At 42.5% G+C, this 115,343-nt stretch carries 83 protein-coding genes and 2 tRNA genes (2 of these 85 only partly in view); 7 read left to right on the forward strand and 78 right to left on the reverse strand.

All coding sequences use genetic code 11. The features are described from left to right. From ACSYSN_RS05980 to ACSYSN_RS06015, 8 genes are all read right to left on the reverse strand, one after another. Positions 1–5,486, reverse strand: partial view of a DUF1542 domain-containing protein gene (locus tag ACSYSN_RS05980; protein WP_491711974.1) — the 5' portion only. The gene continues 3,109 nt to the left of window position 1, outside the view; 5,486 of the gene's 8,595 nt are visible here — the first part of the coding sequence; the start codon lies at positions 5,484–5,486; its stop codon lies beyond the left edge, outside the window. A gap of 390 nt (positions 5,487–5,876) precedes the next feature. Continuing rightward, positions 5,877–6,314, reverse strand: coding sequence for an SdpI family protein (locus ACSYSN_RS05985; protein WP_491711975.1), 438 nt, complete (start codon positions 6,312–6,314; stop codon positions 5,877–5,879). An 87-nt stretch (positions 6,315–6,401) separates the two neighbouring features. Then, positions 6,402–6,680, reverse strand: a complete 279-nt coding sequence (locus ACSYSN_RS05990; RefSeq protein ID WP_491711976.1) for an autorepressor SdpR family transcription factor — start codon at positions 6,678–6,680, stop codon at positions 6,402–6,404. Between the two features lie 131 nt (positions 6,681–6,811). Then, positions 6,812–12,859 carry a DUF1542 domain-containing protein gene (locus ACSYSN_RS05995; RefSeq protein WP_491711977.1) on the reverse strand — a complete coding sequence of 2,016 codons (6,048 nt, stop codon included), beginning with the start codon at positions 12,857–12,859 and terminating at the stop codon, positions 6,812–6,814. A gap of 44 nt (positions 12,860–12,903) precedes the next feature. After that, positions 12,904–19,740, reverse strand: a complete 6,837-nt coding sequence (locus ACSYSN_RS06000) for a DUF1542 domain-containing protein (RefSeq protein WP_491711978.1) — start codon at positions 19,738–19,740, stop codon at positions 12,904–12,906. Between the two features lie 412 nt (positions 19,741–20,152). Beyond that, positions 20,153–35,293, reverse strand: a complete 15,141-nt coding sequence (locus ACSYSN_RS06005) for a DUF1542 domain-containing protein (protein ID WP_491711979.1) — start codon at positions 35,291–35,293, stop codon at positions 20,153–20,155. 487 nt (positions 35,294–35,780) lie between these two features. Further along, a complete protein-coding gene (locus ACSYSN_RS06010) occupies positions 35,781–36,041 on the reverse strand; it encodes a hypothetical protein (RefSeq protein WP_491711980.1) in 261 nt (86 codons plus the stop codon). Between the two features lie 223 nt (positions 36,042–36,264). Beyond that, complete coding sequence (locus ACSYSN_RS06015; protein WP_491711981.1) at positions 36,265–36,507, reverse strand: hypothetical protein; 243 nt, start codon at positions 36,505–36,507, stop codon at positions 36,265–36,267. A 337-nt stretch (positions 36,508–36,844) separates the two neighbouring features. On the opposite strand from ACSYSN_RS06015, the gene ACSYSN_RS06020 reads away from it, so the two are divergent. From ACSYSN_RS06020 to ACSYSN_RS06030, 3 genes are all read left to right on the forward strand, one after another. After that, positions 36,845–37,921 (forward strand): S66 family peptidase, encoded by a 1,077-nt coding sequence (locus ACSYSN_RS06020; protein ID WP_491711982.1) that lies wholly within the window; start codon positions 36,845–36,847, stop codon positions 37,919–37,921. A gap of 216 nt (positions 37,922–38,137) precedes the next feature. Then, on the forward strand, positions 38,138–38,818 hold the full coding sequence (locus ACSYSN_RS06025) for an ABC transporter ATP-binding protein (RefSeq protein ID WP_491711983.1): 681 nt from the start codon (positions 38,138–38,140) through the stop codon (positions 38,816–38,818). Continuing rightward, positions 38,818–40,086, forward strand: a complete 1,269-nt coding sequence (locus ACSYSN_RS06030) for an ABC transporter permease (protein WP_491711984.1) — start codon at positions 38,818–38,820, stop codon at positions 40,084–40,086. The genes ACSYSN_RS06025 and ACSYSN_RS06030 overlap by 1 nt, the downstream gene beginning before the upstream one ends. Before the next feature lie 87 nt (positions 40,087–40,173). Here the strand turns inward: ACSYSN_RS06030 and ACSYSN_RS06035 are convergent, their stop codons facing one another. From ACSYSN_RS06035 to rpsL, 40 genes are all read right to left on the reverse strand, one after another. Beyond that, a complete protein-coding gene (locus ACSYSN_RS06035; RefSeq protein WP_491711985.1) occupies positions 40,174–40,524 on the reverse strand; it encodes a DUF6176 family protein in 351 nt (116 codons plus the stop codon). A 351-nt stretch (positions 40,525–40,875) separates the two neighbouring features. Further along, a complete protein-coding gene (locus ACSYSN_RS06040) occupies positions 40,876–53,541 on the reverse strand; it encodes a DUF1542 domain-containing protein (RefSeq protein WP_491711986.1) in 12,666 nt (4,221 codons plus the stop codon). Between the two features lie 576 nt (positions 53,542–54,117). Then, positions 54,118–54,513, reverse strand: coding sequence for a 30S ribosomal protein S9 (gene rpsI, locus ACSYSN_RS06045; RefSeq protein WP_491711987.1), 396 nt, complete (start codon positions 54,511–54,513; stop codon positions 54,118–54,120). An 11-nt stretch (positions 54,514–54,524) separates the two neighbouring features. Next, complete coding sequence (rplM, locus tag ACSYSN_RS06050; RefSeq protein ID WP_317637119.1) at positions 54,525–54,968, reverse strand: 50S ribosomal protein L13; 444 nt, start codon at positions 54,966–54,968, stop codon at positions 54,525–54,527. Between the two features lie 105 nt (positions 54,969–55,073). Beyond that, complete coding sequence (truA, locus tag ACSYSN_RS06055; protein ID WP_491711988.1) at positions 55,074–55,859, reverse strand: tRNA pseudouridine(38-40) synthase TruA; 786 nt, start codon at positions 55,857–55,859, stop codon at positions 55,074–55,076. Next, positions 55,859–56,656, reverse strand: a complete 798-nt coding sequence (locus ACSYSN_RS06060; protein WP_491711989.1) for an energy-coupling factor transporter transmembrane component T family protein — start codon at positions 56,654–56,656, stop codon at positions 55,859–55,861. Before ACSYSN_RS06060 ends, truA begins: the two co-directional genes overlap by 1 nt. A 6-nt stretch (positions 56,657–56,662) precedes the next feature. Next, complete coding sequence (locus tag ACSYSN_RS06065; RefSeq protein ID WP_491711990.1) at positions 56,663–57,508, reverse strand: energy-coupling factor transporter ATPase; 846 nt, start codon at positions 57,506–57,508, stop codon at positions 56,663–56,665. After that, a complete protein-coding gene (locus ACSYSN_RS06070; RefSeq protein ID WP_491711991.1) occupies positions 57,484–58,332 on the reverse strand; it encodes an energy-coupling factor transporter ATPase in 849 nt (282 codons plus the stop codon). The genes ACSYSN_RS06065 and ACSYSN_RS06070 overlap by 25 nt, the downstream gene beginning before the upstream one ends. 177 nt (positions 58,333–58,509) lie before the next feature. Beyond that, positions 58,510–58,893 (reverse strand): 50S ribosomal protein L17, encoded by a 384-nt coding sequence (rplQ, locus tag ACSYSN_RS06075; protein WP_491711992.1) that lies wholly within the window; start codon positions 58,891–58,893, stop codon positions 58,510–58,512. 23 nt (positions 58,894–58,916) lie between these two features. After that, entirely contained in the window at positions 58,917–59,855 is a 939-nt protein-coding gene (locus ACSYSN_RS06080) for a DNA-directed RNA polymerase subunit alpha (protein WP_491711993.1), read from the reverse strand. 45 nt (positions 59,856–59,900) lie between these two features. Beyond that, on the reverse strand, positions 59,901–60,284 hold the full coding sequence (gene rpsK, locus ACSYSN_RS06085; RefSeq protein ID WP_317637126.1) for a 30S ribosomal protein S11: 384 nt from the start codon (positions 60,282–60,284) through the stop codon (positions 59,901–59,903). A 25-nt stretch (positions 60,285–60,309) separates the two neighbouring features. Beyond that, positions 60,310–60,657: a 30S ribosomal protein S13 gene (gene rpsM / locus ACSYSN_RS06090; protein WP_317637127.1), complete on the reverse strand. Its 348-nt coding sequence runs from the start codon at positions 60,655–60,657 to the stop codon at positions 60,310–60,312. Positions 60,658–60,678: 21 nt separating this feature from the next. Next, positions 60,679–60,795, reverse strand: coding sequence for a 50S ribosomal protein L36 (gene rpmJ / locus ACSYSN_RS06095; protein WP_046307548.1), 117 nt, complete (start codon positions 60,793–60,795; stop codon positions 60,679–60,681). 14 nt (positions 60,796–60,809) lie between these two features. Beyond that, a complete protein-coding gene (gene infA / locus ACSYSN_RS06100; RefSeq protein WP_046307550.1) occupies positions 60,810–61,031 on the reverse strand; it encodes a translation initiation factor IF-1 in 222 nt (73 codons plus the stop codon). A gap of 67 nt (positions 61,032–61,098) precedes the next feature. Next, complete coding sequence (locus ACSYSN_RS06105; protein WP_491711994.1) at positions 61,099–61,752, reverse strand: adenylate kinase; 654 nt, start codon at positions 61,750–61,752, stop codon at positions 61,099–61,101. Positions 61,753–61,762: 10 nt separating this feature from the next. Next, entirely contained in the window at positions 61,763–63,058 is a 1,296-nt protein-coding gene (secY, locus tag ACSYSN_RS06110; RefSeq protein WP_491711995.1) for a preprotein translocase subunit SecY, read from the reverse strand. After that, positions 63,058–63,498: a 50S ribosomal protein L15 gene (rplO, locus tag ACSYSN_RS06115; protein WP_491711996.1), complete on the reverse strand. Its 441-nt coding sequence runs from the start codon at positions 63,496–63,498 to the stop codon at positions 63,058–63,060. Before rplO ends, secY begins: the two co-directional genes overlap by 1 nt. Before the next feature lie 19 nt (positions 63,499–63,517). Beyond that, positions 63,518–63,703, reverse strand: coding sequence for a 50S ribosomal protein L30 (rpmD, locus tag ACSYSN_RS06120; protein WP_317637131.1), 186 nt, complete (start codon positions 63,701–63,703; stop codon positions 63,518–63,520). 13 nt (positions 63,704–63,716) lie between these two features. Continuing rightward, a complete protein-coding gene (gene rpsE, locus ACSYSN_RS06125; RefSeq protein ID WP_317637132.1) occupies positions 63,717–64,223 on the reverse strand; it encodes a 30S ribosomal protein S5 in 507 nt (168 codons plus the stop codon). Positions 64,224–64,238: 15 nt separating this feature from the next. Next, positions 64,239–64,595 (reverse strand): 50S ribosomal protein L18, encoded by a 357-nt coding sequence (gene rplR / locus ACSYSN_RS06130; RefSeq protein WP_491711997.1) that lies wholly within the window; start codon positions 64,593–64,595, stop codon positions 64,239–64,241. Positions 64,596–64,618: 23 nt separating this feature from the next. Next, positions 64,619–65,149, reverse strand: a complete 531-nt coding sequence (rplF, locus tag ACSYSN_RS06135) for a 50S ribosomal protein L6 (protein WP_317637134.1) — start codon at positions 65,147–65,149, stop codon at positions 64,619–64,621. Between the two features lie 24 nt (positions 65,150–65,173). Continuing rightward, complete coding sequence (gene rpsH, locus ACSYSN_RS06140) at positions 65,174–65,572, reverse strand: 30S ribosomal protein S8 (protein WP_317637135.1); 399 nt, start codon at positions 65,570–65,572, stop codon at positions 65,174–65,176. Positions 65,573–65,594: 22 nt separating this feature from the next. Then, on the reverse strand, positions 65,595–65,780 hold the full coding sequence (locus tag ACSYSN_RS06145; protein WP_046307561.1) for a type Z 30S ribosomal protein S14: 186 nt from the start codon (positions 65,778–65,780) through the stop codon (positions 65,595–65,597). A gap of 12 nt (positions 65,781–65,792) precedes the next feature. After that, positions 65,793–66,335: a 50S ribosomal protein L5 gene (gene rplE / locus ACSYSN_RS06150; protein WP_317637136.1), complete on the reverse strand. Its 543-nt coding sequence runs from the start codon at positions 66,333–66,335 to the stop codon at positions 65,793–65,795. Positions 66,336–66,349: 14 nt separating this feature from the next. After that, complete coding sequence (gene rplX / locus ACSYSN_RS06155) at positions 66,350–66,607, reverse strand: 50S ribosomal protein L24 (RefSeq protein ID WP_317637137.1); 258 nt, start codon at positions 66,605–66,607, stop codon at positions 66,350–66,352. Positions 66,608–66,620: 13 nt separating this feature from the next. Next, a complete protein-coding gene (gene rplN, locus ACSYSN_RS06160) occupies positions 66,621–66,989 on the reverse strand; it encodes a 50S ribosomal protein L14 (RefSeq protein ID WP_317637138.1) in 369 nt (122 codons plus the stop codon). Between the two features lie 31 nt (positions 66,990–67,020). Further along, positions 67,021–67,287, reverse strand: coding sequence for a 30S ribosomal protein S17 (rpsQ, locus tag ACSYSN_RS06165; protein ID WP_317637139.1), 267 nt, complete (start codon positions 67,285–67,287; stop codon positions 67,021–67,023). Positions 67,288–67,305: 18 nt separating this feature from the next. After that, entirely contained in the window at positions 67,306–67,503 is a 198-nt protein-coding gene (rpmC, locus tag ACSYSN_RS06170) for a 50S ribosomal protein L29 (protein ID WP_317637140.1), read from the reverse strand. Next, on the reverse strand, positions 67,493–67,933 hold the full coding sequence (rplP, locus tag ACSYSN_RS06175; protein ID WP_491711998.1) for a 50S ribosomal protein L16: 441 nt from the start codon (positions 67,931–67,933) through the stop codon (positions 67,493–67,495). The genes rpmC and rplP overlap by 11 nt, the downstream gene beginning before the upstream one ends. Then, on the reverse strand, positions 67,933–68,601 hold the full coding sequence (gene rpsC / locus ACSYSN_RS06180; RefSeq protein ID WP_491711999.1) for a 30S ribosomal protein S3: 669 nt from the start codon (positions 68,599–68,601) through the stop codon (positions 67,933–67,935). The genes rplP and rpsC overlap by 1 nt, the downstream gene beginning before the upstream one ends. A gap of 13 nt (positions 68,602–68,614) precedes the next feature. Beyond that, the gene (rplV, locus tag ACSYSN_RS06185; RefSeq protein ID WP_491712000.1) at positions 68,615–68,968 is read right to left on the reverse strand and encodes a 50S ribosomal protein L22; all 354 of its coding nucleotides are present in this window, start codon (positions 68,966–68,968) and stop codon (positions 68,615–68,617) included. A 19-nt stretch (positions 68,969–68,987) separates the two neighbouring features. After that, positions 68,988–69,269 carry a 30S ribosomal protein S19 gene (gene rpsS, locus ACSYSN_RS06190; RefSeq protein WP_317637143.1) on the reverse strand — a complete coding sequence of 94 codons (282 nt, stop codon included), beginning with the start codon at positions 69,267–69,269 and terminating at the stop codon, positions 68,988–68,990. Positions 69,270–69,287: 18 nt separating this feature from the next. Beyond that, the gene (rplB, locus tag ACSYSN_RS06195) at positions 69,288–70,124 is read right to left on the reverse strand and encodes a 50S ribosomal protein L2 (RefSeq protein WP_317637144.1); all 837 of its coding nucleotides are present in this window, start codon (positions 70,122–70,124) and stop codon (positions 69,288–69,290) included. A 15-nt stretch (positions 70,125–70,139) separates the two neighbouring features. Continuing rightward, entirely contained in the window at positions 70,140–70,445 is a 306-nt protein-coding gene (gene rplW, locus ACSYSN_RS06200; protein WP_491712001.1) for a 50S ribosomal protein L23, read from the reverse strand. Next, positions 70,442–71,074, reverse strand: a complete 633-nt coding sequence (rplD, locus tag ACSYSN_RS06205) for a 50S ribosomal protein L4 (RefSeq protein WP_317637146.1) — start codon at positions 71,072–71,074, stop codon at positions 70,442–70,444. Before rplD ends, rplW begins: the two co-directional genes overlap by 4 nt. A 14-nt stretch (positions 71,075–71,088) precedes the next feature. Continuing rightward, the gene (rplC, locus tag ACSYSN_RS06210) at positions 71,089–71,718 is read right to left on the reverse strand and encodes a 50S ribosomal protein L3 (protein ID WP_317637147.1); all 630 of its coding nucleotides are present in this window, start codon (positions 71,716–71,718) and stop codon (positions 71,089–71,091) included. 26 nt (positions 71,719–71,744) lie between these two features. Next, entirely contained in the window at positions 71,745–72,053 is a 309-nt protein-coding gene (gene rpsJ / locus ACSYSN_RS06215) for a 30S ribosomal protein S10 (protein ID WP_317637148.1), read from the reverse strand. A 545-nt stretch (positions 72,054–72,598) separates the two neighbouring features. Further along, on the reverse strand, positions 72,599–74,692 hold the full coding sequence (gene fusA, locus ACSYSN_RS06220) for an elongation factor G (protein WP_317637150.1): 2,094 nt from the start codon (positions 74,690–74,692) through the stop codon (positions 72,599–72,601). A 21-nt stretch (positions 74,693–74,713) separates the two neighbouring features. After that, positions 74,714–75,184: a 30S ribosomal protein S7 gene (rpsG, locus tag ACSYSN_RS06225; protein WP_317637151.1), complete on the reverse strand. Its 471-nt coding sequence runs from the start codon at positions 75,182–75,184 to the stop codon at positions 74,714–74,716. Positions 75,185–75,198: 14 nt separating this feature from the next. Then, a complete protein-coding gene (gene rpsL, locus ACSYSN_RS06230) occupies positions 75,199–75,606 on the reverse strand; it encodes a 30S ribosomal protein S12 (RefSeq protein ID WP_317637152.1) in 408 nt (135 codons plus the stop codon). Between the two features lie 179 nt (positions 75,607–75,785). Between rpsL and ACSYSN_RS06235 the strand changes: the two genes are divergently transcribed. Next, complete coding sequence (locus ACSYSN_RS06235) at positions 75,786–76,481, forward strand: prepilin peptidase (protein WP_491712002.1); 696 nt, start codon at positions 75,786–75,788, stop codon at positions 76,479–76,481. A 44-nt stretch (positions 76,482–76,525) separates the two neighbouring features. Here ACSYSN_RS06235 and rpoC read toward each other — a convergent pair whose 3' ends face one another. The 5 genes from rpoC to ACSYSN_RS06260 all read right to left on the reverse strand — a co-directional run bounded on the left by rpoC (position 76,526) and on the right by ACSYSN_RS06260 (position 88,451). After that, positions 76,526–80,191 (reverse strand): DNA-directed RNA polymerase subunit beta', encoded by a 3,666-nt coding sequence (gene rpoC, locus ACSYSN_RS06240; RefSeq protein ID WP_491712003.1) that lies wholly within the window; start codon positions 80,189–80,191, stop codon positions 76,526–76,528. 16 nt (positions 80,192–80,207) lie between these two features. Next, positions 80,208–83,858: a DNA-directed RNA polymerase subunit beta gene (rpoB, locus tag ACSYSN_RS06245; RefSeq protein WP_491712004.1), complete on the reverse strand. Its 3,651-nt coding sequence runs from the start codon at positions 83,856–83,858 to the stop codon at positions 80,208–80,210. 212 nt (positions 83,859–84,070) lie between these two features. Beyond that, positions 84,071–86,566, reverse strand: coding sequence for an ATP-dependent Clp protease ATP-binding subunit (locus ACSYSN_RS06250; RefSeq protein ID WP_491712912.1), 2,496 nt, complete (start codon positions 86,564–86,566; stop codon positions 84,071–84,073). A 379-nt stretch (positions 86,567–86,945) separates the two neighbouring features. Further along, entirely contained in the window at positions 86,946–87,530 is a 585-nt protein-coding gene (locus ACSYSN_RS06255) for a hypothetical protein (protein ID WP_491712005.1), read from the reverse strand. Positions 87,531–88,238: 708 nt separating this feature from the next. Then, positions 88,239–88,451, reverse strand: coding sequence for a hypothetical protein (locus ACSYSN_RS06260; protein ID WP_491712006.1), 213 nt, complete (start codon positions 88,449–88,451; stop codon positions 88,239–88,241). 326 nt (positions 88,452–88,777) lie between these two features. On the opposite strand from ACSYSN_RS06260, the gene ACSYSN_RS06265 reads away from it, so the two are divergent. Beyond that, positions 88,778–88,993 carry a hypothetical protein gene (locus ACSYSN_RS06265; protein ID WP_317637160.1) on the forward strand — a complete coding sequence of 72 codons (216 nt, stop codon included), beginning with the start codon at positions 88,778–88,780 and terminating at the stop codon, positions 88,991–88,993. Between the two features lie 404 nt (positions 88,994–89,397). Here the strand turns inward: ACSYSN_RS06265 and ACSYSN_RS06270 are convergent. Together ACSYSN_RS06270 and ACSYSN_RS06275 are read right to left on the reverse strand one after the other, a co-directional pair. Beyond that, positions 89,398–89,471: transfer RNA gene (locus ACSYSN_RS06270), tRNA-Pro, on the reverse strand. Between the two features lie 42 nt (positions 89,472–89,513). Further along, a tRNA-Gly gene (locus ACSYSN_RS06275) sits at positions 89,514–89,585 on the reverse strand. A 201-nt stretch (positions 89,586–89,786) separates the two neighbouring features. Between ACSYSN_RS06275 and ACSYSN_RS06280 the strand changes: the two genes are divergently transcribed. Then, complete coding sequence (locus ACSYSN_RS06280) at positions 89,787–90,611, forward strand: DUF2785 domain-containing protein (RefSeq protein ID WP_491712007.1); 825 nt, start codon at positions 89,787–89,789, stop codon at positions 90,609–90,611. A gap of 270 nt (positions 90,612–90,881) precedes the next feature. On the opposite strand, the gene ACSYSN_RS06285 is transcribed toward ACSYSN_RS06280, so the two are convergent. From ACSYSN_RS06285 to pth, 18 genes are all read right to left on the reverse strand, one after another. Then, a complete protein-coding gene (locus ACSYSN_RS06285; protein WP_491712008.1) occupies positions 90,882–91,541 on the reverse strand; it encodes a putative bacteriocin export ABC transporter in 660 nt (219 codons plus the stop codon). A gap of 11 nt (positions 91,542–91,552) precedes the next feature. After that, positions 91,553–93,586: a hypothetical protein gene (locus ACSYSN_RS06290; RefSeq protein ID WP_491712009.1), complete on the reverse strand. Its 2,034-nt coding sequence runs from the start codon at positions 93,584–93,586 to the stop codon at positions 91,553–91,555. Between the two features lie 67 nt (positions 93,587–93,653). After that, positions 93,654–94,019 carry a lactococcin 972 family bacteriocin gene (locus ACSYSN_RS06295; protein WP_491712010.1) on the reverse strand — a complete coding sequence of 122 codons (366 nt, stop codon included), beginning with the start codon at positions 94,017–94,019 and terminating at the stop codon, positions 93,654–93,656. Between the two features lie 55 nt (positions 94,020–94,074). Further along, positions 94,075–94,443, reverse strand: coding sequence for a lactococcin 972 family bacteriocin (locus ACSYSN_RS06300; RefSeq protein ID WP_491712011.1), 369 nt, complete (start codon positions 94,441–94,443; stop codon positions 94,075–94,077). Positions 94,444–94,596: 153 nt separating this feature from the next. After that, on the reverse strand, positions 94,597–95,424 hold the full coding sequence (locus ACSYSN_RS06305; RefSeq protein ID WP_491712012.1) for a helix-turn-helix domain-containing protein: 828 nt from the start codon (positions 95,422–95,424) through the stop codon (positions 94,597–94,599). A gap of 292 nt (positions 95,425–95,716) precedes the next feature. Continuing rightward, a complete protein-coding gene (locus ACSYSN_RS06310; RefSeq protein WP_491712013.1) occupies positions 95,717–95,962 on the reverse strand; it encodes a helix-turn-helix domain-containing protein in 246 nt (81 codons plus the stop codon). Between the two features lie 178 nt (positions 95,963–96,140). After that, complete coding sequence (gene lysS, locus ACSYSN_RS06315) at positions 96,141–97,682, reverse strand: lysine--tRNA ligase (protein WP_491712014.1); 1,542 nt, start codon at positions 97,680–97,682, stop codon at positions 96,141–96,143. 14 nt (positions 97,683–97,696) lie between these two features. After that, positions 97,697–98,719, reverse strand: coding sequence for a tRNA dihydrouridine synthase DusB (gene dusB / locus ACSYSN_RS06320; RefSeq protein WP_491712015.1), 1,023 nt, complete (start codon positions 98,717–98,719; stop codon positions 97,697–97,699). 79 nt (positions 98,720–98,798) lie between these two features. After that, on the reverse strand, positions 98,799–99,425 hold the full coding sequence (locus tag ACSYSN_RS06325) for a histidine phosphatase family protein (RefSeq protein ID WP_491712016.1): 627 nt from the start codon (positions 99,423–99,425) through the stop codon (positions 98,799–98,801). Positions 99,426–99,548: 123 nt separating this feature from the next. After that, positions 99,549–99,698, reverse strand: coding sequence for a hypothetical protein (locus ACSYSN_RS06330; protein WP_491712017.1), 150 nt, complete (start codon positions 99,696–99,698; stop codon positions 99,549–99,551). Between the two features lie 153 nt (positions 99,699–99,851). After that, positions 99,852–100,733, reverse strand: a complete 882-nt coding sequence (gene hslO, locus ACSYSN_RS06335) for an Hsp33 family molecular chaperone HslO (protein ID WP_491712018.1) — start codon at positions 100,731–100,733, stop codon at positions 99,852–99,854. 51 nt (positions 100,734–100,784) lie between these two features. After that, positions 100,785–103,013, reverse strand: a complete 2,229-nt coding sequence (gene ftsH, locus ACSYSN_RS06340; RefSeq protein ID WP_491712019.1) for an ATP-dependent zinc metalloprotease FtsH — start codon at positions 103,011–103,013, stop codon at positions 100,785–100,787. Positions 103,014–103,100: 87 nt separating this feature from the next. After that, positions 103,101–104,360, reverse strand: a complete 1,260-nt coding sequence (tilS, locus tag ACSYSN_RS06345; RefSeq protein ID WP_491712020.1) for a tRNA lysidine(34) synthetase TilS — start codon at positions 104,358–104,360, stop codon at positions 103,101–103,103. After that, on the reverse strand, positions 104,350–104,715 hold the full coding sequence (locus tag ACSYSN_RS06350) for a S1 RNA-binding domain-containing protein (protein WP_491712021.1): 366 nt from the start codon (positions 104,713–104,715) through the stop codon (positions 104,350–104,352). The genes tilS and ACSYSN_RS06350 overlap by 11 nt, the downstream gene beginning before the upstream one ends. Next, on the reverse strand, positions 104,715–105,092 hold the full coding sequence (locus ACSYSN_RS06355; RefSeq protein ID WP_491712913.1) for an FtsB family cell division protein: 378 nt from the start codon (positions 105,090–105,092) through the stop codon (positions 104,715–104,717). Before ACSYSN_RS06355 ends, ACSYSN_RS06350 begins: the two co-directional genes overlap by 1 nt. Positions 105,093–105,170: 78 nt before the next feature. Next, complete coding sequence (locus ACSYSN_RS06360) at positions 105,171–105,413, reverse strand: RNA-binding S4 domain-containing protein (protein WP_317637174.1); 243 nt, start codon at positions 105,411–105,413, stop codon at positions 105,171–105,173. A gap of 15 nt (positions 105,414–105,428) precedes the next feature. Continuing rightward, entirely contained in the window at positions 105,429–108,920 is a 3,492-nt protein-coding gene (gene mfd / locus ACSYSN_RS06365) for a transcription-repair coupling factor (protein ID WP_491712022.1), read from the reverse strand. A 1-nt stretch (position 108,921) separates the two neighbouring features. After that, positions 108,922–109,488: an aminoacyl-tRNA hydrolase gene (pth, locus tag ACSYSN_RS06370; RefSeq protein WP_491712023.1), complete on the reverse strand. Its 567-nt coding sequence runs from the start codon at positions 109,486–109,488 to the stop codon at positions 108,922–108,924. 221 nt (positions 109,489–109,709) lie between these two features. Here pth and cbpA point away from each other — a divergent pair, with 221 nt between their 5' ends. Beyond that, positions 109,710–110,417 (forward strand): cyclic di-AMP binding protein CbpA, encoded by a 708-nt coding sequence (gene cbpA / locus ACSYSN_RS06375; RefSeq protein ID WP_491712024.1) that lies wholly within the window; start codon positions 109,710–109,712, stop codon positions 110,415–110,417. Positions 110,418–110,541: 124 nt separating this feature from the next. Here the strand turns inward: cbpA and ACSYSN_RS06380 are convergent, their stop codons facing one another. The 5 genes from ACSYSN_RS06380 to ACSYSN_RS06400 all read right to left on the reverse strand — a co-directional run. After that, positions 110,542–111,132: a sugar O-acetyltransferase gene (locus ACSYSN_RS06380; RefSeq protein ID WP_491712025.1), complete on the reverse strand. Its 591-nt coding sequence runs from the start codon at positions 111,130–111,132 to the stop codon at positions 110,542–110,544. Positions 111,133–111,250: 118 nt separating this feature from the next. Beyond that, positions 111,251–112,384 carry an alanine racemase gene (gene alr, locus ACSYSN_RS06385; RefSeq protein WP_491712026.1) on the reverse strand — a complete coding sequence of 378 codons (1,134 nt, stop codon included), beginning with the start codon at positions 112,382–112,384 and terminating at the stop codon, positions 111,251–111,253. Positions 112,385–112,386: 2 nt separating this feature from the next. Continuing rightward, positions 112,387–112,740 (reverse strand): holo-ACP synthase, encoded by a 354-nt coding sequence (gene acpS, locus ACSYSN_RS06390; RefSeq protein ID WP_491712027.1) that lies wholly within the window; start codon positions 112,738–112,740, stop codon positions 112,387–112,389. 75 nt (positions 112,741–112,815) lie between these two features. Further along, positions 112,816–114,336, reverse strand: a complete 1,521-nt coding sequence (gene cshA, locus ACSYSN_RS06395; RefSeq protein ID WP_491712028.1) for a degradosome RNA helicase CshA — start codon at positions 114,334–114,336, stop codon at positions 112,816–112,818. A gap of 10 nt (positions 114,337–114,346) precedes the next feature. Further along, positions 114,347–115,343, reverse strand: partial view of a UDP-N-acetylmuramoyl-tripeptide--D-alanyl-D-alanine ligase gene (locus tag ACSYSN_RS06400; RefSeq protein WP_491712029.1) — the 3' portion only. Its footprint extends 371 nt past the window's final position; 997 of the gene's 1,368 nt are visible here — the last part of the coding sequence; its start codon lies off the right edge, out of view; its stop codon occupies positions 114,347–114,349.

Here is a 115,343-nt window from a genome sequence, read left to right on the forward strand (position 1 = left end):
TTTTGTTCATCCTTAGTAGCATCGTCCAAGGACGAATCAGTAGCGATTTCATCTTTAATCTTAACTGCTTGCGCAGCAATTTCCTTAATAGCTTCAGCCTTTTGAGTGGGCAAGGAGGCATTATTAGAAATATGATTACCAGCTATTTTGGCAATACCAGCCTGCTTAGCATCTTTGACCGCTTGGGCATCACTAGCACCATTAATAGCAGCCATAGCTGCTGCAACATCAATATCAACGTTAGTATTTTGAGTTTCCTTTTCTGCATCGGTCAACGTCACATCTGCAGCAATCTCATCCTTAACCTTACTTGCTTGTGCAGCAATTTCTTTAATAGCTTCAGCTTTTTGATCTGGCAGTGGGGTACCAGGAACATGGTCGGCTGTAATCTTAGCAATACCAGCAGAAGTGGTATCCTCTATGGTTTGGAGATCAGTTGCCTGGTTAATGCCTGCCAGAATTGTTGTAACATCGTTATCGACATTGGCCTTCTGCACCGCCTTAGCAGTATCATCCAAAGTAACATCAGCAGCAATTTCGGCCTTAACGCTATTGGCCGCTTCATTTATCTTATTTACAAAAGATGACTTTTGGTTATCAAGTGACGGGCCTGATTGATGAGCAGCATTAATTGCAGTAATCCCATCAACTTTGGCTGTGACCACTTCGTTGGCATTAGTTGCCTGGTTAATATTAGTTTTAGCAGTAGCTGCCGCTTGAGCAACCGCATTTTGCTGTGCAGCCTTAGTAGCATCATTAAGAGTTACATCAGCTATAATCTCGGCCTTAACCTTAGCAACTTCAGCATCGATTGCAGCTTGAGCCTTATTTTTTTGTTCATCTAAAGACTCAGAATTTGAAACATGGTCACCATCAATCTTGACAATTCCGGCTTCCTTGGCATCTTTGACCGCTTGGGCATCATTAGCACTATTAACAGCAGCCTTAGCAGCCGCAGCATCAGTGTCAACGTTGGCCTTCTGCGTAGTCTTTTCAACCGCAGTCAAGGTGCTATCGACATCAATCTCACCCTTAACCTTAGTTGCTTCAGTGTCAATGGCCTGGTTAGCATTAGCTTTCTGAGTTGAAAGAGCTACACCGGGAAGATAGTCAGCGGTGATTTTAGCAATGCCGGCTTCTTGAGCAATAATTACCCCGTCAGCATTAACGGCTTGGTTAATGGCAATTTTAGCAGCGGTCGCATCCGCATCAACGTTGGCTTTTTGAGTATTTTTCTCGGCTACGGTTAAATTATTATCAGCATTGATGATGTCCTTAACCTTGTTAGCCTCTTTATCAATGATTGTACTTGCATTAAGCTTCTGGTCTGGCAAGCTGACACCGGCCGCAATGTGGCAGGCATTAATCTTAGCAATACCATTATTCTGAGCATTTTGCACACTTTGGGAATCACTTGCCTGATTGATGTCAGCTTTTGCTGCTGCTGCTGCTTGATCAACGTTGACTTTTTGAGTTGCCTTCACAATATCTGTCAAAGCACTATCTGCGTCAATCTCGCCCTTAACCTTAGCTGCTGCTTGATCAATTGCTTGAACTGCATTGATTTTCTGGTCTGGCAAGGAAACAGTGTTAGGCACATAAGCTGCATTAATCTTGATAATGCCACTATCCTTGGCATCTTTTACCCCTTGGGCATCGCTTGCTTGATTAATAGCAGCTTTAGCTGCATCAGCTGCTGAATCGACGATAGTCTTTTGATTAGTTTTCTCAATGGTAGTCAAAGTACTATCTGTATCAATCTCACCCTTGACCTTAGTTGCTTCCGCATCAATAGCCTGATTTGCCGCAGACTTTTGATCTACTATTAACTTGCCGGAAACATGACATTTATTGATATGTTCGATACCAGAATTCATTGGATAATTTATCCAATTAATGCCAGGTGCTTGGTTAATAGCATTAATGGCGTAATTTGCAGCGTCACCAACATTGGACTTTTGCGTAATCTTCTCTGCATCAGTTAAGGTAATATCGACAGCGATTTCACTCTTGACCCTGATAGCAGCATCATTAATTCGCTTGAGGGCCTCAGCCTTCCAAGCATCAAGCGAGCCAGGAAGATAGTCCGCCTTCAATTTGGCAAGACCCTCGTCATAGGCATCCTTAACGCCTTGCGCATCAACAGCATTAGTGATAGCAATCTTAGCCGCCGCAGCATCAGCATCAATATTGGACTTTTGCGTGGCCTTATCAGTATCACTTAAACCTAAGTCATTATCAATTAATTGCTTATAATTATAAGCTGCATTAGTAATACCATTAATACTGTTGCTCTTTCGCTCCTCTAGGGTAGAGACATAATAGTGAGCAGCTTTAATTTGCGCAATGGCTTTATCCTTTATTTCTTGAACACTTTGCGCATCAGTGGCCTTCTGAATTTCACTGGTAGAAGAAGTGTAAAACAAAACTATTTGGTTAACTTGGTCTTTTTGAGACTTCTTGCCAGAATTATCTAGGTTTACATCGATATCAATCTCATCCTTAACCTTAGTTGCTTCAGCCTCAATAGCTGCAATGGCAGCAGCCTTAATGGCAGCTAAAGTGCTTTGCAGGTGGTCACCATCAATCTTGACAATACCGGCTGCCTTAGCATCTTTGACCGCTTGGGCATCACTAGCACTATTAACAGCAGCCTTAGCAGCCGTAGCATCAGTGTCAACGTTAGCTTTCTGCGTAGTCTTTTCAACCGCAGTCAAGGTGCTATCTGTATCAATCTCACCCTTAACCTTAGTTGCTTCAGTCTCAATAGCCTGATTAGCATTAGCTTTTTGATCTGCTAACGGTGCTCCCGGTATGTGGTCTGCTTTAATCATGGCAAGACCTTCTTCCTGGGCTTTTTCAATACTGGTGGCAGGATAGGCATTATCAATCGCTTTTTTAGCTGTGACTACATCAGCATCAACGTTGCCCTTTTGCGCCGTCTTTGTGGCTAAATCAAGGGTAATATCAGCGTCAATCACTGTCTTAACTTGATTGGCCTCGTTATCAATTGCTAGCTTAGCTTTATTTTTGCGCTCTAAAAGACTCATACTGCCTGCAGTATGGGCGGCCTTAATCTTAGCGATTCCCGCATCCCGGGCATCTTCGACCCCCTTCAGGTCTGTAGCCTGGTTAATAGCTTCTTTAGCAGCAGCAGCAGCAACAGCAACATTATTGATTTGGACGGTAACATCTTCTGGCACCAAAGCTGGATCTGCACTAATTGCACTATTAACCTCGATCACTTGATTATCGATAGCCTGGTTAGCATTGGTCTTGGCAGCTTGAAGGGAAGTAGTAGTCGGTACATGAACCTCAGCAAACTTGGGAAGCCAAGCGGCTTTTAGTTCAGCTACTTCCTTAAAAGTGGTGGCCTTACCGACAGCGTCATTGGCTGCTTGATAAACTTCACGAAGCGTATCTTGTTGCGCTGTCTTTTCTGTAGCAGTCAGAGCTCGATCAGCATTGATTTCGGCATAAATACTACTGAACTTAGCAGAAAACTCGGACTGAGCATCAATTTTTCTGCTCCGCAGCAGATCTGCAACATTAGGATAAGCATTCTGCATACTAATCAGACCATCTCTTTTGTATTGGGCAATACGATCGGCTGTATTGGTTTCATAACTGTCAATTCTTTCCTTGTACTGTTGAAGGTCATACTGAAGGTTTTGGGTATACCATTCCTTGGCTTCATCATCCATCACCAGATCTTGGACAATCTTCTGTCTAGTTACTTCCGCAGCTTCAGCTAGTGCCTCTTTAGCGGCCGCCTTCTGGTTAGCCAATGAAGCACCAGCAATGTGGGTCTGCATAATAAGGGCTAAACCTTGATCCCGGCTAGCAATAACCGACTGCGCATCAACTGCATTATCGATTGTAGTTTGATGAGTAGTAACAAGTTGGTCAATTTGGTCTTTTTGAGACTGCTTGGTCGCTGCCAAAAGGGTACTATCGGCATCAATTTCAGCCTTAACCTTAGTAGCTTCAGCCTCAAGAGCGGCTTTAGCTGCTTTTTTAGTGTCATCTAAAGACACGGTATTTGAAACGTGGTCAGCATTGATTTTAACAATGCCAGCGTCTCGCGCATCCTTGATAGGCTGCATATAAGGTGCCTGATTAATGGCATCTTTTGCAGCTGCAGCGTCAGTGTCAACGGCGGCCTTTTGAGCAGCTTTTTCGGTGGCCGTTAAAGTGCTATCGCCATCAATTTCGCCTTTGACTTTAGTGGCCGCATCATCAACCGACTTACTTGCTTTAGCTCTTTGTTCTGTTACCGGAACACTACCTGATCCAGGATGCAAATGAACATATTTTAAACTCTCGATACCTTCATCTAAAGTCTGCTTCAAATACGAGGCCGACAATAACAAATTGATTTTTTCTCTTACCTGATCAGATGAAATAACAAGATTAGATAATTCTTGCTGCTTTTCTTCAGCGGTTAAAGACAAATCATCATCAATATCTGCTTTAACCTTATCTACTGCCTCATTATATTTCATTAAAGCTTGTTTCTTTTGCTCTTCTAAAGATACGGGATTAGGAATATGAGATGCGTTAATCTTGGTAATACCCTCATCCCTTGCCGCTATGATAGCTTGCTCATCGGTTGCTTGGGTAACCTTTGCATAAGCATCAGAAAAAACTTGCCCCATTTGTTGCAATTGCTCATTTTTAACATTCATGTCCAATGTCGGATCTTGTGATATATCTTGAGAGATCTTGGAATTTTCTGTGGAAAGTGCCGCTAAAGCTTCTTGCCGTAATTGCTCAAGCGAATCATCCCGGCTAGCAATTACTGGCTTATTGTCCACCAGACTAGTATCTGAAACATCAGTAGTAATCTTATCATCGGGAATATTACCTGATGTACTACCTTTAGAATCAGTGCTTAATGAGTCAGAGGATTGTGACTTGTATAGAGCCCCCTTCGAAGCAGCTTTTGATCTGGTCTTCAAGTATGAATTAAGGCCCGAATATGTTGATAACTTGAACTTAGCCTTATTCTTTACCAATTTAGCCTTAGGTGTAGGAAGATGATAGCAAGCATTAATACTCTCCGTTGTTTTTTCAACTAGTGTTTGTATACTTGCTGGATCTGTAGCACCGTTGATCTTGACTTGAGCATTATTAAGTAGGCTATTGACCGCCTTAAGTTGCTTAGTTTTTTCAGCAGCAGACAGACTCTGACTAGCCGAAATCTTTTGCTTTGTGGTATTAGCTGCTGCTAATAATACCTGATTACCACTTGCTTGGACCTGCTTAAGCGAAGCTGTTTCTGCTTTTGGCAATGCTAGTTTAGCTGTTTCTTCAGTCTTACGCTCAATCTCAGCAGCCTTTACAACTGAAGTCTTGTCAGCCAAAATCACGGAACCCCCGCCCAGCATAAATGTCAAAACCGAGTAGCTAACTAGCCACCCTTTTTTACTTTTATGCATTTTGTAGTTGGTATTCTTAATTTCTTCAATCATCTTCTTATTCAATACAATTCACCATTTCTTTTTCATAAATCTACAATAGTCATATTAATTATCTTTAGACATTTTAATATTTTATCATGGTTTTTAGGGACTTTCTATGACTATTACCATTAAGCTTTTATCCCTTTTTACTTTTACTGGCAAAATATGTTATCGCATTTTAACTTTAGCTAGAGTCTGACTCAATCTTGACAGGTCTAATTACTTCCTCAAGCGCACTTAAAATAAAATGTGGCTAAATCTGTTTTTTGCCACCAAAAAAGCTGATAAACTATGAAGTTATCAGCTCTTGGTGATTTTACCTTTAAATACCTATCTACCAGCTCTACTTAGGCTATATGATAAACAATGGGTACGATAATCACGACCAGCAGAATGATGACAAACAGCCAGTTATTTGGAAGAAATGACGTGCATAGTAAAACCAATCCACCAACCAATTAGGCGATGAGTTTTTTGCCAATTAGTCGAACTGGCTAATGTCCATGGTAATCTAATACCTACGACGCGGTTAGGCCTTGTTTTAGGTAAATAATTACCAAAAATCAGTAGCAAAAGACCAAATAATAAGTTAGCGATAACCGACATTCTTAACCGCTGGCCGAGTGCCACCAGATAAAGCGTAAAGCCAAGTACGTTACTCATCACAGGTACCAACCAAAGTGTAATTTCAACTAGCTTAAAGTTAAAATCCTGGCCTTTAGCTTCACGAGACCAGACAAAGAATACTATCAGCTGTAGCAACAAAAGCAGCAAGGGCATGCCCACTACCACCAAAAACTTATTGCTAAAACCGTTAGGCACATTATTCAATCCGAAATGCGTTGCCATTTTTGCTGGTAGCTTTTGATACAAGAGCAATCCCACTAATAGCGGCAAGACGGTCAATAAACTAATAACAAAAATGTTTTACGATAATTATTTTTTTTCATCCTGATTACCTTTCAAGTCAACTAACCATGCCATTATTTCTTCCAGAATAGAAGTATTCAAGGAATAATAAATGAAATTTTTTTGGCGTTCTTCACAGATTAAATCAGCTTTTTTCAATACATTAAGGTGGTATGAAACAGTGGCTTGCGTCATCTCAAAGTGACTGGCAATTTCACCAGCAGACATTGAACCATGCTTTAGCAGCTGTAAAATCTTCCGTCTGACTGGGTCGGCCAGCGCCTTAAAACTAACCTCGAAACTCACATTTTCTCCTTTCTATTTAGATAATTATCTAAATAGTATCATAATTTTACTAAAAAGAAAAGAAGCTCCTATCTCATTGAAAATAGGAGCTTCTTTGTTATTTAAGTTTACTTATTCGGTTTCCTAATTAACTAAAAGTTCGTTGCTTTAACAAACTTATTGTGACCTACTGCGTAGTATGCTTCGCCATGAATCTTCACTGGACTGCCGTAAGTTCTGACAGTTTGATTCTTCTTCATCACTTGCTTAGCCACCCGGCGGCCAGACTTATTGTAGACATAAGCCTGGGTCTTGAGCGTACGAGTAGTTCCTACAACATTTTCACTTGCGACGTAACGGCCGTCACCAATGGAAACGAAACTTTGATTGTTAATCTGCTTGGTCTCACCAGTTGTAACCTTCGAACCCGCCAGTAGAACATAACTCTCTACCCGCTTGCCCTCTCCGTTATAGACGTACGAGTTATGGAAAATCTCGGCATTTGAAGTTACGTTAGCAGCAAGAGCACTAGTAGCTTCAATGGTGATTGAACCGAAGTTCTTCGCCTTAACATAGCGCTTATTACTAATGACATAATAAGCTTTTCCATGAATCTTCACTGGATCGCCAAACGTATTAACCTTAGTTCTCTTCTTTAAGAGCTTCTTGCCAACACGCTTACCTTTTCGGTTGTATACGAAGGAATTCTTCTTCAAGCTCCGCTTTTGACCAACCACATTATTTACAGCAATGTAGAGATCATCGTCAATTTGGTAGAATTGACGGCCGTTAATACTCTTGGTCCCGTAGGTAGTTATCGTTGAGTTCTTCTTAGCAATCAACAGGTTGGCCCGCTTGCCATCTTTATTGTAGAAGTAAGCATTATGTTTAAGCACCTTAGAGGCTGCTTTAGACTTATCAACCTTAGTAGCCGAATTGTCGGCAGCATCGGAACCATTGGAGCCGTTTGACCCATTTGCACCATTCGAACCATTCGAACCGTTTGCGCCGTTTGACCCATTTGCACCATTGGAACCATCAGTGCCAGAGCCACCATTCCAAGAACCATTCGAACCACTGCTATTTGCAATAGTATTAATTGAATTAATCCCGGCTTGTTTAGCCTGGTCTACTTCAGCCTTACTCTTAGAGTTATTAACTTTATCTTTGGCTGCGGTTGCGGCTGCATCAATTCCTAACTTATCTCTTTGCTTTTCCGCAGCAGTCTTACTTGTATCCCGATCTACCTTATCCTTAGCAGCCTGGGCAGCCTGATCAATTTCCTTATTGGCATCAGTCTTCTGTTGATTAAGACCGGTGACAATTTCGCCGATGGTATTGATTCCGTCTTCCTTAGCCTTGTCAATTTCATCCTTGTTCTTAGAATCATTAACTTTATCTTTGGAGGCAGCGGCGGCAGCATCGATTGCGTCTTTGTCTTTTTGCTTTTCGCTATCGGTCTTGCTAGTATCCTTATCAACCTTATCTTTAGCATCTTGAGCGGCTTGATCAATTTCTTTGTTAGCCTCTTCTTTTTGATGCTCAAGGCTATTATCGATTACAATTTTATCAATGGTTGCTGTCCCATTTTCTTTAGCATGGCTGATTGCATCTGCATCCTGGCCTTTGTTGACTTCATCTTTAGCGGCGGCAGCAGCGGCATCAATTGCCTCTTTTTCTTTTTGCTTTTCAACATCCGTCTTGGTGGTATCTTTATCAACCTTGTCCTTGGCAATTTGAGCGGCTTGATCAATTTCTTTGATGGCTTCAGCCTTCTGCTGATCAAGTGGTTTACCTGGGATGTGTTGAGCATCAATGGCAACAATACCAGCATTTTGCTTGGCATTAACATCTTCAACTGTCCTGGCACGATCAACTGCATTTTGAGCTTTTGCTAATTCCAAGTTAACATTGAGAATCTGTTGATTCCTGGCATTAGTGGTCAAGGTTATATCATTATTGATTGCTGCCTTAATCGTTTCAGCTTCTTTAGCTAATTCATCCTTTGCAGTCTGTTTCTGGGTATCTAATGGAATTCCCGCTACATGTTGCGCATTGATGGCAGCAATTCCGTCTGTATAAGCTTTTTGGACAGCAGACGCATTGGCAGCTTGACTAACTAGGTTTAGTGCCTTTTGTAGCTGCATATCAACAGCTTTAAGCTGCGCATTCTTGGTCGCCTGGTCAATAGAATCATCACTATTGATTGCTTCCTTCACCACATTAGCTTCAGCGTTAAGCAACTGGTTAGCATTATCTTTTTGGGCAGCTAGAGACAGGGTATTAGTTACGTATTGTGCATCAATACTGCTAATCCCGCGATCACGCGCATCTTTAATTACTTGTGCATCTGTAGCATTCTGAACATTAGCTTTTGCCGTTGCTACTTCTTGATCAACCGCTGCAATTTGGGCTGTTTTAGCATTATCATCAAGAGTTGAATCATTAGTGATCTTATTCTTAATTCTAGTTGCTTCTTGCTCAATTGCTGCAACCGCCTTAGCTTTTTGGCTTTCTACGCTGTCACCTGCTACTTGCTGTGCGTCAACGTCAGCAATTCCATTGGTCAGAGCGATCTTGATTGCCTGGGCAGTAGTTGCAAAGTCAATTGCTGCTCTGGCATTACTTACAGCTCGATCAACATTAGCCTTCTGCTGCGCCTTATCTGCGCTAGTCAAGCTATCGTCAGCATCAATTGCGTCTTTGACCTGCTTAGCTTCAGCATCAAGCTTAGCCTGTGCAGCTGCCCGCTGATCTGAAACTGAGCCCATTGGCACGTAATCACTAGTAATCTTAGCAATACCGGCCGTCTTGGCATCTTTTACGTCTTGAGCATTGAGGGCCTGGTCAATCTGCTCCTTGGCAGCAGTTGCATCCCGATCTACGTTAGCTATTTGTGCAATCTTAGTAGCATCGTCTAAGCCTTGATCAGCCTTGATTTGGGCCTTAACCCGGTCAGCTTCGATCTCGATTGCTGATTGAGCACTCTTCTTTTGTTCTGGCAATGATGTACCGTTCTTCACGTGATCACTGTCAATCTTATTTGTTCCTGTATGCGTAGCATCTTTCACAGCTTGGGCATTAGCTGCCTGGTCAATCTTTTTCTTAGCAGAATTTGCATCTAAGTCAACACGAGCTTTTTGAACGGATTTTGTTTCATTGTCTAAAGTTGCATCAGCATCAATTTCATTCTTGATTTTGCTTGCTTCGGCATCGATTACAGCTTGCGCCGCCGTTTTTTGACTTTCCAGGCTGCCATTTACGTTTTCAACATATTGTGCATTGATCGCAGTTATACCACTCATTTTAGCAGCACTAATCTCTTGCGCGTTAACTGCTTGATCAATCGCTTGTTTAGCCTTGGTTATTTCTTTATTAACATTAGCCTTTTGATTAGCTTTAGTAGCATCATCGAGGGTACTATCGGCATCAATTGCGTCTTTGACCTGCTTAGCTTCAGCATCAAGGGCTGCTTTGGCATCCAATTTTTGATCTGATATCGATTTATTGCTCGATACGTGATTTCTACCAATTTTTGCAATACCGTTATCTTTAGCATTATTAATATCTTGAACAGCAGTTGCCTGACCAATATTAGTTTTAGCTACATCAGCATCCCGATCAACATTGGCCTTTTGAGCAGCTTTAGTTTGACCATCTAAACTAGTATCAAGGTCAATCTCGGCCTTAACCCTATTAGCTTCATCATCGATTGCTGCCTGGGCCTGCTTCTTTTGGTCTACCAGCGAATCATTACCAGCAACATGATCACCATCAATCGTAGTGATTCCAGCATTTTTAGCATCAATTACGCCTTGAATATCGACCGCACTATTAATGGCATTCTTAGCAGCGGCTACATCAGCATCAACTTTGGCTTTCTGGGTTTTTTGAGCGAGATAGTCAAGCGTGCTGTCGCCATCAATTGCCGCTTTAATCTTAGCTGCTTCATCGTCGATTGCTTTGACAGCATCCGCCTTTTGATCTGCTAATGGTGTCCCTGGAACGTGATCACCCTTGATTTGATCAATACCAGCAATCTTAGCAGCACTGATCCCCTGGGCATCAACGGCCTGATTAATCGTATCCTTAGCCGCTGCTGCAGTGGTATCAACAGCCGCTTTTTGAGCAGTTTTTTCAGCAGCAGTTAAAGTACTATCGGCAGCAATGTCACTCTTAACTTTAGTTGCTTCAGCGTCAATTGCTTTGACAGCATCCGCTTTTTGATCTGCTATCGAAACATTATTCGGAACATGATTATCATTAAGCTTAGTAATGCCATTATCCTTAGCATCTTTTACAGCTTGGGCGTCAATGGCCTGATTAATCGCATCCTTAGCCGCTGCTGCAACGGTATCAACATTAGCCTTCTGGCTGGCCTTAGTGGCATCATCAAGGGTGCTATCGGCATCAATGTCGCCCTTAACTTTAGTTGCTTCATCGTCAATTGCCTGGACAGCTGTTGTTTTTTGATCTACTAATGGTATTCCTGAAACGTGGTTACCATCAACCTTGACAATACCTGCGCTCTTAGCAGAATTGATACCCTGGGCGTCAATAGCTTGATTAATCGCATCTTTAGCCGCTGCTGCAGCGGTATCAACAGCTGCTTTTTGGCTGGTCTTAGTGGCAGCATCAAGAGTGGTATCGGCATCGATAGCATCCTTTACCTTGCTTGCCTCATCATCGATTGCCTGGACAGCTGCTGTTTTTTGGTCAGGTAAGGAGACAGTATTTGAGACATGGGCTGCATCAATCTTGGCAATTCCTGCAGCTTTAGCATCTTTTACACCCTTAGAATCAGTGGACTGATTAATCGCATCTCTAGCAGCAGCAAATTCGGTATCAACAGCCGTTTTTTGGCTGGTCTTTTCTGAATCAGTTAAAGTACTGTCAGCATCGATAGCAGCTTTAATCTTAGTCGCTTCGTCTTCGACAGCGTTAATTGCCTCAATCTTTTGATCTGGCATAGAAACATCATTAGAAACGTGATCGTCATCAATTTGGTCAATTCCTGCAGTTTCAGCATCCTTGATACTTTGAGCATCACTGGCATTATTAATAGCTTCTTTGACAGCAGCAAGATCGGCATCAACCTTGTTTTTCTGTGCAGCTTTCTCAGTGTCGTCTAAAGTTGAATCGTCGTCAATTTCACCCTTAACGGCTTCAGCTTCATCATTAACATTACTGATAGACATGGCTTTTTGAGTGGCCAAATCAGCACCGGCTACATGAGCAGCATTAATTGCGCTAACGCCAGAAGTCTTGTTACTTTCAACAGCGGTTTCATCAAGTGCACTATCAATAGCTGCCTGATATTGGCTGACATAATTATCAACGTCTGTCTTTTGCTTATTCTTATCAGCATTAGTCAAGGTTACATCGGTATCGATTTCTCCCTTAACCTTAGTTGCTGCTGTATCAAGTGCGGCTTGGGCGTCCTTCTTTTGATCATCAAGCGAAGAACTCTCATCACGATTAGCTACAGTTGACTTAATTTCAGACAAAGTAGACTCTGGTACATCAGTATTAATTTCACTCACGGGAATATTAACTGAAGTACTTGAAGTCTTAACACCAGCGGTCAGAGCACTAAAACTGGGACTCTTCGCCAAGGTGGCTTTAGTAGCAGCACCGGCTGACTTTGTCTTCAAGTATGCATTAAGCCCTTGGTAGGTTGACAACTTAGCTGTAGATTTTAAAGCTTGAGCATTACTTGTTGCTACCTTACCTTTAATAGCAGCCTGATAACTAGTCTTAATGTTTGCTGTAGCAGTGTTCACAACCGGTTCAATCTCAGCAAGGTCAGTGACTGCTGCCACCTTTAACTTGGCAGCACTGAGTGCAGCATCGACATTTTTAGTTTGTTCAGCTTTTACCTCACTAGTTAGATTTTGATCAGCTGTGATTTTTTGTTTAGTGCTGTTAGCAGCAGTTTCTAAAGTAGTAACTGCTGTTGTTCTAGCCTGCTTAACGGCATCGGTCTCGGTTCTTAGTAGCGCGGCCTTATTTACACTAGCTTCACTTGTCTGGCTCCCAATCTCTGCCGCCTTGACGGTTGAGGTGTTATTCGCCAAAACTAGTGCACTACCACCCAGCATGAAGGTCAGAACGGAATAACTTACTAGCCAGCCCTTCTTACTCTTATGCATCTTATAATTCGTGTTTTTAATTTCTTCAATCATTTCTATTTTTTTCAAAACGCTAGACCTTTCTTATTAAGTTTCAACTAGTAACTTCTTGACTAAAAATTCGCTTTTTTCACAAACTCATTGTGACCAACTGTAAAGTATGACTTGCCGTGAATCTTCACTACACTACCATAGGTTTGAATTGTCTTGTTCTTCCTAAGAACCTTTCTACCTAGACGGTGGCCATACTCACTATAAACGAATGAGGTGGTCTTTAATCTACGAGCAGTTCCAGTAATATTTCCACTTGCAACATAGTGACCGTCGCCAATCGCAATGTAGTTCTTCCCATTAATTGTCTTTGTCTCACCAGTAGTGGCCCTAGAACCAGCTAAGAGAACATACTCACCAACGCGTTTTCCAGTAGCGTCATAAACATATGAATCATGTAAGATATCAGCATTAGGATTTACATTTTCAGCCAGCACATTACGTGCTTCTTTCAAAACAGAACCAAAGTTCCGAGCCTTAACATAGTGGTTGTCGCTAGTCATGTAGTAAGCCTTACCATGAATCTTAACCGGATCACCGTACGTGCTGACTACTGAATTTTTCTTCAGCGCATTTTTCCCAATACGTTTTCCTTGACGATTATAAACAAAGGCATTTTTTTGTAGACTGCGTCTTTGTTCAACCGTATTATTAACGGCAATGTAGAGATCTTCATCTATTCGGTAGAATTGCCGATCATTAATCTTTTCAGTTCCGTAAGTTGTAATTGTTGAACCTTTTTTTGCAATCAATAAGTTAGCACGCTTACCTTCTTTGTTGTAGAAGTAAGCATTATGTAGCAGCACTTTCGGACTGGCCTTAGACTTGTCAAGCGGCTTGTCAGCAGCATTGGAGCCGTTGGACCCGTTCGTGGTACCTGCAGCATTTGAGCCATTCGAACCGTTAGCGCCGTTGCTACCATTAGTTCCATTACTGCCCGATCCACCATTCCAGCCGCTAGAACCGCCAGAATTATTTGTACCCTTGCCGCTACCATCAGCAACTATTTTATTAATTTGGTTTATGCCGTTATTCTTGGCATCATCAATTTCATCAGCAGTTTGGGCATTATTAATAGCATCTTTAGCTGCATTAGCAGCATTGTCAACCGCCTGCTTATCCTTTTGCTTTTCAGCATCAGTTTTACTTTTATCTTGATTAATCTTATCCTTGGCCGCACTTACTGCATCATCGATTGCTTTATTTGCGTCGGCTTTTTGCTCATCGAGTGGCTTACCCGGGACATATTGAGCATTAATTGCTTTAAGTCCAGCTGTTTCTTGATCATTGATTTCTTGAGCTGTTGTTGCTCGATCAACGGCGTTTTGAGCCTTTTCAAGCTCGTGATCAATGTTAAGAAGCTGTTGCGCCTTAGCCACTTTATTCAGCCGGACATCTTTATTTATTGCAGCTTTAGTTGTAGTTGCTTCTTGAACAAGTTCATCCTTAGCCGTCTGCTTCTGGGTCGTTAAATCTGTCCCACCTACATGCTGAGCATGAATTGCACTAATTCCTTCGTTGTAGGCAATTTGAACAGCATCTGCATTAGCTGCTTGGTCAATCTTATCAAGCGCTTTTTGCTTTTGATCTTCTACAGTTTGGATTTGTTGAGCTTTAGCTGTTTGATCAAGAACAGGATCATTGTTAATGATTGTGCTGACAATTTTTGCTTCATCTGTCACTAATTGCTTAGCATGTTCTTTTTGTTGCTCCAAAGTTATTGGGTTAGTCACGTACTGGGCATCAATATTGGTAATGCCACGATCACGTGCATCGATAACATTTTGAACTTCCGTAGCATTTTGAATATTTGTTTTAGCAATATCTGCTGCTGCATCTACATCAGCATTTTGAGCATTTTTAGCTTTACTATCTAATGAGGTATCATTAGCAATTTGCTTTTTAACTTTTAGTACTTCTTCATCAATATCCGCAACCGCTTTAGCTTTTTGATTAGCTAAATTGCCGTTTGATACATGTTGCGCATCAATTTTGATAATTCCTTCATCTCGAGCATTCTTAACACCTTGAGAATCCGTTGCATTATCAATTGCCGTTTTGGCAATTGCCGCTTCCGTATCGACGTTGGTTTTTTGCTTAGCCTTAGTCGCATCATCTAAGGTTGGATCGGCATCAATTTCACCCTTGACCTTAGTTGCTTCCGCATCAATTGCAGCCTTAGCATTCTTCTTTTGGTCTGGCAATGGAATATTACCTGGAATGTGGTCCGCATCAATCTTCTTTATGCCGTCATCGGTGGCATCCTTAACCTCTTGTGCATCAGTGGCATTGTTAATCGCCGTCTTCGCATCAGCCGCATCTTTGTCAACATTAGCCTTTTGGGCCGCTTTTTCTGTACTATCTAAAGTTGGATCAGCATCGATTTCTCCTTTAATCTTAGCGGCTTCATCATCAATTGCTTTTTGTGCGTTTTTCTTCCGGTCTGGCAATGAAATATTACCTGGAATGTGGTCCGCATCAATCGCAATAATACCAGCTTGTTCTGCTTCTTTTACACTTTGAGCATCACTTGCTTGGTTGATATTATTCTTAGCGATGGTCGCATCTTTATCAACCTTAGCTTTTTGAGCTGCTTTTTCAGTATTGTCTAAGGTTGGATCGGCATCAATTTCACCTTTGACCTTGGTTGCTTCATTGTTAATTGCCGCAACAGCATTAGCTTTTTGGTCTGGCAGGGAAATATTGCCTGGAATGTGGTCACTATCAATCTGGGCTATCCCTGCATCTCTAGCATCGTTAACTCCTTGAGCATTAGTGGCCGTGTTAATGTTTACTTTAGCTGCAGCGGCATCAATGTCGACAGCATTTTTCTGCGTCTTTTTGGCTTGGGCATCTAAAGTTGGATCCGCATCAATCTCGGCCTTAACCCTAGTAGCTTCGGCATCAATCGCTGCAATCGCATTCGTCTTCTGATCAGGCAAGGAAATGCTGCCTGGAACGTGGTCCGCATCAATCTTAGCGATCCCTTCATTCTTAGCATCAATTACCCCTTGGGCCGTAGTCGCACTGTTGATCTTGTCTTTAGCAGCCGCCGCGTCACGATCGACATCAGCCTTTTGCTTGTTCTTAGTGGCCGTGTCTAAAGTGACATCCGCATCAATCTCGCCCTTGACTTTAGCGGCTTCATCATCAATTGCCTTTTGAGCATTATTCTTTTGATCAGGTAGGGAAATATTTCCTGAAACGTGGTCACCATCAATCTTGATGATCCCCGCTTCCTTGGCATTCTTGACTTGTTGGGCGTTAGTAGCGTTATTAATCGCTGTCTTGGCATCAGCTGCGTCTTTGTCAACGTCACCCTTTTGTTTCTTCTTGGCGTCATCATCTAAGGTTGAATCGGCATCGATCTCACCCTTGACCTTAGTGGCTTCGGCATCAATCGCCGCCAGCGCAGCCTTCTTTTGGTCGGGCAAGGAAACACTACCTGGGATGTGGTCACCATCGATCTTAACGATTCCATCATTCATCGCAGTCTCAGCAGTCTGCACATCAGTTGCTTGCTTAATTGCATCCTTGGCAGCAGTTGCGTCTTTATCAACGTTATTCTTTTGTTGTTGCTTGGTATCATCATCTAAAGTTACGTCAGCATCGATTTCACCTTTAATTTTAGTGGCTTCATCATCGATTTGCTTACTGTAATCTTTCTTTTGTTGATCAAGCGCAATCCCGGCTACGTGAGCGGCGTCAATCGCTGCAATCCCATCTTGCTTGGCCTTTTCCACTCCACTAGGATATTCAGCCTGATTGATATTAGCTTTGGCATCCGTTGCAGCCTTATCAACAGCAGTCTTTTGTTCTTGCTTAGCATTATTATTTAGAGTTGGATCTGCCTCAATCTCACCCTTAACCTTAGTCGCTTCGGCATCAATTGCTTGGATTGCTGCTTCCTTTTCGATCGCTAGTGAGTGATACCGATATACGATGGTATCTGTTCCATTGCCTATCTCAAACACTGAGCCCAGTGATACTGATTGACCATTGATCTCAACGTGATCTGGCGCCCAATTTTTAACATCTGGTGCAGTTGGAACCTTAATACTTTGTCCAGTTACACCGTTGATCTCAATCAAATTATCTGGATTAAGCGTATTCCCTTGCATGTCAACGTATGTCGGGCTGATCTTTTGCGGGTTACCTTCTACATAGATAGTAACTACTGGGTTGATTTCGGATACCTTTGTAGTCGTTGGCTGACTAGCGGCCCCCTTTGCATAGTGGTAACCAGCGGGAACGTTGTCTTCAGTATAGTATTTGTCAGTCCAGTCAATCGTGTTACCGTAGTTGGCCGGAACAAGGTTACCAATTGCTTCTTTACCTGTCTGGCCTGATAGCGGTGAAGTCAGAATCCGATCTTTATGGTTAACATCAACGTATTGGTAAGTAACGTTTTGCTTAGTGCCGTAGACATAGACCTTATAGGTATAAGTGTCACCCTCCATTGGGGCAATTCCAACAGCAGCTTGGCCAAATGAATCACCGTTGTCACCTTCTGTGGTCGGGTCGCCGCCACTTTGAGCGTCTGCTTTAGCTCCAGGGAAAATTTGATTTCCGAGCGCCCACATATAGCCTCTAGGCATATTCTTGACAACAACATCACTGGTAATCAGGGGTAGATATTTACCAATATAAGCATCACTACCTAAATTCAGCTCAACTGGCAAGCCAACATTCTTACCATTTTGGTCGACATATTGAATGTTAACCTTACCAACTGGAATCGCAATAGTCTGCAATTCACGCGTGGTTGGTGTAACAATGTTTGATGTTGCAGTATTACCAGTTAAGTCAGTAACCGTTGCTTGACCGTTAGTTACCACCATCTTGGTGAACTTAGCTGTATTGTCACCATCGGCACTATTAGCCTGGGAATTACTGCTCAACCAAGTCTTAATGTTGGAATTATTCAGTGTTACTGTTCCAGAACCCGAAATAATCCCTGCACCAGTTGCGACTGGGTTACCATTAGCGTCTTGAATGGCCAAGTGCAACTGCTTTGGTGAAATAAAGGTAACACTAGCCGAGTCATTAACCCGAATTACCGAATCATTAGCCCGCTGGTTGATGTCAAAAGTGGTTCCGGCATTAAACTCTGCCTTTTGTGTACCCCACAGCCGAATCGCATTAGGTTGCGTCGTAACAGGGGCGGATAAGTGGAAATTCTGGCCAAACTTATATTGTGCTTCTCGAACTCCACCCTGCATACCATTTAGGAAATATTGGAAACCTGTCTGTGTCCACTTAACGTTGTCACCAACTGTTACCCCATTAATGTTGTTGTACATCGCTGGATAGTTAGCTGGGCGGCCATTGAAGGTATATGCTTCGTTGGAAGAATTGTCACCCATCGTAATGGTGTTACCGTAACCGACACTACCTTGTGGTGCAACATATGACATAAAGAACTGGGAGAACTGAATATCGTTACTGGTTCTATTCATCGTCACATGTGCATTATTGGCAAAAACAATCTTGCCAACGCCACGTGTAACCTCATTTGAAATATTGAAGACGTTATCGCCTGAGAAGGTAACCATTGATCCATTAGCCATCAAGGCGTGAATTGGATTATTGCCGTTAGCAGCACTGCTAGATAAAGTTATATTATCCAGGTTTACTTTCAAGCCAGACCCATCTGGAGAATACACCAAAGAACTTGAATCCCCATCGTTGTATGTATAACCTTGTTGGAACTTAGTATTAGTCAAAGTTACCGTTGTTATATTTGAATATGGTACACCTAAATATGATAGGGTTTGGTTTCCCAAATCAACCGTATGGCCATTACCGTTAACAACTACGCTAGCACCGGCAGCACGACTGCCAATAATGCCACCGGTATAGGCAATGTCCTTAGTAATATTAATATAGGTTACACTGGCATCAGCCCAAGCTGCTATTAAACCATTGAAATCGGCTACATCTACTACTTTTTGTTGATACTTGTCCGGACTCGTTATTTGGTCAGGAGTAGCAATATCCAATGAGGTTGGGGTTGAACCTGCTGGCTTATCAACATCCTTGTTAAAGTCGTCACGATTGCTATCTGGGTCGGCACCAACCGCAACGCTCTTAGCAGCATCATAACCGGCTGCCACGATGGCTCTTGGCGTAACTTCTACTTCTGAGTTAGATTCGTTCGCGCTGTTTTTGCTAATAGAATTATCTGCTAACTTTGCTCCTGAAATATCTGTTGTTATTTCATTAGCAGGTATGTCAACTGAAGTACTAGACGGCATCGAAGTATCTATTAAAGAGCCGTAGTCCTTCAATTCGTTGACAGTCCGCTTAGAACTTCTAGTAGTTGAACCTGCCTTTAAAAAATTATTTAGGCCAGAGTAGGTTGACAACTTTTCAGCTGAAAAGGACTTTAGGCTATTGCCCTTTGGCTTATTAACTTTTGGGACATTAGTTTTTCTCGCAACTGCTTTAAATTCAAGGGCAACTGGCCGATAGCTGGAATTAATACTGCTTACGGCACTATCCAGCAATGTTTTGACGCTAGTTATATCTGTTGCAGCATTAATTCTACTCTTAGCCTCATCAAATAAAGCACTAGCATTTTTAACTTGCTTTGCTTTTTCAAGATGAGTTAGGCTGCGATCAGAGTTGATTCTCTGTTCAACGGAATTAGTAGTTGTTAATAAAGTGTTAATTGCTGCTAGCTTAGCATCATTAACCGCTTGCGTATCACTCCCAGTCGACGCAGCTTCACTTTCACCAGGTTGACTTTCAACTTCAGCAGCTTCTACCGCTGAAGTGTTATTCATTAAAGCTACTGCTCCACTTCCCAACATGAAGGTTAAGACAGAATAACTAATCAACCAGCCCTTTTTACTTTTATGCATTTTATAGTTTTTATTTTTTATTTCTTCAATCATTCTTAAATCATCCAAAATGCAATCACCATTCTTTTCAAAGATTTAACATAGTTATATTAAATTTAATTTCATTACTCTAGTATTTTATCATGATTAGAAAGCTCTTTCCATGTCTATCATGATTATATTTTTACCAATTCAAGAATAAAGAAATAGACGCCACTTGATGTGGTTTGTTTTTTTATTGCTAATATAATATACATTTCACTTATTTATATTAAAATTCAACAAATTCATTAGTTGCGATAAGCTGTACGAAGATATATTATTTCTATGTTTTTTTAAAAAAGTGATAGTTTATTCTCTGTTGATTTTGCAAACAAAAAAGCTCCCATCTCTAACGAGATGAGAGCTTCTTTTGTTACTCAAGTTTTATTATTCGAAATTTTGTTTTTGAATAATTAACTTACCTTTATTTTACTGCCGAACGTTTAACAAATTTATTGTAACCAACTGTGTAATACTTTTCACCCTGAATTGTAACAGCACTACCATAAGTTTGGATTGACTTGTTCTTCTTCAAAGCCTTTCTACCAGCACGGTTACCATATTGATTGTAAACATATGCTTTTGTTCTTAACTGACGACTAGTTCCCGTAATATTTTCACTATCAACGTATTGTCCATCAGAAATCGCAATAAGCTTGCGCCCGTTAACTTCTTTGCTTGCTCCAGTTGTAATCTTAGAGCCAGCTTTAAGAACAACGTTTCCTAATCGTTTACCTTCAGCGTCATAAACGTATGAATTGTGTAAGATTTCAGCATTTGCAGTCACGCCATCAGCTAATACATTGTTAGCTTCGATCGAAATTGGACCGAAGTTCCTAGCTTTGACATAGCGATTGTTACTAATAATGTAGTAAGCCTTACCATGAATCATCACTGGATCACCATAGGTGTCAACTTCACTGGTCTTTCTCAGTATCTTCTTTCCAACTCGTTTACCATTTTGGTTGTAAACAAACGAATTGTGCATTAAGACACGTCTTTGCTGAATAGTATTATTAACAGCAATGTAGAGTCCATTATCAGTTAAGTAGAATTCACGGCCATTGATCTTTTCAGTTCCATAAGTAGCAACTGCAGAACCCTTTTGGGCGATTAACAGGTTAGCCCGCTTACCGTCTTTATTATAGAAGTATGCATTGTGGTAAAGCTGTTTTTGAACTGCATTACCTGGCTTAGTGGCATCACCATTTGATCCGTTGGATCCGTTGGATCCATTAGAACCATTAGAACCATTTGAGCCATTTGAGCCGTTATTACCTGAGCCACCATTGTTTCCTGACCCAGAGTTATTGGATCCGTTGGAACCATTTGAGCCGTTAGAACCATTTGAGCCGTTGGAGCCTGAACCGTTAGAGCCGTTAGAACCATTTGAGCCGTTGGAGCCATTTGAGCCGTTAGAACCATTTGAGCCGTTGGAGCCTGAACCGTTAGAACCGTTAGAACCGTTAGAACCATTTGAGCCGTTTGAGCCATTTGAGCCGTTTGAGCCATTTGAGCCATTAGAACCGTTGGAGCCGTTAGAACCATTTGAGCCGTTGGAGCCATTTGAGCCATTAGAACCGTTGGAGCCGTTAGAACCATTTGAGCCGTTTGAGCCATTTGAGCCATTTGAGCCATTAGAACCGTTAGAACCATTTGAGCCGTTGGAGCCTGAACCGTTAGAACCGTTAGAGCCATTCGAGCCGTTATTAGCAGTAATCTTGTCAATTGCTGCTATCCCGTTTTCTTTGGCATGGTTGATAGAATCAGCTTCGGTACCTTTATTGATTTCGTCTTTGGCAGCGGAAGCAGCTGCGTCAATCGCATCCTTATCCTTTTGCTTTTCAGCATCTGTCTTGCTCTGGTCTTTATCAACTTTGTCTTTGGCAGCTTGAGCAGCTTGATCTATTGCGGCAATTGCATCAGCCTTTTGTTCATCCAGTGGTTTACCTGGAATATACTGAGCATCAATCGCTTTAATGCCAGCATCCTCAAGATCATTTATATCTTGAGCAGTCTGAGCACGATCAATTGCATTCTGAGCTTTTTCTAATTCAGTCTGAACATTAGCCGTTTGAGTTGCCTTAGCAGTAGCCGTTAAAGTTACATCACTCGCAATTGCTGCCTTAATGGTATTAGCTTCTTGCAGAAGTGCATCCTTAGCTGCTTGTTTTTGAGCAGTTAAGTCTTTTGTTACATACTGTGCATGAATTGCAAGGATACCATCATTGTATTCTTTTTGAACAGTCTGAGCATCTAATGCTGCATCAATCTTGTCTAAAGCCTTTTGCTTTTGAGCATCTACAGCTTTAAGCTGTTTGTCCTTAGTTGCCTGATCTAATGAAGAGTCAGCATTAATGGCTTCCTTCACAATGTCGGCTTCATCATTGATTAATTGCTTAGCATAATCTTTCTGATTTGCCAGTGACATTGGATTTGTTACATATTGTGCATCAATGTTTGTAATTCCGTTGGTAAGGGCATCACTAACTGCTTGTGCATCCGTAGCATTTTGAATGTTTGCTTTTGCAATCGCAGCTTCATTATCTACAGCAGCAGTTTGAGCAAGTTTAGTCTTATCGTCTATTGAAGTATCATTAGCGATTTGCTTCTTAGTCTTGGCAGCTTCTTGGTCAATTTCTGCCACAGCCATGGCTTTTTGGCTATCTAAGTTACCATTTGGAATATGTTGCGCATCAATATCTGCAATTCCGCTATTCAATGCAACCTTAATTGTTTGAGCAGAAGTTGCCTTATCGATTGCTGTCTTAGCTTTCGTTGCAGCATCATCAACATTAGCCTTTTGCTTATCTTTAGTTGCACGATCAATAGTTGTGTCTGCGTCGATTTCAGCCTTAATCTTCTTAGCTTCAGCTTCAATCTTAGCTTGGGCAGCTAATTTTTGATCTGAAATTGAAGTTCCAGTTGAAACGTAATCGCCATCAATCTTGGCAATTCCAGCATTAAGCGCTTCTTTAACGCCTTGAGCATTGATTGCTTGATCAATTCTAGCCTTAGCTGCAGCAGCATCTTTATCAACGTTAGCCTTTTGCTCAATCTTAGCAGCATCATCTAAGCCCTGATCAGCATCAATCTTGGCCTTAACCTTAGCTGCTTCATCATCAATTGCCAGTTGTGCGTTCTTCTTTTGGTCTGATAATGATGTACCGTTTGTCACGTGATCATTATCAATTACAACAAGTGCAGCATTGGCAATGTCTTTGACGCTCTGAGCATTAAGTGCTTGGTCAATCTGCTTCTTAGCAGAATCCGCATCTTTGTCAACGTTAGCTTTTTGAGCTGCCTTTGTTTCACTATCTAAAGTTGGATCAGCATCAATTTCAGCCTTAATCTTGGCTGCTTCTTCATCAACTGCCGCTTGAGCCTTAGCTTTTTGACTTTCTAAGCTACCCATTTCACCTGAAACATGTTGTGCATCGATAGCTGTTACGCCATTGTATACTTCAACCTTGATTTCTTGGGCACTAGTTGCATTGTCAATTGCAGCCTTAGCCTTGGTTGCTTCTTTATTTACATTAGCCTTTTGCTTAGCCCTAGTTGCATCATCCAAAGTTGGATCTGAATCAATTTCAGCCTTAATTCTAGCTGCCTCGGTGTCAATTGTTGCTTTAGCATCAAGTTTTTGATCTGATAATGACTTGCTATTTGTCAAGTGATCACTGTTAATCTTAGCGATTCCTGCAGCCTTAGCATCATTGACACCTTGAGCATTAAGCGCTTGGTCAATCTTGCTCTTGGCAGCAGCAGCATCCTTGTCAACAGTGGCTTTTTGCTCACTCTTAGCTGCATCATTCAAAGTCTTATCAGCATCAATTGCGTCCTTGACTCTAGCTGCTTCATCATCAATTGCCTTTTGAGCATTCTTCTTTTGGTCAGCTAGCGGCAGGTTACTTGGAACGTGATCGCTATCAACCTTTGCAATTCCAGCATTCTTGGCTTCCTTGATATCAGTGATATTGGTTGCTTGATCGATCTTGTTCTTCGCATCAGCGGCGTCTTTATCAACCTGAGCTTTTTGCTTAGCCTTAGTTGCATCATCTAAAGTTTCGTCAGCATCAATTTCTGCTTTAATCTTAGTTGCTTCATCATCAATTGCCTTTTGCGCGTTCTTCTTTTGCTCTGGAATTGAAATGTTGCTTGGTACGTGGTCGCTGTCAATCTTAGCTACACCAGCACTTGTTGCATCCTTCACGCCTTGAGCATTGATTGCTTGATCAATCTTGTTCTTCGCATCAGCGGCATCTTTGTCAACGTTAGCTTTTTGCGCATCCTTCTCAGAATTTTCCAAAGTTGGATCAGCGTCGATTTCTGCTTTAATCTTAGCTGCTTCGTTCTCGATTACTTTTTGCGCATTAGTCTTTTGATCAGCTAGTGAAACGCTACCTGCAATGTGATCACTATCAATCTTTGCAATACCAGCTGCAGTGGCGTCTTTCACACCTTGGGCGTCAGTTGCTTGACTAATATTAACTTTAGCTGCGGCAGCATCTTTATCAACCTGAGCCTTTTGAGTTGCCTTAGTTGCATCATCCAAAGTTTCATCAGCGTCAATTTCGGCCTTAATCTTAGTTGCTTCAGCATCAATTGTAGCTTGAGCATTCTTCTTCTGATCTACTAACGACGTACTATTTGGCACGTGATCGCTATTAATCTTCGCAATTCCAGCATTAGTTGCATCTTTGACACCTTGAGCATTGAGTGCTTGATCAATATTAGTCTTGGCTGCAGCGGCATCCTTATCAACCTGAACCTTTTGGGCTTCCTTAGTTATAGTGTCTAAGGTTGGGTCGGCATCAATTTCGGTCTTAACCTTTGAGGCTTCACGATCAATCGTTGCCTTGGCATTAGTTTTCTGATCTGGAAGTGAAGTTGCATTTGGTACATGATCACTATCAATCTTGTTGATACCTGCATTGGTTGCATCCTTAACACCTTGAGCATCAGTTGCTTTATCGATGTTATTCTTTGCAGCAGCTGCATCTTTATCAACGTTAGCTTTTTGAGCTGCCTTAGTTACATCATCCAAAGTCTCATCGGCATCAATTTCAGATTTAATCTTAGTTGCTTCGTCATCAATAGCCTTTTGAGCATTCTTCTTTTGATCAGGTAATGATACGCTGCCTGGGACATGATCGTTATCAATCTTAACAATACCCGCATTGGTTGCGTCCTTGATACCTTGAGCATCAACTGCATTATTAATGTTAACTTTAGCTGCAGCAGCATCAACATCAACATTACCCTTTTGTGCAGTCTTAGTTACATTGTCTAAGGTTGGATCGGCATCAATGGCCGCCTTAATCTTAGCTGCTTCAGCATCAATAGCTGCCTGGGCATTCTTCTTTTGATCTGGTAGGGAAACACTGTTCGGTACGTGGTCGTTATCAATCTTAATAACGCCAGCGTCCCTAGCATTATTCACACCTTGAGCATCAGTTGCTTGAGTAATGTTGGCCTTAGCTGCAGTAGCATCTCTATCAACATTAGCCTTCTGAATGGTCTTAGCTGCATTATCTAAAGTTTGATCCGCATCAATTTCGGCCTTAATCTTAGCTGCTTCTTGTTCAATAGCTGCTTGAGCCTTAGCCTTTTGACTGTCCAAACTACCATTTTGACCTGGTACATATTGAGCGTCAATCGCAATTATTCCATTATCAACTGCAACCTTCACTTCTTGTGCATTAGTTGCATTATCAATAGCAGTCTTAGCCTTCTTAGCTTCAGTATCAACATTGGCCTTTTGCTTGTCCTTAGTTGCATTATCTAAGGTTGGATCGGCATCAATTTGACCTTTAACCTTGGTTGCCTCTTGGTCAATCGTGGCTTTAGCATTGGTCTTTTGGTCAGGTAAGGAAATGCTGTTTGGTACATGGTCACCGTCAATTTTGACAATACCAGCATCAGTGGCATCCTTAACACCTTGAGCATCAACTGCTTGGTCAATGTTAGCCTTGGCTGCAGCAGCATCCTTATCAACATTGGCCTTTTGAGTTGTTTTCGCTGCACTATCTAAAGTAGGATCGGCATCAATCTCACCCTTGATCTTAGCTGCTTCTTGGTCAATCGTGGCCTTAGCACTCTTCTTTTGATCAGGTAAGGAAACACTGTTTGGTACGTGGTCACTATCAATCTTAGCTACACCAGCACTTGTTGCATCTTTAACTCCTTGAGCATCAGTTGCGTTGTTGATGTTAGTCTTAGCTGCAGCGGCATCTTTATCGACTTGCGCTTTCTGAGCTGCTTTGGCTGTATTATCTAAGGATGGATCAGCATCAATCTCACCTTTGACCTTGGTAGCTTCAGCATCAATTGTTGCTTGAGCCGCCTTCTTTTGATCAGGTAAGGAAGTGCTGCCTGGCACGTGATCGCCATCAATCTTGATAATACCTGCATTAGTAGCGTCTTTAATGCCTTGAGCATTGGTTGCCTGGCTAATGTTGGCTTTGGCTGCAGCGGCATCAACATCAACGTTAGTCTTCTGAGCATTCTTGGCTGTTGTATCTAAAGTTGGATCAGCGTCAATTTCGGCCTTAATCTTAGCTGCTTCTTGATCGATAATCGCCTGAGCACTCTTCTTCTGATCTGGTAGTGAAGTGCTATTTGGTACGTGGTCACCATCAATCTTGACAATCCCGGCGTCCTTGGCATCACTTACACCTTGTGCATCAGTTGCCTGGCTAATATTGTTCTTAGCGGCAGTGGCATCTTTGTCAACCTGAGCCTTTTGAGTAGCCTTAGCTGCATCATCAAGAGTTGGATCAGTTTCAATCTCACCCTTGATCTTAGCTGCTTCGGCATCAATGGCAGCTTGCGCGTTCTTCTTCTGGTCCGGCAGAGAAACACTTCCTGGAATGTGATCGGCATCAATCTTATTGATACCTGCATCTTTAGCGTCACTTACACCTTGTGCATCAGTTGCTTGGCTAATGTTGTTCTTAGCGGCAGTGGCATCTTTGTCAACCTGAGCTTTTTGAGCAGTCTTAGCGGCATTATCTAAAGTGACATCAGCATCGATTTCTGCCTTAACTTTATTGGCTTCAGCGTCAATAGCTGCTTGTGCATTCTTCTTCTGATCTGGTAGAGAAACACTACCTGGGATATGATCGCCATCAATCTTAATGATTCCAGCATCAGTTGCATCCTTGACAGCTTGCGCATCGACAGCTTGATCAATCTTGTTCTTAGCTGCTGCGGCATCTTTATCAACGTTATCCTTCTGTACCTTCTTAGTTGCATCGTCTAACGTTGAGTCTGCGTCAATTTCACCCTTAACCTTAGTGGCTTCGGCATCAATTGTTGCTTTGGCATTCTTCTTCTGATCAGGTAATGAAATGCTATTTGGAATGTGGTCGCCATCAATCTTGATAATCCCGGCATCCTTAGCATCCTTCACGCCTTGCGCATCAGTTGCCTGGCTAATGTTGTTCTTAGCGGCAGTGGCATCTTTGTCAACCTGAGCCTTTTGCGCATTCTTGGCAGTGGTATCAAGCGTTGAATCCGCATCAATTTCTGCCTTAATCTTAGTTGCTTCCGCATCAATGGCTGCTTGCGCATTCTTCTTTTGATCTGGAAGTGAGATGTTACCTGGAATGTGATCCGCATCAATTTGAGCAATACCTGCTGTAGTTGCGTCCTTGACACCTTGAGCATTGGTTGCCTGACTAATATTAGCCTTAGCAGCGGCAGCGTCTTTATCTACGTTACCCTTTTGAATCTTCTTAGTTGCATCATCTAAAGTTGAATCATTATCAATTTCAGCCTTAATCTTTGCGGCTTCCGCATCAATGGCCTTTTGAGCATTGGTCTTTTGATCTGGCAGGGATGTACTGTTTGGAATGTGATCTGCATCAATCTTCGAAATACCTGTATTGGTTGCATCCTTGACACCTTGAGCGTCAGTTGCGTTGTTAATCGCATCCTTAGCTGCGGCAGCATCCTTATCTACCTGACCCTTTTGCGCAGTTTTAGCTGCATCATCTAAGGTTGGATCGGCATCAATCTCGCCCTTGATCTTGGCCGCTTCTTGATCAATTGCCTTTTGGGCATTAGTCTTTTGATCTGGAAGTGACACGGTACCAGGAACGTAATCAGCATCAATCTTAGCAATTCCAGTATCGGTTGCATCCTTGATACCTTGTGCATCAGTAGCATTGTTAATTGCCGTCTTGGCATCCGCTGCGTCCTTGTCAACATTGCCCTTTTGCTTAGTCTTAGTGGCTGCGTCTAAGGTCTTATCGGCATCAATTTGTCCCTTAACCTTGGTTGCTTCATCATCAATTGCCTTTTGGGCATTCTTCTTTTGATCCGGCAGAGAAATGCTACCTGGAATGTGGTCACCATCGATCTTGATGATTCCAGCATCCTTGGCATCCTTCACGCCTTGAGCGTCAGTTGCGTTGTTAATCGCATCCTTAGCTGCGGCGGCATCCTTATCTACCTGACCTTTTTGAGCAGTTTTTGCGGCTGTATCTAAAGTTGAATCCGCATCAATCTCGCCCTTGATCTTAGCTGCTTCTTGATCAATTGCCTTTTGGGCATTAGTCTTTTGATCTGGCAGGGAAACACTACCTGGGATGTGGTCACCATCAATCTTGATGATTCCGGCCTCCTTGGCATCCTTCACGCCCTGCGCATTGGTTGCCTGAATAATGTTATTCTTAGCAATCGTGGCATCAGTATCAACTTGACCCTTTTGCTTATTCTTAGCGGCTGTATCTAAAGTGGAATCCGCATCAATCTCGCCCTTGATCTTAGCAGCTTCGGCATCAATGGCTGCTTGTGCATTCTTCTTTTGATCTGGCAGTGAAACATTGCCTGGAATGTGATCACCATCAATCTTGGCAATACCAGCAGTAGTGGCATCTTTCACGCCTTGAGCGTTAGTCGCATGACTGATATTAGCTTTAGCAGCAGCGGCATCAACATCAACATTAGTCTTTTGCTCATTCTTAGCGGCTGTATCTAAAGTTGAATCCGCGTCAATTTCAGCCTTGATCTTAGTGGCTTCGGCATCAATGGCTGCTTGGGCATTGGTCTTTTGATCTGGCAGGGAAACACTACCTGGAATGTGGTCGCCATCAATCTTGATGATCCCATCACTCTTGGCATCCTTCACGCCTTGGGCATCAGTTGCATTGTTAATTGCAGCTTTAGCAGCAGTGGCATCTTTATCAACATTTCCCTTTTGGGTGGTTTTGGCTGCATCATCCAGAGTTGGATCTGCATCAATCTCATTCTTAACCTTGGTGGCTTCTGCATCAATGGCAGCTATCGCATTCTTCTTCTGATCTGGTAAGGAAATATTACCCGGAATGTGATCACCATCGATCTTGACAATACCATCATCTCTAGCATCTTTAACTGCTTGAGAAGTAGTTGCCTGGCTAATCTTATTCTTGGCAGCAGCTGCATCTGTGTCAACATTGTCTTTTTGGATTTTCTTGGTTGCAGCATCTAGCGTTGGGTCGGCATCAATTTCATTCTTGATCTTGGTAGCTTCCGCATCAATGGCCTTTTGAGCATTGGTCTTTTGATCTGGCAGAGATACACTATTTGGAATGTGGTCACCATCGATCTTGACAATACCAGCATCCTTGGCATCCTTCACGCCTTGGGCATTAGTGGCGGCGTTAATTGCTGTCTTGGCATCAGCCGCGTCCTTGTCCACGTTGGCCTTTTGAGCTGTCTTTTCTTTACTATCTAAAGTTGGATCAGCATCAATCTCACCTTTGATTTTGGTTGCTTCTTGATCGATTGCCTTAATAGCATCCTTCTTTTGATCTGGCAGAGAAACATTACCTGGAATGTGGTCACCATCGATAGCTATAATACCAGCATCTTTAGCATCCTTCACCCCTTGAGCATTAGTAGCACTGTTAATATTATTTTTAGCCGCTGTGGCATCCTTATCAACATTAGCCTTTTGCTTGGTCTTAGTTGCGTCGTCAAGCGTTGGATCGGTATCGATCTCACCCTTAATCTTGGTAGCTTCATTATCAATTGCTTTAATTGCATCCGCTTTTTGCTCAGGTAATGTCATGTTGCCTGGGATGTGGTCACTATCAATCTTAGCGATCCCGGCATCTCTGGCATCATTAACCCCTTGGGCATCAGTTGCTTGACTAATATTAGCTTTGGCAGTAGTTGCGTCGATATCAACGTCACCCTTCTGCTTATTCTTTGTGGCCGTATCTAAGGTCGCATCCGCATCAATTTCAGCCTTGATCTTAGTGGCTTCGGCGTCAATTGCTGCTTGAGCATTGGTCTTTTGATCCGGCAGTGAAACACTGCCTGGAATGTGATCGCCATCAATTTTAATAATACCAGCTTCCTTCGCATCTTTTACCCCTTGGGCATTAGTAGCACTATTAATGTTTGCTTTAGCTGCAGCGGCGTCATTATCAACATTGTCCTTCTGTTTAGCCTTAGTAGCCTTGTCTAAGGTCACATCGGCATCGATTTCATTCTTAACCTTAGCGGCTTCCGCATCTATTGCTTTAATAGCATCTTTCTTTTGATCTGGCAGGGAAATATTGCCTGGAATATGGTCACCATCGATCTTGATGATGCCATCTTCCTTGGCATCCTTCACAGCTTGCGCATTAGTGGCGTTGTTAATCGCCGTCTTCGCTGCTGCTGCGTCTCTGTCAACGTCACCCTTTTGCTTGGTCTTAGTGGCTGCGTCTAGCGTTACATCCGCATCAATCTCACCCTTGACCTTAGTGGCTTCCGCATCAATCGCTGCCTTAGCCGCATCCTTTTGGTCTGGTAGGGAAATATTGTTTGGAATGTGGTCACCATCAATCTTAATGATCCCGGCTTCCTTGGCATCTTTCACCCCTTGGGCATTAGTGGCATTGTTAATCGCCGTCTTCGCATCAGCCGCATCCTTATCCACGTTGGCCTTTTGAGTGGCCTTTTCTTTACTATTAAGAGTGACATCCGCATCGATCTCTCCCTTGACCTTGGTGGCTTCATCATCAATGGCCTTAATCGCATCCGTCTTTTGTACTGGCAGGGAAACGTTGCCTGGAATATGGTCCGCATCAATGGCGATAATACCAGCTTCCTTGGCATCCTTCACACCTTGCGCATCCTTGGCATTAGTGATGTTGTTCTTAGCTATTGCGGCATCTTTATCCACATTAGCCTTTTGTTGGTTTTTAGTGGCCGTGTCTAAAGTGACATCCGCATCGATTTCACCCTTAATCTTAGTAGCCTCGGCATCAATCGCCGCAATCGCGTCAGTCTTCTGTACTGGCAGGGAGATACTACCTGGAATGTGGTCGCCATCAATCTTGATGATTCCCGCTTCCTTGGCATCCTTCACCCCTTGCGCATTAGTAGCGCTGTTTATGTTTGCTTTGGCAATCGCCGCATCAGTATCAACGTTAGCCTTCTGCTCATTCTTAGTGACCGTGTCTAAGGTCACATCCGCATCTATCTCAGCCTTAATCTTAGTGGCTTCGGCGTCAATCGCCGCAATCGCATTCGTCTTCTGATCTGGCAGGGAAATATTGCCTGGGACGTGGTCCGCATCAATCTTAGCGATCCCTTCATCCTTGGCATCAATTACCCCTTGAGCCGTAGTGGCACTGTTGATCTTGTCTTTAGCAGCCGCCGCGTCACGATCGACATCAGCCTTTTGCTTGTTCTTAGCAGCCGTGTCTAAAGTGACATCCGCATCAATCTCGCCCTTAACCTTAGTCGCTTCCGCATCAATTGCTGCAATCGCACTCGTCTTCCGATCTGGCAACGAAATGTTACCTGGAACGTGGTCACCATCGATCTTGACGATGCCCGCTTCTTTGGCATTCTTGACTTGTTGGGCGTTAGTAGCGTTATTAATCGCCGTCTTGGCATCAGCCGCGTCTTTATCGACGTCACCCTTTTGTTTTGCCTTAGCCGCTGCGTCTAGGGTTGTATCGGCATCGATTTCTCCCTTAACCTTGGTGGCTTCCGCATCAATCGCCGCAATCGCTGCCTTCTTTTGGTCGGGCAACGACACACTGCCTGGGATGTGATCGCCATCGATCTTAACGATGCCGGCAGCCGTTGCGTCTTTAACTGCTTGGATGTTAGTGGCACTATTAATCGCCGCCTTCGCATCCGCTGCATCTTTATCGACATCACCCTTTTGTTTTACCTTGGTTTCATCATCCAAAGTTTCATCGGCATCGATCTCTCCCTTGATCTTAGTGGCTTCATCATCGATTTGCTTACTGTAATCTTTCTTTTGTTGATCAAGCGCAATCCCGGCTACGTGGGCTGCGTCAATCGCCGCAATCCCATCTTCCTTGGCCTTATCGACTTGGGCTGGCAATACTGCCTTGTTGATACTGTCTTTAGCAGTTGTTGCCGCCTTATCGACCTCATCCTTTTGCTTTGCCTTAGTTGCACTGTCAAGCGTTGGATCTGCATCAATCTCATCTTTAACCTTAGTCGCTTCCGCATCGATGGCTGTATTAGCGGCCTGCTTCTCTACATCCAACGGGTGGTATACATAGGTGATTTCGTCTGTTCCGTTGCCAAATTCAAAGGCTGAACCTACTGCCATTGCTTGTCCATTGACAATTACATGGTCTAAGGCCCAGTTATTGGCATCTGGCGCTGTTGGCAACTTAATTGTTTGGCCCGTTGCTCCTTGAATTACATATGGTGCGTTAGGAACAACCTGATTCCCGTTAGTATCTACAAAAGTTGGATTAATCGTTTGCGAATTACCTTCTACATAGATTGTAACTACTGGATTATTATCGGATACAACCGTCGTCTTTGCCTGATTAGGAGCGCTAGCTGCGTAGTGGTAACCAGCGGGCACATTGTCTTCAGTATAGTACTTGTTAGTCCAGTCAATCGTGTTACCATAGTTGGCCGGTGTTACACCACCAACCGCTTCTGTACCGGTTTGGCCTGATAACGGCGAGGTCAATACCCGATCTTTATGGTTAACATCTACATACTGGTAGGTAACGTTTTGCTTAATCCCATAGACATAAATCTTATAGGTATATGTGGTACCTTCCATTGGCGTAAGTCCAACCGATGCCTGACCATATGTATCACCATTGTCATTGTCGTTAGTCGGGTCACCACCACTTTGAGCGTCAGACTTGGCACCAGCATATACTTGCTTGCCAATGGCCCACATGTAGCCCTTAGGCATATTCTTGACAACATTAGCTTCTGTAATCAGGGGCAGATATTGACCAATATAAGAGTCTTTATCTAGCGGTACTTCTACCAGTCCACCAACATTCTTACCATTTTGGTCGACATATTGCACATTAACCTTACCAACTGGAATCGCAATCGTCTGTAATTCACGTGTCGTTGGTGTGACAATATTTGAATTAGCAATGGCCCCACTTAAATCGGTAATTACTGCTTGACCATTTCTAACCACCATCTTGGCAAACTTAGCCGTATTGTCTCCTGCAGCACTAGTAGCCTGGGAATTACTACTCAGCCAAGTCTTAATGTTAGAGTTGTTCAGTGTTACTGTACCTGAACCAGAAATAATCCCTGCGCCTGTTGCGACTGGGTTACCATTACCATCTTGAATGGCCAAGTGCAGTTGTTTTGGTGAAATAAAGGTAACACTTGATGTGTCATTAACCCGAATTACCGAGTCATTATATCTTTGGTTAATATCAAAGGTGGTTCCAGCGTTAAACTCTGCCTTTTGTGTACCCCACAGCCGAATCGCATTCGGTTGGGTCGTAACTGGAGCAGACAAGGTAAAGTTTTGTCCAAACTTAAACTGCGCATCTGAGGTACCACCCTGCGTTCCATTTATAAAGTATTGGAACCCAGTCTGCGTCCACTTGACATTGTCACCAACCGTCACTCCGCGAACATTATTATACATTGCAGGATAGTTGGCAGCCAATCCGTTATAGGTATATGCTTCATTAGAGGAGCCATCACCCATCGTGATTTGGTTACCATAACCTACACTGGCTTGCGGTGCCACATTTGAAAACCAAAACTCTGAATATCTAATATCGTTGCTGGTTCTGTTCATGGTCACATGGGCATTGTTGGCAAAGTCAATCATCCCAACGCCACGCGTAACCTCGTTCGAGATGTTAAAGACATTGGTACCTGAAAATGTTACCTTGGAATAGTTGGCCATAACCGCATGAATTGGGTTATAACCATTTAACGAACTTGATAGATTGACATTGTCAATATTTACCTTAAGTCCTGAACCATTGCTAGAATATACAAGGGCTAAATTATCCCCATCATTTCCTGGAAACCCTTGTTTGAACTTGCCGTTGGTCAATGTTACAGTTGTTAGATTAGAATATGGGACCCCTGCATAAGTGAAGTTCTGTCTATCTAAATCAATCGTATGACCATTACCATTAACAACTACACTGGCCCCCGCAGCACGAGTCCCCATACTACCGCCAGTATATGTAATATCACCAGTAATGTTGATATAGGTTACGCTGGCATCAGTCCAGGCTGCTGCTAAACTATTAAAATCACTTACGTTTGCTACTTTTTTCTTATACATATCTGGATTCACTATCTGATCAGGAGTGGCAATATTCATTGAAGTAGGAGTTTTTCCTGCTGGCTTGTCAACATCCTTATTAAAGTCGTCCCGATCGCTGTCGGGGTCGGCACCAACCGTTACACTCTTTGAACTATCATAACCAGCCACTCCAATAGCTCTTGGCTTAGCCGCAAGCTCTGAATCAGCTTCATTTGAATTAGTAGGCTTAGTAGCTGAGTCATCAGCCAATCTACTCCCCGAAACATCTGTTGGAATTTCAGTTGTGGGAATGTCCACCGAAGTGTTGGACGGCTTTGAAGCATCAATCAATGAGCCATAATCTTTAGCCTTAGTAGAAGATTTCTTTGAAACAGTATCATCTGTACCAGACTTCAGAAATGAATTGAGGCCAGCATAAGTTGCTAAACTACCTTGAACTGCCTTTTTCGACTTTTTGATCTTAGAGCCGGTTTTTTTAGAACGAGCTTTAGCTTTTTTAGATTTAACTGCTTTAGTTTTGGTAGGTTTCTTTGCTTTTCTAAGCAGACTAGCCCGATCAACACCTGCTTGATAAGTAGCCATGATATCAGAACTAGCCTTGTCCAATACTGTCTTAAGATCAGCTAAATCATTCGCCGCATTAACTTTATCTTTAGAATCATTAAGTAAAGCGTCAACCGCTTTTACCTGTTTAGCCTTAGTAGCACTGGTTAAGTTTCGATCTCCATTTATCTTCTGCTTAGTACTAGTAGCTACAGTTTCCAACGTGTTTAACCCAGTTTGTTTAGCTTCGATTACTGCTTGGTCGTCAACCTTTTGTTGGACCGACTTGTCAACTCCAACTTGATTACTCTGATTATCAGTATCAGACGTTTTTACTTCTTGGGCACTTGCTGAACTAGCCGATTGAGAGAGTGCTGCTCCTCCCCCTAACATAAAAGTCAAAAGAGAGTAGCTAACTAGCCATCCCTTTTTACTTTTGTGCATCTTATAGTTCGTATTTTTTATTTCTTCAATCATTTTGAATCTATTCAAAACACTCTCACCATTCCCTTTTATTAATTCACAATAAGTTATAACAAATACAATTCAAATTCTAACACGATTATTAAATTCTTTCCATAATTATTTTACTATCTTTTTCTTTATTTATAAACGAAATTAAGGGATTTTCGCTAAAAAACTCCAGCGTTTTTATTGGAAGTTATCCTTTAGACAGATTGACTACTTGTGACTACTTTTACCAAGGTTATTTTATTAAGCAACGTTATTAAACAGTACGGTAAATTCTTGAGTAACAATTAGGCAGTAGGGTTAATTTATTAGGAATCTCAAAACTTAAGTGCCGATCCAAAGAGTAAAATCCTTTATGCTTCAAAAGTTATCTTTTTGTTTTGGCAATCCACTTTTAACCAAACTACCTTTCCTTTATATAAGGATGACAAGTAAATAAAGCTACGTATTATTTTAAAAACCTGGTAATTATCTAGCTTTTTTACCGCTAGTCGTCATCTTTACAATTCTAATCCTTAATATTGTTAATTATGTCAGTTAAAAATTTTGAGTCGGAGTTATAATTGTGAGCTTTAGCTAACTTTCTAAAGCGTTCTCTAACACTTGGTTTTAAAGTAAATGTATAATTCTTGGTTTTTTCCTGTTGTTGCCCAGTGTTAACCGGTGCCACAATCTCCTGCACCTGGTCCTGGGTTGAATCATGCTGAACAGCTCGGTTCTGAAAAGACTGATTTGATTCTTTACTATCAGTAGGAAGTTTAGACATCATTTTTTCTCCTTCGTAATTGTGAACGGGTATGTACATGCATAAGTTTTTACAAACGTAATTACTAATAATAAATATATTATAAATATTTATGCTTTTTACTTATGACTGATTGCTGTTTCATTAGTAACTATTTCATACAGTTGTCTTTTAGGTTGAAAATTTATAAGTCAACTATAAATTTGCTAATCAATTAATTACTAGCTGTTTCCAGCAGAAGTTGCATTTAAGTATCAACTAGTTGAACTATTTTCCTTGTAAAAGCCAACCTTTTACAAGGGCTGTATACAAGTGCGGAAAGGGAGCTTACCTCTTCATCCTCAACTCCCTCTTTCACCCCACATTTAGGGCATCTTTGCATTAACTTACAATGCCTATCCAATAAAGCCACCAGCCATTTTAGATAAATATCTGCTATAGAAATCAGTTCACTTCTACCTTTATTAGCTGTTAAAAAAAATATTTTCATCTTTAATCCTTCCAAATTTGCAAGTACAAATGCAAGTGCGTTTGTACTTATTATTTGCAAATTCATTGCACATTTATATTTGCATAAAAACTTATTTATGCTAAAATTTAATCAGGAAAATAATAATATACTGATAAATATATAAATTTTATGCTTTTAGCAAGATTAAAGTCAACACTTTTATGCTGTTTATTTAATTATTCAACTTATCTTGCCAGTGAAAATTTGCGCTTCTAAACACTGATTGACTTGTCTTTCTATGTGCTTCATAATTAACTTAATTTCAAATTTTCGTTTAAAACCTACCTAATTTAAGTATAGAAAGAAGGCTTAATTAATGTTAGCTAAACCGCAACCACTACAACCTGGCGATCAAGTTGCCATTGTAAGTCTATCCCGTGGAACTCTGGGTGAAGACTTTACTGCTCATCAACGAAAACTCGGCGAGCAAAGACTAGATCAACTAGGTCTTACACCTGTATATATGACCAACAGTCTGAAGGGAGTTACCTATCTCGATGCTCACCCAGAAGCTCGCGCTGCAGACCTTAAAGAGGCATTTTTAAATCCCGAGATTAAAGGAATTATTGCTGCTATTGGTGGATATGACACATATCGTTTACTACCATATCTGATGGATGATCCCGAATTTACGTCTGCCGTAGTAGCCCATCCTAAAGTCTTCACTGGATTTTCAGATACTACAAATAACCACCTTATGTTCTACCGCCTTGGCATGCAGAGCTTTTACGGACCAAGCTTTTTAAATGATCTAGCTGAGTTGGATACTAAAATGTTGCCTTATACGCAAAAAACCTGGTCACTTTTTTTCAAGAAGACTGCAGCCACCAACATTCCTGCTAGCAAGACTTGGTATGAAGAACGCACCGACTTTTCACCTGCAGCACTGGGCATCCCCCGCCCAAGCCATCCAGATACTGGCTATGAAGTTTTACGCGGGCAAGGTAAAATTCAAGGACGTTTATGGGGTGGATGTATAGATAGTCTAAATGATGATTTAACTGGTATGAGATATGACGATGAAGCAGAATTAATTAAACGCTACCAACTGATTCTGTCACCTAAAGAAGCAAGCGACAAGTTGCTTTTCCTTGAGTCTAGTGAGGAACGCCCTAATCCCACTGCTTACCAGAAGATGCTGGCCGAATTGGATCAGATAGGTCTTCTTGCAGCAGTACGTGGAATCATAGTAGGCAAGCCTCAAAATAAGCAGTACTTCGAAGAATACAAGGCTGTTCTTCTTGCTGCCACGGCAAATTATCAAACTCCTATCTTATATAATGTCAATATCGGACACGCATATCCCCGCACCGCTCTACCTTACGGCGCACTAGCTGAAATTAATTTAGACAATCCAGAATTGCGCATTATTGAACCGTGTTTTCCTAATTAAGTTTTATTTACTTACCAAACTGCAACTTTCTAGTTGCAGTTTTTTACTGCTCGCCTTAATAACTATGAAACTTTTAGCAAGTTAGGTCAGCACTAATAAGTTGCTTTTACCAACTGAGAGTTGATAATTTTAATTAAAATTTAAAAACACTATCGACTTTCTCCCAAATTAGTGTATTATGTATTTATAACAGTATTACAAAAGGAGCTTGATGAAATGAGTTTATTAGAAACGCGTTCAATTGAACGTATTTATGGTAAAGGCGCAACCCAATTTGAAGCATTGCGCGGTATCAGTCTACAAATTAACCCAGGAGATACGGTTGCCATCGTCGGGAAAAGTGGTTCAGGTAAGTCGACTTTGATGCATATTATGGCCTTACTTGACCATCCTAGCGCTGGTGAGATTTTGCTCAATGACCAACCAACCGATGAAATTAAAGCTCAAAGCTTAAACAAGTTACGAAATGAAACCTTTGGTTTTGTCTTTCAGCAGTTTTTTCTTAATCCGCAAGACAGTGTTCTGGAAAATGTGATGTTACCACTAAAGATTGCCGGAATAACCGGTAAAAAGCGCCGCGCAAAAGCTATGGAGGCAATTCAAGTAGTCGACCTTGAAAGCAAAGCTAAGAGCAAGGCTAGCAATCTCTCTGGTGGACAAAAGCAACGGGTCTGCATTGCACGTGCATTGGTCAACAATCCAAAAATAATTTTTGCGGACGAGCCCACTGGTAACCTTGACTCCACTACTGGTAACCTGGTTGAGAATACTTTATTTAAATTAAATCGTGAAAAAGGCATTACTTTAATTATTGTCACTCATGATCCCGACTTGGCCCAAAAATGTGATCGGCAAATTCAAATTAAGGACGGCCAAGTGGTCGAAGGAGAAGAATAATGAAATTTCGTGATTTATTAAATTCAGCTGCTACCAACCTTTGGCACAATAAGAGCCGGACTTTACTGACAATTATTGCAGTACTAATTGGATCATTGACAATTAGTATCACGTTGGGGATTAACACCGGGGTTAACGACTACTTGACCAGGCAGGTGGGTAATGTCGGTAACGCCAATCAAATGTTAATTACTCCAGACTACTCAGGTAATAGAAATAATTCTGGACCAGAAAAGTACAATCCTAACAAGAGTAGTAAAAATGCAGACGGCATGATGACTAAGAAAGACTTAGAAAAAATCAAAGAGGTTAAAGGAATTAAGGATGTTAAGGCCTTAAAAGATAGCAACGTGCAGTATGTCCAAGGTCCAAGTAAAACCAAGTATGTACTTGATGCACAGGTGACCCTGGGCGTTGACTATGACCTAAAGATTGGTCGACAAGTTGCAACGCGAGGAAACAAGCAGGAAATTTTGCTTACTAAGGAAATGGTCAAGGCTTTTGGTTACAAGAACGCACGTCAATCTCTGGGGCAAAAAGTCACACTAGTTACAGTTTCACCGATTACCAAGCAAACCAGTAAAATTAGAGCAACTATTGTTGGTGTCCGGAATGATAGCATGGTTAATAGCGGCCAATCTGTCTATAGTTACGGGCTAAGCGAAAAAATCATTGCTGCTAACCAAGATGGCATGCCGCATGCTTTGCGTGAACGCTATGTTCAAGTATTAGCAACGCCAACCAGTAAAGATCCCCAAAAAATCGAAGACATCGAAGCCAAGTTTGCTAAAAAGGGCTATGCAGCAATGACGTTGAAAGATGCCGTAAAACAACTTTTCCAAACCTTTAATGCTGCCACTGGCGTATTAATTATCTTTGGTGCCATTGCCCTAGTAGCAGCAAGTTTTGGCGTAATCAATACACTTTACATGTCTGTGCGCGATCGAACCCGTGAAATCGGTTTGATGAAGGCTTTAGGATTGAGCCAGGGCAAAGTCTTTTCAATCTTTAGCTTTGAAGCAATCCTAATAGGTTTAGTTGGATCCATCTTGGGTCTATTATCTGCAATGGGACTAAGCCAGATTTTAAATCGAGCAGCAACTCAAACCTTTTTGAAAGGAATTGACGGTTTCACCCTGATTCAGTTCAACTGGCCCAGCAGTATCGCCATCGTGGGTCTCATCTGCTTAATTACCTTCTTGGCTGGTACATTGCCAGCGCGCAGTGCAGCCAAACTCGATCCAATTTCGGCTTTACGGTACGAATAAGCTAAACCAAAAAACGCAGGAGTATCCACTCCTGCGTTTTTTCTGTGCTTAAATTTATTTATACTTATACAAGTCAATCAAAATTTTTTATTCAATTATTCTAGCAATTTTAGGAGACAGTAAGTTTTGGGCGAGAGATAAGTCAACCGCACCGTAATCTTCATCGATGCACTCCTCCCAATATTCAAGATGCTTGCGATCAATATAACTTGCAGAATCTTCAACTGGCTTACCACCTTCTCCTTGAATCGTGTACCAATAAAAGTAAGTAGAGCCATCAGAAAGTTTTTCTTTAAAGACGCTCTCAACGTGCATCCGCTCATTTGCCATAGTAGACACTGTAGCAGCATGATGGGCGTTCAAAAAAGCCATCCATTCTTCAGCCTTTCCTTCTTTTCCCCGTTTGATTTTGAATCTGGTTAATTCAATTTTAGTCATTTTGTTTCCTCTTAGATAAAAACGTTCTTTTGTAATATCTCACTTGCGAATAGATTTTTCAAAAAAATCAGAGTAGCAACACTAGCTTTTTCTTCTTAAAATGCCAGTTTAGTCACACTTAAAACTATAAATTATTACTTATTGTTGCAATATTTACAAAATGTAACTTAAAATAATCGGTAATCCACTAGAAAAGCTAACAGAAAAATCCCACTTTCATGGTAACGCAAAACTTATTCAGTTGCGCTTTCCTTTAAGTGGGATTCTTCAAAATGAATTCTTAATAAACTAGCTTAACTATTACAAAAATCAACTTTATTATGCAAGAAAGTTAGTCAACAAAAGTACATCTTATGACAGTTTAGTGATATTTTCACTATCAACGTAATTTCCATCAGAAATTGCAATCATTTGACGACCATTTACTGTTTTGCTTTCACCAGCAGTAACCTTAGAGCCTGCCTTTAAGACACTATCTCCGATGCGCTTACCCTCACTATCATATACGTATGAGTCTTGTGTAATCTCCGCATTGGAAGTCACACCCTTAGCAAGTTCATTATTGGCTTCAATTGAGACTTTGCCAAAGTTCTTGGCTTTAACATAGCGATTACTACTAATAATGTAATATGACTTACCTTTAATTTTGACTGGATCACCATATGTACCAACTTCTGACATCTTCTTAAGTATCTTCTTACCAACGCGTTTACCCTTATTATTGTAGACAAATGCATTGTGTAACAGGAGACGTCTTTGTTGCGTAGTGTTATTAACAGCGATGTATAAATCATTATCAGTTAGGTAGAACTGGCGTCCATTAATGCTTTCAATTCCGTAAGTTGTAATTGCAGAACCTCTTTTAGCAACTAACAAGTTTGCCCGTTTACCTTCTTTGTTATAGAAGTAGGCATTGTGGTAAAGCTTCTTTTGAACAGCTTTTCCTTTCTTGGTTTGTACTCCATCAGAGCCATTAGAACCATTGGAACCGTTGGAGCCAGTTGAACCATTGGAGCCAGTTGAACCAGTTGAACCAGTGGAACCGTTGGAGCCAGTTGAGCCGGTTGAACCATTGGAACCAGTTGAGCCAGTTGAACCATTGGAGCCAGTTGAGCCAGTTGAGCCGGTTGAACCATTGGAACCGTTAGAGCCAGTTGAGCCAGTTGAACCATTGGAGCCAGTTGAGCCGGTTGAACCATTGGAACCGTTGGAGCCAGTTGAGCCGGTTGAACCATTGGAGCCAGTTGAGCCGGTTGAACCATTGGAGCCAGTCGAGCCGGTTGAACCATTGGAACCGTTAGAACCATTAGAGCCATTGGAACCGTTGGAACTGTTGGAACCGTTAGAACTGTTAGAGCCATTAGAGCCATTATTTGCAGCGACCTTATCAATTGCAGACGTTCCGTTTTCTTTAGCCTGGTTAATTGAATCTATATCCGTAGCCTTATTGACTTCATCTTTAGCTGCTGCAGCCGCTGCGTCAATCGCATCTTTATCTTTTTGCTTTTCAGCATCAGTCTTGCTCTGGTCTTTATCAACCTTGTCTTTAGCTGCTTGATCTGCTTGATCTATCGCCGCATTCGCACTAGCTTTTTGTTCTTCAAGCGACTTGCCTGGAACATACTGGGCACTAATTACCTTAATCCCGGCATCCTCTAAGTCGCTGACAGTCTGAGCATTCTTTGCACGATCAATTGCATTTTGAGTCTTTCCTAATTCAAGATCGACTTTACTAATCTGCGCTACTTTTTCATTAGCTGATAATGTTACATCATTATTAATGGCAGCCTTAATTGTGTTTGCTTCTTTTACCAATTCATCTTTAGCTGCTTGTTTTTGTGCAGTTAAATCATTTGGAACATGTTGTGAGTGAATTGCAAGTATGCCGTCGCTATATTCCTTCTGTACGGCTTCAACGTTTGCCGCTTGAGCAATTTTATCTACAGCTTTTTGTTTCTGTACATCTACCGCTTGAAGCTGCTTAGTCTTAGTTGCTTGATCTAAGGAATCATCATTGTTAATAGCTTCTTTAACAATATCTGCTTCATCGCTAACTAATTGCTTAGCTCGCTCTTTTTGCGCATCTAACGTTATTGAGTTGGTAACATATTGTGCATCAATATTCGTAATACCCTTAGCAAGTGAGTCACTAATTGCCTGAGCGTTTATAGCATTTTGGATGTTAGTCTTAGCAGTTGCTACTGCGCTATCCACAGCTGCACTTTGAGCTGCTTTTGCAATATCATCCAGTGATGCGTCATTATTTATATTGTTTTTAACTTTAGTAGCTTCTTCATCAATTGCTGCATTTGCTTTCGTCTTTTGACTATCCAAACTGCTGCCTGGTACATGTTGAGCATCAATATCAGCAATTCCACTAGTTAACGCAAGCTTAATTGCCTGAGCAGAAGTTGCTTGTTCGATTGCTACCTTGCCTTTCAGTGCAGCAGTATCAACATTGGCTTTTTGAGCTGCCTTAGTTATATCATCCAAGGTCTCATCGCTATCAATGTCAGCCTTAATCTTTTTGATCTCAGCTTCAATCTTAGCTTGAGCATCCGCCTGCTGATCACTTATCGAACTACTTGGAACATAATCACCAGCAAGCTTCGCAATTCCAGCAGCTTGAGCATCCTTAATAGCTTGAGCGTTAACTGCTTGGGCTATCTGGGTCTTAGCTGTAGCAACATCTTGATCAACGTTAGCTTTTTGAGCTGCCTTCGCCTCATCGTCTAAGCCCTTGTCTGCATCAATTTTTGCTTTGACTTTTGCTGCTTCGGCATCAATTTCTTTTTGTGCAGCTGTTTTTTGATCAGCCATCGAAGTGCTACTTGCTACATAATCGCTATCAATCTTGCTTATACCAGCAGTCATTGCCGTTTTGATATCTTGTGCATTAAGTGATTGTGTAATTCTATCTTTAGCTGCAGTAGCATCTCTATCAACATTGGCTTTCTGCTCAATCTTAGTCACATCATCTAAATTCTGGTCGGCATCAATTTGCGTCTTGACTTTAGTAGCTTCTTCGTCAATTGCTGTTTGAGCATTCTTCTTTTGCTCCGACAATGATAATCCATTCGTTACATAATCACCAACAATTGTATTGATACTTGTATCAGTAATATCCTTAACACTTTGAGCATTAGTTGCTTGAGCTATCTGCGTCTTAGCTGTAGTAGCATCCAAATCGACTTTTGCTTTTTGTTTAGTCTTCGCTTCATTGTCTAGAGTTGGATCAGCATCGATTTGGGCCTTAACTTTAGCCGCTTTGTCTGCGACTGTTGTTTGAGCCTTAATTTTTTGACTCTCCAAGCTACCAATTGCATCGGAAACATGTTGAGCATCAATGGCAGTTATTCCATCGTAACGCTTAACTTTAACAGCTTGAGCATCAGTTGCATTGTCAATGGCTGCCTTGCCCTTAACTACTTCATTGTCAACATTAGCCTTTTGCTTCGTCTTAGTTGCATCATCTAGACTATCATCAGCATCAATTTCAGCTTTAATTCTAGTAGCTTCATTATCAAGGGCTGCTTTTGCTGCATCCTTTTGATTTGCCAATGTCACAATTGCATGATCAGCATTGATCTTAGCAATTCCAGCATCTTTAGCTTCTTTAACTCCTTGAGCATTTACAGCCCGGTCAATTGAAGCCTTAGCAGCTACTGCATCCCGGTCGACAGCACCTTTTTGCTTATATTTAGTGGCATCATCTAACGCGTCGTCAGCATCAATTTCGGCTTTTACTCTGGCTGCTTCATCATCGATTTCCAGTTTCGCATTTTTCTTTTGATCAGCTAGTGGAACATTATTTGGAACATGATCGGCATCAATCTTAGCAATACCAGCATTCTTAGCATCTTTAATATCTGTGACGTTGGTAGCCTGATCAATCTTGTTCTTAGCATCAGTGGCATCTTTGTCGACATTGGCTTTTTGCTTAGTCTTAGCAACGTCATCTAAGCTGTCGTCAGCATCGATTTCACCCTTAATCTTAGTAACTTCATCGTCAATCACCTTTTGAGCATTCTTCTTTTGATCAGGTAAGGAAACACTGTTTGGTACGTGGTCACTATCAATCTTAGCTACACCAGCATTTGTTGCATCTTTAACTCCTTGAGCATTGAGTGCCTGGTCAATTTTGTTCTTAGCATCAGCGGCATCACGATCCACATTAGCTTTTTGAGCTGCTTTTTCAGCGCTCTCTAAAGTAGGATCGGCATCAATTTCACCCTTGATCTTAGCTGCTTCGGCATCAATGGCAGCTTGAGCGTTCTTCTTCTGATCTGGAAGAGAAACACTTCCTGGAATGTGATCGCCATCAATCTTGGCAATTCCTGCTGCAGTAGCGTCCTTGACACCTTGAGCATCAGTTGCCTGGCTAATATTAACTTTTGCAGCGGCCGCGTCAGTATCTACCTGACCCTTTTGAGCTGCCTTAGCAATATCATCTAAGGTTACATCAGCATCAATTTCAGCCTTAACTTTATTGGCTTCAGCGTCAATTGTTGCCTGGGCATTCTTCTTTTGATCTGCTAATGAAGTGCTATTTGGTACATGGTCACTATCAATCTTGGCAATTCCTGCCGCTGTAGCATCCTTGACACCTTGGGCATTAACTGCTTGATCAATCCTGCCTTTAGCAATAACAGCATCAGCATCAACATTTCCTTTTTGAGCTGCCTTGGTTGCAGTATCGAGCGTTGGATCTGCATCGATTTCGCCCTTGATTTTAGTGGCTTCGGCATCAATTGAAGCTTTCGCACTAGTCTTCTGGTCTGGCAGTGACGTGCTATTTGGAATATGGTCGCCATCAATCTTGATAATCCCGGCATCCTTAGCATCCTTCACGCCTTGCGCATCAGTTGCCTGGCTAATGTTGTTCTTAGCAACTGCTGCATCCTTATCAACTTGTCCCTTTTGAGCAGTTTTGGCAGTGTCGTCAAGCGTTGGATCCGCATCAATTTCAGCCTTAATCTTAGTTGCTTCCGCATCAATGGCTGCTTGCGCATTCTTCTTTTGATCAGGTAATGACATACTGCCAGGCACATGATCGCTATCAATCTTAACGATACCAGCGTTTGTAGCATCTTTAATACTCTGCGCATCATTTGCTTGACTAATATTAGCCTTGGCAGCGGCAGCATCAACATCAACATTATTCTTTTGAATAGTCTTAGCTGCATTATCTAAAGTTGAATCATTATCAATTTCAGCCTTAATCTTTGCGGCTTCCGCATCGATGGCTGCTTGCGCATTGGTCTTTTGATCTGGCAAGGAAATACTGTTTGGAATGTGATCGCCATCAATCTTAATAATGCCCGCATCTCTTGCGTCATTTATGCCTTGTGCATCAATTGCTTGACTAATGTTTGTCTTAGCGATCGTAGCATCCTTATCTACCTGAGCCTTTTGAGCTGATTTAGCTGCATTATCAAGAGTTGGATCAACATCAATTTCATTCTTGATTTTAGCAGCTTCTTGGTCAATAATCGCCTGCGCTTTGGCCTTTTGACTTGCCAAACTACCATTTTGACCTGGTACATATTGAGCATCAATAGCTATTATCCCGTTATCGACTGCTACCTTAATCTCTTGTGCACTCGTTGCGTTATCAATATTGGTCTTAGCTTTCTTAGCTTCAGTATCAACATTAGCCTTCTGCTTAGTCTTCGTTTCATTGTCTAAGGTTTTATCGGCATCAATTTGTCCCTTAACCTTGGTTGCTTCATCATCAATTACGGCTTTCGCATTAGTCTTTTGATCTGGCAGGGAAATACTATTTGGAATGTGGTCGCCATCAATCTTGATAATCCCGGCATCCTTGGCATCCTTCACACTCTGTGCATCTACAGCTTGATCGATATTAGTCTTAGCAGTTGCAGCGTCTTTATCAACATTACCCTTTTGCACAGTCTTGGCGGCTGTATCTAAAGTGGAATCCGCATCAATCTCGCCCTTGATCTTAGCTGCTTCCTGATCAATGGCCGCTTTAGCAGAATTCTTTTGATCCGGTAAGGACACACTATTTGGAATATGGTCACCATCAATCTTGATGATTCCGGCCTCCTTGGCATCCTTCACGCCCTGCGCATTGGTTGCCTGAATAATGTTATTCTTAGCAATCGTGGCATCAGTATCAACTTGACCCTTTTGCTTATTCTTAGCGGCTGTATCTAAAGTGGAATCCGCATCAATCTCGCCCTTGATCTTAGCTGCTTCGGCATCAATGGCTGCTTGCGCATTCTTCTTTTGATCTGGCAGTGAAACATTGCCTGGAATGTGATCACCATCAATCTTGACAATACCAGCAGCAGTGGCATCTTTCACGCCTTGCGCATCACTAGCTTTATTGATGTTTGCTTTAGCAATCGTGGCATCACTATCAACTTGACCCTTTTGCTTATTCTTAGCGGCTGTATCTAAAGTTGGATCCGCATCAATCTCAGCCTTGATCTTAGTGGCTTCGGCATCAATGGCTGCTTGGGCATTGGTCTTTTGATCTGGCAGGGAAACACTACCTGGAATGTGGTCGCCATCAATCTTGATGATCCCATCACTCTTGGCATCCTTCACGGCTTGGGCATTAGTTGCTTGAGTAATGTTTGCTTTAGCAGCGGCTGCATCGGTATCAACATTAGCTTTTTGCTTAGTCTTAGTTGCATTGTCTAGAGTTGGATCGGCATCGATCTCACCCTTAACCTTGGTGGCTTCCGCATCAATGGCTGCTATCGCATTCTTCTTCTGATCTGGTAAGGAAATATTACCCGGAATGTGGTCACCGTCAATCTTGATGATCCCGGCTTCCTTGGCTTCCTTGACACCTTGGGCATTAGTTGCCTGACTAATATTAGCCTTAGCAGCAGCTGCATCCGTGTCAACATTAGCTTTTTGGGTCTTCTTAGCTGCGTCATCCAGCGTTGGGTCGGCATCAATTTCATTCTTGATCTTGGTGGCTTCCGCATCAATGGCTGCTTTAGCCGCATCCTTCTGATCTGGCAGGGAAACATTACCAGGAATATGATCACCATCGATCTTGACGATCCCAGCATCCTTGGCATCCTTCACGCCTTGGGCATTAGTAGCGGCATTAATCGCTGTCTTGGCATCAGCCGCGTCCTTGTCCACGTTGGCCTTTTGTTTTGCCTTAGTAGAATCATCTAGAGTTGGATCGGCTTCGATCTCGCCCTTAACCTTGGTGGCTTCCGCATCAATGGCTGCTTTAGCCGCATCCTTTTGATCTGGCAGAGAAACATTACCTGGAATGTGGTCACCATCGATAGCTATAATACCAGCATCTTTAGCATCCTTCACCCCTTGAGCATTAGTAGCACTGTTAATATTATTTTTAGCCGCTGTGGCATCCTTATCAACATTAGCCTTTTGCTTGGTCTTAGTTGCGTCGTCAAGCGTTGGATCGGTATCGATCTCACCCTTAATCTTGGTAGCTTCATTATCAATTGCTTTAATTGCATCCGCTTTTTGCTCAGGTAATGTCATGTTGCCTGGGATGTGGTCACTATCAATCTTAGCAATCCCGGCATCTCTGGCATCATTAACCCCTTGGGCATCAGTTGCCTTGTTAATGTTGGCCTTGGCAATCGTTGCGTCGGTATCAACGTCACCCTTCTGCTTATTCTTAGTGGCCGTATCTAAGGTCGCATCCGCATCAATTTCAGCCTTGATCTTAGTGGCTTCGGCGTCAATTGCTGCTTGAGCATTGGTCTTTTGATCCGGCAGTGAAACACTGCCTGGAATGTGATCACCATCGATCTTAATAATACCGGCATCCTTCGCATCTTTTACCCCTTGGGCATTAGTAGCACTATTAATGTTTGCTTTAGCTGCAGCGGCGTCATTATCAACATTGTCCTTCTGTTTAGCCTTAGTAGCCTTGTCTAAGGTCACATCGGCATCGATTTCATTCTTAACCTTAGCGGCTTCCGCATCAATCGCTGCATTTGCCGCCTTCTTTTGGTCTGGCAACGTCATGTTGCCTGGAATATGGTCACCATCGATCTTGATGATGCCATCTTCCTTGGCATCCTTCACAGCTTGCGCATTAGTGGCGTTGTTAATCGCCGTCTTCGCTGCTGCTGCGTCTCTGTCAACGTCACCCTTTTGCTTGGTCTTAGTGGCTGCGTCTAGCGTTACATCCGCATCAATCTCACCCTTGACCTTAGTGGCTTCCGCATCAATCGCTGCCTTAGCCGCATCCTTTTGGTCTGGTAGGGAAATATTGTTTGGAATGTGGTCACCATCAATCTTAATGATCCCGGCTTCCTTGGCATCTTTCACCCCTTGGGCATTAGTGGCATTGTTAATCGCCGTCTTCGCATCAGCCGCATCCTTGTCCACGTTGGCCTTTTGAGTGGCCTTTTCTTTACTGTTGAGAGTGACATCTGCATCGATCTCACCCTTGACCTTGGTGGCTTCATCATCAATGGCCTTAATCGCATCCGTCTTTTGTACTGGCAGAGAAACGTTGCCTGGAATATGGTCCGCATCAATGGCAATAATCCCTGCTTCCTTGGCATCCTTCACACCTTGGGCATCCTTGGCATTGTTAATATTGGTCTTGGCAGTCGCCACATCCTTATCCACATTAGCCTTTTGTTGGTTTTTAGTGGCCGTGTCTAAAGTGACATCCGCATCGATTTCACCCTTAATCTTAGTAGCCTCGGCATCAATCGCCGCAATCGCGTCAGTCTTCTGTACTGGCAGGGAGATACTACCTGGAATGTGGTCGCCATCAATCTTGATGATTCCCGCTTCCTTGGCATCCTTCACCCCTTGCGCATTAGTAGCGCTGTTTATGTTTGCTTTGGCAATCGCCGCATCAGTATCAACGTTAGCCTTCTGCTCATTCTTAGTGACCGTGTCTAAGGTCACATCCGCATCTATCTCAGCCTTAACCTTAGTAGCTTCGGCGTCAATCGCCGCAATCGCATTCGTCTTCTGCACTGGCAGGGAAATACTGCCTGGGACGTGGTCCGCATCTATCTTAGCGATCCCTTCATCCTTGGCATCAATTACCCCTTGAGCCGTAGTGGCACTGTTGATCTTGTCTTTAGCAGCCGCCGCGTCACGATCGACATCAGCCTTTTGCTTGTTCTTAGCAGCCGTGTCTAAAGTGACATCCGCATCAATCTCGCCCTTAACCTTAGTCGCTTCCGCATCAATTGCTGCAATCGCACTCGTCTTCCGATCTGGCAACGAAATGTTACCTGGAACGTGGTCACCATCGATCTTGACGATGCCCGCTTCTTTGGCATTCTTGACTTGTTGGGCGTTAGTAGCGTTATTAATCGCTGTCTTGGCATCAGCCGCGTCTTTATCGACGTCACCCTTTTGTTTTGCCTTAGCCGCTGCGTCTAGGGTTGTATCGGCATCGATTTCTCCCTTAACCTTGGTGGCTTCGGCATCAATCGCCGCAATCGCTGCCTTCTTTTGGTCTGGCAACGACACACTGCCCGGGATGTGATCGCCATCGATCTTAACGATGCCGGCAGCCGTTGCGTCTTTAACTGCTTGGATGTTAGTGGCACTATTAATCGCCGCCTTCGCATCCGCTGCATCTTTATCGACATCACCCTTTTGTTTTACCTTGGTTTCATCATCCAAAGTTTCATCGGCATCGATCTCTCCCTTGATCTTAGTGGCTTCATCATCGATTTGCTTACTGTAATCTTTCTTTTGTTGATCAAGCGCAATCCCGGCTACGTGGGCTGCGTCAATCGCCGCAATCCCATCTTCCTTGGCCTTATCGACTTGGGCTGGCAATACTGCCTTGTTGATACTGTCTTTAGCAGTTGTTGCCGCCTTATCGACCTCATCCTTTTGCTTTGCCTTAGTTGCACTGTCAAGCGTTGGATCTGCATCAATCTCATCTTTAACCTTAGTCGCTTCCGCATCGATGGCTGTATTAGCGGCCTGCTTCTCTACATCCAACGGGTGGTATACATAGGTGATTTCGTCTGTTCCGTTGCCAAATTCAAAGGCTGAACCTACTGCCATTGCTTGTCCATTGACAATTACATGGTCTAAGGCCCAGTTATTGGCATCTGGCGCTGTTGGCAACTTAATTGTTTGGCCCGTTGCTCCTTGAATTACATATGGTGCGTTAGGAACAACCTGATTCCCGTTAGTATCTACAAAAGTTGGATTAATCGTTTGCGAATTACCTTCTACATAGATTGTAACTACTGGATTATTATCGGATACAACCGTCGTCTTTGCCTGATTAGGAGCGCTAGCTGCGTAGTGGTAACCAGCGGGCACATTGTCTTCAGTATAGTACTTGTTAGTCCAGTCAATCGTGTTACCATAGTTGGCCGGTGTTACACCACCAACCGCTTCTGTACCGGTTTGGCCTGATAACGGCGAGGTCAATACCCGATCTTTATGGTTAACATCTACATACTGGTAGGTAACGTTTTGCTTGATCCCGTATACATAGACCTTATAAGTATAAGCGGTACCTTCCATTGGAACTATCCCAACAGCAGCCTGACCATATGTATCGCCATTATCATCAGTTGTTGTCGGATCACCACCACTTTGAGCGTCAGACTTGGCACCAGCATATACTTGCTTGCCAATAGCCCACATGTAGTTCTTAGGCATATTCTTGACAACAATATCACTGGTAATCAGGGGCAGATATTGACCAATATAAGAGTCTTTATCTAGCGGTACTGCCACTGGTCCACCAACATTCTTACCATTTTGGTCGACATATTGCACATTAACCTTACCAACTGGAATCGCAATCGTCTGTAATTCACGTGTCGTTGGTGTAACAATGTTTGAATTAGCGATGGCTCCACTTAAATCAGTAATTACTGCTTGACCATTTCTAACCACCATCTTGGTAAACTTAGCCGTATTGTCTCCTGCAGCACTAGTAGCCTGGGAATTATTACTCAGCCAAGTCTTAATGTTAGAGTTGTTCAGTGTTACTGTACCTGAACCAGAAATAATCCCTGCGCCTGTTGCGACTGGGTTACCATTACCATCTTGAATGGCCAAGTGCAGTTGTTTTGGTGAAATAAAGGTAACACTTGATGTGTCATTAACCCGAATCACTGAATCGTTATATCTTTGGTTAATATCAAAGGTGGTTCCAGCATTAAACTCTGCCGTTTGAGTACCCCACAGCCGAATCGCATTTGGCTGGGTCGTAACTGGAGCAGACAAGGTGAAGTTTTGCCCAAACTTAAATCTCGCAACCGAGTTACCACCCTGGGTTCCATTTATAAAGTATTGGAACCCAGTTTGCGTCCACTTGACATTGTCACCAGCTGTTACTCCGCGAACATTATTATACATTGCAGGATAGTTGGCAGCCAATCCGTTATAGGTATATGCTTCATTAGAGGAGCCATCACCCATCGTGATTTGGTTACCATAACCTACACTGGCTTGCGGTGCCACATTTGAAAACCAAAACTCTGAATATCTAATATCGTTGCTGGTTCTGTTCATGGTCACATGGGCATTGTTGGCAAAGTCAATCATCCCAACGCCACGCGTAACCTCGTTCGAGATGTTAAAGACATTGGTACCTGAAAATGTTACCTTGGAATAGTTGGCCATAACCGCATGAATTGGGTTATAACCATTTAACGAACTTGATAGATTGACATTGTCAATATTTACCTTAAGTCCTGAACCATTGCTAGAATATACAAGAGCTAAATTATCCCCATCATTTCCTGGAAACCCTTGTTTGAACTTGCCGTTGGTCAATGTTACAGTTGTTAGATTAGAATATGGGACCCCTGCATAAGTGAAGTTCTGTCTATCTAAATCAATCGTATGACCATTACCATTAACAACTACACTGGCCCCAGCAGCACGAGTCCCCATACTACCGCCAGTATATGTAATATCACCAGTAATATTGATGTAGGTTACACTAGCATCTTTCCAGGCTGCTGCTAAACTGTTAAAATCAGCGACATTTACTACCTTTTGTTTATACTTATCTGGACTAGTGATTTGATCAGGAGTAGCAATATTCATCGAGGTTGGCGTTGCGCCTGCTGGCTTGTCAACATCTTTATTAAAGTCATCACGGTTACTGTCTGGGTCGGCACCAACCGTTACATTCTTTGAACTATCATAGCCAGCTACTCCGATAGCTCTTGGCTTAGCCGCAAGCTCTGAATTAGCTTCATTTGAATTATTAGGCTTAGTAGCTGCATCATCTGATAAACTCGTATCCATTTCTGCAGTTGGAATTTCAACTGCAGGAATGTTAACTGAAGTGCTGGTAGGCTTTGAAGTGCTCTTCAACAAGTCAGCGGATTGACTACTCTGCTTTGTACTAGTAGAACTCTTAGCACTAGCAGCACTTGAACCAGACTTCAAAAATGAATTGAGACCAGCATAAGTTGCCAAACTACCTTGAGTGGCAGTTTTTGACTTTTTAGCCTTAAGCTTCTTGGTCTTGGAGCCTGTCTTTTTAGAACGGGTTTTAGCTTTAACTGCCTTAGTTTTGGCAGGTTTGTCTGCTTTTTTGAGCAAACTAGCCCGATCAATACCTGCTTGATAAGTAGCCGTAATATCGGCACTAGACTTGTCCAATACTGTCTTAAGATCAGCTAAATCATTCGCCGCATTAACTTTATCTTTAGAATCATTAAGTAAAGCGTCAACCGCTTTTACCTGTTTAGCCTTAGCAGCAGTACTTAAGTTTCGATCACCATTAATTTTCTGCTTAGTACTAGTAGCTACTGTTTCCAAAGTGTTTAGACCAGTTTGTTTAGCCTCACTGACTGCTTGATCGTCAACCTTTTGTTGGCCGGACTTGTCAACTCCAGTCTGATTACTTTGGCTCTCAATTTCAGCAGCTTTTACCTTCTGAACACCTACTGTATTAAACGATGCAGATAAAGATACTCCACCTAGCATAAGAGTTAAAAGGGAATAGCTAACTAGCCAACCCTTTTTACTTTTGTGCATTTTATAGTTTGTATTCTTGATTTCTTCAATCATTTTAAATCTGTTCAAAACTTTTTCACCCTCTATATTATTTGTATTTAATATACTACTCCGATATTAAAATAATATCATAAACATTACATTCTTTCCATAAAATCTTTACATAATTAATTATACATAAAATAATAAAGTAATCTTATGCTTTTGCAATATAAAATAAATCCTAGTATAGCTATAGCATCCACACTTTTTTTACATCGAGTTGCTTTTAATCAGCTAATATAATTAATATTAGTTTTTTATACTTGACCCAGAAATATTAATTATCTTTGTATTATCCTATCCTATTTTCATCTTACATAGTAAATTCGGAATGATTAATATCAAATTCCCTATAGTAAATAGCTAATTATTAAAATTCTAAGTGCCAAAAGCATGTTCTTACAAAGACTTCTCACAGATAACCTTCAAAACCTTTTTAGAGTCATACTGATCAACCCGCTATTTAACTAAAAATGACAATTAGTCCTACTCAGGTTTCTTTTTAGCACTTTTAAGTATACAAAAAAGCACCAGCGTATGCTGATGCTTTTTATATTACCTTGCACATAAGTGTAAGACCTTTGGGACATAATCTCAATATAATTAACGCTTACTAAATTGTGAAGCTTTACGAGCCTTCTTCAAACCAGGCTTCTTACGTTCAACCATTCTTGGATCACGAGTTAAGAATCCAGCCTTCTTCAGTGGACCACGAAAATCTGGATCAACTTCCAACAGGGCACGTGCAATGCCAAGACGAATCGCTCCAGCCTGACCTGCAAAGCCACCACCATTAACATTAACTTTAACATCATATTGATTTTCAGTTTCAGTCAAAGTCAATGGTTGTTTTAAATCCTTAACTAAGTTAGGGAATGGAATGTATTGATCTACATCCTTGTTGTTAACCGTAATTTTTCCACTGCCTGGTACTAAACGGACACGCGCAACTGAATTTTTACGCCGACCAGTACCTGCATATGCAACTTGTTGTGCCATTATTTAACCTCCTAGATCAACTTGTTAATGTCTAAATTTTCGGGTTTTTGTGCTTCATGCTTGTGATCGGCATCTGCATAAACATGCATCTTCAAAAATTCTTGGTGACCAAGAGTATTCTTTGGAAGCATTCCCTTAACTGACAATTCAACCAATCTAACTGGGTTGTTAGCAAGTAATTTACCAGCTGGCGTAGCCTTGATTCCGCCAAGAGTACCAGAGTGGTGGTAGTAGATCTTGTCGGTAGCCTTTTTACCAGTTAACTTAACTTTACCAGCGTTAATAACAATCACATTATCACCGGTGTCAACATTTGGTGTGTATTGAGGCTTGTTTTTGCCCCTTAAAATAGTTGCTACTGCAGTAGACAGACGACCTAAAGGCACATCTGTTGCGTCAATAACATACCATTTACGGTTAATTTCATTAGGTTTTGCTAACTGTGTAGTACGCAATTTAATTTCCTCCGTTTATACGTTGCTTGTAACAATAAGATTCCGGGGCTTATCGTGGACAAACATACTTATCTAGGATACGTCGTTTTTGATTGATTGTCAACTTTATTCAAGATCTTGACGATATTTTTGGGGGATTTCACCATAAAAAACATGGTATAGAAATAAGCCGCTAGCTTGCGCCGTCTCCCTTACCTGCTCGCGGTCACACGCGGCAATTACCCGGGGAATATCATCTCGCGGGCGCTTCCCATTACCAATTTCAAGCAACATTGCAACCAGAATACGGACCATGTTATACAAAAAGCCTGAGCAAATAAAATCAAAAATCAACTCATTAGCTGTATCGTCTTTTTTTACGTTGACGTAGTACATTGTCCGCACTTTGTTTTTGATCTGACCGCCACTAGCGGCGAAACTGGTAAAGTCATGTGTGCCCACCAGGTCGCGCGCCGCAATCTGCATCTTAACTAGGTCTACTGGGTAAGGATAATGCCCGCTATAAAAACGTTTAAACGGATCAACAAAGTGATCAAGACTTATGCGGTAGCGATACCACTTTCCCTTAGCGTTATAACGCACATGGAAGGATTCATCTACAATCTCACTTTGCCTAAAAGCAATATCTAGTGGCATGATCGAATTAAGCGCAAAAAGCATTCGTTCTGGAGGGATTTTTGCACCCGGATAATCAAAGTGAATAACCTGTCCCAAAGCATGTACACCCGCATCAGTACGTCCAGATCCTTCGACCAGAACAACTTTCCCCTTAGTCATCTTAGTCAGTGCTGCCTCAATTGTTCCCTGAACTGTTCGTTGTCCTGGCTGGGACTGAAAGCCATGAAAAAGATGACCGTCGTACGCAAGGGTCATTTTATATCTTGTCGTCATTAGTGTGTCCTAAAAATAAGCAATAAAGCAATTAAAGCCAGAAAGTAACCTAAGTTACACAAATCGTAAACAGACCAGTGCAATACACGGAACTTTGTCCTACCCTGGCCACCCTTGTAACCACGTGATTGCATTGCTGTAGAAAGGTCAACTGCAGTTTGTAGTGAGTTGATAAACAGGGGAACCAGAAGCGGTGTGATTGCTTTGGCACGCTTAATTAATCCCCCATTATTGAAGTCTGCACCACGTGATCGTTGCGCATTCATGATTTTAAAGGTCTGGTCAAACAAAGTCGGAACAAAGCGCAGAGCGATCGACATCACCAAGGCAATTTGATCAACTGGAACTCTAACCAGCCTTAGCGGTGCCAATAACCACTCAATAGCGTCGGCAATTTCTAACGGCATCGTGGTAACCGTCATAACGGTTGAAATCAAAATAATAACGGTAAAACGAATAAAGATAAAAATTGCATTGGTGATCCCATAACTTGAAATGGCAAAAATCGTCCACTGCCAGTATACTTTTCCGCCCACAGTAAAGAACAGCTGCAAAAAAGAGGTGAAGAGAATTAACCAAATTAAGGGCTTAATCCCATTCCAAAAAACCTTAGGCTTTAACTTAGTAGCGGCCACAGCAAGCAGGCTGAATAGTGTAATAATCACATAGGTCAACGGATTATTAGCCAAAAAAATCAGCAAAATAAAGAAAATCGTTGCCAGTAACTTGCCCCGAGGATCCATTTTGTAGACTAAGGAATTTCCAGCAACATAGCGACCAATTAAAATTTTACTCACAAGTTATCACCCCTTTAGATTTTGTTCAATTCCTTGAACCAATTCTTTAACCGTTAATGGCGGATTAGCAAAGGTAAAACCCGGTAGTTGTCCAGCTAGTAAAGAAGCTTGTGGCTGATTCAAATGATGGTTGTGTAACCAAGACTGATCACGGAAAATTTCAACTGGAGTGGCATGCTTAATTAGTTTACCTTGCTCCATCACCAAAACATCTTCTGCATAGTTCGCCACATCGTCCATATTATGGGTAACTAAAATAACCGTATGTCCTTCTTTTTGATAGTCAGCAAACAAGTGCATCATTTGTTTGCGTGCCTCTGGATCCAGTCCGGCAGTTGGTTCATCTAAACAAAGAATACTAGGTTCATAGGCCAAAACTCCAGCAATTGCCACTCGGCGCATCTGCCCGCCAGACAATTCAAATGGTGACCGAGTCGCGATAGCAGCCGGCAGACCAACGCGCTTAAGCCAAATCTGAGCACGCTTTTTTGCCTCTTCGTCATCAAAACCAAAATTTTTAGGACCGAAAGCTATATCATCTAGCACTGTATTTTCAAATAATTGTGCTTCTGGAAATTGAAAGACTAAACTTACCTGCTTACGTAGCTCCTTTAAGCCTTTATTGGTTGTTTCAGGCGTAATTTTAGTCCCCGCAATTTCAATTTGACCTGTACTCGGTTTAAGCAAGGCATTAAAGTGCTGCATTAGCGTCGACTTACCACTGCCCGTATGGCCAATAATAGCTGTAAAGGAACCATCTTGCAGTTCAAAACTGACATTATCTAGACCCTTTTTCTCAAGTGGAGAATCAGCGGCATAAAAATAACTTACATGTTCGAATTTAATTGACATAAAAACTTGATCAACTCTTTTTCTGAATTAACAATCGGCGGGATAGGGACGCCAGCAGTTACCAGGGCAGCTTTAACTTGGGCAAAAAACGGAACATCCAAGCCTAACTCCTTAAGTAATTTGGTTTGAGTAAAGATTTCTGTTGTCCTGCCTTGGGTGATTAGTTGTCCATCATTCATTACTAGTACTTGATCAGCTAAATTAGCTTCGTCAATATCATGCGTAATCGAAATGACGGTAAGGTCATACTCTTCCTTCATCTCTCGGACTATGCCCAAAATCTGATCCCGACCCTCTGGGTCGAGCATTGCAGTAGCCTCATCCAAAACAATTATTTGCGGCCTGATGGCCAGTATTCCCGCAATAGCGACCCGTTGCTTCTGTCCGCCCGAAAGGCTAGCTGGCTCAGCATTGGTATAATCAGTCATGCCCACTGCTGCTATTGCCGCTGGCACCAGCTTAACCATTTCAGACCGTGGTACCCCGCGGTTTTCCAACCCAAAGGCGACGTCATCAGCAACCGTAGCACCAACAAACTGGTTATCGGGATTTTGAAAAACCACGCCAATCTTATCGCGGATATTCCAGACAGTATCGTCGTTCAGCACAGTGCCATCGATTTCGATCTTTGCTTTGCTTGTCTCATCTGGAACCAGTAAGCCATTAAGTAGCCTAATAATCGTCGACTTGCCACTTCCATTATGTCCGATAATAGAGGTCCAAGAGCCACGTTCAATATCAAAACTAAGATTGTCAATCGCTGGCGTCTTTGCTTCTGGATAGGTAAAACTCACGTTGCGAATTTTTATAATCTGATCTGCCATATTATCACCATCCTAAACAATCTGACTCAATTGTACCAAAAAAATGCAAAAAAAATCACCCATGAAGAGGGATAATGAATAATTATCTAAGCTAGACTAAACTTTCGTCATCATCTTAGCGCTTATTCTCACTTTCATGGATAATTCTTAATAGCTATTAAGTTGGGTTATTCGATATTAAACTAATTCAAGAATAACCATTGGAGCTGCATCACCTTTACGGGCATTTGCCAGCTTCATAATTCTAGTGTAACCACCATTACGGTCTTTGTAACGCGGTGCAACATCACTAAAAAGTTTTTGCAATGCAGACTTAACTACAACTGTGTCATCTTCTTCGTGAATATCAGCGATTTCATTGCGCACATAAGCAGCGGCTTTTCTTCTAGCAGCTAAATCTCCACGCTTACCTAAAGTAATCATTCTTTCGGCAGTTTTGCGTACTTCTTTAGCGCGTGTTTCAGTAGTAACAATGCGTTCCTTCATAATCAATTGAGTGGTCATTTCTCTCAGCATTGCTTTTCTGTGCGCACTATCGCGACCTAATTTACGGTATGCCATCAGTTTACCTCCTTTTATTTTTGTTAATCTTCTTGACGAAGTGAAAGTCCCAAGTCAGCTAATTTGTTCTTAACTTCTTCTAATGATTTTCGGCCCAAATTACGTACCCGCATCATATCAGCTTCAGTCTTATCAGTTAACTCCTGCAAAGTATTAATGCCAGCCCGCTTGAGACAGTTGTATGAACGAACAGACAAATCAAGCTCTTCAATCGTCATTTCAAGCTTCTTCTCGGCTGTATCGTCTTCTTTTTCAACCATCACATCACTGAACTTGGTATTTGCATCAGCAGTTTCAAACACTTTGAAGTGCTCTACCAAAATTTTAGCAGCAAAACTAAGGGCGTCATTAGGTTTGATTGAACCATCTGTCCAAATCTCTAAAGTGAGTTTGTCAAAATCGTCTCTTTTACCAACGCGAGTTGACTCAACTTGATAATTCACCTTTTTGATTGGTGAAAAAAGTGAATCGACCGGAATAACACCAATTGGCATATCCTCACTCTTGTTGTCACCCGCAGCAACATAACCACGGCCGTTCTTAACCGCAATCTGCATGTGCAAGTGGCCGCCGTCAGCAATAGTACATATATATTGGTCGGGGTTCAAAACCTGAATATCGGCATCTGCTTTAAGGTCATCGGCTGTAACAGTCGCCGGGCCTTCCACATCAACTTCAATCGTCTTTTGTTCATCTGAAAAAGACTTTAATTCAAGCTTTTTCAAGTTTAAGATCATCTTGGCGACGTCTTCTCTCACGCCTGGAACGGTTGAAAATTCGTGCAAAACATCATCAATCTGAACATAGACGAGTCCTGTGCCTGGGATAGATGTAAGTAAAACTCTACGTAATGAATTACCTAAAGTAGTACCAAAGCCTCGTTCAAGTGGTTCAATAACAAATTTACCATAAGACTTTTCTTGGTCTACTACGGTAATATTTGGTTTTTCAAATTCAATCATTACTTGGCCCCTTTCAAAACGTAACGTCCTTCTTTGAGAACAAAATTAAACACGACGACGTTTTGGTGGCCTAGAACCGTTGTGAGGAACTGGAGTAACATCACGAATTGCAGTGATTTCAAGTCCTGTAGCTTGAAGTGCTCTGATTGCAGACTCACGACCAGAACCCGGGCCTTTAACAGAAACTTCAACATGTTTCATGCCTTGATCCATGGCGCTCTTAGCTGCTGCTTCGGCTGCCATTTGTGCTGCAAATGGGGTAGACTTACGACTACCTTTAAAGCCTAATGCACCGGCTGAAGACCAAGCAATTGCATTGCCTTGAACGTCAGTAATCATGATTAAAGTATTATTAAACGTAGAGTGGATGTGCGCAACGCCTTTTTCAACGTGCTTCTTCACACGACGCTTGCGTGCTGTTTTAGGCATCAATAAACCTCCTTATAATTTTTATTTATTTTTTCTTACTACCCTTACGAGTGCGGGCATTATTTTTGGTATTCTGACCACGAACTGGGAGTCCACGGCGGTGACGCATACCACGGTATGAGCCAATGTCAATCAACCGTTTAATGTTCATGCTAACTTGACGACGCAAGTCACCTTCAACACGGTATTTATCAACTTCTGTACGCAGCTTCTCTTGATCATCTGGAGTCAAATCTTTTGACCGGATGTCTTCAGAAACACCAGCATCCGCACAAATCTTCTGTGCTGTTGGTTCACCAATACCATAAATATATGTTAATGCAACAACTATTCTTTTATCTCTTGGTAAGTCAACACCAGCAATACGTGCCATAAATTGCACCTCCTATTTATTTTAACCTTGACGCTGTTTGTGCTTTGGATTTGCAGGGCAAATAACCATTACACGACCATGTCTTTTAATAATCTTACAATGTTCACACATTGGTTTAACAGATGGTCTAACCTTCATGTTTCCCTCCGTTATTACTTTATATACCGATAAGTAATTCTACCTTTTGTTAAATCATAAGGAGAAAGTTCAACAGTAACCCTGTCTCCAGGTAAAATACGAATATAGTGCATTCTAATCTTACCGGAAACGTGTGCTAAAATCTCCGCTCCATTTTCCAATTCAACTTTAAACATAGCATTAGGTAAGGTATCAATAACCTTACCCTTTACCTCAATGACATCATCTTTTGCCAAAGTCGTTCCTCCGCCTTTAAACAGTCATACTTTGAAATTATAACACGGATAAGTAAATATACCAATATTACTTATTGCTTAACACCGCATCAACACTCTCAAAGACCTCTTCGGGATTTCGTTCACCATTAACAACAGTCAACAAACCATGTGCCTGGTAATAATCTTTCAAAGGTGTATTCATCTTTTCGTTGACTTCTAAACGATTCTTGACAACTTCTGGCTTGTCATCTTCACGTTGGTAAAAATCATGGCTGCCACAACGATCGCAAGTGCCCTCAACCTTGGGCATCTTAGTCAACTTGTTGTAGGTGGCACCACAGTTTTTACACATAAAGCGGGCTGATAAGCGCTTGACTAAGGTTTCTTCCTTAACTTCAAGCGAGATTACGCTAGTCAACGGCTTGTTTAACTTTTTGGTGATATCTTCCAAAAGTTCAGCTTGAACAATCGTCCGCGGAAAGCCATCTAAAATATAGCCTTTCTCAATATCAGGTTGCCCTAAACGCTCTTCAACCAACCTAGCAGTAACCTCGTCTGGTACCAAATCACCCTTGTCAATATAACTTTTGGCTTCAAGTCCAACCTTGGTCTCATTCGCCATTGCCTCTCTAAACATATCCCCAGTTGAGATATGAGTTAGCTGATATTTATCAACAATTTGCTCTGATACTGTACCCTTACCAGCTCCTGGCAATCCTAAAAGAAATAAGTTAATCATTAATCCGTCCCTATCTGATGAATCCTACATACTCTCTCTTCATTAATAATCCATTAATTTGACGAGATAACTCCAAGACAACTCCAATTACAATCAATAGACTGGTTCCCCCTAGTCCGATTGAACTAGGTAAATCCCAGAAATTAGTTGCAAGCTGGGGCAACAGTGCCACCAAGCCTAAGAAGACTGAACCAACAGTTGATAATCTAATTAACAACTTTGAAACATAATTTTGCGTATCTTTTCCTGGCCAAACGCTTGGAATATAAGCTCCTTGCTTCTGTAAGTTCTTGGCTAGCTTTTCAGGATTAACCTGAACAAAAGCATAGAAGAACGTAAAGAGCACGATCAGAATTGTATAAATAATTACCCCAGGGGTAGTTTGCATACTGAAGATATTAGTCATCACCTTGTACCATTCCTGATCGCCTTGCGTTCTTTGGAAGGCCATTAGAATAGTTGCTGGCGTGATAATAAACGAACTAGCAAAAATAACTGGAATAACACCAGAAACATTAACCTTTAGCGGCAAAAAACTTTCTGATCCACTAATAGTTGCCCGTCTGGTATATTGAATTGGAATGCGGCGATCTGCCTGTTCAACCCAAGTAACGATCTGCGTTACGATTAGGATTGCAATGATAATCGCGATGAAGAACAAAATACCTTGCCAGCGATCACTCACACTGTTGTTGATAATTTCATCTTTGTATAGCTGCCATAGTCCGCGAGGGAGTCTGGCAATAATTCCGGCAAAAATGATTACCGAAACTCCATTACCAAGACCCTTATCAGTGATTTCATCACCGAGCCAGGTCAATACCATTGTTCCTGCTGTCATAATGATAGCAATTTCTGCGTAGGTCTGCGGTGTTTGCGTTTTTACTAATCCCATCTGGGTTAACGCATTGAAACCTAGCGTAATACCAATACTTTGAAAGAAAGCCACTGCTAACGAGAGCCATCTAGTTACTTGATTGGTCTTACGGCGACCAACTTCACCTTGCTTGCCCCACTCTACTAAGGTTGGAACAATATCCATTTGCAACAATTGAATAACAATTTGCGCCGTAATATAGGGGGAAACACCTAGTGAAAAAATTGAATAATTATCTAGTCCACCACCGGAAACAGTATCCAACATTGGAACTAAGCCCGTTTGTGCAACTTGAGTAATCGCCTTTGCATTTACACCCGGAACAGTAATATTAGCTCCAATGCGGTAAATTAATAGAATAAAGAGGGTAAAATAAATTTTATTCCTAATCTCTTTATCCTTAAAGGCGTTCTTCAAGGTCGAAAACATTAGATCACCTCAATAGATCCGCCTGCAGCTTCAACTGCTTTTTGTGCAGCGGCGGAAACTTTGCTAACCTTTACGTTTAACTTAACTTTTAAATCACCCTTAGCGAGTAACTTAACGCCTGCTAATTCCTTCTTAACCAAGCCTTTTTCTTTCAGACTAGCAACAGTTACTTCGCTGCCGTCTGCAAACTTGTTTAAGTCGTCTAAATTAATAATTGCGTATTCTTTACGGTTAATGTTATTGAAACCACGCTTAGGCATAGTTCTGAACAGTGGCATCTGCCCACCTTCAAAACCTAAACGAGTATGTCCGCCTTGACGGGATAATTGTCCCTTTTGTCCACGACCGGAAGTCTTTCCGTGACCACTTGAAGTACCGCGACCAACGCGTTTTCTAGTACCTCGTGAACCTTCAGCAGCACGTAATTCATTCAGCTTCATTAATTCAGCACCTCCTCTTTTATTTGTTAATCTCTTCAACCGAGATTAAGTGAGCAACTTTTAACAATGCACCACGAATGGAAGCATTGTCTGGTAGAGTAGCTGTACTGTTAATTCTACCAAGGCCAAGAGCCTTAACAATTTTCTTTTGGTCAGGTAGACGGTGCGCAGCACTTCTAATTAAAGTAACTTTTAATTCAGTCATTTATCTAGTCTCCCTAATCTAAACTTGCGTGACGAAGCTTTTCAACATCTTCACTAGTTCTAAGCTTCTTTAAACCATCAATTGTTGCACGAACAACATTAATTGGTGTATTTGATCCAAGTGACTTAGAAGTAACATCAGCGATACCGGCCATATCCATAACGATACGAACGGCACCACCGGCAGCAACTCCAGAACCAGCTGGAGCTGGCTTAATCAAAATGCTACCTGAACCGTAGTGGCCAATCACTTCGTGCGGAATGGTTGTACCAACCTTAGGAACAGTGATCATGTTCTTCTTACCAGCTTCGACGGCCTTACGGATTGCTTCTGGAACTTCTTGAGCTTTACCAGTACCAAAGCCTACACGACCTTTTTTGTCGCCCACGATTACTAGGGCAGCAAATCTCATTCGTTGACCACCCTTGACAACCTTGGTGACACGATTAATTGCTACTAACTGATCTTCGATGTCGTCTTTGTTTCTGCGATTATTACGAGAATCGTTGCGGTTTGCCATGTATTTTCTCCTTTCCTAGAAATCTAACCCGTTTTCACGCGCGGCGTCTGCCAAAGCTGAAATACGGCCGTGGTATAGATAACCACTTCTGTCAAAAACGACACTTGATATTTTCTTTGCCTTTGCTGCAGCGGCAATTGCCTTACCAACAGCTTGAGCTTGTTCGACCTTAGTTGATCCCTTAACAGAGTCATCCAAAGTTGAGGCACTTGCTAGCGTTACACCCGCTACGTCATCAATTAATTGAGCGTAGATGTTTTTGTTTGAACGAAAAACGCTTAAGCGTGGGCGCTCAGCAGTACCAGAAATTTTGCTACGAATACGTTTATGACGCTTTAAGCGTAATTTATTCTTATCTGGTTTTGAAATCACAATTTCACCTCAAAATTTATTTATTACTTACCTGTCTTACCTTCCTTACGACGTACGTATTCATCAGTATAGCGAATACCTTTACCCTTATATGGTTCAGGTGGGCGTACATCGCGGATTTCAGCAGCAAATTGTCCAACATTTTGCTTAGAAATCCCTTCTACTTCAATTTCAGTAGCTGAAGTAGCTTTAACAGAAACACCTTCTGGTGCAGTCAATTCGACTGGGTGTGAGTAGCCAACGTTCAGAGTTAACTTGCTACCTTGTGCTGCTGCACGGTAACCAACCCCAATTAACTTCAAAGTCTTCTTGTAGCCATTAACTACACCTTCAACCATTGATGCTAAGTTTGCACGTTCCGTACCGTGAAGTGCTTTATCACTTTCACTCGAACGAGCAAAGTTAATCTTACCATCTTCTTGCTTAAAGGTAATTTTTGGATCAAAGTATCTAGTTAATTCACCCTTTGGTCCCTTGACAGTAATGTCGTTACCCTTTTTGGTAACAGTGACATTATCTGGGACTTCAATTGTTTTTAAACCTATCCGGCTCATTGATTATGCTCCTTTCTGTCAGAATTACCAAACGTAAGCAACAACTTCGCCGCCAACGTCTTTTTGTCTAGCTTCCTTGTCGGTAATCACACCAGCAGAAGTAGAAACGATGGCAATACCCAAGCCGTTAAGAACTTTAGGTAAATTTTCAGCGCCCACGTAATTTCTCAGACCTGGCTTTGAAATACGCTTCAAGCCTGAAATGACCCGTTCTCCGTCTGGACCATATTTCAAGAAAATCTTGATAATGCCCTGTTTGTTGTCATCAGTAACTTCGTAATCACGGATGAAGCCTTCGCGTTTCAAAATTTCCGAAATAGATTTTTTAATATTTGATGCAGGAATTTCAACAGAACTATGCTTTGCCATATTGGCATTTCTAATTCTAGTCAAGTAATCTGCGATCGGATCTGTCATGACCATTTATGCTATCCTCCTAACCGTATTACCAACTGGCCTTTTTAAGACCTGGGATTTGACCCTTGTGAGCTAAATCTTTCAGACAAATACGGCATAAGCCAAATTTACGGTAAACGGAGTGTGGACGACCACATCTCTCGCAACGAGTATATTCACGTGAAGAAAATTTAGCAGGACGATGATTTCTAATTTTTTGTGATGTTTTAGCCATTAATGTCCTCCATTATTTTGCAAACGGCATACCAAATTGACTTAAAAGCGCTTGTGCTTCTTCATCAGTATTGGCAGTAGTAACGATAACAACGTCTAAACCTCTTGTCCGATTGACTTTATCAAAGTCAATTTCCGGAAAAATCAATTGTTCCTTAATGCCTAAAGTATAGTTACCACGACCGTCAAACGAACGGCTTGAAACACCGCGGAAGTCACGAACACGAGGAAGTGAAACATTGACTAACTTGTACAAGAAATCATACATTCTATCTCCTCTAAGGGTTACCTTAGCACCGATAGACATACCTTCACGCAAGCGGAAGTTAGCGATTGACTTCTTAGCCTTCGTAACCAGTGGTTTTTGACCGGAAATTAGGGTTAATTCTGCCACTGCTTCGTCCAAGTTCTTGGCATTAGCAACAGCGTCACCGACACCCATGTTCAAAACAATTTTTTCAATTTTAGGTACTTGCATTACAGACTTATATTCAAATTTATCTTGCAGTGCAGGAACAATTTTTTCTTTATATTCTTGAGCTAAATAATTTGCCATTTGTGTCCTCCCTTCTATTTCTTATTCTTTGTTTCTTCTTTTTTGCTTTCAGACTTGGCAATAACCTTTACATTTGAAGCGTGAATTGAACCATTTGATTCAACAACACCACCATTTGCATTAGTTTGTGAAGGTTTTTCATGTTTCTTAATTGTATTAACACCCTTAACAACCACCCGGTTCTTCTTGGTGTTAACTGAAACAACAATCCCTTCTTTGCCTTTGTCTTTTCCAGCAATAACCTTTACTTTGTCACCAGTTTTAACAAACATCAGTGCACCTCACTTATAAGACTTCAGGAGCAAGAGAGACGATCTTCATAAAGTCGTGCTCACGCAACTCACGTGCAACAGGCCCAAAGATACGAGTACCACGAGGGCTTTTATCTTCATTAACAACTACGCCGGCGTTCTCATCAAATTTGATGTATGAACCATCTTCGCGGCGTGCGCCTGATTTTGTTCTAACAATGACAGCTTTAACAACGTCACCTTTTTTGACAACGCCACCTGGTGTTGCTTGTTTGACAGTTGCTACTACGATGTCACCAATGTTACCGGTCTTACGCTTTGATCCACCTAAGACCCTAATAACTAAAAGTTCTCTGGCACCTGAGTTATCAGCAACCTTCAAACGGGATTCATTTTGAATCACTGTATAATCCTCCCCTCACTAAATCCGCAAGTTAAACAGATTTCTTGACAATTTCAACTAAACGAAAGCGCTTTGTACGAGATAATGGACGAGTTTCCATGATACGAACAGTATCGCCAACTTTAGCTTCATTATTTTCGTCTTGTGCGTAGTATTTCTTCGAATATTTGATACGCTTCTTGTATACAGGGTGATTCTTGTAAGTATCAACAACAACTGTAATTGTTTTGTCGTTCTTATCAGAAATTACGCGACCTTGATATACGTGACGATGATTTCTTTCGATTGATTCGCTCAAGTTAATAACTCCCTTCCACTAATCGTTTTTCAATGCTTGTTCGCTAAGAATTGTCTTAATTCTAGCAATATTTTTGCGGACTTTGCTTAGGCGAGCGGTATTTTCTAATTGACCCGTTGCTTGTTGGAAACGCAAGTTAAAGAGTTCTTCTTTGTATTGCTTTTCCTTGTCTAACATTTGATCAGTGGTTAATGCTCTGATTTCCTTAGCCTTCATTAGAATCGCCACCTACTTCCGAACTTTTAGTCACAAACTTACATTTGATTGGTAACTTAGTTGAAGCAAGACGAAGTGCTTCACGCGCAACTTCTTCGCTGACGCCACCAATTTCAAACATAACTTTTTCTCTTTTTACTACGGCTACCCAACCTGCTGGTGCACCCTTACCAGAACCCATACGCACACCGACACCTTTGGCAGTGTATGATTTTTGTGGGAAAATTCTGATCCAAACTTTACCGCCACGCTTCATGTAACGAGTCATCGCAACACGGGCAGCTTCGATTTGTTGAGAAGTGATCCAGTGAGATTCGAGGGCTTGTAAGCCAAATTCACCAAAGACAACGGTCTTACCGCCTTTGGCAGCACCACGCATCTTTCCACGAAATTCGCGACGGTGTTTTACTCGCTTTGGTACTAGAGGCATTATTTGTTTCCTCCCTTCACTTGTTCAGGATTCTTACTCTTGGAAGGTAAGACTTCACCCCGGTTGATCCATACTTGAACACCAATTTCACCGTAAGTGGTGTAGGCATTTACCCAAGCATAATCAATATCCGCTCTTAAAGTTTGTAGTGGTACCCGTCCTTCGGTGTGCCACTCTCTTCTTGCCATGTCGGCACCGTTCAAACGACCAGAGGTTTGTACTCTGATTCCCTTGGCACCAGCACGCATTGATCTCTGTGTAACTTGTCTAATTGCCCGTCTAAATGCAATACGAGCTTCAAGTTGACTGGCAATGCTTTCAGCTACTAACTTAGCATCGAGATCCGGTTTCTTGATTTCAACAATATTAACGTGAACCTGCTTGTTAGTCAAAGCATTCAATTTGCTTCTTAAAGTTTCAACTTCAGAACCGCCTTTACCAATTACCATACCTGGTTTTGAGGTATTGATTGATACGTTAATTCTGTTTGCTGCACGCTCAATTTCAACAGTAGAAACAGAGGCATCCTTTAACGTTTTGGAAATGAATTTTCTGATTTTCAAATCTTCGTTTAAGGTTTCTTTATATCCTCTGTCAGCATACCATTTGGATTCCCAATCACGAATCACGCCGAGACGAAAACCGTTTGGGTTAATCTTTTGACCCATCAATATACCTCCCTTAATCGTTCTTTTCTGAAACAACTACAACTACATGACTAGTTCTCTTGTTAATCGGAGAAGCCATTCCTTTGGCACGTGGCCGAAATCTCTTTAGTGTGGCACCTTCGTTAACGTATGCTTCTGATACGTACAGGTTTGCACTTTCAAGATCGTAGTTGTGTTCTGCATTAGCAATAGCTGAACGCAGAACCTTTTCAACGATTGGGGAAGCAGCTCTAGGCGTAAATTGCAAGATTGCCGATGCTTCAGCAACGTCCTTGCCACGGATCAAGTCAACGACTAGGCGCGCTTTTCTTGCAGCAATCCGAACAGTTCTTGCTTCAGCCCTAGCTGAACTAATTTGTTCTGCCATTTAAGTGTTTCTCCTTCCTCTATTTTGCAGTAGCCTTATCAGCTGATGTCTTGTGTCCACGGAATGTTCTCGTTGGAACAAATTCACCTAACTTATGGCCAACCATGTCTTCAGTCACATAAACCGGGACATGTTTTCTACCATCGTAAACAGCTATAGTCAATCCAACGAAGGAAGGGAAAATAGTTGAACGACGAGACCAAGTTTTAATAACTTGCTTTTTCTCTGTGTCAGCTTGTGCATCAACTTTCTTTAACAATGATGCATCTGCAAAAGGCCCTTTTTTAATACTACGGCTCATTAATTAACCCTCCTTCTATTACTTGCTGCCCTTACGGTGACGAATAATTAACTTCTCACTAGCTTGCTTCTTGTTTCTGGTCTTAACACCACGAGCCTTCTTGCCCCATGGCGTCATTGGTTGCGGACGACCAACTGGGGCCTTACCTTCACCACCACCATGTGGGTGATCGTTAGGGTTCATAACCGAACCACGAGATTGTGGACGTCTGCCTAACCAACGGCTACGACCAGCCTTACCCAACTGAATCAGTGAGTGCTGCTCGTTGCCAACGACTCCAATAGTTGCCCGGCAAACTGACAAGATCTTACGAACTTCGCCACTTTGCAGTCTAACCAAGGTGTATTTACCATCGTTACCTAAGAGCTGGGCACTAGTACCGGCACTTCTAACGAGTTGACCACCCTTACCAGGTCTCATTTCAATGTTGTGAATTGATGTACCAGTAGGAATATCCTTTAATGGTAGCGCGTTACCTGGCTTGATATCAGCATCTGAACCAGATTCAACAATGTCGCCTACCTTTAGTCCCTTAGGAGCTAAGATGTAAGCCTTAATACCATCGGTGTAGTGCAGTAATGCAATGTTAGCTGTTCTGTTAGGATCATATTCGATTGCCTTAACAACTGCTTTAACCTCGTCCTTATTACGTTTAAAATCGATGATACGGTATTTCTGCTTGTGACCACCGCCACGGTGTCTACTAGTAATATGACCATATGAATTACGACCTGCAGTATGTGATTGTGATTCAAGCAAGGTACGTTCTGGCTTGCTCTTAGTAATCTCAGCAAAGTCGGAAGAAGTCATATTACGGCGACCGTTGGTGGTTGGCTTATAAACTTTAATAGCCAATTGACTGACCTCCTATTACTTACTTTCTCCGTTGTTTTCGTCTTTAAAAATCTTGATGTCGTTTGAATCGTTAGTCAAAGTAACAATTGCCTTACGGCTACGAGCAGTCTTACCAAAGTAACGACCAACCCGCTTGTCTTTCCCGCGAACATTCATAATGTTAACTTTCTTAACTTTAACATCAAAAATTTCTTCAACAGCATCGCGAACTTGCGTCTTGGTTGCGGTTAAAAGCACGTTGAAAGTGTACTTCTTATCATCCATTAAGTTCGTTGACTTTTCGGTAATGACAGGTCTTAAAATGATATCATGTGCACTCATTTCTCCGCAGCCCCCTCAACATTCTTTTCAATCACTTCAATAGCATCCTTAGTTAAGATCAACTTGTCGAAATTAACAACATCTTCAACATTCAAACCATTGATCGTAATTACCTTCACGTTCGGCAGGTTCTTAGCTGACAGTTGAACATTTTTGTCCTCTGAAACAACCAATACCTTGCCTTCAACTTTTAAGCCGTCTAAGATTGACTTGAATTCTTTAGTTTTAGGAGCTGACATAGTCAACTGGTCTAAAACAATTAAGTTTTCATCAATCAGCTTTTGGGAAAGAACTGACTTGATAGCCAAGCGACGTTGCTTTCTTGGCATTGAGTACGCGTAAGAACGTGGAGTTGGTCCAAATACTACACCACCGCCGCGCCATTGTGGCGATCTGATGGAGCCTTGACGAGCACGACCGGTACCCTTTTGCTTCCATGGTTTCTTACCACCACCACGAACAGCAGATCTATTTTTAACCTTTGAGGTACCTTGACGCCTGCCAGCTCTTTGTCTGATGATTGCATCGAAGACGACGCTTTCGTTTGGTTCAATCCCAAATACTTCATCCTTCAAAGTAACCTTACCAGCATCTTTACCTTGTTGATCGATAACTTTTAAATTAGCCATTCTAGTCCTCCTTCCTATTTATTACTCTTAACAGCAGTTTTAACAGTAATTAATGAGTTCTTCGCACCTGGAACATTGCCCTTAATTAGCAATACGTTCTTATCAGCGACAACTTTCTCAATTACTAGATTTTCAATGGTAACTTTCTTCGTCCCCATGTGCCCTGGCAAACGCTTGCCCTTTGGTACACGGTTGATAATAGAACCCATTGAACCAGGAATTCTGTGGTATCTAGAACCGTGAGTTTCTGGTCCACGTGATTGGCCCCAACGCTTAATGTTACCTTGGTATCCATGACCTCTTGTAATTCCAGTAACGTCAACTACGTCACCTTCCTTAAATGTGTCCACAGTAATTTCTGAGCCGACTTCGTAGTCCTTAAGCTCAACTCCGCGGATTTCACGTATGAAGCGCTTAGGCGAAGTCTTTGCTTTTTCAGCATGACCTTTTTCTGGTTTGTTGCTCAAAACTTCACGCTTGTCTTGGTATCCTACCTGAATTGCTTCGTAGCCGTCTGATTCAACAGTCTTAACTTGCATAACAACGTTAGGCGCTGCTTCAACAACAGTTACGGGCACAAGGATACCATCTTTGGTGAAGACTTGAGTCATACCGACTTTTCTTCCTAAGATTCCTTTGGTCATGATCACACCTCTTTCTTTTTTAAAAATTATAACTTGATTTCGATGTCAACGCCGCTTGGTAGATCAAGCTTCATTAAAGAATCAACAGTCTTAGGTGTTGGGTTCAAAATATCGATTAACCGCTTGTGGGTCCGCATTTCGAACTGTTCACGTGAGTCCTTGTTCTTGTGTGGTGAACGCAGAACAGTAAACAATACCCTTTCTGTTGGCAGCGGAACTGGACCTGAAATTTCAGCACCAGTTCTCTGCGCAGTAGCTACAATTTTAGCAGCTGATTCATCGAGAATACCATGTTCGTAAGACTTAAGTCTAATACGAATTGATTGACTTGCCATTAAGTAACCTCCTTAACGTCCTCTTTAAAAGATGACTAGCTTCCGCAAAAATTCCCAGCACTACCTCTGTGGCAATGCAGCCAGGTGTGCCGCAACCTTTTGCATCAACGCTTTACAACAATAACGTGCATTAGGGCGGACTACGCCCTAAAAGCACAAAGACTAGTATACCGATCATAAGCTGAAATGGCAAGGGTTTTGGGAGATTTTCTTAATCTTTTTGTTAAAAGTTAGTCGGCCCATTTTTCCAAAAACAAAAAGATACATTTTTCAACTGTATCTTTTGCATTTTAGTTTTTTACTTATTATGCAGACGGTCCAGGCCCTCAGCTGCCTTAGGCCATAATAGGTTGAGTACTAGTAAGGCCGCAATGGCAATTAGCAGAACCCAGCAGCCAGTAGCAAAATTTAGCTGGAGGTTGAGCTTTTCAAAATGATTATTTAGATTGCCCGTGCCCACCTTGCTGCTTGTACACAAAAAGAGACATTGGCTCTACCAATGTCTCGACTTGTAATCTTATATTCAATTTTTACTTACACCAAAATTAGTCAGCGTGACCGCCGCGCGTCTTGATGATCTCTTCCTGGATTGACTTAGGCGTAACCGCATAGTGATCAAAGACCATTGTGAAGGTACCACGACCCTGAGTGGATGACCGCAAAGTAGTTGCGTAACCAAACATCTCAGCCAGTGGCACCATTGAGTTTAAGACTTTGGCCCCAGCACGATCTTCCATGTTGTCCATCGTACCACGACGAGCGGTAATGGAACCCATAACGTCACCTAAGTAATCTTCTGGCGTAATTACTTGCACCTTCATAATTGGTTCAAGAATAACCGCACCAGCTTGCGGTGCAGCATTTCTCAACGCCAATGATGCAGCAACCTTGAAGGCAGCTTCTGAAGAGTCGACTTCGTGATAACTACCATCATAAAGCTTGGCCTTAACATCAATGAGCGGGTAGCCAGCAAGGATACCGTTCTTCATTGATTCTTGCAGTCCAGCGTCGACAGATGGAATAAATTCACGCGGAACAACCCCACCGACAATCGCATCTTCGAACTCATAGCCCTTACCACGGTCATTTGGTGTGAATTCAATCCAAACGTCACCGTATTGACCTTTACCACCAGATTGACGAACGAACTTACCTTGTGCCTTGGTCGGCTTAGTGAAAGTTTCACGGTAAGCAACTTGTGGCTCACCGATCTTAGCTTCAACGTGGAATTCACGCTTCATCCGTTCAACCATGATTTGCAGGTGCAATTCACCCATTCCCGAAATCAGGGTTTGACCGGTTTCTGCGTTAGTTTCAGCTCTAAAAGTTGGGTCTTCTTCAGTTAACTTTTGCAGGGCAACGTCAAGCTTGTCACGATCAGCCTTTGATTCTGGTTCAATTGAAACCTGGATAACTGGATCTGGGACTTCCAAACTTTCCAAAATCAAGGGGTGGTCAGGATCAGTGAGCGAATCACCCGTTGTAGTATTCTTCAGACCAATGGCACCAGCAATATCCCCGGAAAATACTTCAGAAATTTCACTTCTAGAGTTGGCATGCATCTGAAGTAGACGGCCAACCCGTTCACGGCTATTTTTAGAAGCATTCAAAACGTAAGAACCTGATTCAAGTGATCCCGTGTAGATCCGAATATAAGTCAAACGTCCAACAAATGGGTCCGTAGCAATCTTGAAGGCCAAAGCTGAGAACGGCTTGTTATCGCCAGCAACCAGCTCAACTTCTTCGTCGGTCTTAGGATCATGTGCAATGTACGGCTTAACGTCCAATGGAGATGGCAAGTAGTCCACCACACCGTCAAGCATCATCTGAACACCCTTGTTCTTAAAGGCTGAACCAGCAAATACAGGGAAAATATCTAAGTTCAAAGTAGCCTTACGAATGGCCTTTTTTAGCTCTTCATTAGAAATCTCTTCGCCGCCCAGGTACTTCTCCATGATGGCGTCATCAACATCAGCAACTTGTTCAACTAAGTCGTTACGACGCTTTTCAGCTTCTTCCTTATATTCGTCAGGAACTGGAATACTTTCCCAGCTGGAACCAAGCTTGTCTTCATCATAAACGTCAGCAACCATTTCAATTAAGTCGATTACGCCTTCAAAAGTTTCGGCTGAACCAATTGGCATTTGCACAGCTAAAGCGTTGGCATTTAAACGTTCATGCAAAGAAGTCACAGACTTATCAAAATCTGCACCAATTTTGTCCATCTTGTTGATAAAAACAATTCGAGGAACACCGTAAGTTTCAGCTTGGCGCCAAACGTTTTCAGTTTGTGGTTCAACCCCAGCTTGAGCATCAAGAACGGTTACCGCACCATCGAGCACACGTAGTGACCGTTCAACTTCGATCGTGAAGTCAACGTGTCCTGGAGTATCGATAATGTTAATTCGGTAGTCTTTCCATTGTGCAGTCGTGGCGGCTGACGTAATGGTAATCCCACGTTCTTTTTCTTCTTCCATCCAGTCCATCTGGGAGTCACCTTCGTGAGTCTCACCAATCTTGTGGATCTTACCAGTATAGTAAAGAATACGCTCAGTAGTGGTAGTCTTACCCGCGTCGATGTGGGCCATGATACCAATATTACGTGTTTTTTCTAATGGAAATTCACGCTTATTAGCCATAAAATTTTCTCTCCTTAAAAATTAGAAACGATAGTGAGCAAATGCACGGTTGGCTTCAGCCATTCTGTGTACGTCTTCACGTTTCTTAACTGCTGAACCAGTGTTGTTGGAAGCATCAATGATCTCATTGGCTAAACGCTCGTCCATTGTGTGTTCATTACGCAGACGAGCGTATGAAACAAGCCATCTTAAGCCCAGTGTCGTTCTTCTTTCCGGACGAACTTCAACTGGAATTTGGTAGTTGGAACCACCGATCCGGCGAGCCCGAACTTCCAATACTGGCATAATGTTGTTCATTGCTTCTTCAAAAACGTCAAGTGGTTCCTTGCCGGTCTTGTCTTTCACGATGTTGAAAGCATCATAAAGGATTGAAGATGCCTTAGCTCTCTTACCATCAAGCATCAAGTGATTGATCAACTTAGTAACGAGCTTTGAGTTGTAAACTGGATCTGCTAAAATATCTCTTTTAGTTACGTGTCCTTTTCTAGGCATTATTTAACTCCCCCTTAATCTTTCTTAGCACCGTACTTCGAACGGCCTTGTTTTCTGCCATCAACGCCGGCAGTATCAAGCGCACCACGAACAATGTGGTACCGAACACCAGGAAGGTCCTTAACACGACCACCACGGATTAAAACAACCGAGTGTTCTTGCAAGTTGTGGCCTTCACCTGGAATATAAGCGGTAACTTCGATTAAGTTAGAAAGACGTACACGAGCATACTTACGTAGTGCCGAGTTTGGCTTCTTTGGCGTCATTGTACCAACACGAGTTGCAACACCACGCATTTGTGGTGCTGGGTTGGCAACTAGTTCCTTCTTCATACTGTTGTAGCCAAAGCCTAGAGCAGGTGATTTTGACTTAGTCGTCTTGGTGTGGCGACCTTTTCTTACCAATTGGTTAATGGTTGGCATTAAATTTTTCCTCCTAAAATTGATTATTCTGTTCACACACCCAGGAGTTTCTTTTTTATTCCTGAGTTATTCTTCAAAATATACAAAGACTATTGTACGCCCTTCAGTAAAAAAAGCAATCCTTATTCTTAAAAAGATTGCCTGCTTTTTTACGTATTTAATTTGGAGGAGGACCAATAATGAAAGGAATATTTTATCTGACAAACTTCGTCCTGGGAACATGTCTCGCCTCTCACGCAGCCGTTATCTGCGACCGTTTTTTAACCGCTGACTTTATGCTGGGGCGATCACGCTGTTCTGCTTGCCACAGCACACTCAATCTGCTGGACGAGCTGCCAATTATTTCTTACTTCTGGCTGCGTGGCAAGTGCCGTTATTGTCAGGCCTCAATTCCCGTCAAACTACCAATCATTGAAATTATCGGTGGCTTCGCCTATATCAGCCTTGACTTCAGCACTAGTACAGGGTGGTTGACAGCTCTCTTACTCTTCAGTCTGCTGTTGGCTGCCATTTGCGACTACACACAGCAAGAATTTTACTTAGTCATGCTGCTACCCGCAATTATCCTGGCCCTTAGTCAAGTTGGTAACCTCCGCTACTATCACCTGCTTGAATACATTGAATTACTTCCTATTCTTATTACTTTAATTTACTATACCTGTGCCGGGAAATTTGGCAGCGGCGATTTAATCATTTACCTCATTTTAGTGCTTTATTTTGGTCCAACCTTTACTAACCACGTTTTACTTTCCGCTGCTCTTTTCTTTGTGGCACAGTTTTCATTTGAAATAAAGTCAGCTTCAACCCAAAAAACAACTGCCTTCATCCCCTACATCTTTTTGGGACTAGTCGTGCAATTACTGGCTGAATTATAAAAAGCGTTTCTACATTGAATAATGTAGAAACGTTTTTTTAAAGTTTAGGCCTGTGGTTCCTCTGCTTCGTCAGTCTCCTTCATCTCTTTTTCGATGTCAGCGATTGAATAAACAGATTCCGGCTTTTTCGTGTCGGATTCAGGTTCCATGTCCCGATAAACTGGCAAACCAGTACCAGCTGGAATAATCTTACCAATAATTACATTTTCTTTCAGCCCAAGCAGGGGGTCATTCTTACCCCTGATTGAAGCATCCGTCAGAACACGAGTAGTTTCTTGGAAGGAAGCAGCCGACAAGAAACTATTCGTCTCAAGCGCTGCCTTAGTAATTCCCAGAATGACGCTTTGGGCTGTTGCTGGAATACCTCCAGAAATGATTACAGATGTGTTGCGTTCTTTGAACTGCCCAACATCCATAATTTCACCTGGAAGCAGGGTGGTCTCCCCTGGATCAAGTACACGAACCTTCTGCAGCATCTGTCTGGTCAAAACCTCGACGTGCTTGTCAGAAATGTCCACACCTTGCATCCGGTATGCCTTCTGCACTTCAACCAGGATGTACTCTTCGGTTGTTAGTGTATCAGTAACCTGGATTAATTCTTTAGGATCAATTGAACCAAGCGTCAGTTTGTCTCCGCGCTGGACCTCATCACCTTCAGCAACCGCCACTGAAGCAGTATAAGGAATACTGTAGCTTCTAGTGTCGATCCTACCCTTAACGGTAATTTCACGTGTATGCTCAGCCGGATTTTCTTGAATTGCATCAATTGTTCCATCAACCTCGGAAATAATTGCGCGCCCCTTGGGATTACGGGCTTCAAACAGCTCTTGCACACGCGGAAGACCTTGAGTAATATCTTCGGCACCGGCGACACCACCGTTGTGGAAAGTACGCAGAGTAAGTTGGGTTCCTGGTTCACCAATTGATTGGGCAGCTACAGTACCAACTGCTTCCCCGACTTCTACCTCTTCACCAGTGGCTAAATTCATGCCGTAACATTTGCGACAAACACCATGAGAGGTGTCACAAGTCAAAATTGACCTGATTTTGACATTGGTTACACCAGCATCACAAATTTGATGCGACAAGTTTTCATCCATCATGGCATTCGGCTTAACAATTGCTTCACCAGTCTGCGGATCCTTAACGGTCTCAGCCGTGAAACGACCAAGTAAACGGTCATAGAGGGGTTCAATCAACTCGTCGCCTTCCATAATTGCATGAACGTCAATGCCACGGTCTGTTCCACAATCATCTTCGCGAATAATTACGTCCTGGGCAACATCAACTAACCGCCGCGTCAAGTAACCTGACTGAGCCGTCTTTAGCGCCGTATCGGTCATCCCCTTACGGGCGCCGTGGGTGGACATGAACAATTCTAGAACGGAAAGTCCTTCTTTGAAGTTTGAAGTAACCGGGATTTCAAACAGTCCACCGTTCGGAGTGGCCATCAAGCCACGCATTCCGGCTAATTGCGTAAAGTTAGAAATGTTACCACGAGCACCAGAGTCGGCCATGATAGTGATTGGGTTACGTGGATCGTAGATCTGCGCAATCTCATCTTGAACCTCATCCTTACACTCATTCCAGATGCTAATTACCCGATCGTGTCGCTCTTCTTCAGTAATTAATCCGCGTCTAAACTGCTTAGAAACAACATCGACCTGCTTGTGGGCCTTGTCTACCTTTTCGTCCTTGTCATCAATTTCAGGAACATCAGTCATTCCGATAGTAATACCTGAAGTAGTTGAACTGATGTAGCCTAAAGTCTTCAAATCGTCCAAGTATTCCGAAGTTCTTTGGACCCGGTAATATTTGTAAATAGTGGCAATAGAATCCGATAAGAATGACTTCTTGAACGGAGTTGAAACCAATTCGTTCGCCACGTCATCAATCTTTTGACGAATATCTTCACCCGGTTCCAAAAAGTACTTAGCAGCAAGCGGATTATTCAGATTTTCTTCAGTTGGCTCATTAACGTAGAAGTAGTCTTCTGGGAAAATTTGATTGAAGATTACGCGGCCATAAGTAGTGATAAAGATGCCGTGTTCATACCCCTTAGGCCATGCTTTTTGCGGCATTGAATCAGCAGCCATACCAATAATTGAGTGATAGTGAATATCACCATTATTGTAGGCAACAGTCGCTTCATCGGGAGAATTGAACATCATGCCCTCGCCTTCACGACCCTTTTCGGCTTGGGTTAACCAGTAGTTGCCCAACACAATATCCTGAGATGGCGTAACGATTGGCTTACCGTCCTTAGGTGCCAAAATATGGTGAGCGGCTAGCATCAAGAGCCGTGATTCGGCAACAGCTTCATCAGATAAAGGAACATGAATCGCCATCTGGTCACCATCGAAGTCAGCATTGTAAGCTTCACAAGTCAGGGGATGGAGGCGAATTGACTTACCAGGAACTAAAACTGGCTCAAAGGCTTGGATACTTAACCGGTGCAAGGTAGGTGCACGGTTGAGCAAGACGGTTCTCTCCTTAATGACACTTTCCAGTACATCCCAGACATCGTCATCTTCTCGATCAATTTTGCGCTTGGCACTCTTAATGTTCGAAGCTAGCTTACGCTTAACTAATTCGTGCATCACAAATGGCTTGAACAATTCAAGTGCCATCGGGCGCGGAACACCACATTGGTAGAACTTTAATTTCGGCGAAACATCAATAACTGAACGACCAGAGTAGTCAACCCGCTTACCAAGTAAGTTTTGGCGGAAGCGCCCTTGCTTACCCTTCAGCATATGTGAAAGGGACTTCAACGGACGATTACCAGGCCCCACCACAGAACGACCGCGCCGACCGTTGTCGATTAAAGCGTCAACTGCTTCCTGCAACATCCGCTTCTCATTTTGGACAATAATGTTCGGTGCATTCAAGTCAAGCAAACGCTTCAGTCGGTTGTTACGATTGATCACGCGCCGGTATAAGTCGTTTAAGTCAGAAGTAGCAAAACGACCACCTTCTAACTGAACCATCGGCCGCAAGTCAGGCGGGATTACAGGAACGGCGTCAATGACCATCCACTCAGGCTTATTTCCGGAATTATTAAAGGCATCCAAGATATCGAGCCGTCTAATTGCGCGTGTTCGCTTTTGACCAGTAGCAGTTTCAAGTTCTTTTCTTAAGTCCTTGACTTCCTTGCCTAAGTCAACCTTGCGCAGCAGGTCGCGAATTGCTTCTGCACCCATCTTGGCGTCAAATCGATTGCCGTACTTTTCCTTTTGTTCACGGTACTCGACTTCAGTCAATAATTGCTTAAATTCAAGCTCAGTATCACCGGGGTCAATCACAATGTAGGCAGCAAAGTAAATTACTTCTTCAAGTAATCTTGGTGACATATCTAGAATTAGGCCCATCCGTGACGGAATGCCTTTAAAGTACCAGATATGGGTAACGGGCGCCGCCAACTCAATATGGCCCATCCGTTCTCTTCTAACTTTAGAGGAGGTAACTTCAACTCCACAACGATCACAAACGATCCCGCGGTATCTTACACCCTTATACTTACCACATGCACAAGCCCAGTCTTTAGTTGGCCCAAAGATTCTTTCATCGAATAAGCCGTCTTTTTCAGGCTTTAGAGTCCGATAATTAATCGTCTCTGGCTTTTTGACTTCACCATACGACCAACTCCGAATCTTATTCGGGGAAGCAAGACCAATTTGCATGCTTTCAAATTTGTTTACGTCAATCAAAAGTCTAACCTCCTAGTTATTTAGAAATCTTGTTATCATCATCGGACTTATCGACAGGAGTTTCAGACTCGGTGGATTCTACCGGCTCACCGGCTTCACCGTCATCAGAAGCGTCAGCTGTTGCGGCTAACTTCTTCTTTTGCTGCTCCTCAGCCATCTTGGATAGGGTATCGATGTTCAAGTGCTCGTTTGAATCATCATCCATGTCACGCAATTCAATTTCCTTGTGATCCATGTCAAGAACGCGAATATTCAATCCTAACGATTGTAATTCCTTAACTAACACGCGGAAAGATTCAGGAACGCCTGGCTTTGGAATCCTTTCGCCTTTGACCACAGCTTCATAAGCCTTGACCCGGCCAACAACGTCATCTGACTTGTAAGTCAAGATCTCTTGCAGAGTGTACGCGGCACCATAAGCTTCAAGGGCCCAAACTTCCATTTCACCAAAACGCTGTCCACCAAACTGGGCTTTACCCCCAAGCGGTTGTTGAGTAACCAGCGAGTATGGCCCAATTGAACGGGCGTGAATCTTATCATCAACCATGTGGGTTAGCTTCAAGTAGTGCATAATTCCCACCGAAACACGGTTATGGAAGGGTTCTCCTGTGCGGCCATCGTAAAGCACGGTCTTACCGTCGCGGTCAACACCGGCCTTGTGAACCGTATCCCAAACATCATCTTCACTAGCACCATCAAATACCGGCGTAGCAACATGAATGCCGAGTCGGTTAGCAGCCCAGCCCAAGTGTAATTCAAGCAGCTGTCCAATGTTCATACGTGAAGGGACACCCATTGGGTTCAAACAAATATCAACCGGTGTACCGTCTGGTAAGTAGGGCATATCCTCTTCCGGAACAACGGCTGCAACCGTACCCTTGTTACCATGCCGCCCAGACATCTTGTCACCAACTTGAATTTTCCGTTTTTGCGCAATGTAAACACGAACTAAGGTATTAACTCCAGGTGCTAATTCGTCACCATTTTCACGGGTATAGACTTTGACATCGCGGACAATTCCGCCACCACCATGTGGTACTCGAAGAGAAGTATCACGCACTTCGCGGGCTTTTTCACCAAAAATTGCGTGCAAGAGGCGCTCTTCGGCTGAAAGTTCAGTCACACCCTTAGGTGTAACCTTACCAACTAAAATATCACCGTCATGAACTTCTGCTCCGATGCGGACAACACCTTGACTGTCAAGGTCTTTTAGTGCATCCTCACCCACATTAGGTAATTCACGCGTAATTTCTTCAGGACCAAGCTTGGTATCACGTGCTTCTGACTCATAATCTTCAATACTGATTGAAGTGTACACATCATCCTTGACCAGGTGTTCTGAAAGCATAATGGCATCTTCATAGTTGTACATATTCCAAGTCATGAAGGCGATTACCGGGTTTTGACCCAGAGCCAGTTCGCCATGATCCATCGTTGGACCGTTAACAATCACTTCGCTCTCTTCAACCTTATCACCCAACTTAACGTTCGGTGTCTGGTTGTATGACTTAGAGTTATTTGACCGGCGGTACTTTTCAAGCGTGTACTTGTCTAAAGTTCCGTCTGCACGTCTGATTCTGATGGTATTGGCGTCAACGTACTCAACTGTCCCAGCTGCTTCAGCCAAAACCGCAGCGCCAGAATCGTGGGCGGCCCGATATTCCATACCAGTACCAACTAAAGAACTGTGCGGGTTGATAAGTGGAGCTGCCTGACGCTGTTGGTTGGCTCCCATCAATGCCCGGTTAGAGTCATCGTTTTCTAGGAAAGGAATACAGGCGGAAGCAACCGACACAACCTGCTTAGGAATAACATCCATATAGTCGATCTTGTCTGGGCTAACTTCAATGTTGTCTTCCTTATGTCGCGCTAAAATCAAGTCGTCCTCAAAGGAACCATCCGGATTCAACTTAGCGTTGGCACCCGCAATGATGTAATTATCCTCAACGTCGGCAGTTAAGTAATCAATCCGGTCTGTAACCTTGTGGGTCGTCCAGTCGACCCGCCGATACGGCGTTTCAATAAAGCCGTACTTGTTAATCACCGCATAAGTAGCCAGCGAGTTAATTAGCCCGATGTTAGGACCTTCTGGTGTTTCGATTGGGCACAGACGGCCATATTGCGTATAGTGCACATCCCGAACTTCATATCCGGCACGGTCCCGCGTCAAACCACCAGGTCCTAAGGCAGACATCCGGCGTTTGTGCGTTAACTCACCTAGGGGGTTGTGCTGATCCATAAACTGGGATAACTGCGATGAACCAAAGAATTCCTTGATGCTGGCGACAATCGGACGGATATTAATTAATTGTTGCGGGGTGACCGTTGATGGGTCTTGAATGGACATTCTTTCCCTTACAACCCGTTCCATTCGTGCTAAACCAATTCTAAATTGGTTTTCCATTAATTCACCAACTCGACGAATACGGCGATTACCTAAGTGATCAATGTCATCAGTATTACCAATACCATCTTGTAGCAGGAGGAAGTAATTGATTGAAGCCAAAACATCGGCTGGGGTCAGATACTTCACGTTCTCATCAATGTGACCATTAGAAATAAGTTTAACCACACGCTCGGGATTTACCTTGGAGTAGACCTTAATCTCCTGAACGCTAATTGGGTCTTGCAAAACCCCTTCTTTAGAAGGTTCATAAGTAACCATCTTGAAGTCATCACGATCAAGGTACTGCTCAAGCGTTTCCATTAGCTCATGAGTAACTACAGTATCCTTCTTGGCAATGATTTCACCAGTATCTGGGTCTGCTAAAGTTTCAGCCAGTGTTTCGCCATAAAGACGGCTCTTGAGCGACAACTTCTTGTTAACCTTGTACCGACCAACTGGTGCCAAGTCATAGCGACGTGGATCAAAGAAGCGCGCATAGAGCAGTGAACGGGACGAATCGGTGGTCTTCGGTTCACCTGGACGCAAGCGTTCATAAACATCTTTCAGCGCTTCGGCAACCCGTGAATCGGCTGGGTTCTTGTGTACATCCTTGTCTAAAGTGAATTGCAGCGTATCACTTTGACCAAAAATATCTAGAATTTCATCATCTGAACCAATACCAAGAGCTCTAATCAGAACGGTCAAAGGCAACTTACGAGTACGGTCCACACGCACGTATGAGACATTTTTGGCATCAGTTTCATATTCCAGCCAGGCACCCCGGTTAGGAATAACCGTCGTGCCAAAGATTTCACGGCCATTCTTGTCATAGTCACCTGAATAGTACACACTCGGGGACCTAACTAATTGAGAAACGATGACTCTTTCTGCACCATTAATGATAAAAGAACCTGATTCCGTCATCAGCGGCAAATCGCCAAAAAAGACATCTTGGGTCTTGATTTCACCGGTTTTTTGGTTGGTCAACTTCAGCGTGACGTTCATTGGTGCAGAATAAGTTGCATCATGATCCCGGGCTTCATCGACAGTATACTTCGGCTTCTGCAGTTTATAGCCAATATATTCCAGCGATAGCTTACCTGAAAAGTCACTAATTGGCATAATGTCGTCAAAGACGTCCTTTATACCTTCATCCAAAAACCATTGATATGATTCGTTTTGGACATCTGTCAAGTTGGGTAATTTCAGCACTTCTTTAATGCGGGAAAAACTACGCCTTGTACGATGTTTGCCAAAATTTACTACGTGTCCGTTTAACAAGGAGAAAACATCCTTTCTATTCAGAGAAAGCTAATATTACATTTTGGTTACAATTTCAAAAAGCTGGAATTTTAAGCATAAAAAAGACAAAAACAACTCCTGTCGTTTTTGTCCTTTATTATTCTGCTGGACAATAGATCAGCAAAATCCTGAAAATCAGCTTTTTTAATCACCGCTCAATATAGCAAATAAATAGCTAACTGTCAACCTCTTTACCTTGAAGCAACCAGCTTGTTTTTGCTAATCGGTTCAATGTCAAATTTGAGCTTATCATGGTTGCAGCCAATCTTGAGGAGGTCACCAGACTTAAGCTCACCCTTAATTAATAAGGAAGCAATCTTGTCCTCCATGTCAGACTCAATTGCCCGACGTAGTGGCCTGGCCCCCATCTCTGGGTTGTAACCATCCTTAGCAATCTTATCAAGCGCAGCTCGAGATATCTTTAGTTGAATGCCAAGCTTGTGCAGGCGGTCAATTAGCTTCCGGGTCAACAAAGTCACAATCTGACGCAATTGCTTGTGGTCTAATTCATCAAAAATAATGGATTCATCCACCCGATTCAAGAATTCAGGCCGGAAGAACTGTTTCAATGCTTGTTGCACCCGCTCTTGGCGCAATTTGGTCTGACTGGTGTGATCAGCCGCAAAGCCAACCGCCTTAGTTTCAAAGAGTGACCGCGAACCCAGGTTAGAGGTCATAATGATAATCGTATTCTTAAAGTCCACTTTACGGCCTTTGGAATCAGTCAAAAAGCCATCATCAAGCACCTGCAACAACAAGTTAAAGACATCTGGGTGAGCTTTTTCCACCTCATCGAGCAGAACTACTGAATAAGGATGACGCCGAACTTGTTCGGACAGTTGACCGCCTTCGTCGTAACCAACATAACCAGGAGCTGAACCAATTAACTTGCTACTAGCAACCTGGTCCATGTATTCAGACATGTCAATTCTGATTAGATTGTTTTCGGAACCAAAAATGGCCGCGGCAATTGCCTTGGCGAGTTCTGTCTTACCGACACCGGTCGGACCCAAGAAGAGGAAGGAGCCAATCGGCCGGTTCTCATCCTTGATGCCACTACGGCTACGGCGAACAGCTCGACTAACAGCGGATACGGCCTTATCTTGACCAATGATCCGCCGGTGCAAGTCTCCTTCTAAGTTAGCCAACTGCTTAGTCTCGTTCCGGTTCATTTGCGTTACCGGCACTCCAGTCCAGTTAGAGACGACTTTAGCAATATCTTCAGGTTGCACCGCTGACTTGCCAATCGCCGAATTCTCTAAGCGGTCTGCCAACTTATCTTGACGTAATTGCAAGCTATTCTGCTTATCCTGCAGCTCGGCCGCCTTCACGAAGTTTTGATTGACGGCCGCTTGATTCTTCTGTTCAATCACCTTTTTAAGTTGCTCATTTAGCTGAACCAATTGATTGTTTGAACCACGGCCAGACTTAATCTTCACAGCCGCACTGGCCTCATCAATCAAGTCAATAGCCTTATCGGGCAAGTAACGGTTAGTAATATAGCGGCTTGACAGGTCAATGGCATTCTTCAAGGCCGCTTCCGAAATATTGACGTGGTGGAAGTGCTCGTACTTGGACTTTAACCCGGTTAAAATTGCCAAGGATTCTGCCCGTGACGGCTCATTCAGCCGGACAATCTGAAAGCGGCGCGCCAGCGCCTGATCCTTTTCCACGTATTTTTGGTACTCATCAAAGGTGGTAGCGCCAATCATTTGGATGTCGCCCCGGGCTAGCGACGGCTTCAAAATATTTGCTGCATCAATTGAACCCTCAGCACCACCAGCTCCGATTAAGGTGTGCATCTCATCCACAAAGAGAATGATACTACCGTCTTCAGTGATTTCTTTGATAATTTTCTTTAAGCGATCTTCAAACTCGCCGCGATATTTAGTCCCTGCAACTAGTCCGCCTAAGTCCAATGAAACCACCTGCTTGTCCAACAAGTCGTAGGGAACTTGTTTATTAACGATTGCAGTTGCAATAGCTTCGGCTACAGCTGTTTTACCAACACCAGGCTCACCAATCAAGACAGGATTATTCTTATTACGCCGCGACATAATTTCAATTACCCGCGCTACTTCACGATCGCGCCCGATCACAGGATCGATTCGGCCATTTTCTGCACGTTCATTCAGGTTGACTGAAACCTGGTCAAGCGTCGGCGTAGCACTTTGAGCAGCTGCACCGCCATCGTCAGGTCCGCCATAATTCGACCAGCCATCATCACTTTGATTGCTGCTCCCCATTGCCTCATCTTCACCCAAGCTATGAAAGATATCGTTGCGTAAGCCATCCAAATCAATATTTAAGTTTCGTAAAATAACGGTCGCCAAAACCTGTTCATTGAGCAGCAGACCAAGCAAAATGTGACAGGTCCTAATTTTAGCTGAGCCTTCACGTTCAGCCAGAGTACCCGCATAAGCCAAAACCATGCTAAGACGCGGTGACATCTCCATGTAGCTGGTCTTGCCTGCCGAACCGTAGCCGGTATAACGCTCAATTTCTTCACGAATTGTCTTTGGTGTTGCACCCCAAGCTCGCAAATCTTTGCCCGCTTCGCCATCAGACTCAATAACCATTGCTAGTAGCACGTGTTCAGTACCAATCAAGCGATGGTGAAACGCTTGCGCTTGCTCACGAGCAATCTCTAAAACTTGATTTGCGCTCGTAGTATAAGATTTTTTCATCATAGCACCACCTTTAAAAATAATGTGTTTCCACTATAAACTTTTTGGCTAAATTGTAAAATATTCCGGCTCCACTAGCCGGGACTTTTTGGCCCAAAACATTGCCACCATTATAGCAAAGACTACCTCCTGACGCTAATTTTCCTCCTTTTAGCATGTTTAATAAAGTAAAAAGCTGGTAGCTGACCTGTCGTCGACGTCAAGTTAGCTGGTTACTTATAAAGTAATTAATCATGCAAGGCCAATCTAGGTAACTTTTAAGAGAAACAGAAACCAATTTTTTAAATCTTTTTCATAAGGGTATAAATTTAAATTATTTATCAAAAAAGCCACCCAAAGGTGACTTTCTAATTTATATTGTCTGAATAAAACTAAACAACTACTTCTGCTTAAGATATTGTTCGTAGAGATAATTATCTTGTGCAACAAATTCCAGTGTTAATATGTCATTGATATTGGTTGGTTCTTTACTGATTTCGTCAGTTGTGTCAAATTCATAATCTTTGCAATACGATTCTTCGTCAATCATTACTTTTTGTTCATCAACTGAAACAACTCTTCCAGTTTTATAAAGGTCACTTTTTTCATCCGTAATCGATACATAAAAGCCATTGTCATAGCAATATTTCAATATTGCATTAATACTTTGTTTAGGCATTTCTTGATATATTTTTTCTAGATTTAGTGGGTCAAAATTATTATGCTTTTTTTGATAAGCTATATAAAAATCAAACATTTTAGTGTAATTATCTTCACATTCTAGTCTTTCGATATCTGTTTTCTTACACAAAGTGTAAACCAGTAAAGTGCCATTATCATCAATAATTTGAAAAATATAGTATTGTCCTAAATCAGCAACCATGTAGCCTAATGTAAAGGTGCCATTTGATTGGGATTTGCCAAACTTTTCTATTAAAATATCCTTATTAAGATAATTGTTCCAATCTTCTCTCTTGATTATCATAAAAAATCTCCTCTATTTGTTTTGCTTCCAGTTTTTTTTCAATTTTTTCTTTTCGAGTTTATGTTTTCTTCTTTGATGTTTGTTTTCTTACTATTTCTCGCATTAGTCCTATGTTCCTTCTTAACTTAATATTTTTCAAGTTTCTCCATTAGGTATTAATTATCTACTTTTTTACAATTCGACGATTTAAAAAAACAAGAATAAATAATATGGTTATTATCGCTAAAATTATTATTACAACTTCAACTTGCCCATCACAAGCACCATACAAAATAAGATTATACAGACAGTTCAAAACAGAACAACTAAAAAAGCCCACCAATGACGTATATTAGACTAAATGTTCTAAATTCAAAGATTATCCTCCGACTTCATTAAATAAAAGCCAAAATCCCAATAAGACTCCTAAACTATCTAAAATAGCTGATACAATTTTTATCATTTTCATAATTAATACCTCGTTACTTTACAAATATATTTAGGTACAAAAGAACCAACGAAATTTTTGATTAGCAACAATATGTGGTATACCACGGTAATTGGCCAATGCTGACTTTGTTGCTCCCCATCAATAAGCTAAATATACATATTTAGAACAATACGAGGGGCTCTTATGATACAAGTTTATCATATATGATGGATTAGTTTTCCGATACTTGTAATTGTAGGCATAAGTAGCAGCTTTATTTGCATAAGCTGGATAAGATTTTATTGGATAAACAACCACATTTTTTTGACCTCCAGAATTTCTTTAAAAAAAGTCGCTTTGCTGGTATGAGTTGAAATCTTTTTCCCTGGCATTTCCAAAACATATTTTGATGAAGTGGCAATTGCTGCGTGATCCATCATAGAATTATTGATATTCCTACCAAAATATCTCCCACTTTCATCTATAGCCTGAATGAGCAGCAACACTGCCACCTGTACCCTCTTTGATAAGCAATACGAAATTGATTTGATGAACTACTCCTACTGGCTTTAGCCGCATTTACACTTTTTTGGAGCACTAAAGTTAAGAAACAGTGTAATCGAATTATTAGACTCAAAAATTTCAACATTTATATAATAATCTAGCAAAAACCTTTTTTTATTTATTATTGTGGGCGGCAAGTTTATTGGTGTTTATTCAGGTGACGCAGTAAATAATTATCAGTTAGTATTTTTTTGATTTCTCGTATGTTAAAGTTATTTAGTTAAAAAATATATTATCGATTTGATAAGCACTTATTCAGAAAGTGAGAAATTACATGTTTTATGGTTTAGAAGACCCAATAGATTGGATTGTTGTTTTAATTATTAACGCAGGATTATGGACAGCTGCAACATATGTTTTATGGAACAAAGTTACACTATGGATTGCAAAAGACATGTTCAATAAAGAATTGCCTGAAGGGACATGGAAACATGCATTTGTTGCAGGATTAGTGTTAATGTTCTTCATGATTGTTTTAAGGTATTACTAGATAGCAAGTCCGACGATCGGGCTTTTTTATATAATACACACCATCTAATATGGCTTATTTCAGCCCTCTAAACGTCTTCAATCAGCTAAACATAATCTACCAACAGCGATAATAAAAAGGCGTATTACACGCCCTGCTCCTCTTTAGTCCCGTTCTTAGACAGAACATTTTTAAATAGAAGTTTCCAAACCGTTTGACACTCCTTGAAGTTGCCTTTAAATCAACGTTTCTACTATCTTTCATAACTCCCCCACATTAAATATCTAAGGTTAGCCCACTTGCACGTCTACTTAAAAACATGAAGTTTTTTAACCGATTGGGGCCAATTTCAGAAAAGTGCAAAAAACAAAAACGCCTTCATACCAACGCTTTAAGCCGTTGGTACAAAGGCAAAATTCTCAAAATCGGGAAAACAGGATTCGAACCTGCGACCTCTACGTCCCGAACGTAGCGCTCTACCAAGCTGAGCTATTTCCCGTTCAATAAAAAACCCACCGCTTACGGTGGGTTTTTTAGATAGAGCGGAAGACGGGATTCGAACCCGCGACCCCCACCATGGCAAGGTGATGTTCTACCACTGAACTACTTCCGCAAGACAGATATTATTATAGCAAACCAAGTTGAATTTGCAACTACTTTTGCCAAATAATTCAAAAAATATCGGTATGGGCAATAAGACATGGCTTATCAATGTTAGGCAATGCATGCTGAATGACTTTGTCAGACTTGACGCTTGCTTCCAAGAAAAGCTATTATTTACCTACACGATACCGATTTTATCAAGGAGCAGAACATGCAGACAGCTATCGAACAACTCGCCCAATCGTCCGACCAAGACTTGCGCTTCACTGACGCACAAGTCAACTTTATGCTCAAGAATGTAGGTAATCTTGATCCGCACCTACGCGATGAACTGGTCTATACCCTGTTTGCTCGCGGCTTTAATCTTGATGCCTTTACTTCCCAGCAAGTGGAAACAATTATTGCAACCTTTATCAAGGAACAAAACTTATTTAAGGGGATAGGCCAACCCCAAAACGACTTGGTTTTCTTGCGCACTTTTAGTGCGCTACTGGGTGGATTAATTATAGACAAGGACAGCAAGCAGGCAATCCTAGCGGATAAACAGCGGCAACTCCTATTTGATTGGAGTATTGCCTATTTAAACCAAGAAAAAGACTACCGCGGCTTCGTCCCTGGTAAGGGCTGGGCTCACGCTGTAGCCCACGGCAGCGACTTTCTAGGTGCCACACTCCGTCACCAAAAGTTCACCTGTACTAATGAAGACGAGCTTTTTACTCTAATCAAAACGATTTGGCACAACATGCAAGCGCCCTTCATCGATGATGAAGAGCAGCGCACCGCCTCTGCCTTTTATCTGGGCGTTCATGCTGGAAACGTCACTTCTGCTGGATTTACACGTTTTGTCTGCCAGTTCGATACAAGCCTGAACCAGGAGATTGACTGGGCTAAGCAGGTCGACTGGTACCGCCTCTCCAGTTGGCAACGACTTTTACAGAATTGGTACTTTTTCTTTTCGCAAGATGAAGAAATCCGTACTGTCTTAAATGCGAAAATCATGGCCTACTATACCCAAATGGGTTATCAAGTTGACTAGCGACTTTTGTTAGCTGCAAAAATCAGCTTAAACACATAAAGTCCCAAAGTCGTTTGGCTTTGGAACTTTATTCAAGCATAATTTATTTTTTACATCAGCTGCCGTATTTATTGGCTGCAGTTGGTTGCCATAGTTGTATTTTACAGTTGAGTTGCGATTTCTTTTGCACCTTTCTCGGCAACAGGAACTGTCTGCGTGATTTTACTAGGATCAGGTCTATTCCAGTTTACCAATACTTCTTGAAGTTCGACAGTTCTGTAGCGTAGCTGCTCAGCTCAAATTGGGCGTAATTTCAATATTTTCATCCGCCAGCTTAATAACGTAATCACATTGCTGCCAGACTGCCGGGTCGTGCGTGGCAATCACAATCGTGGCCGCTGGATCAAAGCTTGTTAGAAGGACCTTGATTACCATTTGCCCGTTCTCTGCATCAAGCGAGCCCGTTGGTTCATCAGCGAAAATTACCTTGGGGTTCTTTAACATTATGCGCGCTAGCGCCACCCGTTGCTGCTCGCCGCCACTTAAGGTGTAGACCTTTTGTTGCAGGGACAAGTAAGCAAGTCCTACTTGTCTCAGGGCTGCCTGCAGCTTGCTATCTCTTGCCGCTTTAGCTAGCTTCTGATTAGCTAAGCCCAGGCGCAGGTTCTGCTTAACTGTCTCCGTGTCAATTAAGGCGAAGTTTTGAAACAGAAAACCACAATATTCGCGGTAGAGCTTCCGCTGGTTTTTGGGTTTAACGCTTAAGTCATCAATCCATACTGTACCGGTGGTCGCCTCTTCTAAGCCGCTTAAGACGTTGAGCAAGGTTGTTTTACCTGTACCACTCTTGCCCACAATGGCATAGCTCTTGCCAGTCTCCAGCCTGCAATTAATCTCTGCCAAAATCGTTTTTTCTTTGAATTTTTTGGTCAGGTGTTCTACTTTAATCATTTTGATCGCTCCTAATTTCCGTGGTTGAGGGTAGTTAATAACTTATGCTCTGCTCGCCGCCAGGTCAGTAAGATCACTAGCGCCTCGATTAGCAGGTAAATTAGCGCTCCTGGCAATAAAGACAGGGCCTGCAGCTTGGCTAAGACCAGGGCCATGATCACCAAGTCTAGGCCTAGATTCGCAAGTAAGAATAGCCCCACCAATCTGGCATTAGACTTGCCAAAGACCCGGTAGATTGCCATTCGGCGCCGCTGACTCTGCAAGAAGGTTGAACTAACGAAGACGATAATGAACAAGAGCTGCAAGAATGACAATACCGCCGTAATGGTCAACATGAGCAGCTGCTTTCTGGCCCTAGTCTGGTATTTTGCTAGCAGTGCTTTTTGACTAGTAATACCCGTAACATAAGGAGACAAGCCTAGCTGCTTAACCAATCGCTTAAGCAGTTTAATATTTGGAAATCGAACCATTTTTTGACTAATCGTTGCCAAATAAAAGTTATCTGATAACAACTTATCATTCACAAGGACAATCAAGGGATCAGTCGAGATGGCCGCTAAAATATCATTATAGCTAATTGTATAATTAAAAATCCTTTGACCACTAGCAATGGGAACAATCTCAATTGGCGGCAGCTTTTTTCTTCCTTTATGATAGTAATTGGGTAAGGTATTTTGAAAATTAATTAACCTTTTTAGTTGCTTTTTAGCCTGTTTTACTTGGCCTAGGCGGTCTTGCGGGACATAGACAACCACCTTTTTGTTGGCATTTTTAATCTGCTTAGACTTGAGCTCACTCTTCTTGATAAAGTCATTATTGGCAATAATTACATTGCCATTTTCAGGATCCGTATCTCGCACAGGTGGATAATATAGTTGAGAATTACGTGTAACTATTACCCCTGGTGTTTGCACTACTAACTGGTGGGCCATTTTACCTACTTGCTTCTCTTCGCGCCCATCTTGAGTTTGCCAATTAATCTCAAGTTGATAACCGCCTTTTTGTGATTGCACCTCTTTAATTATATTGGTGTCCCTAGTATAAATCCTACTGTGGTTAGTTAAAGAAATGCCATTAGCCATAATCAAGGCTAGCAAAAGTACTTTCAAGGCATAGCCAATCAGTAAAAAGGGACGCGTATTTTCTGCGCCCTTGATTGCCGCATAAGGATCAATTAAGACTAAAACAAGATAAGATAATGCATTGAGGCAGAAAAAGACCAAAAATACTATTAACAACAGGGCTAAAGCATAGGGCAAAAAGAAGAACCAACCGCTAGACGTGAAGGTAACTAATCCCCAAACAACCATTACTACCGTAATTATGCCTAGAGCTAAACTTAATAATGGCAATTCGTCTTTTAAATCCGACTTGATTATCTGCCAGTTCCTTAGACCATTAATCTTCATGACGGCGTAGGCCTTGAAACGGTAGACCTTCTCCAGAACCATTACAATAAATAAGATGCCGATAATACCAAGAAAGACAATTAGATTGTCTTGAGAAAGATTAGACAAAAGCAGCTGCAGGAAAGTTTGCGGTGATAGGGAGATATCCGCAGCACGGGCATTTAATCCGTGTACACGAAGTTCCGCAAGCAACTGTCCTAGAGTATCATTATTTGCATTGGTACAATAAATCCCATTAGTATCTTCTAACTGTAACTCTTTATCCGTGAGTTGTTTAATGGTCTCGCCTTGATAAAGTGAGTAGTCGCTAGTCTTGCCCCCAAAGTCATAGACTATTTTGCTTTGGTGGCCGTTAAACTTATTGATACGTAATTTAACCAAAGAAATATTTTCGTCCCCAGCGAATTTTTTTAATTCATTAAAAAAAGGCTTTTTACTAATTTTTTGGGTGACCTCTTTACTAGTAAGTTCTTTCCTCCATTTGTTAAGCAGCTTGGTGTTCCACCCAGCAACTTCCACAATAGTAGTATTATGCGGAATCGAGTTATTATCATATTCACGAACCAGTCCAGCAAATAATGCGATTGCAGCAAGAGTAATTAGTAAGTAAAGGATGATTTTTAGTTTACGCAACATCTGTAAAACCTCATCTTATAACAAAAACTCACGATTAAATTTGTATCGTGAGCTTAAGTAATATTAATTAATCCACATTATAAAACATAGCGTTTCCCAACTTAGCTTTGGGAGCGGACGCTCTTGATTGTGTACCTTTTTGCCGCCAGCCACTACTGATAGTATCAGCTAAATATCCTGGTCTTACAGATGATTTATGCAACCTACGTTTATGTTGGTAATATGACCAAACATACGTACTGCCGACACCGTAATTCCAAGTTCCTCCGTCTCTTTCCTGAGTTGTTCGTGAACTTAAACTGTTCGCACTATTTTGATCTACTACCATTCCTGAATGTGCTTCCTCGCCAGTCGACGCAAGGGCAGGAATACCAGTCATGCCAATCGTAACCACTGTAGCTACACTAGCTATAATTTTATTTAATTTATTCATAATATTTCTCCTTTATAATCCTTTAACCCAAAATTTCCATAATTGTAATTTGGGGTTAGTTTTTTATGTCATAATACATAGCATTACCAAATTGAGCTCTTCTAGCAGAAACTCGTGCTTGTATGCCTGGAGCAACCCACCCACTGGTAACTATACCTTCAAAATATCCTGGCCTCACTGAAACTTTATGAACTTTATGTTTATGTAGATAATAAGACCAAACGTATGTGCTACCAACGCCGTAATTCCAAGTTCCCCCGTCTCTTTTTTGGGTTGTCCGTGAACTTAGGCTATTGGTACTACTTTGGTCTACTACCATTCCTGAATGTGCTTCTTCGCCAGTTGACGCAAGAGCAGGAACGCCGGTCATGCCAATCGTAATTACTGTAGCTAAACCAGCCACAATTTTGCCTAATTTCTTCATAACATTTCTCCTTTATTAATTCATTTGCATAATATATTTTTCGATTATATGCAGTACTACAATTACCATTATTCTCCCTCTCCCCTCTTTATATTTATACTCAAAGTGTATTTTAAAAAACCTATTTGTGATCGAATTTGTATATTTGCAAATTTATGGGAGATTCATAGTGAAATCACTATATCCTGCCACTGTTAACAGTTTTCTAATTTCTGCCATTCTAATATCGTCTTTAGCAAACAAGGCTTGGAAATAAACTCCCAGCAGCCTATACATCAACAAGTCTGGATCGTTAGCAATATTATTCAATAATCTCAGCGTATCTTTAACATGTAGCTTAATCTGCTTATGATAGCAATTAGTCAAATAGTTGACACAAATTCCAGCTATTCTGCGTTGTATTATAAAGGTCTGCTTATGTAGGCTATCTTGATAAACAACAATTATCTTCTTCATGTAGATGCCTAATCTTTCGATATTAAAAATTATCATTGTGCTACCAAACAACTGTAAGAAACTCTTATCATGCACCCAGTCATCACTCTTATTAAGTTCATCTGATAACTTTGTCTGGGTTTCCTGGCTGATATTTGCAACATTATTTTCCAGCACTGCAATTATCAATTCAAGCCGCAATACTAACGTCTGATTGTATGAACCTCTTTTTAGTTCACTTTGCAATTGCTTAAGCCTGGGTAAGTTTTGATTATAGAAATTTTGTGCAATAATATTTAACACTTCGTCTTCAGGCAATGGACAATCTAGTTCACTTTGCAATACAACTTCTCTAATAAATTGCTCGATATTTAGCTGGTTTTTACTGAGAATCTTAAGCAAATTAGCAACCTTTAAATCTTGCTCACCATTCTCTACTCTTGAATATTGCGAAACAGACATAACACCTTTAACAAATTTTTCTCCGGTTAAGCCTAACTTTTTTCTTTCTATTCTTAAAAGTTTCCCTATTTTAAAGTCATCCATTTAATCACCTAAAAACTATTTTATTAACTTGCTTCCTTATTTGAATTCGTATTGTCCTTTACGATTTATTAACCATACAAATAGATTTGTTGACTCAAAATTATCAACAACAAAGATTCGTTCTTTTAGTTTTTTTAGAGTAGCGGTATTAATGCTAGTATAATCATCATCAATAATGGCCAAGTAGATATCAATCAGCATTAGGTGATCTTCATTATTCAACAAATCGCTGTGGACAATTTTATCGTAGAGCTTGAGCAAGTCAGCTTTTGCCCCGCTATAATACGCCTTGTTAATAGCAAGATATAGCCTGTTCTTCTTTGTTTATGCGGTAATCATGTGGATCAAGCTGTTCAAAAAACTTTATTACCGAAATTTTATTTGCATGCAATAGCCTAATCAGATCTTCTGCCGAAATTCTGTTTAGCCCTCTTTCTACACGTGCATAAAAAGACGGACTAAGTGCAGTTCCCGCCCATTCTTTTTTAGTTTTTGCCTGCGTTAAACGATACTTTCTTAGTAATTCACCGATGGTCATTTTTCTACACCTCATGACGTTATTTGCTAACCCAAGTTTAACTTATTACTAATAATAATGACAGCTAAACTTAATGTTCTTAAAGATAAGCAACATTAATAGCGCTTGTTTTTCATAAAAAATTATACAAAAAAAGAGACCTCAGTCTCTTTTTTGTTAGCTAGCCAATCAGCTAGTATTACTTGTTTTTGTGTTCCAGATCTGCTTGCACTTCGCGTTCGATATCTTCAATCTTCTCAGGACGCATCGTCGGAAAGAGCAAAACGTCACGGATTGCTGGCGCATCAGTCAAGAGCATGACCAGACGGTCGATCCCAATTCCAAGGCCGCCAGTTGGTGGCATACCATATTCCATAGCCCGCAGATAGTCCTCATCAATCATATCTGCTTCATCATTTCCAGCTTCACGCTCAACCATCTGTGCCTCGAAACGCTCACGTTGATCGTCTGGATCATTGAGCTCAGAGAAGGCATTGCCATACTCTTCACCCATGATGTAGATCTCAAAGCGATCAGTGAAGCGAGGATCATCAGCGTTCTTCTTCGCTAGCGGAGAAATCTCTACTGGGTGACCGTAGACAAAGGTCGGGTCAACGATTGTTTCTTCACAATACTTCTCAAAGAAGGCATCAATGATGTGGCCTACGTTCCAAAAACTTTCAACCTGAATCTTATGATCGCGGGCTACTTGTGTTGCCTCTTCCAGACTCATCTGCTGCCAGAAATCAACACCCGTCTTTTCCTTAATGAGGTCGACCATATGCACGCGCCTAAACGGCTTACCTAGGTCAATCTCAGTTCCCTGGTAAGTAACCTTACCATCGTCAGTAACAACGCTGGCGGCAGCGCGGATGATTCCCTCGGCCTCATCCATCACGTCGTGGAAGTCCCAGTATGCAGCATAAGTTTCCAACTCGGTGAATTCTGGGTTATGGTGGGTATCTAGTCCTTCATTTCTGAAGACCCGGCCAATCTCGTAAACCCGTTCCATATCACCTACAATTAGCCGCTTAAGTGGCAGCTCAAGGGCAATTCTCATGTAAAGGTCAATGTCTAGAGCATTGTGATGGGAAATAAAGGGACGAGCTTCAGCCCCGCCTGGAATATTATGCAAAACAGGGGTTTCAACTTCCAAGAAATCTTTATCATTCAGGAAGTCCCTGATTGCCTGAATAATCTTGGTCCGATGAACAAAGCGCTCGTAACTAGCCCGGTTAGAAATCAGATCAAGATAACGTTGACGGTAGATCTGCTCGACATCTTTCAGGCCATGATACTTATCTGGCAGGGGCCGCAAGGCCTTCGACAAGAAGGTAATGTGTTGCGCACGAAGCGTCAATTCACCCGTGTCTGTCTTCATGACTTCGCCTTCAATACCCAAGAAGTCACCGATATCAGCTTTTTTGAAAATCTGATAGTTTTCTTCGCCAACCATATCCTTACGCACATAAATCTGCACTTTGCCTGTACGGTCATAAAGATCAGCAAAACCGACCTTACCCTTGCCCCTTTTTGCCAGCATTCTGCCGGCAATCTTGGTTTTAGGCAATGCCGCGTTCAACTCATCCTTGTCTTCACCAAGATATTTTTCATTCAAGGTACGCGCTAGGTCTTGCCGGTCAAACTTCCTCATGCCAAAAGGTTCAATGCCCTTTTCCCGCAGCTCTTCCATTTTTTGGCGACGAACAATCAATTGGTCGTTCATTTCATTTTTAGCCACTTATTTTTCCTCCATTATACTTTTGCTTCTGTTCTAGCAGCGCGCTGAGCCTGCCTTTTTTCATGATCTTCAACAAAGTTATCCAGCAAATCATATACTTCTTGTGCAGTCCAAACTTCGTTTATTTTAGCACGGGTCCGCGCCGAGCGGGGAATTCCCTTTAAGTAATAGGCCGCTTGTTGCCGAAATTCTGGCACGGCGATTTTTTCGCCCTTCAGTTCAACTAGGCCGCGTAGCTGGTGTTCAGCAGTTGCAACCCGCTCACGCACGCTCTGCGGTGGTAACTTTTCACCAGTTTCCAGGTAGTGCACCATATCTTTTAAAATCCACGGGTTACCTAAAGCGGCGCGTCCGACCATAACAGCAGTGCAGCCGATTTCCTTCAGGGCTTTTTCAGCCAGTTCAGGCGTAGCCACATCACCATTAGCCACAAACGGCACGTCAAGCACCTGAGCAACATCATGCAGTGTTTCCCAATCTGCTACTCCCTGATACATCTGCTTGCGCGTTCTGCCATGCATTGCAATCATCGCTGCTCCCGCCTCTTGAACAGCTAAGGCATTTTCGACGGCAAAGATATGTTTACGATCCCAACCTATCCGCATTTTTACGGAAACTGGCTTAGACACATTTTGTACAACCTTGTGCACCATCTGGTAGATCTTATTGGCATCAAGCAACCACTTAGAGCCAGCATCCGTCTTAGTGATTTTCGGAACTGGACAGCCCAGATTGATATCAATAATATCAGCTGCCGTGTGCTGGTCGATGTACTGCGCTGCTTCTAGCAGCGTTTCTTCTGATCCGCCAAAAATCTGAATACTCATTGGGTGCTCACGCGGATCAACTTTCATCATTGACATTGTCTTCTTATTGCGATAAATAATTCCATGATCGGAAATCATTTCGCACACTACCAACCCAGCACCAAATTCTTTGCAAATTAACCGAAAAGCCGAGTTTGACACCCCAGCCATCGGGGCCACAACAACTCGGTTAGGTATGGTTATATCGCGAATCTTCCAGCTATTATCCACCAAATCATCCTCTCATTCCTTTAATATCATAACAAAAGGGACCAGATAAGCAAAATATCAAGCTACCAAGTAGATCAAATTACTTTTCAAGCAAAAATTTGCCAGGAGCGATCCGATTATAGTAGCGCAAAAAGGCCTTCTTGCTAGAATCGTCAACTGCCAGATGGATTACGCCAGCATTTTGCACTTCACCAATGGCCGCAATGCTTGGTACCTGCAGAATTTTTTGAACCAATGCCCGTGAAGCTGTCCCATGAAAAACAAGCATCACAGACTCATCCACATGCTTTTGCACAAGGTCTTGCCAGAAGTCTTGCAAGCGTGCACCTAGGTGTTCATAGCTTTCGCCAGTGGAATATTCACTATAATTTTCAGTAAAATAGCCCAGTTCATCAAAAACCTGAGGATAATTGGCGTTAATTTCGGCAATCGATTTACCGTCCCAGTTACCATAATCCATTTCTTTCAAACGATCATCAAAGATAATCTGGTGCCTGCCTTGGTCAACTATTTCAGCGGTCTCCTGGGCGCGCGCCAGCGGACTTGCATATACATGGTCAATCTTACTAGTATCAAAACTGTCACGTAAAGTCTCAGCCTGCTTAATTCCGGTTTGATTTAAGGGCAAGTTGGTTCCTGAACCATTAATCGCATCGGTCTTATTGGTATCAGTCTGACCATGACGCACAATATACACATTTAGCATTAATTACACTCCTTATTTACTAATTCAACTTCCTAATTATAGCAAAGTTGGTTGTTGCCGCCCACCTGACCTTGGGGCTAAAAAGCTCTGCTACATGTTTTCTGGCAGGCGAACGACCTCATCCTAATACTGGAGTTCAGCCGTTCGGTGCACAATGCTGATAACAGTTGTTTGTGGCAAATACTTGACAATCATCTTGTAAAGCTGGTCAATTGATTTTTCATCCAAGTTACTCGTGATTTCTTCTAGCAGTAAGACCTCTGGTTGCATCACAATTGCCCGTAAAAAAAGAATCTTTTGTTCCTCAACGCATGAAATTTTGGTTTTGAAATCACCTGGGGTTTTACTGGTCAGCTCATTAACCGAGCTAATTAAGGTGTCTAACCCAAGTTCATTATCCTTCCTTATTGATATCAGCCACTTAGCCTAGTTGCTAGACCGGTTAGTCAAGATAGTTGCGAGCTCTTGTTCAGAAAAGTTGTACTTCTTTCCACAAAAGTTGCAGGTTAGTTCAGCACCATGATCTTCTTTGATCATCTCTTCCAGTTGCTGCGTTTTGATTGTTGCTAAGATTTTACCATACTTTTCTTTGGAACAATCACACTGATAAGCAACCGATTCCTTAGCTAAAATCTTGCAATCTGTCCCCAAGATTTTGACTGCTAGCTGTTCGGGAGTCATTCCATCCAAAAAAGAAGTCGAAAGAACCGGCAACTCGTTAATCCGTTCAATTGTCTTAGTAATCAAACTGTCGCTAGCTCCCGGCAGAGCCTGTAACATAAAGCCACCGGCTGCACCAATCGTATTATTAGGATTAACAAAGACTGACAATCCCACCGCTGATGGAATCTGTTCAGACTTAGTCAAGTAGTAAGCCACATCTTCTGCAATTTCGCCTGAAATAATCGGGACTTGCCCCGTATATGGCTCTTTCAGGCCAAGATCTTTAGTTACCTCGAGCCACCCCTTACCGACTGCCGTTTTTACATCAATATGGCCGTTTGCTTTTGCTGGTAAGGCAATATGAGGATTTTTTACGTAGCCCTTAACTGCTAAATCAGACTGCGCCGTTACCACAGTCGGCCCCACCGGACCGTCACCAAGCAGACGTACAGTTAACTCCTCTTGGTCAGTTAATTCAGCACCCGCCAGTAGCACACCTGCCAGCAGCGTCCGGCCGAGCACGGCCGAGGAAGCAGACCAAGTATCATGTCTAGTCTGTGCTTCTTGGACAAGCTCTGGGGCTACAATTGTTAATAGCCGCAAATTTTTACTTTGATCAATGGCCTTAATTAAATAATCACTCATCTTATTCTCCTAAAAAAATAGAGCCTGGTTAGGCCCTATTCATTATTAAATTTACTGATCGTCATCTTGGTTAGAATCAGATTCTGTTTCACTGTGCTTAGCATCAGACTGAGCAGAAGTGGTTTTGCCGGAAGAGCTATTTGCAGATCTGTGAGGACGTGCAGGTTTTTCTGGATTTTCCGGATTATTTTCTTCGGTCTTTAGATTCTTCTCTAAAGGTGTTTCAGCCTTTTCAGCAGTAGCCGCATCCTGATCTCTAAGTTCTTGTGCTTCTACAGAATTTGCTGTAGTAGCTTTCTTCTCAGCAGCTGCCTTAGCCTCTTCATAAGTTGAAGCTTTAGACTCACTTGGATATTCTTGCTCTGCTTTTTCTGGCATCTTACCAGTTTGGTATAGCGACATAATCTGCTTTTCATCTAGAGTTTCATACTTCAGCAAGGCTTCTGCGATAATCTGATGTTTTTCACGATTATTTTCAACAATTTCAACGGCCTTGGTGTGGGCCTCGTCAAGCAATTTTTTAACGGCTTCGTCAATCTTCGCGGCAGTTGCCTCACTGTATGGCTTAAAGCCATAAGGATTGGACTCACCCTCTTTTTCGAGTTCAACCATGCCCAAGGAATCAGTCATACCATAATTTACTACCATGCTATGAGCAATCTGCGTTGCCTGCTCAAAGTCGTTAGAAGCACCAGTTGACTGGTCGCCAACCACTACTTCTTCACCGGCGCGGCCACCCATCAGACCGACAATTTGTTCCATTAACTGCTTTTTAGTTAACAAAAATTCGTCATCTTTAGGCAACATTAAGTTGTAGCCACCAGTACGCCCGTGAGGCACAATTGTCACCTTGCGAACAGTCCGTGAATCGCTTAGTACCAACCCACAGATCGAGTGACCTGCTTCGTGGAAGGCGACCCGGCGCCTTTCCTTCTTTGAAATCAAGCTGTTCTTCTTGGCTGGACCAGCGATTACCCGATCTTCAGCCTCGTCTAGGTCAGCAGCTGCAATCTTCGATCCATCACGCCGGGCTGCTAGCAAAGCCGCCTCGTTCAACAAGTTAGCTAGGTCAGCTCCAACAAATCCTGGAGTCTGACGGGCAATTTCTTTTAGATCAACGTCAGCCGCCAACGGCATATTTTTGGCATGGACCCGTAAAATCGCTTCCCGTCCCCGAACATCTGGACTACCAACTAAGACCTTTCGATCAAAGCGACCTGGACGCAGTAAAGCTGGATCTAGAACATCAGAACGGTTGGTAGCTGCAATGACGATTACACCTTCGTTACCTTGGAAACCATCCATTTCAACCAGTAATTGGTTCAGAGTTTGCTCACGTTCATCATTACCGCCACCAGCGGCATTACCACCCCGACGCCGACCAATTGCATCGATTTCATCAATAAAGATAATACTTGGTGCACTCTTTTTGGCATTAGTAAACAGGTCACGCACACGGCTGGCACCAACACCGACGAACATTTCAACGAAATCGGAACCTGAAATTGAGAAGAACGGTACATTAGCTTCACCTGCAACAGCACGCGCAAGCAATGTCTTACCAGTTCCTGGAGGGCCTTCAAGTAGAACCCCGGATGGAATCTTAGCCCCGAGCTTAGTAAACTTGGCCGGATTCTTTAAAAACTCGACAACTTCGACTAACTCCTGCTTTTCTTCTTCTTCACCAGCAACATCCGAGAAACGAACCTTGTTCTTCTTAGGATCTTCTGGCTTCACATGCGAACGGCCAAAATTCATAATGCCGCCGCCATTACCACCGCGACCACCGCCACTGCTCTGGCTAATCATCATCCAGAGCATGACGATAAAGAGCACGGTCGGAATAAGCAGTACCACGGTTGAAATCCAGTTGCCCGACTGCGACTCTCCTTGAGTGGTCATCTTAGTATCGCTTTTTTCAGCTAAACCCTGTACATCAGACACACTCGCATCATTTTGCAGCATTGTAGTTGAAAAACGTTCTACCTTAGATTGTGTCTTACCACCAAAGAAGTCAAAACTATTCTTTGACTTACTTTGACTTTCTTGTGCCTGGCGATAGCTACCTGACACAGTATAAATGCCATTGGCAGGCTGAACATTGAAATTCTTAACTTTGCCTTGGCGCAAATCTTTCACAAATTCTGAGTAGCTAATATTCTCGCTGCGGCCAGAATTATCATTTCCGCCGAGTGCCCAGTTGATTCCGCCAATTAAGACAAGGAAAACAACTATATAGAATAAGCCATTTGAAAACAGCCGATTCCGGTTATTCTTCATAAAAAACCTCCGCAAAGTCTCTAAAGGATATACGAATAAAAGTCTATCACAAATTCTACCTTTGCTCTAACATTTTAGATTTTCTTATTAATTCTCAACATATAGGTAATATTCTGCTAAACCGGCAGCGGCCTGCTGATTACGATATGTCTCTTCCACAAAGACTACTTGCTGGTCGGCATAAATCGCCAAACAGTATGGTCGCAAAGCGTTGGGTATCCCAGCTTGAGCGAACTTCTTTTTGCTTTTGACATGCTTGCCATTCTTTAACAGTAGTCTTTGTCCCTGTTCTAGCGGACCAACCTTGAAAGCCGCCGCACGCGGGGCAACAAACTGGCCCAGCAAGTGGCCGCCTACGCGGGCCTGCTTAACAAGGATGAAACGGCGCGGGCCATAGGAGAATTCGTGCCCTAATTCAATTGCAGCCGGCGCAATCGTGAAGGTTGGCCGTTGTTTAAGCAGGTAAAAGTACCCCTGATAAGTTAACAGCTCAAACCCAGTTAAATGGTCATTGACTCGGCGGTGCCAGTTCTGCCAAATAAAGTACTGCCAGTATTCGGTTTGCTGGTCAGCTGATAAATGCGCTAACGCGCTTTGAGGCAATCGCAACGCCACCGCCAGAAAACTTGTAGGCTGAGGCAAAGAGGCATAAGACTGTGCAACTTGGCTGGTCATTAAATCAACCTGCTTGCTGAAGCGCAAGGCACTCTGCGTGAGCTGAGGATTTTCCTGCTTTAGTAATGGAATAATATGATGGCGCAGTCGATTGCGCTGCGTGTCATCTTCTTGATTAGACTCATCTTCAACAAAGGGAATCTTATTCTCCCGGTCGTAATTCAGCAGATCAGTCTTAGTAACCGTCAAAAGCGGCCGCAACAATAGCTTGCCATGCATTCTGCCAACGGCTTTAAGACTGTTCATTTCACTAGGATTACCTGAGCGAATGAACTTCAGCAAAATATTCTCAACCAGGTCGTCGAGATGGTGTGCAGTCAACAAATAATCGCCACCATTTTGCTCCATTACCTGGTCTAAAAACTGATAGCGGGCCAGCCGAGCCGCTGCTTCAAGTCCAGAATCTGGGTGCAAGCGCTGGGGCCAGATGCCATCTACAACTTTGATTCCTTTATCCTGGCTATACTTAGCCAGCGTCGCGCTTTCGCAGTGCGAAGTCGGTCTCAATTGATGGTCGAAATGGGCGGCCAGCAGCTGAAAATGATACTTTTGCTTTAGCTGATTGAGCAGGTCAAGTAAGGCCATTGAATCAGGACCACCACTGGTCGCAACTACCAGCGTTTTATCTGATAGGGGGATTGCACTGCCTTTAAAAAAACCTTCAATTTGCATATTTAGTCAGTTCTTGTTCTAGTTTTTTAATTTCAACTTGAGCGCTCTCTACCGTCTGAGATAACGTCGGCAAAAAGTTCACCGCAGTTATCTGCGTAAACCGGTTAGTCGGATCGATTAGAGCCGGATCATTGACCCGCATTCTCGACAAGCCTATTTTGCCGCGATTAATCTGGCTTACCACCACGCGCAAGGTCTGACCAACTTGATATCGACGGCGCTCACGGTGCCAATTATCACCAAAGTCACTATAGTGAATCAAGCCAGATTTATTATGGGCTAACGTTAAAAAAACACCCAAATCACTAACATTGTTCACGACGCCAGTAAGACGTTGTCCAACTTGATATCTCATTAATTGTTAGTTTTTCCCTCGGGTAGATTATAGACCACCTCGTTAGGCTTGGAATATAAGAACTTAGAGCGCACTAACTTGGCAACATAATCTGGATCTTTAAGGTCATCACGCTTAGCGGACAAAGTGCGTTTTTGGTCGTTAATCTGCTTGAGTGACTGTTTAGAAGCCTGTACTTGCTCATTAATCTGGTTGGTCTGCCGTTGTGCAAAGACAATTTGGCAACCTAAAAAAATAAACAAAAGCGTAAAACCCGCGATAATACGATTACGCCGAACCCGGTGTACTTCTTTGGCTCGTTTTTCTTTTTTATTTCTTAAACGCGTCATCCGTTCTTCGGGGCTAAGCGAGTTATAGATACGTGGTCCTTTCATGATTTTTACCCTCTATTTACTAAAACAATACTGGATTTATTATAACAATGGACTTTCTAAAAGTCATTACCTATCCCGAAATTAGTCAATTAATTCATATAATTCACTGGCCTCGGCCTTTTTGGTGGTTTCACGCACTTCACAAACTCTGGCCTTAACTTGCCGAGAGCCATAGCCAACCTCAATCACATCGCCCACCTTGATTTCATAACTGGACTTAACTACCCGATCGTTCACCTTAATGCGGCCCTGATCAGCCATTTCTTTAGCGATTGGCCGGCGTTTAACTAAACGTGATACTTTTAAAAATTTATCGATTCTCATTTTTTACCTCTTTAATTATCTTTGAATAATGGCCGTCACTGCAGTCATGAAGGTCATCAATTCATTGAATAAGCTACGTGTCTGCAGTCCGGCTGGTAATTCTAACAATACCACTAACCGCTTTTGCGGCGTTAAATTGATTTTAGTTTTGAACGAGACATGTTCCAATGCCTTAAAAATATTTGGTCCGGTCAATTCCGTGGATGCCTGTACTTGAAACTCCACTTTGACTTGCTGCTTTGCCCTCACCATGGTCAGAACCTGAGCTAAATCCGCAGCAGCCTTGACCTGAGAAATAGCTAGTAAGTTTTCCACGGGCTTAGGATAATCACCAAAGCGGTCAATCAATTCATCCTGAATTTGGGCAATTTCATCTACCCCTGCTGCCTTAATTTTCTTGTAAAATTCAATCTTTTCTTCTTGGTCAGCAATGTAGCTGTTGGGAATATAGGCTTCAAGGCCCAAGTCAATTTCAGCATTACTCTTTGCCCGTCTGGGCTTACCCTGACGGTCTTTAATGGCATCAGCGAGCATTTGAGAGTAGAGGTCATAGCCAACACTATCGATGAAGCCGTGTTGTTGAGCGCCGAGCATGTTACCAGCACCGCGAATTGATAAATCGCGCATGGCAATCTTGAAGCCTGAACCCAGTTCGGTAAAGTCCCGGATTGCTTCCAGGCGCTTTTCGCCTACTTCAGTTAAAACTTTATTAGGTTGATAGAGGAAGTATGCATAAGCCAAACGCGCACTTCGGCCAATCCGGCCGCGTAGCTGATATAATTGACTTAGGCCGTAGTGGTCAGCATTTTCAACAATCATCGTATTAACGTTCGGCATGTCAATGCCCGTTTCAATGATGGCTGTTGTTACTAAGACGTCAAATTCTCGGTTTAAAAACCGGTAAAGAATGTCTTCCATCTGATTCTTACTCATCCGGCCATGGAGGCTGGCAATGCGGGCAGTAGGCAGTAGCTTTTGCAATTCAGTAACTACATCATCAATATCACCAATCCGGTTGTGCAAGTAAAAGACCTGACCAGCGCGTTTCATCTCCCGCAAGCAGGCATCCTTGATGACGCTGGGAAGCTGTTCCATTACATAAGTCTGAATGGGATAGCGATTCGCTGGCGGCGTCTCCATTACCGACAAGTCGCGCACGCCGACCATTGACATGTGTAACGTCCGCGGAATTGGCGTTGCCGTTAGAGTTAAGACGTCGATATTAGCCTTGAGCTCTTTTAGTCGCTCTTTATGTTTAACGCCAAAGCGCTGCTCTTCATCAACAATTAACAGTCCCAAGTCCTTGAACTGAACATCCTTAGACAAGAGGCGGTGAGTTCCAACCACCAGATCAAGCTCACCAAGCTCCAGCCTATGAACAATTTCTTTAGCTTCGGCGGTCGTTTGAAAGCGTGACAAAACTGCATAGTTAACCGGAAAATTTTTGAACCTGTCCACAATTGTTTCATAATGCTGCTGGGCTAAAATGGTCGTTGGCACCAAAAAAGCAACTTGCTTGCCAGCCTCGATTGCCTTGAAGGCAGCGCGCAAAGCTACCTCAGTTTTACCAAAGCCAACATCCCCAACCAGTAAGCGATCCATCGGCCGCGCTTGTTCCATATCGTGCTTAACTTCAGCGATTGACCGCAACTGGTCAGGAGTTTCTACATAAGGGAAGGCGTCTTCAAACTGGTGCTGCAATTCATCATCTGCAGCATAGGCGTAACCCTTTTCTGCTTCACGCTTGGCATACAAATCAATCAGGTCATCAGCAATATCTTCGACCTTGGATTGTACCTTATGTTTGGTTTTGGCCCACTCGCTGCCACCCAACTTGTTAACGTGTGGTCGCTTCCCCTCTGAGGCCACATACTTTTGCACCAGCTTCAACTGGTCAGCTGGTACAAACAGCTGGTCACCATGCTGGTAAGTGATGGTAATATAATCGCGCTTAAGGCCGTTATTTTCTAGTGTTTTAATCCCTTCAAAGCGACCAATACCATGATTCACATGGACAACATAGTCGCCAGGCTTGAGTTCCGTGTAACTGCGCAACCGTTGGGCATTTTCCAGCGTTTTAATCCTGCGAGTATGGTGGGTAGTTTTATTAAATAATTCGTGTTCAGTCAAGTAGACTAAGTTGTTATTAGGTAGGGTAAAGCCGCTGGCAAAAGCACCAACCATAATCTGCGTTTGGCCTTCAGTCAGTTGATCTGGCTCAACTATTGGCACTTCTAATCCAAATTCCGTCAAAGTCTGGTTAATTTGTCTTGCTCTTTTGGCATTATCAGCCTGCAAGATGACGGTCTGCCCCTTCTTTTGGTAAGAAGCCAGTTCTGTCTTCAACAAAGGCAGCTGACTAAAGAATTGTTCGGGCTGCCGCGTCGGCCAGTCAAATAACTGCCCCAACCGAATCCGACCAATACTCCGCTGAAAAAGTGAAAAGTAAATATGATGGTGCTGATCACCAGACCAAGTTTGCGAAAAGTTCGTCCGCAGTTCCTGCCCTGGAAGCATTGCACCCGTTTTGAGTTCATCATCAACAAAGCCAGCATTCTGTTGGTCAACCGTCTGCACCGCTTGATCGATTAGTGGCCAGTCATCAAGCATAACCAAACCGTCTTGCCCCAAATAATCGAGTAGAGTACTCGGTTGCGCAATTAGGTAGTCAACTAAAAAAGCATAATTTTGCGGCAGCGTTGCGTTTTGCAAGTCATCGACAACTTGGGCAAAATGCTCTTGGACTGCTTTGGCTGGAGCCGGGGCCGCTGCCATCGCCTGCGTAATTGCCGCCGCCGCGCGCTTGAAGTCGCTCTCCTGAAAAATCCGGTCTTGAGCCGCTGACACCACAACTTGGTCTAGTTCTTTTTGGCTACGCTGACTGGCTAGGTCAAACTCCTTAACCGTATCAACCTCATCGCCAAAAAATTCAATTCTGACCGGATTTTCACGGTCTAATGGGTAAATATCTAAAATATCCCCCCGCAACGCAAATTCGCCCGGTTTGGCCACCAAATTTTCCCGTTGGTAACCCGCACCAACTAGCCAGCTGGCCAGCTCAGCTAAAACATATTCAGCTCCCGGCTTTAACGCACGTTTAGTAGCTGCATAGTCTTCAGGTTGCGATAACTTGTACTGCAAGCCTTGCGGTACCGTCACCACAATCCCCTGCCGCTGACTTAACAAAAAGTTGAGTGCTTGAATGCGGCTGCTTAATTCATCCGGCGAACTGACCGCGGTCTGCGTGGCAATTGTTGTGTCTACCGGAAAGAGCTGTACACTGCCAACTGGCATCACTGCAACTAATTCACTGAAAAGTTTTTGAGCCTTATTTTCATTTTCTTCAATTAAGATCAGTGGACGGTCAAGTGTAGTCACTATTTGTTTTAAGAGCAGACTAAAAGCACCGGCATTGGCGCCCGTGATTAACGAGTTTTCAACTTTGACCGTCTTGGCAATGAAACTGGCCAGGTCACGGTCTTTAGCAATCAGCTTGGTTAAACGCATTTTAATTGTATTGATTCATCAAATCTTGGCTACTTTTTCCGGCAATAAAGTCACCAATTACGTTGCTGGCAGTATCAAAGGCCGCGTCCATCAGCTTTTGCTGGTCCTGGTCGAAGCGGGAAAGAACCCAGGAAACAACCGCTGCTGCACTAGCATTATCGGGGTGACGAATACCGATTTTAAGGCGGTTAAAGTCACTTGAGCCTAAGTCACGGATAATACTTTTGATCCCATTATGACCACCGGATTTGCCATTGGCTCGAATGCGAATTTTGCCTAGTGGCATGTCCATATCATCATGGATGATCAGGATATCCTGCGGTGCAACTTTGAAAAAACGCGCAAATTGGGCAACAGCACGCCCCGATTCATTCATATAAGTTAATGGCTCAAGCAGAATGACGGGGGTGCCGTTAATCACTTGTTTACAATACTTACCTGTGAACTTTTCGCGATCCAGCTGGATGCCATTTTCTGTTAGATACCGATCTAGCGCCATAAAACCAGTATTGTGCTTGGTACCATCGTTCTTTTTACCTGGATTGCCCAGGCCTGCTACTATTTTCATCAAATTTCCCCTTATTTTAGTCGTATTAATGATAGCACATTCAGGCCAGTTCAATTGCACCAGACTATTACACTTTGATTGCACTACTTAAAAAGACTTTTTAAAATGCCCTACTAGTGCTACACTCTAGTTAATTGACATTTTGGCTTTAATTTAACTTTAATCATAATGCACACTATGGTATAATCACTTGAATTATTTTTTGCAATGGAGGCAGTCTCATGCTGATCAAATCTTTAGTTATTAAAAAGGATTACTTAACAACGGTTAACGAACACGCTACGCTTGAAGAAGCATTAGCAATTTTAGAAGATTCGGGCTACCGCTGTGTGCCAATTTTGGACGATACCGGTACCATTTTCCGTGGTAATATCTACAAAATGCACATCTATCGCCATAAGTCCCAAGGTAAGGATATGAGCCTACCGGTCACTTACTTGTTGAAGAATGCTACTAAAACCATCAAGGTTAATTCACCATTTTTTAAAGTTTTCTTCACAATCAAAGACCTACCTTATATTACCGTTCTAGATGAGAGTGGCAAGTTTTATGGGATTCTAACTCACTCACGCCTGCTCGACATGTTATCAGCTGCCTGGAACGTAAAAAGCGGTTCTTATGTGCTGACTGTATTAACTGACAACTCACGCGGTAACTTGGTCAAGATGGCCAAGGTCATTAGTAAGTACACGGCCATTGCAGGGACAATGAGTTTGGATGGATCAAGTTCAGCAGAAAACAGTAACTTTGTGCGGCGCATCCTCTTCACCCTACCGGCGGGCGTATCACTTGAGACCTTGAAAACAATCGTCAGCAAGCTGGAACACAAGGGTTATGTGGTGGCTGAAATTGAGGACCTCCAGGCCGGCATGACCATTATGAGCGACGAAAATCCGGGTACTTATCTCAGTGAACCAGAAGATAATTAATTATCTTCAAGGCGCACAACCAAAAAGCACTGCTTATCTATTGAAGCAATGCTTTTTTTGTTATCTGCACAAGTAATTATAGTCAAGTATCTAATGACTTCCCCTCGCGCATACCGAGTAAATCTTAGTCATCAGCCAAATATGCTTTGCGTTGCTTTAGCCAGTAGTCTCTATCTGCTGCAGAAAACGTGCGAATTACCCTAGCTGGATTACCAACGGCCAGACTATTTTCAGGTAAGCTCTTAGTAACCACTGCTCCTGCTCCCACTACAGTCTTAGCACCAATCGTTACTCCCGGCAGAATAACTGCACTACCACCTATCCAGACGTCATCCGCCACTGTTATCGGAAGACTATATTCAAGCCCTGCGCTTCTAACTTGAGCATCCAGTGGGTGACCAGCAGTATAAAAACTCACGTTAGGACCGACCAAGATGTTGTCGCCAAAGGTAATCAAATTTACATCTAAAAAGGTGCAATTTTGATTAGCATAAAAGTTATCCCCTAAGCTTATGTGGCGGCCATAATCTACATACAGTGGTGGATTAATATAAAGATTCTCACCTGCTTTTTTCACCAATTGCCGCTCTAGCTCAATAATTTCAGTTTTATTTTGAATCGGTAATTGATTTATTTTTTGAGCTATTATTTTTCCGTGGATCGACCTGTTTTCAGGTTTAATTCTATCTGCCCGATATAATTCTCCGGCCAACATTTTTTATATTCTTTGTCTGTCGGTTGACTATTTTTCATAACCATTACTCCCAAATTGCTTAATCAGCAGTCATAATGTTGTCCACATCGGCCAACCTTGTGCCACGATTTAATAGCCGTTATAAACCTTCATAATATTCCCGCGGCAGGCGGTCAGAAAGCAGGCAGGCAACTTCATAATGAATAGAATCAACATAGTCAGCCGCTTTTTTAATGCTGTTTGGTGCCGCTGGATCATTAGCAATCAAGACCACTTTCGTACCTACTGGCATTGCATGGGGCAAGCGCACCATCAATTGATCCATACAAATACGACCAACAATCGGACAGTAGCAGTCGCCCACCTTGACGGTAAAACCCTGAAATTTACGGATAAAGCCATCAGCATAGCCCAGCGGAACCGTCCCAATGACTTGGTCACGCTCCGCCAGGTAAGTTGAGCCGTAGCCCACACCTTCTCCTTTGACTACCGTATGAACCTGGACGAGCTCGCTTTCAAGCGATAAGGCCGGTTTTAGATTAACTTTCATCGGCAGTTCAGGACTGGCCGGATTAGCAGACGGATTAAGGCCATAGATGCCAATCCCGAAACGCACCAAATCGCTCTTTACGCCCTTGTCATACACACTGGCGGCCGTGTTGTCCACATGAATCCACTGCGGCTTTAACTTAAGCAGGTGCTTAAAGTGATCAAAACGGGCTACTTGCTGCTTAAAGTAAGTATCATCACTACTGTCAGCTGAAGCAAAGTGGGTAAACATTCCTTCAACATCAAAGTGCGGATTAGCTTGCAAAAAGTCGTTAGCTGCAAGAAAGTCTGCATCCTCACTAAAACCAATGCGATTCATGCCAGAATCAACTGCTAAGTGAACTTTCAGGCGCAGATTGGCAGCTGTTAATTCTTGGTCGGCCGCCTTGAGCCAAGCTAAAGTTGGTACCGTTAACGAAATATCTGCTGCTGCCGCTAGCCCTGCATAGGCTTGCGGCGTTACCCCCAACACTAAAATGGGCTGCGTAATGTCTGCTTTACGTAGTTCCAGTGCCTCATCCAAGATTGCCACACAAAAGCCACTAGCACCTGCCTTGACCGCCTCACGAGCAACTCTCACTGCACCGTGGCCATAGGCGTTGGCTTTCACAACTGCAAACAACTTTTGTCCTGGCTTTAAATGGCTTTTTTCTGCTTTAATATTATGTCTTATCGCAGCTAAGTCCACACGTACAAGGGCTGGGCGATGTATTCCTGGCACCATTCTTACCTCTCCAAAACAATTAAAGTGACTATTTCATGATTATCATGACTAATACTTGGGAAAATTTTCCCTGCAAACTTACTTGAAGTAGTCACGGGATGACCAAGATCATCCCATAATGTTTCTATATCTTGCAAGCCAATTTCTTTACCCAGGCCAGTTCCCATCGCCTTAGAAAAGGACTCCTTAAGCGAAAAGCGACCGCCTAAATACTCAACTTTGCGCTTGCCTTGCATCTTTTGGTACTGGGCAAATTCATTGGGGGTTAGCACCTTGCGAGCAAAATTATCACCTTTAGCTACTAATTTTGCGACCCGTTCTACTTCAACTGCATCAATTCCTACACCAGCTATCATTTTTCCACCTCACTGTAAAAATTATAGCCTAAAAAAAGAGTTACATCTTAATGTAGCTCTTTTTTAGTAAAAATATTAATCTTTTTTGTTCTTAATCACAAAGCTGTGACCCCCACCTGACCGGTGTGAGTTATTACCGCGATATCCACTGTGGCCATGATCATTATGACCGCGCTCACCGCCGCGATATCCACCGCGACCGCGGCGGCCCCGGCCGCCGCCATGACCGTAATTGCCCCGGCTTCTACCACCACCGCGGCGGCCGTTGCCGCCACGTGATGGCAATGGTTTTTGTGAACTTATATTAACCTCAACATCAGCTGAATCCTTAGACAAATTCTTCAACAGTGCAGCTGCAAGGTCAACAGCAGAATAGTTTTCCAACAATTCATTGGCATCATCAGTGTACTTGGAAAGATCTTCCTTCATCAGGTCTTCAATCTTGGTTTTAGCAATCTTAAGTTGACCGTGCAAAGCCTGGTCATCCGTTGGTGGAGTGAGCGGCATCATCTTTTTCTTAGTCAACCTTTCGATTGTCTTCATATAGCTCATTTCACCAGGCGTAACAAAGGTAATCGAATTACCATTTTGCCCTGCCCGACCAGTACGACCAATACGGTGAACGTAAGAATCTGGGTCTTGCGGAATGTCGTAATTGTACACGTGGGTTACACCTGAAATGTCAAGACCACGAGCAGCAACGTCGGTTGCTACCAAGATATCTAATTTTCCTGCACGGAACCGCTTCAACACGCTAATCCGGCGCACTTGCGACAGATCGCCATGAATACCAGCTGCATTGTAGCCACGTGCCTGCAAGCCGCGCGTGATTTCATCAACTCGCCGTTTAGTCCGGACAAAGATAACGGCTAAGTCAGGATTCTGAACATCGAATAAGCGACACATAATGTCAAACTTTTCGGAATCTTTAGCGCGCACGTAATACTGATCAATCAGGTCGGCGGTCAGCTCTTTGGCCTTAACCTGCACAACCTCAGGATCATGCATGAACTTTTCACTAATATTTAAAATTGGCTTAGGCATTGTCGCACTAAACAGCAATGTCTGCTTCCGGTTCTTCACATAGCTTAAGATGCTTTCGATGTCTTGAATAAAGCCCATGTCAAGCATTTCATCAGCCTCGTCTAAGACGATCGTAGAAACGTCTTCCAGGTTGACCGTTTTCCGCTTCAAGTGATCAAGCAAACGGCCTGGGGTCCCAACTAAGATGGCTGGAACATTATTTTTAAGTGACCGAATCTGCCGGCCGATATCAGCTCCACCATAGACAACTTGCACACGAGCATGTTCGTCACGGCCTAAACGGAAGAGTTCTTCCTGGGTTTGGATGGCTAATTCACGCGTAGGTTCAATAATTAACGCTTGAATTACCTTCTTATCCTTATCTAAGTTTTGTAAAATTGGCAGGGCAAAAGCGGCCGTCTTACCGGTACCCGTCTGGGCCTGTCCAATTACATCCTTACCCGCTAAGGCAAGGGGAATTGTTTGTTCCTGGATTGGCGTTGCCTCCTCAAATCCTGAACGTTTAATGGCCTTCAATAGCTCATCATTTAATCCTAATTCCGTAAATTTCACTAAATTCTCCTTATCTAAGCCGCTCTACTACCTTTTCGAGGTGCATGCCATGTGATCCCTTAAGGACAACTATGTCGTGCGGCTTAATATCATTTTTTAGATCAGCAATCATGTGCTGCATCTGGTCTTCTAGGTAGTAATGCATATGTTCTGGATCATAACGATCCTTTAGTGCAGTGGCTAAATTCTTCATTTCTGAACCAAATAAATATACTTCGTTAATCACTTGAGGATCAAGGCAATCTGCCAGGTTCCGGTGCAATTCTGCTGACTTTTGGCCAAGTTCTAGCATATCACCTAAAACAGCTATCCGGCGGCTACCTGCTGGCACCTGAATTTGTCCAAAACTGGCTAACACCGCACGCACTGCCGTCGGATTGGAGTTATACACATCACTCATGATGTCTTCACCCACATCGCCTTTTTCCCATTCCATCCGATTGGCGGTTGGAGTAAAACCGGCTAAGGCAGCCGCAATTTCTTCATTGCTTTCACCAAAGTGCCGGCCAACGCACAAAGCCGCGAGCGCATTCGCTACGTTGTGCTGGCCAATCATCGGAATGGTGAACTTGCAATCGGAACCATTCACCGTAAATGATGCATGATGCTTATAGCTACTAAAGCCAGTTGCATAAACTGTATCATCTTTGGCAAAACCAAAGGTAACTTTTGCTTGATTGAGCTGCTCTGAACGTTCTCGTAAAAGTGGTTCATCCCCGTTATAGATGAGTTCACCATCTTCTTGTAAAAAGTCGGTGATCTCCAGCTTGGCATCCGCAATTTTGGCGCGAGAACCAAAAAATTCAATGTGGGCTTCACCAATCATCGTAATCACCGTCACATCAGGATGGGTCAATTCACTCAATTCGTGTAGTTGCCCGGCATGGTCCATCCCCATTTCAAGCACCAGGATTTCAGTATTGGGTTTCATGCCCAAGATGGTCATCGGAACGCCAATCTCATTGTTAAAATTTGCATCCGTCTTGTGCACGTTAAAGCGCTTGGCT

It is taken from the genome of Lactobacillus sp. ESL1191, assembly GCF_058504435.1.

Bases quoted from the DNA above. Each gene is read 5' to 3' on its own strand.
- ACSYSN_RS05985 (WP_491711975.1), bottom strand. From the start codon at position 6,314: ATGGCAACGCATTTCGGATTGAATAATGTGCCTAACGGTTTTAGCAAT.
- ACSYSN_RS06000 (WP_491711978.1), bottom strand. From the start codon at position 19,740: ATGATTGAAGAAATAAAAAATAAAAACTATAAAATGCATAAAAGTAAA.
- ACSYSN_RS06010 (WP_491711980.1), bottom strand. From the start codon at position 36,041: ATGATGTCTAAACTTCCTACTGATAGTAAAGAATCAAATCAGTCTTTT.
- ACSYSN_RS06015 (WP_491711981.1), bottom strand. From the start codon at position 36,507: ATGAAAATATTTTTTTTAACAGCTAATAAAGGTAGAAGTGAACTGATT.
- ACSYSN_RS06020 (WP_491711982.1), top strand. From the start codon at position 36,845: ATGTTAGCTAAACCGCAACCACTACAACCTGGCGATCAAGTTGCCATT.
- ACSYSN_RS06025 (WP_491711983.1), top strand. From the start codon at position 38,138: ATGAGTTTATTAGAAACGCGTTCAATTGAACGTATTTATGGTAAAGGC.
- ACSYSN_RS06030 (WP_491711984.1), top strand. From the start codon at position 38,818: ATGAAATTTCGTGATTTATTAAATTCAGCTGCTACCAACCTTTGGCAC.
- ACSYSN_RS06035 (WP_491711985.1), bottom strand. From the start codon at position 40,524: ATGACTAAAATTGAATTAACCAGATTCAAAATCAAACGGGGAAAAGAA.
- rpsI (WP_491711987.1), bottom strand. From the start codon at position 54,513: ATGGCACAACAAGTTGCATATGCAGGTACTGGTCGGCGTAAAAATTCA.
- truA (WP_491711988.1), bottom strand. From the start codon at position 55,859: ATGACGACAAGATATAAAATGACCCTTGCGTACGACGGTCATCTTTTT.
- ACSYSN_RS06065 (WP_491711990.1), bottom strand. From the start codon at position 57,508: ATGTCAATTAAATTCGAACATGTAAGTTATTTTTATGCCGCTGATTCT.
- ACSYSN_RS06070 (WP_491711991.1), bottom strand. From the start codon at position 58,332: ATGGCAGATCAGATTATAAAAATTCGCAACGTGAGTTTTACCTATCCA.
- rplQ (WP_491711992.1), bottom strand. From the start codon at position 58,893: ATGGCATACCGTAAATTAGGTCGCGATAGTGCGCACAGAAAAGCAATG.
- ACSYSN_RS06080 (WP_491711993.1), bottom strand. From the start codon at position 59,855: ATGATTGAATTTGAAAAACCAAATATTACCGTAGTAGACCAAGAAAAG.
- rpsK (WP_317637126.1), bottom strand. From the start codon at position 60,284: ATGCCTAAAACAGCACGCAAGCGTCGTGTGAAGAAGCACGTTGAAAAA.
- rpsM (WP_317637127.1), bottom strand. From the start codon at position 60,657: ATGGCACGTATTGCTGGTGTTGACTTACCAAGAGATAAAAGAATAGTT.
- rpmJ (WP_046307548.1), bottom strand. From the start codon at position 60,795: ATGAAGGTTAGACCATCTGTTAAACCAATGTGTGAACATTGTAAGATT.
- ACSYSN_RS06105 (WP_491711994.1), bottom strand. From the start codon at position 61,752: ATGATTAACTTATTTCTTTTAGGATTGCCAGGAGCTGGTAAGGGTACA.
- secY (WP_491711995.1), bottom strand. From the start codon at position 63,058: ATGTTTTCGACCTTGAAGAACGCCTTTAAGGATAAAGAGATTAGGAAT.
- rplO (WP_491711996.1), bottom strand. From the start codon at position 63,498: ATGAAGCTGAATGAATTACGTGCTGCTGAAGGTTCACGAGGTACTAGA.
- rpmD (WP_317637131.1), bottom strand. From the start codon at position 63,703: ATGACTGAATTAAAAGTTACTTTAATTAGAAGTGCTGCGCACCGTCTA.
- rpsE (WP_317637132.1), bottom strand. From the start codon at position 64,223: ATGGCAAACCGCAACGATTCTCGTAATAATCGCAGAAACAAAGACGAC.
- rplF (WP_317637134.1), bottom strand. From the start codon at position 65,149: ATGAGCCGGATAGGTTTAAAAACAATTGAAGTCCCAGATAATGTCACT.
- rpsH (WP_317637135.1), bottom strand. From the start codon at position 65,572: ATGGTCATGACAGATCCGATCGCAGATTACTTGACTAGAATTAGAAAT.
- ACSYSN_RS06145 (WP_046307561.1), bottom strand. From the start codon at position 65,780: ATGGCTAAAACATCACAAAAAATTAGAAATCATCGTCCTGCTAAATTT.
- rplE (WP_317637136.1), bottom strand. From the start codon at position 66,335: ATGGCAAATTATTTAGCTCAAGAATATAAAGAAAAAATTGTTCCTGCA.
- rplX (WP_317637137.1), bottom strand. From the start codon at position 66,607: ATGTTTGTTAAAACTGGTGACAAAGTAAAGGTTATTGCTGGAAAAGAC.
- rpmC (WP_317637140.1), bottom strand. From the start codon at position 67,503: ATGAAGGCTAAGGAAATCAGAGCATTAACCACTGATCAAATGTTAGAC.
- rplP (WP_491711998.1), bottom strand. From the start codon at position 67,933: ATGCCTCTAGTACCAAAGCGAGTAAAACACCGTCGCGAATTTCGTGGA.
- rpsC (WP_491711999.1), bottom strand. From the start codon at position 68,601: ATGGGTCAAAAGATTAACCCAAACGGTTTTCGTCTCGGCGTGATTCGT.
- rplV (WP_491712000.1), bottom strand. From the start codon at position 68,968: ATGGCAGAACAAATTAGTTCAGCTAGGGCTGAAGCAAGAACTGTTCGG.
- rpsS (WP_317637143.1), bottom strand. From the start codon at position 69,269: ATGAGCCGTAGTATTAAAAAAGGGCCTTTTGCAGATGCATCATTGTTA.
- rplW (WP_491712001.1), bottom strand. From the start codon at position 70,445: ATGAGTGCACATGATATCATTTTAAGACCTGTCATTACCGAAAAGTCA.
- rplD (WP_317637146.1), bottom strand. From the start codon at position 71,074: ATGGCTAATTTAAAAGTTATCGATCAACAAGGTAAAGATGCTGGTAAG.
- rplC (WP_317637147.1), bottom strand. From the start codon at position 71,718: ATGACCAAAGGAATCTTAGGAAGAAAAGTCGGTATGACTCAAGTCTTC.
- rpsJ (WP_317637148.1), bottom strand. From the start codon at position 72,053: ATGGCAAGTCAATCAATTCGTATTAGACTTAAGTCTTACGAACATGGT.
- fusA (WP_317637150.1), bottom strand. From the start codon at position 74,692: ATGGCTAATAAGCGTGAATTTCCATTAGAAAAAACACGTAATATTGGT.
- rpsG (WP_317637151.1), bottom strand. From the start codon at position 75,184: ATGCCTAGAAAAGGACACGTAACTAAAAGAGATATTTTAGCAGATCCA.
- rpsL (WP_317637152.1), bottom strand. From the start codon at position 75,606: ATGCCAACCATTAACCAATTGGTAAGAAAAGGTCGCCACACCAAGACG.
- ACSYSN_RS06235 (WP_491712002.1), top strand. From the start codon at position 75,786: ATGAAAGGAATATTTTATCTGACAAACTTCGTCCTGGGAACATGTCTC.
- ACSYSN_RS06250 (WP_491712912.1), bottom strand. From the start codon at position 86,566: ATGAAAAAATCTTATACTACGAGCGCAAATCAAGTTTTAGAGATTGCT.
- ACSYSN_RS06255 (WP_491712005.1), bottom strand. From the start codon at position 87,530: ATGATAATCAAGAGAGAAGATTGGAACAATTATCTTAATAAGGATATT.
- ACSYSN_RS06265 (WP_317637160.1), top strand. From the start codon at position 88,778: ATGTTTTATGGTTTAGAAGACCCAATAGATTGGATTGTTGTTTTAATT.
- ACSYSN_RS06280 (WP_491712007.1), top strand. From the start codon at position 89,787: ATGCAGACAGCTATCGAACAACTCGCCCAATCGTCCGACCAAGACTTG.
- ACSYSN_RS06285 (WP_491712008.1), bottom strand. From the start codon at position 91,541: ATGATTAAAGTAGAACACCTGACCAAAAAATTCAAAGAAAAAACGATT.
- ACSYSN_RS06290 (WP_491712009.1), bottom strand. From the start codon at position 93,586: ATGTTGCGTAAACTAAAAATCATCCTTTACTTACTAATTACTCTTGCT.
- ACSYSN_RS06295 (WP_491712010.1), bottom strand. From the start codon at position 94,019: ATGAATAAATTAAATAAAATTATAGCTAGTGTAGCTACAGTGGTTACG.
- ACSYSN_RS06300 (WP_491712011.1), bottom strand. From the start codon at position 94,443: ATGAAGAAATTAGGCAAAATTGTGGCTGGTTTAGCTACAGTAATTACG.
- ACSYSN_RS06305 (WP_491712012.1), bottom strand. From the start codon at position 95,424: ATGGATGACTTTAAAATAGGGAAACTTTTAAGAATAGAAAGAAAAAAG.
- ACSYSN_RS06310 (WP_491712013.1), bottom strand. From the start codon at position 95,962: ATGACCATCGGTGAATTACTAAGAAAGTATCGTTTAACGCAGGCAAAA.
- ACSYSN_RS06325 (WP_491712016.1), bottom strand. From the start codon at position 99,425: ATGCTAAATGTGTATATTGTGCGTCATGGTCAGACTGATACCAATAAG.
- hslO (WP_491712018.1), bottom strand. From the start codon at position 100,733: ATGAGTGATTATTTAATTAAGGCCATTGATCAAAGTAAAAATTTGCGG.
- ftsH (WP_491712019.1), bottom strand. From the start codon at position 103,013: ATGAAGAATAACCGGAATCGGCTGTTTTCAAATGGCTTATTCTATATA.
- tilS (WP_491712020.1), bottom strand. From the start codon at position 104,360: ATGCAAATTGAAGGTTTTTTTAAAGGCAGTGCAATCCCCCTATCAGAT.
- ACSYSN_RS06350 (WP_491712021.1), bottom strand. From the start codon at position 104,715: ATGAGATATCAAGTTGGACAACGTCTTACTGGCGTCGTGAACAATGTT.
- ACSYSN_RS06360 (WP_317637174.1), bottom strand. From the start codon at position 105,413: ATGAGAATCGATAAATTTTTAAAAGTATCACGTTTAGTTAAACGCCGG.
- mfd (WP_491712022.1), bottom strand. From the start codon at position 108,920: ATGCGTTTAACCAAGCTGATTGCTAAAGACCGTGACCTGGCCAGTTTC.
- pth (WP_491712023.1), bottom strand. From the start codon at position 109,488: ATGAAAATAGTAGCAGGCCTGGGCAATCCAGGTAAAAAGAACGATGGT.
- cbpA (WP_491712024.1), top strand. From the start codon at position 109,710: ATGCTGATCAAATCTTTAGTTATTAAAAAGGATTACTTAACAACGGTT.
- ACSYSN_RS06380 (WP_491712025.1), bottom strand. From the start codon at position 111,132: ATGTTGGCCGGAGAATTATATCGGGCAGATAGAATTAAACCTGAAAAC.
- alr (WP_491712026.1), bottom strand. From the start codon at position 112,384: ATGGTGCCAGGAATACATCGCCCAGCCCTTGTACGTGTGGACTTAGCT.
- acpS (WP_491712027.1), bottom strand. From the start codon at position 112,740: ATGATAGCTGGTGTAGGAATTGATGCAGTTGAAGTAGAACGGGTCGCA.